At 68.3% G+C, this 110,795-nt stretch carries 111 protein-coding genes, 1 tRNA gene and 7 pseudogenes (2 of these 119 only partly in view); 58 read left to right on the forward strand and 61 right to left on the reverse strand.

From position 1 onward, the window contains the following. The 9 genes from C3L37_RS00585 to C3L37_RS00625 all read left to right on the forward strand — a co-directional run. A protein-coding gene (locus C3L37_RS00585; RefSeq protein WP_228546061.1) for a translation initiation factor IF-2 subunit gamma crosses the window boundary here: on the forward strand, positions 1–1,191 show its 3' portion. 42 nt of this gene lie to the left of the window's left edge; 1,191 of the gene's 1,233 nt are visible here — the last part of the coding sequence; its start codon lies beyond the left edge, outside the window; the stop codon is at positions 1,189–1,191. Positions 1,192–1,213: 22 nt separating this feature from the next. Further along, entirely contained in the window at positions 1,214–1,594 is a 381-nt protein-coding gene (locus C3L37_RS00590) for a PIN domain-containing protein (protein ID WP_129113373.1), read from the forward strand. A gap of 1 nt (position 1,595) precedes the next feature. Then, the gene (locus tag C3L37_RS00595) at positions 1,596–2,168 is read left to right on the forward strand and encodes a DNA-directed RNA polymerase (RefSeq protein WP_129112689.1); all 573 of its coding nucleotides are present in this window, start codon (positions 1,596–1,598) and stop codon (positions 2,166–2,168) included. After that, positions 2,168–2,365, forward strand: a complete 198-nt coding sequence (gene spt4, locus C3L37_RS00600; protein WP_129112690.1) for a transcription elongation factor subunit Spt4 — start codon at positions 2,168–2,170, stop codon at positions 2,363–2,365. The genes C3L37_RS00595 and spt4 overlap by 1 nt, the downstream gene beginning before the upstream one ends. Before the next feature lie 7 nt (positions 2,366–2,372). Continuing rightward, positions 2,373–2,933 (forward strand): GTP-dependent dephospho-CoA kinase family protein, encoded by a 561-nt coding sequence (locus tag C3L37_RS00605; protein ID WP_129112691.1) that lies wholly within the window; start codon positions 2,373–2,375, stop codon positions 2,931–2,933. Positions 2,934–3,060: 127 nt separating this feature from the next. Continuing rightward, positions 3,061–3,384 (forward strand): 30S ribosomal protein S24e, encoded by a 324-nt coding sequence (locus C3L37_RS00610; protein ID WP_129112692.1) that lies wholly within the window; start codon positions 3,061–3,063, stop codon positions 3,382–3,384. A 6-nt stretch (positions 3,385–3,390) separates the two neighbouring features. Further along, on the forward strand, positions 3,391–5,022 hold the full coding sequence (locus C3L37_RS00615) for a bifunctional N(6)-L-threonylcarbamoyladenine synthase/serine/threonine protein kinase (protein WP_129112693.1): 1,632 nt from the start codon (positions 3,391–3,393) through the stop codon (positions 5,020–5,022). Positions 5,023–5,144: 122 nt separating this feature from the next. Continuing rightward, complete coding sequence (locus tag C3L37_RS00620) at positions 5,145–5,423, forward strand: DUF5808 domain-containing protein (RefSeq protein WP_129112694.1); 279 nt, start codon at positions 5,145–5,147, stop codon at positions 5,421–5,423. Between the two features lie 70 nt (positions 5,424–5,493). Next, positions 5,494–6,135, forward strand: a complete 642-nt coding sequence (locus C3L37_RS00625; RefSeq protein ID WP_129112695.1) for a non-canonical purine NTP pyrophosphatase — start codon at positions 5,494–5,496, stop codon at positions 6,133–6,135. Between the two features lie 105 nt (positions 6,136–6,240). Here the strand turns inward: C3L37_RS00625 and C3L37_RS00630 are convergent, their stop codons facing one another. From C3L37_RS00630 to C3L37_RS00655, 6 genes are all read right to left on the reverse strand, one after another. Continuing rightward, positions 6,241–6,438, reverse strand: coding sequence for a hypothetical protein (locus C3L37_RS00630; protein ID WP_129112696.1), 198 nt, complete (start codon positions 6,436–6,438; stop codon positions 6,241–6,243). Positions 6,439–6,470: 32 nt separating this feature from the next. Continuing rightward, positions 6,471–7,088: a hypothetical protein gene (locus C3L37_RS00635; protein WP_129112697.1), complete on the reverse strand. Its 618-nt coding sequence runs from the start codon at positions 7,086–7,088 to the stop codon at positions 6,471–6,473. Between the two features lie 271 nt (positions 7,089–7,359). Beyond that, positions 7,360–7,836, reverse strand: a complete 477-nt coding sequence (locus C3L37_RS00640; protein ID WP_129112698.1) for a DUF7384 family protein — start codon at positions 7,834–7,836, stop codon at positions 7,360–7,362. A gap of 301 nt (positions 7,837–8,137) precedes the next feature. Then, on the reverse strand, positions 8,138–8,998 hold the full coding sequence (locus tag C3L37_RS00645) for a dihydrodipicolinate synthase family protein (protein ID WP_129112699.1): 861 nt from the start codon (positions 8,996–8,998) through the stop codon (positions 8,138–8,140). A 277-nt stretch (positions 8,999–9,275) separates the two neighbouring features. Continuing rightward, the gene (locus C3L37_RS00650; protein WP_129112700.1) at positions 9,276–9,932 is read right to left on the reverse strand and encodes a potassium channel family protein; all 657 of its coding nucleotides are present in this window, start codon (positions 9,930–9,932) and stop codon (positions 9,276–9,278) included. Between the two features lie 76 nt (positions 9,933–10,008). Beyond that, positions 10,009–10,671: a hypothetical protein gene (locus C3L37_RS00655; RefSeq protein WP_129112701.1), complete on the reverse strand. Its 663-nt coding sequence runs from the start codon at positions 10,669–10,671 to the stop codon at positions 10,009–10,011. Between the two features lie 213 nt (positions 10,672–10,884). On the opposite strand from C3L37_RS00655, the gene C3L37_RS00660 reads away from it, so the two are divergent. Then, the gene (locus C3L37_RS00660) at positions 10,885–11,508 is read left to right on the forward strand and encodes a metal-dependent hydrolase (protein WP_228546063.1); all 624 of its coding nucleotides are present in this window, start codon (positions 10,885–10,887) and stop codon (positions 11,506–11,508) included. A 19-nt stretch (positions 11,509–11,527) separates the two neighbouring features. Here C3L37_RS00660 and C3L37_RS00665 read toward each other — a convergent pair whose 3' ends face one another. Next, positions 11,528–11,812 carry a hypothetical protein gene (locus tag C3L37_RS00665; protein ID WP_129112703.1) on the reverse strand — a complete coding sequence of 95 codons (285 nt, stop codon included), beginning with the start codon at positions 11,810–11,812 and terminating at the stop codon, positions 11,528–11,530. Positions 11,813–12,033: 221 nt separating this feature from the next. On the opposite strand from C3L37_RS00665, the gene C3L37_RS00670 reads away from it, so the two are divergent. The 3 genes from C3L37_RS00670 to C3L37_RS00680 all read left to right on the forward strand — a co-directional run bounded on the left by C3L37_RS00670 (position 12,034) and on the right by C3L37_RS00680 (position 15,059). Then, complete coding sequence (locus tag C3L37_RS00670; RefSeq protein WP_129112704.1) at positions 12,034–13,122, forward strand: LEA type 2 family protein; 1,089 nt, start codon at positions 12,034–12,036, stop codon at positions 13,120–13,122. Between the two features lie 876 nt (positions 13,123–13,998). After that, entirely contained in the window at positions 13,999–14,439 is a 441-nt protein-coding gene (locus C3L37_RS24055; protein WP_164974625.1) for a hypothetical protein, read from the forward strand. A gap of 95 nt (positions 14,440–14,534) precedes the next feature. After that, entirely contained in the window at positions 14,535–15,059 is a 525-nt protein-coding gene (locus tag C3L37_RS00680; RefSeq protein WP_129112705.1) for a hypothetical protein, read from the forward strand. A gap of 59 nt (positions 15,060–15,118) precedes the next feature. On the opposite strand, the gene C3L37_RS00685 is transcribed toward C3L37_RS00680, so the two are convergent. Then, complete coding sequence (locus tag C3L37_RS00685) at positions 15,119–15,769, reverse strand: DUF7509 family protein (RefSeq protein WP_129112706.1); 651 nt, start codon at positions 15,767–15,769, stop codon at positions 15,119–15,121. 95 nt (positions 15,770–15,864) lie between these two features. Here C3L37_RS00685 and C3L37_RS00690 point away from each other — a divergent pair, with 95 nt between their 5' ends. After that, positions 15,865–16,257 carry an ArsR/SmtB family transcription factor gene (locus C3L37_RS00690; RefSeq protein WP_129112707.1) on the forward strand — a complete coding sequence of 131 codons (393 nt, stop codon included), beginning with the start codon at positions 15,865–15,867 and terminating at the stop codon, positions 16,255–16,257. A gap of 350 nt (positions 16,258–16,607) precedes the next feature. Here the strand turns inward: C3L37_RS00690 and C3L37_RS00695 are convergent. Beyond that, positions 16,608–16,679 (reverse strand) — tRNA-Thr (locus C3L37_RS00695). Between the two features lie 43 nt (positions 16,680–16,722). Then, entirely contained in the window at positions 16,723–17,400 is a 678-nt protein-coding gene (locus C3L37_RS00700; RefSeq protein ID WP_129112708.1) for a DUF7114 family protein, read from the reverse strand. A gap of 59 nt (positions 17,401–17,459) precedes the next feature. Here C3L37_RS00700 and C3L37_RS00705 point away from each other — a divergent pair, with 59 nt between their 5' ends. Further along, positions 17,460–18,179 (forward strand): enoyl-CoA hydratase/isomerase family protein, encoded by a 720-nt coding sequence (locus C3L37_RS00705; RefSeq protein WP_129112709.1) that lies wholly within the window; start codon positions 17,460–17,462, stop codon positions 18,177–18,179. An 18-nt stretch (positions 18,180–18,197) separates the two neighbouring features. On the opposite strand, the gene C3L37_RS00710 is transcribed toward C3L37_RS00705, so the two are convergent. The 6 genes and pseudogenes from C3L37_RS00710 to C3L37_RS00735 all read right to left on the reverse strand — a co-directional run bounded on the left by C3L37_RS00710 (position 18,198) and on the right by C3L37_RS00735 (position 23,885). Next, the gene (locus C3L37_RS00710) at positions 18,198–19,052 is read right to left on the reverse strand and encodes an NAD+ synthase (protein ID WP_129112710.1); all 855 of its coding nucleotides are present in this window, start codon (positions 19,050–19,052) and stop codon (positions 18,198–18,200) included. Between the two features lie 198 nt (positions 19,053–19,250). Continuing rightward, positions 19,251–20,363, reverse strand: a complete 1,113-nt coding sequence (locus tag C3L37_RS00715; RefSeq protein WP_129112711.1) for an Mrp/NBP35 family ATP-binding protein — start codon at positions 20,361–20,363, stop codon at positions 19,251–19,253. A gap of 151 nt (positions 20,364–20,514) precedes the next feature. Further along, positions 20,515–20,727, reverse strand: a complete 213-nt coding sequence (locus C3L37_RS00720; RefSeq protein WP_129112712.1) for a hypothetical protein — start codon at positions 20,725–20,727, stop codon at positions 20,515–20,517. Continuing rightward, positions 20,724–22,003: pseudogene (nrfD, locus tag C3L37_RS00725) on the reverse strand (NrfD/PsrC family molybdoenzyme membrane anchor subunit). The gene C3L37_RS00720 and the pseudogene nrfD overlap by 4 nt, the downstream one beginning before the upstream one ends. 45 nt (positions 22,004–22,048) lie before the next feature. After that, a complete protein-coding gene (locus tag C3L37_RS00730; RefSeq protein ID WP_228546066.1) occupies positions 22,049–23,275 on the reverse strand; it encodes a 4Fe-4S ferredoxin N-terminal domain-containing protein in 1,227 nt (408 codons plus the stop codon). Positions 23,276–23,372: 97 nt separating this feature from the next. Further along, positions 23,373–23,885: a halocyanin domain-containing protein gene (locus C3L37_RS00735; RefSeq protein ID WP_129112713.1), complete on the reverse strand. Its 513-nt coding sequence runs from the start codon at positions 23,883–23,885 to the stop codon at positions 23,373–23,375. Between the two features lie 379 nt (positions 23,886–24,264). On the opposite strand from C3L37_RS00735, the pseudogene nirK reads away from it, so the two are divergent. The 4 genes and pseudogenes from nirK (at position 24,265) to C3L37_RS00755 (ending at position 29,229) form a co-directional block, all read left to right on the forward strand. Continuing rightward, a pseudogene (gene nirK / locus C3L37_RS00740) lies at positions 24,265–25,349 on the forward strand (copper-containing nitrite reductase). A gap of 85 nt (positions 25,350–25,434) precedes the next feature. Continuing rightward, complete coding sequence (locus C3L37_RS00745; protein ID WP_129112714.1) at positions 25,435–27,426, forward strand: amylo-alpha-1,6-glucosidase; 1,992 nt, start codon at positions 25,435–25,437, stop codon at positions 27,424–27,426. 239 nt (positions 27,427–27,665) lie between these two features. Beyond that, positions 27,666–28,025, forward strand: coding sequence for a DUF7344 domain-containing protein (locus C3L37_RS00750; RefSeq protein WP_129112715.1), 360 nt, complete (start codon positions 27,666–27,668; stop codon positions 28,023–28,025). Positions 28,026–28,326: 301 nt separating this feature from the next. After that, on the forward strand, positions 28,327–29,229 hold the full coding sequence (locus tag C3L37_RS00755) for a hypothetical protein (protein WP_129112716.1): 903 nt from the start codon (positions 28,327–28,329) through the stop codon (positions 29,227–29,229). A gap of 147 nt (positions 29,230–29,376) precedes the next feature. Here the strand turns inward: C3L37_RS00755 and C3L37_RS00760 are convergent, their stop codons facing one another. Further along, a complete protein-coding gene (locus C3L37_RS00760; RefSeq protein WP_129112717.1) occupies positions 29,377–29,598 on the reverse strand; it encodes a hypothetical protein in 222 nt (73 codons plus the stop codon). Between the two features lie 201 nt (positions 29,599–29,799). On the opposite strand from C3L37_RS00760, the gene C3L37_RS00765 reads away from it, so the two are divergent. Further along, entirely contained in the window at positions 29,800–30,342 is a 543-nt protein-coding gene (locus C3L37_RS00765; protein WP_129112718.1) for a hypothetical protein, read from the forward strand. A gap of 388 nt (positions 30,343–30,730) precedes the next feature. Here the strand turns inward: C3L37_RS00765 and C3L37_RS00770 are convergent. Continuing rightward, positions 30,731–31,983 (reverse strand): annotated as a pseudogene (locus C3L37_RS00770) (nucleotide sugar dehydrogenase). A 119-nt stretch (positions 31,984–32,102) separates the two neighbouring features. Here C3L37_RS00770 and aglF point away from each other — a divergent pair. The 8 genes and pseudogenes from aglF to C3L37_RS25635 all read left to right on the forward strand — a co-directional run bounded on the left by aglF (position 32,103) and on the right by C3L37_RS25635 (position 39,568). Next, a complete protein-coding gene (gene aglF / locus C3L37_RS00775; RefSeq protein ID WP_129112719.1) occupies positions 32,103–32,837 on the forward strand; it encodes a UTP--glucose-1-phosphate uridylyltransferase AglF in 735 nt (244 codons plus the stop codon). A gap of 425 nt (positions 32,838–33,262) precedes the next feature. Beyond that, positions 33,263–34,204: pseudogene (locus tag C3L37_RS00780) on the forward strand (sugar transferase); the annotation flags it as partial. Positions 34,205–34,364: 160 nt separating this feature from the next. Further along, positions 34,365–35,304, forward strand: a pseudogene (locus C3L37_RS25630) (NAD-dependent epimerase/dehydratase family protein). Between the two features lie 16 nt (positions 35,305–35,320). After that, positions 35,321–36,280: a hypothetical protein gene (locus C3L37_RS00795; protein WP_129112721.1), complete on the forward strand. Its 960-nt coding sequence runs from the start codon at positions 35,321–35,323 to the stop codon at positions 36,278–36,280. Between the two features lie 137 nt (positions 36,281–36,417). After that, positions 36,418–36,765 carry a hypothetical protein gene (locus C3L37_RS00800; RefSeq protein WP_129112722.1) on the forward strand — a complete coding sequence of 116 codons (348 nt, stop codon included), beginning with the start codon at positions 36,418–36,420 and terminating at the stop codon, positions 36,763–36,765. A 33-nt stretch (positions 36,766–36,798) separates the two neighbouring features. Then, entirely contained in the window at positions 36,799–37,002 is a 204-nt protein-coding gene (locus C3L37_RS00805) for a hypothetical protein (RefSeq protein ID WP_129112723.1), read from the forward strand. 164 nt (positions 37,003–37,166) lie between these two features. Further along, entirely contained in the window at positions 37,167–38,525 is a 1,359-nt protein-coding gene (locus tag C3L37_RS00810; protein ID WP_129112724.1) for an arylsulfotransferase family protein, read from the forward strand. Between the two features lie 68 nt (positions 38,526–38,593). Next, a pseudogene (locus tag C3L37_RS25635) lies at positions 38,594–39,568 on the forward strand (NAD-dependent epimerase/dehydratase family protein). A 587-nt stretch (positions 39,569–40,155) separates the two neighbouring features. Here C3L37_RS25635 and glmS read toward each other — a convergent pair. From glmS to C3L37_RS00835, 4 genes are all read right to left on the reverse strand, one after another. Next, the gene (glmS, locus tag C3L37_RS00820; protein WP_129112725.1) at positions 40,156–41,994 is read right to left on the reverse strand and encodes a glutamine--fructose-6-phosphate transaminase (isomerizing); all 1,839 of its coding nucleotides are present in this window, start codon (positions 41,992–41,994) and stop codon (positions 40,156–40,158) included. Then, positions 41,994–43,235: a sugar phosphate nucleotidyltransferase gene (locus C3L37_RS00825; RefSeq protein ID WP_129112726.1), complete on the reverse strand. Its 1,242-nt coding sequence runs from the start codon at positions 43,233–43,235 to the stop codon at positions 41,994–41,996. The genes glmS and C3L37_RS00825 overlap by 1 nt, the downstream gene beginning before the upstream one ends. A 177-nt stretch (positions 43,236–43,412) precedes the next feature. Next, positions 43,413–44,834 carry an FAD-binding oxidoreductase gene (locus tag C3L37_RS00830; RefSeq protein ID WP_129112727.1) on the reverse strand — a complete coding sequence of 474 codons (1,422 nt, stop codon included), beginning with the start codon at positions 44,832–44,834 and terminating at the stop codon, positions 43,413–43,415. A 515-nt stretch (positions 44,835–45,349) separates the two neighbouring features. Continuing rightward, positions 45,350–46,132 carry an IclR family transcriptional regulator gene (locus C3L37_RS00835; protein ID WP_129112728.1) on the reverse strand — a complete coding sequence of 261 codons (783 nt, stop codon included), beginning with the start codon at positions 46,130–46,132 and terminating at the stop codon, positions 45,350–45,352. Between the two features lie 464 nt (positions 46,133–46,596). Between C3L37_RS00835 and C3L37_RS00840 the strand changes: the two genes are divergently transcribed. The 3 genes from C3L37_RS00840 to C3L37_RS00850 are packed head-to-tail and all read left to right on the forward strand — an operon-like array spanning position 46,597 to position 49,704. After that, entirely contained in the window at positions 46,597–47,898 is a 1,302-nt protein-coding gene (locus C3L37_RS00840; protein ID WP_129112729.1) for a sugar ABC transporter substrate-binding protein, read from the forward strand. A 19-nt stretch (positions 47,899–47,917) separates the two neighbouring features. Further along, positions 47,918–48,829 carry a carbohydrate ABC transporter permease gene (locus tag C3L37_RS00845; protein WP_129112730.1) on the forward strand — a complete coding sequence of 304 codons (912 nt, stop codon included), beginning with the start codon at positions 47,918–47,920 and terminating at the stop codon, positions 48,827–48,829. Next, complete coding sequence (locus tag C3L37_RS00850; RefSeq protein ID WP_129112731.1) at positions 48,829–49,704, forward strand: carbohydrate ABC transporter permease; 876 nt, start codon at positions 48,829–48,831, stop codon at positions 49,702–49,704. The genes C3L37_RS00845 and C3L37_RS00850 overlap by 1 nt, the downstream gene beginning before the upstream one ends. Positions 49,705–49,820: 116 nt before the next feature. Here the strand turns inward: C3L37_RS00850 and C3L37_RS00855 are convergent, their stop codons facing one another. After that, a complete protein-coding gene (locus tag C3L37_RS00855; protein ID WP_129112732.1) occupies positions 49,821–50,996 on the reverse strand; it encodes an ABC transporter ATP-binding protein in 1,176 nt (391 codons plus the stop codon). Between the two features lie 110 nt (positions 50,997–51,106). Between C3L37_RS00855 and C3L37_RS00860 the strand changes: the two genes are divergently transcribed. From C3L37_RS00860 to C3L37_RS00870, 3 genes are all read left to right on the forward strand, one after another. Beyond that, positions 51,107–52,120, forward strand: a complete 1,014-nt coding sequence (locus C3L37_RS00860; RefSeq protein ID WP_129112733.1) for a Gfo/Idh/MocA family protein — start codon at positions 51,107–51,109, stop codon at positions 52,118–52,120. Beyond that, the gene (locus tag C3L37_RS00865) at positions 52,120–52,908 is read left to right on the forward strand and encodes a hydroxypyruvate isomerase family protein (protein WP_129112734.1); all 789 of its coding nucleotides are present in this window, start codon (positions 52,120–52,122) and stop codon (positions 52,906–52,908) included. The genes C3L37_RS00860 and C3L37_RS00865 overlap by 1 nt, the downstream gene beginning before the upstream one ends. Before the next feature lie 368 nt (positions 52,909–53,276). Further along, on the forward strand, positions 53,277–54,629 hold the full coding sequence (locus C3L37_RS00870; RefSeq protein WP_129112735.1) for a sulfatase-like hydrolase/transferase: 1,353 nt from the start codon (positions 53,277–53,279) through the stop codon (positions 54,627–54,629). A gap of 34 nt (positions 54,630–54,663) precedes the next feature. On the opposite strand, the gene C3L37_RS00875 is transcribed toward C3L37_RS00870, so the two are convergent. From C3L37_RS00875 to C3L37_RS00900, 6 genes and pseudogenes are all read right to left on the reverse strand, one after another. After that, on the reverse strand, positions 54,664–54,984 hold the full coding sequence (locus C3L37_RS00875) for a hypothetical protein (protein WP_129112736.1): 321 nt from the start codon (positions 54,982–54,984) through the stop codon (positions 54,664–54,666). A 64-nt stretch (positions 54,985–55,048) separates the two neighbouring features. After that, positions 55,049–56,074, reverse strand: a complete 1,026-nt coding sequence (locus C3L37_RS00880) for a Gfo/Idh/MocA family protein (RefSeq protein WP_129112737.1) — start codon at positions 56,072–56,074, stop codon at positions 55,049–55,051. A gap of 61 nt (positions 56,075–56,135) precedes the next feature. Beyond that, a pseudogene (locus C3L37_RS00885) lies at positions 56,136–57,224 on the reverse strand (ABC transporter ATP-binding protein); the annotation flags it as partial. An 88-nt stretch (positions 57,225–57,312) separates the two neighbouring features. Further along, a complete protein-coding gene (locus C3L37_RS00890) occupies positions 57,313–58,170 on the reverse strand; it encodes a carbohydrate ABC transporter permease (protein WP_129112738.1) in 858 nt (285 codons plus the stop codon). A 1-nt stretch (position 58,171) separates the two neighbouring features. Then, a complete protein-coding gene (locus C3L37_RS00895; RefSeq protein ID WP_228546069.1) occupies positions 58,172–59,119 on the reverse strand; it encodes a carbohydrate ABC transporter permease in 948 nt (315 codons plus the stop codon). 74 nt (positions 59,120–59,193) lie between these two features. After that, positions 59,194–60,567: an extracellular solute-binding protein gene (locus C3L37_RS00900; protein ID WP_129112739.1), complete on the reverse strand. Its 1,374-nt coding sequence runs from the start codon at positions 60,565–60,567 to the stop codon at positions 59,194–59,196. 161 nt (positions 60,568–60,728) lie between these two features. Here C3L37_RS00900 and C3L37_RS00905 point away from each other — a divergent pair, with 161 nt between their 5' ends. Further along, entirely contained in the window at positions 60,729–61,820 is a 1,092-nt protein-coding gene (locus C3L37_RS00905; protein WP_129112740.1) for a TrmB family transcriptional regulator, read from the forward strand. 30 nt (positions 61,821–61,850) lie between these two features. Here the strand turns inward: C3L37_RS00905 and C3L37_RS00910 are convergent, their stop codons facing one another. Then, a complete protein-coding gene (locus C3L37_RS00910; protein WP_129112741.1) occupies positions 61,851–62,645 on the reverse strand; it encodes an HpcH/HpaI aldolase family protein in 795 nt (264 codons plus the stop codon). 144 nt (positions 62,646–62,789) lie between these two features. On the opposite strand from C3L37_RS00910, the gene C3L37_RS00915 reads away from it, so the two are divergent. Further along, entirely contained in the window at positions 62,790–62,939 is a 150-nt protein-coding gene (locus C3L37_RS00915) for a rubrerythrin-like domain-containing protein (protein ID WP_228546070.1), read from the forward strand. A gap of 144 nt (positions 62,940–63,083) precedes the next feature. Next, entirely contained in the window at positions 63,084–63,665 is a 582-nt protein-coding gene (locus tag C3L37_RS00920; protein WP_129112742.1) for a conditioned medium-induced protein 4, read from the forward strand. Between the two features lie 239 nt (positions 63,666–63,904). Here the strand turns inward: C3L37_RS00920 and C3L37_RS00925 are convergent, their stop codons facing one another. After that, positions 63,905–65,137, reverse strand: coding sequence for an MFS transporter (locus C3L37_RS00925; protein ID WP_129113376.1), 1,233 nt, complete (start codon positions 65,135–65,137; stop codon positions 63,905–63,907). Between the two features lie 287 nt (positions 65,138–65,424). Between C3L37_RS00925 and C3L37_RS00930 the strand changes: the two genes are divergently transcribed. Beyond that, the gene (locus C3L37_RS00930; protein WP_129112743.1) at positions 65,425–65,754 is read left to right on the forward strand and encodes a hypothetical protein; all 330 of its coding nucleotides are present in this window, start codon (positions 65,425–65,427) and stop codon (positions 65,752–65,754) included. A 22-nt stretch (positions 65,755–65,776) separates the two neighbouring features. Here the strand turns inward: C3L37_RS00930 and C3L37_RS00935 are convergent, their stop codons facing one another. The 4 genes from C3L37_RS00935 to C3L37_RS00950 form a co-directional block, all read right to left on the reverse strand. Beyond that, positions 65,777–66,601: a phosphosulfolactate synthase gene (locus C3L37_RS00935; protein WP_129112744.1), complete on the reverse strand. Its 825-nt coding sequence runs from the start codon at positions 66,599–66,601 to the stop codon at positions 65,777–65,779. A 107-nt stretch (positions 66,602–66,708) separates the two neighbouring features. Next, entirely contained in the window at positions 66,709–67,215 is a 507-nt protein-coding gene (locus C3L37_RS00940) for an HPP family protein (RefSeq protein ID WP_129112745.1), read from the reverse strand. A 147-nt stretch (positions 67,216–67,362) separates the two neighbouring features. Continuing rightward, a complete protein-coding gene (locus tag C3L37_RS00945; protein WP_129112746.1) occupies positions 67,363–68,718 on the reverse strand; it encodes an MmgE/PrpD family protein in 1,356 nt (451 codons plus the stop codon). Between the two features lie 303 nt (positions 68,719–69,021). Continuing rightward, positions 69,022–69,984 (reverse strand): transcription initiation factor IIB, encoded by a 963-nt coding sequence (locus tag C3L37_RS00950; protein WP_129112747.1) that lies wholly within the window; start codon positions 69,982–69,984, stop codon positions 69,022–69,024. Positions 69,985–70,342: 358 nt separating this feature from the next. Between C3L37_RS00950 and C3L37_RS00955 the strand changes: the two genes are divergently transcribed. Both C3L37_RS00955 and C3L37_RS00960 read left to right on the forward strand, forming a co-directional pair. Continuing rightward, positions 70,343–70,540 carry a DUF7501 family protein gene (locus C3L37_RS00955; protein ID WP_129112748.1) on the forward strand — a complete coding sequence of 66 codons (198 nt, stop codon included), beginning with the start codon at positions 70,343–70,345 and terminating at the stop codon, positions 70,538–70,540. Between the two features lie 52 nt (positions 70,541–70,592). Beyond that, positions 70,593–71,147: a metal-dependent hydrolase gene (locus tag C3L37_RS00960; RefSeq protein ID WP_129112749.1), complete on the forward strand. Its 555-nt coding sequence runs from the start codon at positions 70,593–70,595 to the stop codon at positions 71,145–71,147. A gap of 30 nt (positions 71,148–71,177) precedes the next feature. Here C3L37_RS00960 and C3L37_RS00965 read toward each other — a convergent pair whose 3' ends face one another. The 3 genes from C3L37_RS00965 to C3L37_RS00975 form a co-directional block, all read right to left on the reverse strand. Then, positions 71,178–71,945, reverse strand: a complete 768-nt coding sequence (locus C3L37_RS00965) for an ABC transporter permease (RefSeq protein WP_129112750.1) — start codon at positions 71,943–71,945, stop codon at positions 71,178–71,180. After that, a complete protein-coding gene (locus C3L37_RS00970) occupies positions 71,942–72,949 on the reverse strand; it encodes an ABC transporter ATP-binding protein (protein WP_129112751.1) in 1,008 nt (335 codons plus the stop codon). Before C3L37_RS00970 ends, C3L37_RS00965 begins: the two co-directional genes overlap by 4 nt. A gap of 92 nt (positions 72,950–73,041) precedes the next feature. Further along, positions 73,042–74,889 carry an L-aspartate oxidase gene (locus tag C3L37_RS00975; protein ID WP_129112752.1) on the reverse strand — a complete coding sequence of 616 codons (1,848 nt, stop codon included), beginning with the start codon at positions 74,887–74,889 and terminating at the stop codon, positions 73,042–73,044. Between the two features lie 186 nt (positions 74,890–75,075). Here C3L37_RS00975 and C3L37_RS24060 point away from each other — a divergent pair, with 186 nt between their 5' ends. The 4 genes from C3L37_RS24060 to C3L37_RS00990 all read left to right on the forward strand — a co-directional run bounded on the left by C3L37_RS24060 (position 75,076) and on the right by C3L37_RS00990 (position 77,490). After that, complete coding sequence (locus C3L37_RS24060; protein ID WP_164974627.1) at positions 75,076–75,237, forward strand: hypothetical protein; 162 nt, start codon at positions 75,076–75,078, stop codon at positions 75,235–75,237. 330 nt (positions 75,238–75,567) lie between these two features. Further along, positions 75,568–75,903: a hypothetical protein gene (locus tag C3L37_RS00980; protein ID WP_129112753.1), complete on the forward strand. Its 336-nt coding sequence runs from the start codon at positions 75,568–75,570 to the stop codon at positions 75,901–75,903. A gap of 149 nt (positions 75,904–76,052) precedes the next feature. Then, complete coding sequence (locus C3L37_RS00985; protein WP_129112754.1) at positions 76,053–76,256, forward strand: hypothetical protein; 204 nt, start codon at positions 76,053–76,055, stop codon at positions 76,254–76,256. 184 nt (positions 76,257–76,440) lie between these two features. Continuing rightward, positions 76,441–77,490, forward strand: coding sequence for a hypothetical protein (locus C3L37_RS00990; protein ID WP_129112755.1), 1,050 nt, complete (start codon positions 76,441–76,443; stop codon positions 77,488–77,490). A gap of 231 nt (positions 77,491–77,721) precedes the next feature. Here C3L37_RS00990 and C3L37_RS00995 read toward each other — a convergent pair whose 3' ends face one another. Next, entirely contained in the window at positions 77,722–79,032 is a 1,311-nt protein-coding gene (locus C3L37_RS00995; protein WP_129112756.1) for a tRNA pseudouridine(54/55) synthase Pus10, read from the reverse strand. A 216-nt stretch (positions 79,033–79,248) separates the two neighbouring features. Here C3L37_RS00995 and C3L37_RS01000 point away from each other — a divergent pair, with 216 nt between their 5' ends. Both C3L37_RS01000 and rnhB read left to right on the forward strand, forming a co-directional pair. After that, positions 79,249–80,271 (forward strand): DMT family transporter, encoded by a 1,023-nt coding sequence (locus C3L37_RS01000; protein ID WP_129112757.1) that lies wholly within the window; start codon positions 79,249–79,251, stop codon positions 80,269–80,271. A 178-nt stretch (positions 80,272–80,449) separates the two neighbouring features. After that, the gene (gene rnhB, locus C3L37_RS01005) at positions 80,450–81,100 is read left to right on the forward strand and encodes a ribonuclease HII (protein ID WP_129112758.1); all 651 of its coding nucleotides are present in this window, start codon (positions 80,450–80,452) and stop codon (positions 81,098–81,100) included. A 242-nt stretch (positions 81,101–81,342) separates the two neighbouring features. On the opposite strand, the gene C3L37_RS01010 is transcribed toward rnhB, so the two are convergent. Both C3L37_RS01010 and secF read right to left on the reverse strand, forming a co-directional pair. Continuing rightward, a complete protein-coding gene (locus tag C3L37_RS01010) occupies positions 81,343–82,920 on the reverse strand; it encodes a preprotein translocase subunit SecD (RefSeq protein WP_129112759.1) in 1,578 nt (525 codons plus the stop codon). Further along, entirely contained in the window at positions 82,920–83,798 is an 879-nt protein-coding gene (gene secF / locus C3L37_RS01015) for a protein translocase subunit SecF (RefSeq protein ID WP_129112760.1), read from the reverse strand. The genes C3L37_RS01010 and secF overlap by 1 nt, the downstream gene beginning before the upstream one ends. 80 nt (positions 83,799–83,878) lie before the next feature. On the opposite strand from secF, the gene C3L37_RS01020 reads away from it, so the two are divergent. Next, positions 83,879–84,205 (forward strand): hypothetical protein, encoded by a 327-nt coding sequence (locus C3L37_RS01020; protein WP_129112761.1) that lies wholly within the window; start codon positions 83,879–83,881, stop codon positions 84,203–84,205. A gap of 34 nt (positions 84,206–84,239) precedes the next feature. Here C3L37_RS01020 and C3L37_RS01025 read toward each other — a convergent pair whose 3' ends face one another. Then, positions 84,240–84,689 (reverse strand): DUF5812 family protein, encoded by a 450-nt coding sequence (locus tag C3L37_RS01025; RefSeq protein ID WP_129113377.1) that lies wholly within the window; start codon positions 84,687–84,689, stop codon positions 84,240–84,242. Between the two features lie 239 nt (positions 84,690–84,928). On the opposite strand from C3L37_RS01025, the gene C3L37_RS01030 reads away from it, so the two are divergent. The 3 genes from C3L37_RS01030 (at position 84,929) to C3L37_RS01040 (ending at position 87,087) form a co-directional block, all read left to right on the forward strand. After that, entirely contained in the window at positions 84,929–85,534 is a 606-nt protein-coding gene (locus tag C3L37_RS01030; protein WP_129112762.1) for a GNAT family N-acetyltransferase, read from the forward strand. Positions 85,535–85,645: 111 nt separating this feature from the next. After that, on the forward strand, positions 85,646–86,347 hold the full coding sequence (locus C3L37_RS01035) for a CDP-alcohol phosphatidyltransferase family protein (protein ID WP_129112763.1): 702 nt from the start codon (positions 85,646–85,648) through the stop codon (positions 86,345–86,347). Continuing rightward, positions 86,344–87,087, forward strand: coding sequence for a CehA/McbA family metallohydrolase (locus C3L37_RS01040; RefSeq protein WP_129112764.1), 744 nt, complete (start codon positions 86,344–86,346; stop codon positions 87,085–87,087). The genes C3L37_RS01035 and C3L37_RS01040 overlap by 4 nt, the downstream gene beginning before the upstream one ends. A gap of 3 nt (positions 87,088–87,090) precedes the next feature. Here the strand turns inward: C3L37_RS01040 and C3L37_RS01045 are convergent, their stop codons facing one another. Further along, positions 87,091–87,603 (reverse strand): hypothetical protein, encoded by a 513-nt coding sequence (locus C3L37_RS01045; RefSeq protein WP_129112765.1) that lies wholly within the window; start codon positions 87,601–87,603, stop codon positions 87,091–87,093. 98 nt (positions 87,604–87,701) lie between these two features. Between C3L37_RS01045 and C3L37_RS01050 the strand changes: the two genes are divergently transcribed. Next, entirely contained in the window at positions 87,702–89,030 is a 1,329-nt protein-coding gene (locus C3L37_RS01050) for a glucose-6-phosphate isomerase (protein WP_129112766.1), read from the forward strand. A 41-nt stretch (positions 89,031–89,071) separates the two neighbouring features. Beyond that, complete coding sequence (locus tag C3L37_RS01055) at positions 89,072–89,821, forward strand: CPBP family intramembrane glutamic endopeptidase (protein ID WP_164974628.1); 750 nt, start codon at positions 89,072–89,074, stop codon at positions 89,819–89,821. 90 nt (positions 89,822–89,911) lie between these two features. Here C3L37_RS01055 and C3L37_RS01060 read toward each other — a convergent pair whose 3' ends face one another. Further along, a complete protein-coding gene (locus C3L37_RS01060; protein ID WP_129112768.1) occupies positions 89,912–90,370 on the reverse strand; it encodes an NOB1 family endonuclease in 459 nt (152 codons plus the stop codon). After that, the gene (locus tag C3L37_RS01065; protein WP_129112769.1) at positions 90,371–90,616 is read right to left on the reverse strand and encodes a PRC-barrel domain-containing protein; all 246 of its coding nucleotides are present in this window, start codon (positions 90,614–90,616) and stop codon (positions 90,371–90,373) included. It abuts the gene before it with no gap. A 159-nt stretch (positions 90,617–90,775) separates the two neighbouring features. Here C3L37_RS01065 and infB point away from each other — a divergent pair, with 159 nt between their 5' ends. Next, positions 90,776–92,578 (forward strand): translation initiation factor IF-2, encoded by a 1,803-nt coding sequence (infB, locus tag C3L37_RS01070; RefSeq protein ID WP_129112770.1) that lies wholly within the window; start codon positions 90,776–90,778, stop codon positions 92,576–92,578. A gap of 278 nt (positions 92,579–92,856) precedes the next feature. Here the strand turns inward: infB and C3L37_RS01075 are convergent, their stop codons facing one another. Further along, positions 92,857–94,080, reverse strand: coding sequence for an RNA-guided endonuclease InsQ/TnpB family protein (locus tag C3L37_RS01075; protein WP_129112771.1), 1,224 nt, complete (start codon positions 94,078–94,080; stop codon positions 92,857–92,859). Between the two features lie 205 nt (positions 94,081–94,285). Here C3L37_RS01075 and C3L37_RS01080 point away from each other — a divergent pair, with 205 nt between their 5' ends. The 3 genes from C3L37_RS01080 to C3L37_RS01090 all read left to right on the forward strand — a co-directional run bounded on the left by C3L37_RS01080 (position 94,286) and on the right by C3L37_RS01090 (position 95,499). Continuing rightward, positions 94,286–94,534, forward strand: a complete 249-nt coding sequence (locus tag C3L37_RS01080) for a hypothetical protein (protein WP_129112772.1) — start codon at positions 94,286–94,288, stop codon at positions 94,532–94,534. Next, positions 94,531–94,923: a PIN domain-containing protein gene (locus C3L37_RS01085; RefSeq protein WP_129112773.1), complete on the forward strand. Its 393-nt coding sequence runs from the start codon at positions 94,531–94,533 to the stop codon at positions 94,921–94,923. Before C3L37_RS01080 ends, C3L37_RS01085 begins: the two co-directional genes overlap by 4 nt. 300 nt (positions 94,924–95,223) lie before the next feature. Next, positions 95,224–95,499 carry a hypothetical protein gene (locus tag C3L37_RS01090; RefSeq protein WP_129112774.1) on the forward strand — a complete coding sequence of 92 codons (276 nt, stop codon included), beginning with the start codon at positions 95,224–95,226 and terminating at the stop codon, positions 95,497–95,499. A 36-nt stretch (positions 95,500–95,535) separates the two neighbouring features. Here C3L37_RS01090 and C3L37_RS01095 read toward each other — a convergent pair whose 3' ends face one another. The 4 genes from C3L37_RS01095 to pepF all read right to left on the reverse strand — a co-directional run bounded on the left by C3L37_RS01095 (position 95,536) and on the right by pepF (position 99,728). After that, positions 95,536–95,919, reverse strand: coding sequence for a DUF5811 family protein (locus C3L37_RS01095; protein ID WP_129112775.1), 384 nt, complete (start codon positions 95,917–95,919; stop codon positions 95,536–95,538). Positions 95,920–95,991: 72 nt separating this feature from the next. Next, positions 95,992–96,462 carry a pyruvoyl-dependent arginine decarboxylase gene (locus tag C3L37_RS01100; protein WP_129112776.1) on the reverse strand — a complete coding sequence of 157 codons (471 nt, stop codon included), beginning with the start codon at positions 96,460–96,462 and terminating at the stop codon, positions 95,992–95,994. Positions 96,463–96,556: 94 nt separating this feature from the next. After that, positions 96,557–97,783, reverse strand: a complete 1,227-nt coding sequence (pan2, locus tag C3L37_RS01105) for a proteasome-activating nucleotidase Pan2 (protein WP_129112777.1) — start codon at positions 97,781–97,783, stop codon at positions 96,557–96,559. A 145-nt stretch (positions 97,784–97,928) separates the two neighbouring features. After that, positions 97,929–99,728: an oligoendopeptidase F gene (gene pepF, locus C3L37_RS01110; RefSeq protein ID WP_129112778.1), complete on the reverse strand. Its 1,800-nt coding sequence runs from the start codon at positions 99,726–99,728 to the stop codon at positions 97,929–97,931. A gap of 137 nt (positions 99,729–99,865) precedes the next feature. On the opposite strand from pepF, the gene C3L37_RS01115 reads away from it, so the two are divergent. Then, on the forward strand, positions 99,866–101,176 hold the full coding sequence (locus tag C3L37_RS01115) for a M28 family peptidase (protein ID WP_129112779.1): 1,311 nt from the start codon (positions 99,866–99,868) through the stop codon (positions 101,174–101,176). 24 nt (positions 101,177–101,200) lie between these two features. Here C3L37_RS01115 and C3L37_RS01120 read toward each other — a convergent pair whose 3' ends face one another. From C3L37_RS01120 to hisS, 4 genes are all read right to left on the reverse strand, one after another. Further along, positions 101,201–101,878, reverse strand: coding sequence for an HAD family hydrolase (locus tag C3L37_RS01120; RefSeq protein WP_129112780.1), 678 nt, complete (start codon positions 101,876–101,878; stop codon positions 101,201–101,203). 186 nt (positions 101,879–102,064) lie between these two features. Next, positions 102,065–102,913 (reverse strand): tRNA pseudouridine(38-40) synthase TruA, encoded by an 849-nt coding sequence (gene truA, locus C3L37_RS01125; RefSeq protein WP_129112781.1) that lies wholly within the window; start codon positions 102,911–102,913, stop codon positions 102,065–102,067. A gap of 129 nt (positions 102,914–103,042) precedes the next feature. Beyond that, entirely contained in the window at positions 103,043–103,477 is a 435-nt protein-coding gene (locus C3L37_RS01130) for a universal stress protein (protein WP_129112782.1), read from the reverse strand. Between the two features lie 142 nt (positions 103,478–103,619). Further along, a complete protein-coding gene (hisS, locus tag C3L37_RS01135) occupies positions 103,620–104,921 on the reverse strand; it encodes a histidine--tRNA ligase (RefSeq protein ID WP_129112783.1) in 1,302 nt (433 codons plus the stop codon). A 117-nt stretch (positions 104,922–105,038) separates the two neighbouring features. Here hisS and C3L37_RS01140 point away from each other — a divergent pair, with 117 nt between their 5' ends. After that, on the forward strand, positions 105,039–105,488 hold the full coding sequence (locus C3L37_RS01140) for a universal stress protein (protein ID WP_129112784.1): 450 nt from the start codon (positions 105,039–105,041) through the stop codon (positions 105,486–105,488). Positions 105,489–105,533: 45 nt separating this feature from the next. Here the strand turns inward: C3L37_RS01140 and C3L37_RS01145 are convergent, their stop codons facing one another. From C3L37_RS01145 to C3L37_RS01175, 7 genes are all read right to left on the reverse strand, one after another. Next, a complete protein-coding gene (locus C3L37_RS01145; RefSeq protein ID WP_228546071.1) occupies positions 105,534–106,610 on the reverse strand; it encodes an S-adenosylmethionine:tRNA ribosyltransferase-isomerase in 1,077 nt (358 codons plus the stop codon). Then, positions 106,607–107,314, reverse strand: coding sequence for an SDR family NAD(P)-dependent oxidoreductase (locus C3L37_RS01150; RefSeq protein ID WP_129112785.1), 708 nt, complete (start codon positions 107,312–107,314; stop codon positions 106,607–106,609). The genes C3L37_RS01145 and C3L37_RS01150 overlap by 4 nt, the downstream gene beginning before the upstream one ends. Before the next feature lie 130 nt (positions 107,315–107,444). Then, positions 107,445–108,323: a DMT family transporter gene (locus C3L37_RS01155; RefSeq protein WP_129112786.1), complete on the reverse strand. Its 879-nt coding sequence runs from the start codon at positions 108,321–108,323 to the stop codon at positions 107,445–107,447. A 93-nt stretch (positions 108,324–108,416) separates the two neighbouring features. After that, positions 108,417–109,070, reverse strand: coding sequence for a DUF7411 family protein (locus C3L37_RS01160; protein WP_129112787.1), 654 nt, complete (start codon positions 109,068–109,070; stop codon positions 108,417–108,419). 4 nt (positions 109,071–109,074) lie between these two features. After that, a complete protein-coding gene (locus C3L37_RS01165) occupies positions 109,075–109,425 on the reverse strand; it encodes a DNA-binding protein (protein WP_129112788.1) in 351 nt (116 codons plus the stop codon). Between the two features lie 95 nt (positions 109,426–109,520). Beyond that, the gene (locus C3L37_RS01170) at positions 109,521–109,976 is read right to left on the reverse strand and encodes a 30S ribosomal protein S19e (RefSeq protein WP_129112789.1); all 456 of its coding nucleotides are present in this window, start codon (positions 109,974–109,976) and stop codon (positions 109,521–109,523) included. A gap of 39 nt (positions 109,977–110,015) precedes the next feature. Continuing rightward, a protein-coding gene (locus C3L37_RS01175) for a lysylphosphatidylglycerol synthase transmembrane domain-containing protein (protein WP_129112790.1) crosses the window boundary here: on the reverse strand, positions 110,016–110,795 show its 3' portion. The gene runs 249 nt beyond the window's last position; the window shows 780 of its 1,029 coding nt (coding positions 250–1,029); the start codon falls outside the window, past its right edge; it ends in the stop codon at positions 110,016–110,018.

Raw genomic sequence — 110,795 nt, forward strand, 5'->3', positions numbered from 1 at the left:
CTCGTCGGCCACGTCGACCACGGGAAGACGACGCTGGTTCAGGCGCTGAGCGGCTCGTGGACCGACCAGCACTCGGAGGAGATGAAGCGCGGCATCTCCATCCGGCTGGGCTACGCGGACGCGACGTTCCGCACGTGTCCCGGGCTCGACGAGCCCGAATGTTACACCGTGGAAGAGACCTGTCCCGACGGGTCGGAGAGCGAACCCCTCCGTACGGTTTCGTTCGTCGACGCGCCGGGTCACGAAACGCTGATGGCGACGATGCTGTCCGGCGCGGCGCTGATGGACGGCGCGGTGCTCGTCGTGAGCGCCACCGAGGACGTGCCGCAGGCGCAGACCGAAGAGCACCTGATGGCGCTCGACATCATCGGCATCGAGAACGTCGTCGTCGCGCAGAACAAGATCGACCTCGTCGACCGCGACCGCGCGGTGGAGAACTACGGGCAGATCCAGGAGTTCGTCGAGGGGACCGTCGCCGAGGGCGCGCCGATCGTCCCGATCAGCGCCGGCCAGAACGTCAACATGGACCTCCTCATCAACGCCATCGAAGCGGAGATCCCGACGCCCGAGCGCGACGAGGCGGACGATCCCCGGATGTACGTCGCCCGGAGCTTCGACATCAACCGCCCGGGGACGACGTGGGAGGACCTCACCGGCGGCGTCATCGGCGGCAGCCTCGTCGAGGGCGAACTGACGGTCGGCGACGAGATCGAACTCCGCCCCGGCCGCGAGGTCGAAGCCGGCGGCCAGTCCGAGTGGCAGCCAATTCAGACGTCGATCCGGTCGCTGCAGGCGGGCGGACGGCAGGTCGACGCGGTCACCCCCGGCGGGCTGCTCGGCGTCGGGACGGGTCTCGACCCGAGCCTGACGAAGGGCGACGCGCTCGCCGGCCAGGTCGCGGGCGCGCCCGGCACGCTCCCGCCGACGTGGAACGCCTTCGAGATGGAGGTCGACCTGCTCGACCGCGTGGTTGGTGGGGACGCGGAGATCGAGGAGATCTCCACGGGCGAGCCGCTCATGCTGACCGTCGGCACGGCGACGACGGTCGGCGCGGTCACGAGCGCCCGCTCGGGGGAGTGCGAGGTCAGGCTGAAGCGGCCCGTCTGCGCGGAGCCCGGCGCGAAGATCGCCATCAACCGGCGCGTCGGCGCGCGCTGGCGGCTCATCGGCGTCGGCACGCTCACGGACTGAGACGGGGATGGTCGTCGTCGCCATGGACACCAGCGCGCTCATGATGCCGGTCGAACTCGACGTTCGCGTGTTCGACGAGCTCGACAGGGTGCTCGGCCTCGCGGCCGACGCCTACGAACTCGTCGCGCCGCGCGCGGTCGTCGAGGAACTCGAAGCGCTCGCGACCGGAGGCGGCGAGGAGGCGGTCGCGGCGAGCGTCGGATCGGACCTGGCGGCGGACCGCTGTCGGACCGTCGAGACGGAGGCATCGTACGCCGACGACGCGCTCGTCGAACTCGCCGAACGCGGCGAGTGCGACTACGTCGTCACGAACGACCGGCCCCTGCGCGACCGCGTGCTCGAACGCGGCGTTCGGGTAATCGGTATAAGGGGTCGGAACAGATTGCACATCACAGAACCATAGCATGTACAAGAGGGTACGACTCAAGGACACGGTCGAAGTGCCGCCGCGACACCTGGCGGACGTGACGCCGGAGCGGGTCAAGCACCTGCTTCAGGACAAACTGGAGGGTCGCATGGACGAGGACGTCGGTAGCGTCGTGAGCGTGATCGAGGTTCACGACATCGGGCAGGGCTCCGTGCTCCCGAACCGCCCCGGCGTCTACTACGAGGCGGAGTTCGACGCCATCACGTTCGATCCGCGGATGCAGGAGGTCGTCGACGGCACCGTCGTCGAGGTGGTCGAGTTCGGCGCGTTCGTCGGGATCGGACCCGTCGACGGGCTGTTGCACGTCTCGCAGATCTCCGACGAGTACCTCGCGTACGACGGCGAAAACCAGCAGCTCGCCTCGACGGAGTCGAACCAGACGCTCGGCGTCGACGACGCCGTCCGCGTCCGCATCGTCACGAAGAGCATCGACGAGCGCAACCCGCGCGACAGCAAGATCGGCCTCACCGCGAAACAGCCCGGCCTCGGCAAGCACGGCTGGCTCCGCGAAGCCCGCGAGGAGCGACAGGCCACGACGGAGGGCGACTGATGGCCAAAAAGCGGCTCGCCTGCCGCGAGTGTCACTACGTCAACGAGCTCGACGCGAACACCTGCGCCAGCTGCGGTTCGTCCAGCCTCACCGAGGACTGGGCCGGCTACGTCATCATCACCCACCCGGAACGGAGCGAGGTCGCGACGGAGATGAAAGTCACCGAACCGGGCGGCTACGCCCTCAAGGTCCGGTAACCGGCCGATGCTCCGTCTCCCCGAGGACCTCCGAGGCGCGTTCAAGGAGCCGCTCGGCCGCGTCTACACGGATCCCGCAATCTTGCTCCGCGCCGTCGAGTCGGCGAGCGACGAGCACGGCGGCTGCGCCCGCGGCCCCCTCGTCTGCGTCGGCGACGTCGTCACCTACCACCTCCGGCGGGCGGATCGCGACCCCGACGTCGCCGTCGTCGACGGCAAGACGAAACGTCGTGAGGTGACGGCGGAGGTCCGCGCGACGCTCGAAGGCGACAACCCCCAGATCGAGGTCGAGAATCCGCCGGCGACGCTCTCTTCGGACCTCCTCGCGGCGCTTCGGACGGCGCTCGACGCCGACGAGCCGACCGTAATCCTCGTCGACGGCGAGGAGGACCTCGCGACCCTGCCCGCCATCGTCGCCGCCCCGCTCGGCGCGAGCGTCGTCTACGGCCAGCCGGACGAGGGGATGGTTCACGTTCCCGTCACCGAGGAGGCGAAAGCCGAGGCGCGCGACCTCCTCGCCCGGATGGAGGGCGACTCCGACGCCGCGCTCGCCCGCCTCGACGCCTGAACGCCCGGTTGCGAGCGATTCGAGGCGCTCTCAGGCGAGCCCGGCGAGATTCTCCCCCGCGTCGCGCCGCGCTCGCCCCTTCGAAATCCTTTTACTTGCCTCGGCGGGAGTTACGTACAACTGAACCATGGACATCGCGATCATCGACGAAGAGGAGAACCCGATGTTGCACAGAACGGACGTTCGCTTCGAGATCGTCCACGACGACGCCTCGCCTTCGCGCCTGCAGGTCCGAGACAGCCTCGCGGCGAAACTCGACAAGGCCTCCGACGAGGTCGTCGTCCACGCGCTCGACACCAAGTTCGGCATGCGAACGACCGCCGGCTACGCCAAGGTGTACGAGAGCCCGGAGTACGCCCGGGACGTCGAACAGGAGTACATGCTCGAACGCAACAAGATCAGCGCCGGCGACGCCGACGCTGACGCCGACGCCGAGGCGGAAGAAGCGTAAGACCGAATGCGCGTTCTCGGCATCGAGGGCACGGCGTGGGCCGCGAGCGCGGCCGTGTTCGACGCCGAGACGGATTCCGTTTTCATCGAATCCGACCCGTACCAGCCCGACAGCGGCGGCATTCACCCGCGGGAGGCGGCCGAACACATGGGCGAAGCCGTCCCGCGCGTCGTCGAGGCGGCGCTGGCCCACGCGGACGGCCTCGCCGGCGGACGGGACGGGATCGACGCCGTCGCCTTCTCTCGCGGGCCCGGCCTCGGTCCGTGCCTCCGCGTCGTCGGCACCGCCGCCCGGGCGCTCGCGGGGGCGCTCGACGTCCCGCTCGTCGGCGTGAACCACATGGTCGCACACCTCGAAATCGGCCGGCACGGGTCCGGGTTCGACTCGCCGATCTGCCTGAACGCCTCGGGCGCGAACGCCCACCTCCTCGGCTACCACGACGGCCGGTACCGGGTGCTCGGCGAGACGATGGACACCGGGGTCGGCAACGCCATCGACAAGTTCACCCGCCACGTCGGCTGGACGCACCCCGGCGGCCCGAAGGTCGAGGCGGCGGCGAAGGACGGCGGGTACGTTGACCTCCCGTACGTCGTGAAGGGGATGGACTTCTCCTTCTCGGGGATCACGAGCGCGGCGAAGGAGGCCTACGACGGGGGCGAGGCGGTCGAAGACGTCTGCTTTTCGCTGCAGGAGCACGTCTTCGGGATGCTGACCGAGGTGTCGGAGCGCGCGCTGTCGCTCACCGGCGCGGACGAACTCGTCCTCGGCGGTGGCGTCGGACAGAACGCGCGCCTCCGGGAGATGCTGGCCGAGATGTGCGACGAGCGCGGCGCGGCCTTCTTCGCCCCCGAGCCGCGCTTTCTCCGGGACAACGCGGGCATGATCGCCGTCCTCGGCGCGCGGATGTTCGAGGCCGGCGACGCGATCCCGATCGAGGAGTCGACGGTCGATCCGAACTTCCGACCCGATCGGGTACCGGTCACGTGGCGGGCGGAGGCGAGCGAGACGAGCGTGGGCGGACGGAACGAGGCGGAGGAAGACGGCGACCCGTCCGCTTCGAGCGACGATCTCCGGGGCGCGGAGGCGACGGTGACGGTCGCCGGCGACCGCGTCGAAAAGCGCCGCCTTCCGAAGTCGTACCGCCACCCGGAGCTCGACGCCCGCCTGCGTCGCGAGCGGACGGTCGCAGAGGCGCGTTTGACGAGCGAGGCGCGCCGGGCCGGCGTTCCGACGCCCCTCGTCCGCGACGTCGACCTTCGGGAGGCGACGATCACCTTCCAGCGCGTCGGCGACGCCGACCTCGCGGCGGCGCTCACCGCGGGACGCGCCGCCGCCGTGGGGCGTCACCTCGCGGCGCTCCACCGGGCGGGCATCGTCCACGGCGATCCGACGACGCGGAACGCGCGCGTGGACCTCGACGGGGATCGGGCGGTCCTCATCGACTTCGGCCTCGGCTACCACGCCGGCCACGTCGAGGACCACGCGATGGACCTGCACGTCTTCGAGCAGAGCGTGGAGGGGACGGCGGACGACCCCGAGCGGCTCGTCGCGGCGTTCGAAGCCGCGTACGCCGACGAAGGCCCGGACGAGACGCTGGCGCGACTGCGCGAGATCGAAGGTCGCGGTCGATACCAGTAAGACGCGCTCGGCGCGTGTTAGAGGCCGGTCGGCCGCGGTCGGTACCGGCGGCCGGAACGCGCGAACGCCGCGGACAGTCAGCAGCCAAAACAATTTATTCGATGCCGGTGTACCACTCGGGTATGGTCGACAAACCACAGTCCGGCGAACTCTTCGGCGTTCCGTACAACTTCGAGCGGCCGAGCGTCGGCCGGATGCTGTCGGCGTACTGGCAGCCCGGCAAGGGAATGCTCGTTCAGAAGCCCTTCGGCATCGGCTACACGCTGAACCTCGCGAACTGGCGGTCGTGGCTCGTGCTGCTCGTCGCCGGCGCGCTGCTCTGGCACGAGCGGAAGGGGGCGGACGAGGCCGCCGCGTCCGCGGACGACGGTCCCGTCGAAGTCGTCGTCGACGACGACTGACGCGTCGGTTTTCTCCTCCGCGGCGGTCGGGACCGACGCCTCTTTCCGCCGACGGCGCGCACGATCGCCCATGCTCCGCTACGTCACGACGAACGCCGGGAAGGTTCGGGAGGCGACCGAGTACCTCGGCGACGACGGGGTGACACAGTTCGACTTCGACTACACGGAGATCCAGAGCGACGACCTCGGGGCGATCGCGGCCCACGGCGCGCGGGAGGCACACCGCGAGGCGGGCGAACCGGTGCTCGTCGACGACGCCGGCCTGTTCGTCGAGGCGCTCGCCGGCTTCCCGGGGCCGTACTCCTCGTACGTCGAGGACACCCTCGGCGTCGAGCGCGTCTGGCGGCTCGCGGAAGCCGAGGAGGATCGACGGGCGTCGTTCCGCTGCGTTCTCGCGTACTGCGACGGGGAGCCGTTTCGCGCGAGCCCCGACCCGATCGACCGCGACGACCGCGCGGCGGCCGCCGCTGCCGGGGCGGATCCGAACGCGGAGGAGGCGGAGCCGCTCCCGGTCAAGCTGTTCGAGGGCGCGGTCAGGGGGACGCTCGTCCCGCCGCGCGGCGAGGGCGGCTTCGGCTACGACCCGATCTTCGAGCACGACGGGGCGACGATGGCCGAGATGAGCACGGAGCGGAAGAACGCCGTCTCCCACCGGGGGCGGGCGCTCGCGAAGTTCGGCGAGTGGTACCGGGAGCGGCGTGCTGTGTCTTGAAGTAACGCAGTGAGAGCGTCAAGGAGTATGAAAACACCGATCGGCGGATAGCCGTAGAGTCAGTTCGAAAATCATATCTCGTCAAATCCGACGCCGTAAACGCGACTAATAACCGGTTGCGGACAGTTCGAGAACGGCTTTTTTTCGTCCAACATCAACCACGGTTGCAATGACGTGCTCGTCGTCGATCGAGAGTACGAGCTCGTCTCCTTCGCAGATCCCGTCTTCTGCTCCTTCGGAGATGATCACCGTGTAATCGTTAACACGGCGCTCGGGAGTGGCAACACGTGGTGCGATGCTCATACACTTATTCGTGATCTGTTGTGTATTGAGTGTTACGTTCTGTCAGGATCCAGTTCTTTCGACCAATCGTAGATCGCCTTCCATTCGTCCAACTCGAACTCGTTCACCCGGTCCGCGGAAACACTCTTCGCAAAGGCTTGAGGTTCGTCACTGCCTTCCCGAAGTCTTCGCTGTGCGTCTTCAGCAAACCGCTTTTCGCTTTCGTCTTCGAACTCCGTCTCCCAGTCTTTTATTGTGAAAAACACGCTCACAGTCCCATCGCTCGTCTCCGAGAGGCGAGTCAACTCGGCGGACCCGAGTCGCAAGTGATAGTGCAGATCCTCGTCAGGGTCGTGAAGTGGAGCCTCGACGTAAACTCGAAACAGCATGCCTGAAAAAAGGCATTCCGAATTACCAACAACTCGTGCTCGAAAATCTCCCCCGGTTTGTGGGTGGAGGTCAATTTTGACGGGACCTTCTTGAATAAATTTTTTCGCACGATAATTCCGTTCTATTCGTTTATAGAGAGTATCACGTGATTGGATCCATTTGTATTGCCCATCTAGCGAGACCAATTTTAGCACTTTGTACTCGGAACCCAGCGTGAGGACACCAAGTGAAAATACGCCGGTTCCGTACGGCTGTGGAATGAAGACGAGCGCGAACCACATCACGACCAGTATTGCGGTAGTAAGTATGGATTTACGAGAGCCAGGGATTCGATTGTATGGTTTCTTTAGTGAATTCCGAACACCCATCTTATCCAGATCTTTCATCCGGCAGTCATATACATTCCCATTGGCAGGCACTGGAGCGCCACTAAAACGGCGCCATTCGAGACACAGTACGTGTCTGATGGCGAACGATATACATGTCCGATACGGGGACTGTTCCGTTTACAGGCGGTCGAGGCGAATCCCCCGGGGCTCGCCCCCGAGGCATTCACCCCCGCGGATCGCCGTCGGGCCCGGGGTACGTCCCGCCGACGACGACGTCGTACAGGCTCTCGGCGTCGAACAGCGTCGCGAACGCCTTCGGGTGCCGGACGCTCAGGTCGACCCGCCTGCTGAGCGTCGCGCCCGCCTGCGCCGTCTGGAGGCGCGGATCGAGCGTCAGGAGGTGCATCGCGCCGCCGCGGTACGCCGACGCGAGCGCCGGGTGGTCGCCCTCGGGCTGGTCGACGGGTTCGCGGAGGGCCTCGGCGGCCTTCCGCCAGTCGGTCGCCAACTCGTCGTCGGCGAGTTCGGCGATCACCGCCGCCGCGTCGTCGAGGAGCGGGTCGCTGGCGACGAGCGTCACCCACGAGTGCTCGCGGACGACGTCGAGGGCGCGCCGCGAATACCCCCCGCAGAGCAGGTCCGCCGCGAGCACGTCCGCGTCCGCGACGATCCGCGCTGGCGAGGCGTCAGTCGCGCTCATCGCGTCGCCGTCGAAGCGCGTCGATCACGTCCGCTTCCGTCGCGCCGAACGCCGCGGCGCGGTCGAACAGGTTCCCCCACGTCTCCGTCATACGCCGCCTCGGTTCTCGAACTACAAAGGGCTGTCCGCACGCAGCCGTCTTCGCAGCCGACGCGCCTGCCTCGTCCGCTCCCTTCCGCTCGTGGCGGCCGACAGCGACGACCGATTCGGCATCGAACCCGGGCCGGGGGTCGTCGCGTCGTTCGAGGCATCCGCGACGCGGTCGCCATCGGTCGAGGCGTGGCCCGAGGCCGGCGGGCGTTCACTCCAGTTCGGCGACGAGCCCTTCGAGTTCGTCCCGGGCGTCCGCTCCCGCCGGCCGGTGGGGGCTGCGGGCGTAACCCGCCGGCGCGCCGCGGGCGCGCATCGCGGCCTTCAATCCCGGAATCCCGTGTTCGACCGTCGTCGCGCGGTTGAGCGCGACGAGGTCGGCGTTCAGCGCGCGCGCACCCTCGCCGTCGTCCGCGCGGTGGCGGCGGTAGATCTCGGCGCACGCCCCGGGCGCGACGTTCGCGAGCGCGAGCACCCCGCCGTCCGCGCCCGCGTCGAGCGCGGGCGCGAGAACGCTCCCCGCGCCGACGAACAGGTCGAAGTCGTCCTCGGCGAACCGGCGGGTTCGGATGAGGGCTTCGAGGCTCCCGCCCGAGTCCTTCATCCCGGCGACGTTGGGGTGATCCGACAGCCGACCGGCCGCCTCTGGATCGAGCGCGACGTCGGTGTACGGCGGGACGCTGTAGAGGTAGACGGGGACGTCCGCCGCGTCGGCGACGTCCCGGTAGTACGCTTCCAGCGCCTCGGTGCCGTGGCGGAAGTAAAACGGCGTGACGACGAGCGCGGCGTCGGCCCCGGCGTCGGCGGCGAGTCGCGTCTGGCGGATCGTCTCGCGGCGGCCGGGGTGGCCGGTCCCGGCCAGCACCGGAACCGACGCCTCGTCGGCGACGATCTCGACGACGCGGGCGCGCTCTTCGACGCTCATCAGTTCGGCCTCGCTGTTCGAACCGCAGGGGACGAGAAAGTCGACGCCGCGGGCGGTGACCCACGAAACGAGATCCCGAAGGGCTCCCTCGTCGAGGTCGCCGTCGTCCGTGAACGGTGTCACGAGTGGTGGACCGATGCCTTCCATGCCGGCCACTCTCGACGAGGGGACTTAGGCCTAGTCCGTCGCGCGTCTGACGCGGATTTAAGTCGGGAGCGGTCTATCGCCCACCCGGGCGCGCACTGACGGCCTCAGTTCCCATCCACCCCACCCGCGCGCCCGGCACACCCACACACCCCACTTTTGCATCCCGGAAGCGCTTCGGCCGTCGCCGTCTTCGCGGCGGCCGGACGCTGACGTCTCGGCCGATCACGCGTCGGAGCGAAGGCTCGCGGACTCGCGCGTCGAACGACGCGCCGCGAACTTACGCGCCGAGCAGCACCTCGCGGACCTCGTCGAGCGTCTCGCGCTCGGAGATGAGCGCGACGTGGTCGCCCGCCGACAGCGTCGTTCCGGGGAGCGGGATCGTCATCGGTTCGCGGCCTTTCCCGTGCGCGTAGATGCGGGCCGTCGACGGGAGTTCGACGTCGGCGACGCGGCTGCCGACGACCGGCGACGTCTCCGGAATCGTGACGGTCGAAAGCTGGAGTCGCTCCGTGAGGTCGCCGATGGCGTTGAAGTTACCGCCGAGCAGCGCCGTCTTCGCGCCCGCCGCGCCGAGGCGCTCGGGGTAGATGACGTCGTCCACGTCCTCCGCGTACTGCTCGTAGATCTCCTTGCGGTAGTCCTCGTCGATCCGGAGCACCGTCCGACAGCCGTACTCCTTTCCGATCATGCAGGCGGCGAAGTTGACGTTCGGATCGCCGGTCAGCCCGCCGACGGCGTCGGCGGATTCGAGGCCGGCTTTCGTCAACACCGTCTCGTTGCTCCCGTCGCCCTCGATGACCTCGTGTCCCTCCTCGCGGGCTCGTTCGACCTTGTCGCGGTCGGTTTCGACGATGGCGACCTCGTGCCCCTCCTCGCGGAGGATGCGCGCGGTCCGCGCGCCGACGCGTCCGTAGCCGACGATAACGAATCGCATACCCGTTGTACGTCGGCCGAGACAAAAAGGTACGTCCCGGTGAGCGTTACGATTCGCCGTCCCGCGGCGACGACCCTCACTCGTCACCCGACTCGGACGAATCGCCCGTCCGTGCGCCGTCGAGCCACGCGTGAATCGACTCGACGGCCGCCGAGAGCCGACGCGTGCCGAAGAGCGCCACCAGCACCGCCCCGACCAGATCGAACACGAGATCGAGGATGGTGTCCCGGAGGCCGTACTGGATCAACACCGCCTCCATGCCGAGCGCGTCCGTGAGGAGGCGCGTCGCGAACTCCAGCACCTCCCAGAGGACGCCGAACGCCATCGTGAAGAGGAGCACGTACACGAACACGAACCGCGGCGGGAAGGCGACGGCGTCGCTGTAGCGGTCGAACGCGCGCGCGGTCGCGTACCCGACCGCCGCGACGACCACCGCCGACAGCGTGTGGGTGAGGTTGTCCCACCACGGCACGACGACGTACAACCCGAGCATTCCGAGCGCGTGCAGCAACACGGCGGTCGTGATCCAGAGCGTCGTGCCGACGCCGAGCCGAAGATCCCAGTCCCTCGCGAGCAGCGCCGGGAGGAAGGTGACCGCGAGCGCCAGCGCGGCGTTCAGCGCCACGCTCGCGTTTCCGGCGGCCGCTCCCGCGACGAAGATGGCGACGATGGCGGCCTGCATCGCCACGACGAGCAGTCGCTGGTGTCGCGTGGGGACCGGGAACTCGGGGCCGCCCATACGGCCCGTACGTCGCCCGCGACCAAAAACGCCCGAGCAGCCGAGGAGGCGAGCGATCGCTCGCCGAGGGACTCGTGCGGCTCCCCGTTCGAGAGCGTCGTGAGTATCGAGAGCGTCGTGGGCGCCGTGAGCGCCGTGCGGTTCCCTCTCCGGGAGTTCCGTGGTATCGTTCCGCACGACAGTCCTATCTCCTCCGATCGCGTACGGCGGTCGATGATGGCAACGACGCACGTCCTCGCTGGGGTCGTGCTTGCCGCCGTCGCGCTGTTGTTCGTCCCCGACGTCGGCCTCGTGCCGGTCGCGGCGGCCGCGCTCGGCGGACTGTTTCCCGACTTCGATCTCTACACCGGCCACCGGAAGACGCTTCACTATCCCGTCTACTACGCCGCGGCCGCGAGCGTCGCCGCCGGTTTCGCCGCCGCGGTCCCGACCGCCGCGACGGTTTCCGTCGCCCTGTTTCTCGCGGCGGCGGCGCTGCACTCGGCGATGGACGCGTTCGGCGGCGGACTGGAGCTGAAACCGTGGGAGGGAACCTCCGATCGGGCCGTGTACGACCACTACCGCGGCCGGTGGATCGCTCCCCGCCGCTGGGTTCGCTACGACGGCGCGCCCGAGGACCTGCTGCTCGCGGTCCTGTTCGCGCTCCCCGCGATCGTCGCCTTCGACGGCGCGGGCGACGGTCCCGTTCGAGCCGGCATCTACGCGGCCCTCGCCGTGTCCGCGGCGTACGCGCTGCTCCGAAAGTCACTCGTCGCGTTCGCGGAACGGTTCGTCACGTCGCTCCCCCCGCCGGTGCTCGTCTACATCCCCGAACGGTTCCTCGACGACTTCCGGTGAACGGCCTCGGCCTCGCCGTCTATAAATAACGACGGTAGCCGCAGGAGGTGCACCACAGCGCGTCCTCGGCGTGGACGAGCGCGCCTTCGTCGCAGCTCGCACACCGACCGGCGAACCCGTTCGACGCGCCCGCGTACATCGCCCGTCGCAACAGCGCCACCTCGGCTTCCAGCACTTCGATCCGTCGCCCCTCCGCCCGCTGGTGCGAGAGAACCCGGTTCATTTCGTCCCGCAGCGTCGCGTACTCTTCGGGCTCCTCTCCTTCGATCTCGTCCCGCCCCTTCGTCTTCGTCCCTTCGAGCATGCTAGTAGTTGACGCGCTTTTCACGTATATACTGCTATGGCCATGATGTATGTGTAAAAACATATATGTCGAAGATACATTCAGCTTCGCGCACGCGAAGGAGGGGGTAGTCGATCGCGGCCACGAAGCTCTTGTACTTCGACGCGACAGTCACTGGTGACGATCTGTGTCGGTCGCGTCGATCCGTCGACGGAGATCGCGACGGCGTTCCCGAACGTACCATGAAAACGCGGACCAGACGCCTGCTCGTCGGTATCGCCGCGATCACGCTCGTGATCGCCGGAAGCGGTTTGTGGATGGCTTCCGCGGGGGCGATCCCGCAGCCGTCGGCCGGGGTCGAAACCGCCGGCGAGTGGGGGAACGTGACCGAACAACGCACGGAAGTCGTCACCACGTTCTGGGTCGACAACCCGTACCCCGTCCGCATCACGACGGGCGACCTGCTCGATCTCGACTACCGACTCGAACTGAACGGCGTCACCGTCGCCGAGGGGAGCTGGGACGAGGTCGACCTGCCCCGCGGCAACACGACGCAGACGCAGTCGACGTACCTGCGGAACGACCGGCTCGCCGCCTGGTGGGTGCGCTTCGTCGAAGACGACGAGACGCTGCGCGCGACGGCGCACGGACGCGCCGTGATCGACGGGCCGTTCGGCGACTGGACGTACGAGCGGTCGTCAGCGACCGGAACCCACTTCGCGAATCGCACGCCGGTCAGCGACGCGATTTCGGGAGCGGCGGCGCAGACGGAGGGCGAGTACGTCCGCACGCGATCCGTCCGGTACGGCGGGGTCGAACGGGACGTCACGGTCGGCGCGGAGGTGCGCGACGCGCGGGCGACGTGGGGGCGCGTCGATCGAAACGGGACGACCGTCCTGTTTCGCTTTCGGATCCACAACCCGAGCGACGCCGTTCCGCTGGTCGTCGAGCCGACGGGTCTCAGGCTGCGCGCCGACGCGAACGGCGTCCGGCTCTTCCGATCGGGATCGGGCGTCCTCTCGCGGGAGGCCGCGACCGACGACCGGCTCGTCCTCCCCGGCGAAACCCGCGACGTGACCATCGCCGCGACGGTGGACAACCGGGTGATCGACGACTGGTTCCGGAGCCACGTCCGCAACGGCGAGCGCTCGACGATCGAAACGCGGCTGCAACTCGTCGTCGATCCGGTCGGCGCGGGGGAACCGATCCGCGTTCCGGAGGACGACGAGGCGACGCACCGCTGTACGGTCCGAACCGCCGTCCTCGAAGACGGTCAGCGGCCGGGAACGACCTGCGGCGCGCAGTCGGGTTCGCCGCCGGTCGCGACGTGACGCGTCGGGGTGCGAGCGCCGCGCCCGCGGGGCGTTCGCCGGCTCTCCGTGCGGTCTCGTCCGTCGGCTTCGGACCCCTGACTATCAAAAACGTTCGCCCGCTCCGTCCAGGGCCCTGCGGTTACGCGCTTTCGGAGGACCGAACCCGCGCTTTGACACACCACTTCTTCCGGGCCCCGTCGTGTCGATCCGACGGAACCGTAATAATGCGAGCGGAACGTTCACGCAATAATGGCCGAGTTGATCGCGCCGCTAACCCGCTGCTACCGGAGTAACCGATGGTTTCTCGTCGGATTCCATATGGTTGTCTGACGCTCGTCCTACGAAAATTTATATGTCTACCCGGATTAGGCTTATTCGGAAGTAACTCAGGATTCCTGAGGGACCTCCGCTTTGACACACCCCCTTCTGCGAGCGGATTCACGTCGGTAAGCTGGGCTTGCGATCGAGTAGGATCGGGTTACGCCCCAGACACGGCCGACCTCGGATCGGGATTCGTCGAAGGTGGTAGTCGAGGCACGGTGCCCGAGGGCGTCGGCCGTCCTGACCGACCACCTGTGTCTCGCGTCGTCGCGCGCCCCCAGAAACTGGCGGACGAGAACCGCCCCCGTCAGTATCGTCACCACGACGGCCGGGGCACAAAAACACCCGTGCGCGGGCTTTGCGGGCGGAACGTCACGAGTCTACGCTCTACTGGTACGGAAGCCGAGTCCCGTTTCGTTCGAACGCCGTCGATCGCCGGGTCGCGGTCCTCCGTCGTCGGCCTCGAACGCGGTGGCCGCGTCGGTTTCGAAGAGGCGACGAGGTCGCAAATATGAACAACGGCCATTTGACCCTTCCGATCAGTTAAGGTGTCGCGTGATCGTCAGAGAGACGATGTCGTCCCCGCGTCGCTCGGTCGTCGGTCGAGGGTGGATCGGGAGCCGCGGCGGTCTCTGGCTCATCCTCGTCGTCACGCTCTTCGCGGCGACCGCCGTCGCGTACGCGCTCGGCGTCTTCGCGGTCTCCGGCGGCGTCGTGTTCGTCCCCGAGGGCACCGCCCTCGTCGGCGTCGTCGCCGCCGGCCTGTCGGGGTACGACCGCCGCGGTCCGGTCGCGGCGTGGCTGGTCGCGTCCGCGCCCTTGCTCGGATTTCGAGCGTTTCACGCCTTCACCGGGTTGTCCTACCGGTCGTTCTCGGAGCAACTCACGTATTTCCTGGAACCGCGAAGGCTCACCGTCCTCGCAGTCGAGGGCCTCGCCCTCGGACTGCTCGCGTTCTTTTCGGGTTCGCTGGTTCGCCGGGGAGTCGACGTGCTTCGAAGCGATCCGACGTAGGGTGAGCCCGTGACCGCCTCGACGGCCGTCGGATCGTCCTCTGCCGCTCGGTCGTACTCCTCGACGTCGGCGATTTTCCGCGTGTCCGGGTGTGGATGAGGCCCCCGTCGGCGGAGACGATCGGCGCAATCCTCGTCACCCACTACTGGTATCCCGAGCTACTGGACCACTTCGCGGGGAAAGCGTACTTCTCGGGCCACATACACACGGGCCGGTACAAGAACAAGGCGCTCAACACGGCGTTCCTCTACCGACCGGCAGACCATGGTGCCGACGCGCTTCTCGGCGCGTACTTCGTTGTCGAGATCGCACCTGACGGAACGTGGCAGATTGACTTCCGAAACATAGGAAAGGTCCGGAAAGGCATCTGCCCCAAACGTCAGACACTGGGCGTGCAGTTCGTCCCCGACTACTGGCGGAAGGACTGCCAGTTCTGCTACGACGAAGACGATTTCTACAGTGAGGTCGCCCGCTCTGCACTCTACGGACTGGGGACGGTACTAGATGAAGCCGATGTTGAGGAAGTAGTCGAGTTTGCAGCGTCGTCGTACGGGGCGACGCCGCCGTCGTTCGAGTCGAAGCTGCGAAGCTTCCTCGAAGAGCGAGCACAGGGGAAGTGACCCGATGGGAGACGAAACGACTGCCGCAAGACGGGAATGAGCAGGGCGGAGAGGGGGTATCAATCGAGCTGTGGGAGGTCGCCACGTTGTTCTCGTCGTGCGAGATCACGGACGAACAACCGGAGCTGATGGACGAGATCATCGCGGTCGTCATACGAGTAGACGCGAGCGTCCCACCGATCCTGGACGGCAGCGATCATCGCACTCCGGACACCAGACTCATGGACGAACAGGACTCGTTCTTGATGTGCGGCCGTCGGCGTTCGCTCATCGCGTTCACGAAAGATCGCCTCAAGCACGGAGCCGGTCTCGATGCCGACACCGAGGTTATCACCGATCCGTGGGACGATGTAGATGACAGCGTTGCTCGCGAGCGCGAATTCGATGCTCTGTGTTGCCGCGTCCATCTCCTCCAACGGGATGTCGATATCGATGGCCAGAAACGCGTTGACGTCAGGCTCAGTCCGAAGTCGATCGCGGGCGTACAGCAGCAGATCGAGCACCGCTTCCTGCTGGTCGAGATCCACGTCCGACCCGACAAGCGCACCGAAATCTACCGTCTCGGGGATTGAACTCAGCGCCTTTCGGTCGTCGTTCTCTGCGGCGTCCAGCAGTGCATCGACGTCGAACGTTTTGTATGGTCCCATCAGATAGACGAGAAAGCGTGAGTGGGCAAGCTCACCGAGTTCGCCGATCAGCCGGTCGCGCATTACTCCAGCATTTCTCACCCATATATAAATAAGCTGCTTTTCTGTGGGTGCTGAGTCAGCAAGCACTTATGGGTCTGCTTGCGTAACTAGTGCATATGGCCGAATCCGAGCGTTCGTCCCCGGATGCGGACGATTTGGCAGGACTCCTGCCGGAGCACAGTCTCCTCTCTCTCGACGAGTATCTGGACATGCAGCGAGCGATCGGGAACGAAACCCGCTTTCGGATTCTCCATTTCCTCGCTGAACGGGGTGCCCACAGTGCGAAAGAACTCGAACAGGGACTCGACCTCCCGTCGAACACGCTCCACTACCATCTCGACGCACTCATCGATGTGGGACTCGTCGAGAATCGAAAGCGGAAGCAGCCCGACACCGAAGGCCTCTATTCGTACTATCGGGTCACCTCACTCGGGGAAGGGATTCTCGAACACGGTGTTCGAGAACTGATGCGCGAGGAATGGGACCTCCTCGACGCATATAGCGACTAGCAGGAATGTGAGGTTCTGTCCCGGAAGTGCTCACTCGGAATCTTCTCGTGATGTCACCCCACTTCAGGCGTAACTGATTACCCGGCCAACAACAGGATCCCATCTTCGGCTAACGGACACCACTTCAAAGCCGGCAGTTCGTCGAGGTTGCTTACGAAGCGGAGCATGACATAGAATCGCCCCACAAGGAATTGATTGCACCCCAACCTTCAGCGGATTGGCTGGTAGACAGTTGGAGGAAGCGAGGCTAGCACTAACTAGCCACACATCTATCCAATTACTGATAGAACGGCGCGCGCGAAGACGGAGAGACCCAAGATAGTCGTCTCGGGCTTCGGGATACCGTTACAAGCCTAGGCCGGGATTTGAACCCGGGCTCTCGTCCTTACCAAGGACGCGCTTTACCGCTAAGCTACCCAGGCGCGCACCTGTGGGTTTGCCGGATTCGTCTTTAGGCGTTTCGATTTACCCGTCCGTCGGCGAGGAGGGGACGCGGTCGTCGCTCCGCTCCCCCGAGAACGCGGCGATGCGCTCTGCGGCCCGGTCGGGGAGGACGGCCGCCGCGGGCGGGAGGTCGCCGTCGTACCCGCGGGCGAGGCTCGACGCGTAGTCGACGAGCGCGGCCGGAGGCTCTCGGCCGTCGTCGACGGCGGTCGCCCCGGCGACGACGGCGAGCTCGAACACGTCGGCTTCGAGGTTCCGATCGAGCGCCGGTCGGTCGGCCGCCGGGAGCGACCGCCGGACCGTCTGATCGCGTCCGAACGAGCGGACGGTTTCGACCGCCCGCGACGCGGCCTCGGTGCGCGCGAGGAGGTAGAAGCCCCGCGAGACGAGCACGTCGGCGGCGAGGATCTCCAGATCCGCGCGGACGTCGCCCTCGCGCACGCCGACCCACGGTTCGTCGTGCGCGAGTCGGCGGGTGAGACGGAGCCCCTCGTAGATCAACTGGACCCCGGCGGCCCGCTCCGCGAGCGCGTCGAGGTCCGCGCCGGGGTCGAGCGCCCGCGCGCTCAAGAGCGCGAGCGCGCCGGGCGTCATCGAAGCGTCCACGAGGCGGTCGTCGAGCACCTCGCGCAACGACTCCGGCTCGATGTCGGAGAGCGCCTCGCGCGCGGCTTCGCGGGCCCGCACGGCGTCATCCATCGTCCCGGTTTAACGGTGGCAAGGGCAAAGACCTTTGGAAACGACGCGACTGTGCACGCATGATCCGTACGACCGACGCCGACGAACTCCGGACCGTGACGCTCGACCGCCCGGACCGACGAAACGCCCTCCGACCCGCGGACCTCGACGAACTCGAAACGGCTGTGACCGAGACCGACGCCTCCATCGTCTTCCTCCGCGGCGCGGGCGACGCCTTCTGCGCCGGCGCCGACCTCGACGCGCTCGCGGAGCTCTCGGACCCGGCGTCGTTCGCCCGCCGCGGCCAGCGCGTCGCCGACGCGATCGAAACGGCGGACCCCGTCGTCGTCGCCGGGATCGACGGCGCAGCCCGCGGCGGCGGCGTCGAACTCGCGCTCGCGTGCGACCTCCGGGTGGCGACGCCGGCGGCGACGTTCGCCGAGCCGGGCGTCCGGTTCGGGCTGTTCGGCGCGTGGGGCGGGACGATCCGGCTCCGGCGCGTGCTCCGCGAGGGCGACGCGTTCGACTTCGCCCTCTCGGGAAGCGTCGTCGACGCGGAGGAAGCCCTCCGAATCGGCCTCGTCTCGCGGGTCGTCTCCGACCCACGGACGGTCGTCGCAGCGCTCGCGTCGAACAAACTGGACGCTCTCCGGACGATCAAAAAGCGCCTGCGCGACCGTCGCGGTCGGGACGAGCGGGAGGCCGCGGAGGCGATCGCGTTCGAGCGGCTGATGAAGCGGTACGCCGGGGAAATCGCCGCCGAGTGGGGCGGTCGAGATCGAACCGATGGCGACGGGTGACCCGGCTCCGGCCCTCCCTCAGATACGGAGCGGATCGGGCGCGGGCGGCGTTTCGCGCTTGTGCGCGCTCCGCTCGACGAGGCCGACGACGCGGTCGACCTGCGCCTCGGTCACGCCGAGCGCCCGGACGGTCGCGGCCTTCGACAGCGGCCCGTCGACGTGCAGCGCGAGCACCGCGTCGAGGGCGTCGTAGTCGATCCCCATCTCCTCCTCGTCGGTCTGTCCCAGCCACATCTCCGCGGAGGGGGTCTTCGTCACGAGGTCCTCCGGGACGCCGACGTGCGCGGCGAGCTGTCGGACCTGCTGTTTGTAGAGGTTCCCGATCGGGTTGCAGTCGACCGCCTGATCGCCGTACTTAGTGAAGTAGCCGGTGAGCGCCTCGCTGCGGTTGCCGGTGCCGAGGACGATCCGGTTCTCGTAGTTGGCGACGAGGTAGTTCAACACCGCCCGGGTTCGCACGCGGACGTTCCCGACCGCCGTCTGCGCCGGGTCGGACTCGACGTGCTCGTCGCCGATCCCCGGAAACGCCGCGACGAACGCGTCGACGATCGGTCCGATCTCGATCACGTCGTACGCGATGCCGAGCGTCCCGGCGACGCGCTCGGCGTCGCTCATGTTCTCGTCGGCGTTGACCGCACTCGGCAAGACCAGCCCGTGGAGCCCGGCCTCGCCGATCGCCTCGACCGCGAGGTAGGCGGTCAGCGTGCTGTCGATGCCGCCGGAGAGCCCGAGCACGGCCCCCTCGGCGTTCGCCGCGTCGACCGTGTCGCGGATGAACGCGACGACGTGCTCGCGCGTCGCCTCCAGTTCGTCCTCCGAGAGCCGGAGGTCGAGCGGTGCCGAGTCGGACAGGACGGTGCCCTCGGTTTCCATCGTTCCCTCCTACGGCCGCGGACGACTAATAATCACCCCGTGTGCCGCGATTTCTGGACGAGTATCCAGCGCGCGGCCGTCGGGATCGCCGCCCGTGCGGAAGCGACACCGTCGCCCGTACACTACTCGACGCCGTCGCCAGTGCACTATATTCGGCACCGCGCCGGGCGAACGCGGACGCGGGGGCGACGTCGCCCCTCAGTCGGCCGCCTCCGAGTCGCCCGTCCGCGAGCCGCTCGGAACCGCGTCGTCCGTCGGTGCCGCGTTCTCGGCCACCCGCCGACGGTTCTCCCCGCCGATCCGGTCGGCGACGGTTTCCGTGAGGTCCAGCAGCCGGTCGCGGAGCGGGCTCCCCTCGTCGCGGACGATCGGGCCGTCGCCCCCCTCCGTGCCGAAGGTCGGGTGGACGGGGAGCCGTCCCAGGAGCGGAACGTCGTAGTCCTCGCAGATCCCCCGCGCGCCGTCGGTGCCGAACAGTTCGTGCTCGTCCCCGCAGTTCGGGCAGCGAAAGCCGCTCATGTTCTCGACGACGCCCAGAATCGGCGCGTCGTGGCGCTCGAACAGTTTGAGGCCCTTTCTGGCGTCGGCGACGGCCATCTCCTGAGGGGTCGTGACGACGACGCCCGCGACGGGGAGCGTCTGCAGGAGGTTGAGCGAGGCGTCGCCGGTGCCCGGCGGGAGGTCGACGATCAGGTAGTCGAGTCGGCCCCACTCGACCTCCGCGATGAACTTCATCATCACGTTGTTGACCATCGGTCCCCGGAGGATCGCGGGGTCGTCGCCGTCGGGGGTGAGGTGGTCCATGCTCATGACCATGACCCCGTCGGATCGCGGCGGGACGATCTCGTCGTCGGGCGTCACGCCCGGTTCGCCGTCGGCCGGGAGGATCCGGGGGACGTTCGGCCCGTGGATGTCGGCGTCGAGGATTCCGACGCGCGCGCCCTTCTTGCGCAGGCCGGCCGCGAGGTTGGCAGCGACCGTGGTCTTTCCGACGCCGCCCTTGCCGGAGGCGACGGCGACGGCGACGACGTTTCGGACCATCGGGAGCACGTCGTCGCCGAGGCCGTGCTCCTCGCCGACGCGGGCGCGGAGGTTCGGTTCGAGTCCGGCATCCTCGACGACGTCGCGGATCGCGTCGCCGATCTCCATCTCGGCCGGCGAGGAGGGCGCGTTGAACGCCAGCGAGATCGTCGCCGTGCCGTCGTCGATTGAGACGCCGTTGAGCAGGTCCATCGAGACGATGTCGTCTCCGTTCATCGGGTCTTCGACGTCGCGGAGGCGCGCTTCGAGTTCGCGGTCTGAGACGGTCATGGTGGTGGGTTTCGGTGTGGGTGTCGGTGTCTGCGTTCGTCGGGCGTTCGTCGAGCGTTCGACGGACGATGCGAGTTCGAGACGGGCGATGCGAGTTCGTGCGCGTGAGCGAGTGCCGTCGGGCGAGGGATGGGATCGCGCAGGGACGCCGTCAGAAGAACATCACCCCGATCACGAGCGTCAGCGCCAGGAGGCCGCCCCAGAGCACGCAGGTCAGCGCGACGAGGTACCCGACGCCGAGCAGGCCGGTCCGCAGGTCGCTCGGCTCGCCGATCGCCCACGCGATCAGCATGCCGTACACCGGGGCGAGCACGATCCCGAAGATCAGCCACGTTCCGGGGCCGAAGAGCGACAGGTCGCTCACGGCTCTCCCCCCTCGCGGGCGTCTTCGATCGCGTGCAGTTCGACCACCGGGATGACCTTCGCGACGACCATGAAGAACAGTGTCACGATGGCGACGGTCCCGAGCACCGACGTGAGTTCGATCGGCGAGGGGACGTACCCGCCCGGGACGTTCGCGTAGAGCCCGAAGTGCGGGTGCTGGAGCCCCTCGACGACGAACAGGACCTTCTCGATGAGCGTCCCCGCGAGGACCATCGCGGCCACGGCGACGATCCGGCGGATTCGGAAGAGCGACGGCCTCAGCGTCGAGGCGAGGATGTACGCCTCCGCGGCGATCACGAGCCCGATGGCGAGCCAGTACAGCGGCGTGGTGACCTTCTCACCTCGGCGGCGTGCGTGAGGCTCTCCGGCGCGGCGAAGACGCCGGTGATGACCTGCTGGAGCTGTAACCACAGGAACAGCAGGCCGAAGAACCCGAGCCACTTGGCCAGCCCGCGGAAGACGTCCACGGGAATGAGCGCCTCCCAGCCGTAGGCCCGCCTGAAGGCCGCCGCGATGATCAACACGCCGCTCATCGCCGAAGTCAGCGCGATGGAGAGGAACGAGGGTCCCTGGACGCCGCCGAACCAGCCGGCCATCGACGGGAGCAGCGCGAACAGCCACGGGATCACGCCGCCGTGGAGCAGGAGAGGAGCCAGGATGATGATCGCGAAGGCGAGCCACCAAACCATCCGCTCTACGACCGCGTCCTCCGTTTCGGTGTAGCCGATCGTCAACGCCCTGTAGAGCGGCTCGAACCAATCGGGGAGCCGGTCGCGCAGCCGGACGATGTCGTACCGCACCGTCAGCGCGAGGTACGTCGCGGTCAGCACGAAGTACAGCGTGATGACGGTCACGTCCCAGACGAGCGGCGACCAGTGGACCCGCCAGGGCCACGCCGGCAGGACGCTCGTCACGAGGCGGTCGGGCCGACCCACGTGGATCAGGATGTACAGCCCGGCGCAGGTGAGCGCCGCGATGGTCAGCAGTTCGGCCATCCGTGCGACCGGCTTGTAGGTTTCCAGCCCGACGAGCTGGACCGCCGCCGACAGGATGATCCCGCCGTGGGCGATGCCGACCCACCAGATGAACGCGCCGATGTACAGCCCCCACGGGACGCCACCGCCCGACCCCCAGTCGCCGAGGCCCGTGACGATCAGTCCGTGCTGGAGCTGCTGGAGGTACGCGGCGACCCAGACGCCGACGGCGACCAGCGCGGCTCCGAAGAGAACGAGGTACCGCCTCGACGTCGACCGCATCGGTCGCAGGAGGTCGTCGCGGCCGACTTCGGCGCTCACGCGGTCTCACCCCCCTCCTCTCCGGCCATCGATCCGTTCGCCAGGACCTCCTCCCGGCGGTTGTCCACGAGGCCGACCTCCTCGTAGGTGACCGGTCCGTCGACCTGTCGGGCGTGTTCGGACGGCTCGTTGCCGACGTAGACGACGTTCGGGTCGGTGCCGCGCTCTTCGAGGAGCCGGAACGTCGAGACGGTGTGTCCCTTCCGGTTCTCGAAGTCCGAGCGATCGTTCCCCTGGTCCTCCTTGTACTGGCTGAGGTGCCTGTTGGGCGCGCTCTCGGGGTCGTTCATATCCCCGAAGTGGATGGCGTCCATCGTGCAGGCGTCCTCGCACGCGGTGGCCGTCCTGGCGCGACGGGCACATCGTACACTTCCCCATCGTCCCCTTCGGCGGGCGGCTGTCGACCCATTTGCCCCGCTCGTCGTGGGTGTGGTCGCCGTCGAGCTCCCCGTACGGCGTGTCCGGTTCGCCCCACTGGAAGTAGTTGACTCCGTAGGGACAGGACACCTGACAGTACCGACAGCCGATGCAGATGTCGTAGTCCGTGAGCACCAGTCCGTCCTTCTCGCGCGTGTGGCGGGCGCCGACCGGACAGACCTTCTCGCAGGGCGCGTCCGAGCAGTGTTGGCAAGGCTGCACCAGGAAGTTCTCGTCGTCCTGCCCCTCGTCCTCGTACGTGAAGACGTACATCCAGTTGGCCCCGCCGGAGGTGTTGTTCTCCTGCTGGCAGGCGACCATGCAGGCGAGACAGCCGTCGCAGTTGTTGAGGTTGATCACCATCCCCAGCTGCTTCCCCTCGCCCCCGTCGTCGCCGACGGCCGCCGCGCGGTCCCCACCGCTCGCAGAAAGGCCGAGCGTGAGCGCCGCGGCGGCCGCGCCGCCCTTCTTCATCACCTCGCGTCGCGGGAGGTCGCCGTCTTCGGCCAGCCTCGCGAGCGTCGAGAGGGGGCTCCCGCCGTCCGCGTCGTCCGCTCCGTCGGCCGCCGCGTCGACGTCGAACGACTCCGCCAGCAGCTCGATGCCCCTGTCGTCGACGCCGAACTCCTCGACGACGGCGTCGGGGTGTCGTTCGTAGAACGTTTCCTCCGTTATCTCGCCCGCGGTGAGCCGCTGGGCGTCCCTCGCCATCTCGAGGCCGAGTTCGGTGTCGAACTCCGTCTCGTCGAGCAGGCGTTCCATGCGCCGTCGCCGGGCGTCGTCGTCCGGAACGATCGACGAATCGTCACTGGTCATGTGGTCTGTGTCATCAAGGGTCGGTGGTGAGTGCAGTCGTCGGTGGTGGGCGTGGTCGTCGGTGGTCCTTCGCGGGTACGAATCGGGTGGATTCCGCTCAGCCGACGACCACGACGCCCTTCATCCCCTGCGCCTCGTGGGGCGTACACGAGTAGGTGTACGTCCCGCTCTCCTCGAACGGGTGTTCGAACGTCTCGCCGGCGTCCGACAGCAGCTCGCTCTCGAACTCGCCGTCGGCGTCGGCGACGTCGTGACCGCCGCCCTCGCCGGTCCACTCCCAGACGACCGTCGTCCCGGAGTCGATCTCAATGGCGGCCGGCGCGTACGCGAACCCGTCGTCGGCGCCGACCTCGACCGTCACCTCGCTCTCGCCGGTCATGTCCTCGACCTCGTCGTAGTTGTTGGCGTCTCCCATCCAGTCTTCGACGTCGCTCTCGCCGCCGCCGTCGGACCCGCCGCCGTTGCCGTCGTCCCCGTCGGTCCCCTCGCTCCTGCCGTCGTCGGTGCCCCCGCCGGAGCCGCCGCCCGTACACCCGGCTACGAAAGTCGCCGTCAGTACCGCGCCCGTCGTCGCCAGAAACGATCGTCTGTTGCGTGCGTGTCGGGTCATGATCTGTTACCTCTACTCCGGTCTCAGGGCGGACGGTCGTTGAAGGGTGACGCTGATTTCCACGAACTGGGAACGCGCCCGATCATGTTCGTCGCCGGTTCGGCGCGTCGGTCCGAACGGCGGGTCGCGGCCCCTCCGCGGCCGCTGTCCACGATCTCGGATGCGATCGTGGTTCAGTCATCGCGCCCGCCCGCGCGACCCGGACCCGCCATATCTTGCGATTTTGAATAGTTGGTCGTATACGGATGAGATAACTCGGATCTAAACCCATAAGGCGCTGAATTTAAAAAACCGGACAAATATATCCGTATAATTTCGATGAATTGGGAATTGCCTTCTCGGTTTATCGCCCTCGAACGGGTACGCCCACCTGAGGACGATGACCAACTACCAACTACGCCGACGGCAGGTCCTGCAGGCGATGGGTGCGACCGGCGCGGTCGCGGTCGCCGGCTGTTCCGAGTCGTCGGGAGACGGTGCCGCCGAGGAGACGGAGACCACCGGGACGGCCGAAGACGGCGGCGGTCAGAAGGTCGACGTCGCTCGGATCGCCCGGGACCCGACCGACGTTCCGGACCCGGTCGACTGGAACGAACCGCGCGAGCACGACGTCACGCTCCGGACCGAGGAACTGACCGCGGAGATCGAACCCGGCGTCGAGTTCACGTACATGACGTTCAACGGGAAGGTTCCCGGACCGATGCTCCGCGTTCGGCGCGGCGATCGGGTGAACCTGACCTTCGAGGTGCCCGAGGACTCGAACGCGGAGATGCACAACGTGGACTTCCACGCCGTGTACGGCCCCGGCGGCGGCGCCGACGCGACGACGATCTCGCCCGGCGACGATCCCGCGACGATCAGCTTCTCGCCGCAGTACGAGGGCGTGTTCATCTACCACTGCGCGGTCCCGAACATGGACCAGCACATCTCGTGTGGGATGTTCGGCGCGATCCTCGTCGAGCCGGAGGAGGGGCTGCCCGAGGTCGACCACGAGTTCTACTCGGACAGCACGAGATCTACACCGACGGCGAGGTCGGCGAGGAGAGCGAACACGCCTTCGACTTCGACTCGATGGAAGCGGAGGAACCGACGTACGTCGTGTTCAACGGGCAGGCCTACGCCTTCATCGAGGACGGCGTTGGTCCCATGGAGGCCAAGACCGGCGAGACTGCCCGGGTGTACTTCGCCAACGGCGGCCCGAACAAGCTGTGCTCGTGGCACCCGATCGGCAACGTCTGGAGCCGGTACTACCGCGACGGCGACCTCCTTTCGGATCCCGATCGGAACATCGAGACCGCGCCGGTCGCGCCGGGGACCGTCACGGCCGGCGAGATGGAGTTCCCCGTCCCGGGCACGGTCAAGATCGTCGACCACGCGCTCTCGCGCGCCGCCCGGCGCGGGACGATCGCCGAAGTCGACGTGCAGGGCGAGGAGAACACCGACGTCTACGACGAGAACCCGTAGACCGTCGACCCCCCTCGACCGCATCGCCGCCGGGGCGGGCGATTGAGAGGAGTTATTGCCGGAGCGCGGAAACGGCGCGACAACGATGATGCGAGACAGCGCGGTCGTCAACGGGTCGACCTCCCTCGTGACGGACCCCGACGGACGAGGGAGCCGGGAGCACGACGGCTTTTACCGCGGGGACACGCGACACCTCGACCGCTACCGACTGGACGTGGTCGGCGAACCGCTGGAGTCGCTTTCGGTCGTCCACCCGCGCCCCGGCGAGCGCGTCCTGCACTGCTGTAGCCCTCTCGTCGGCGTCGACGGCGCGCGACGGCTCGGGGTGACCCGGCGACAGTTAGTCGCCGACGGGCTGTACGAACGGGTTCGCGTGACGAACTTCGAGGCCGAGCCGACGACGGAGACGCTGGAACTCGAACTGGGGACGCGGTTCGACGACCTGTTCGAGGTGCGCGGCTACCACCGATCCGGGCGCGCGCGGGACGTCGCCGTCGAATCGGGCGACGGACGCGTCGCCTTCGGGTACGATCCGGACGACGTCGAGCGACGCTGGGAGACGGCGGTGACGGTCGCCGGCGGCGAGACCGCGTCTCCCTCGCGGGGCGAGGGGCGGGCCGACGCGACGGTTCGGGTCCCGCTCCGGCTCGATCCGGGCGAGTCGGCGGACGTGTCGATCGCGGTCGATCCGGGCGGGCCGGCCGGCGGTCCGAGCGAGCCGTCGGACGACCCGGCGGCGGCGTACGAGGCCGCGCGCGAGTCGGTTCGCGAGCGCGAACGCCGGTGGAACGAGTCGACGGCGGACCCGGACCTCGACGCCGATCTTCCGAGGGGGTGGTCGGACGTGCTCGAAGAGAGCCGACGGAACCTCCTCGAACTCCTCCTCGAAACGGAGCACGGGCCGGTGTTCGCGGCGGGCGTGCCGTGGTTCGCCGCGCCGTTCGGCCGCGACTCGCTCATCGCAGCGTACCAGGCGCTCCCGCTGTCCCCGGAGCCGGCGAAGGGAACCTGTCGATTCCTCGCGGCCCGCCAGGCCGACGAGATCGACGGCTTCCGCGCCGCGGAGCCGGGGAAGATCTTCCACGAACTCCGCGGCGGCGAGCTGGCGATTCGCGGGGAGGTCCCCCACTCGCCGTACTACGGGACGATCGATGCGACCGCCCTGTTCGTCGTGCTGGTACACGAGACGTGGGCGCGGACGGGTGACGACGCGTTCGTCGAGGAGCTGTGGGGGCACGTCGAGCGGGCGCTATCGTGGCTCGACGAGTACGGCGACCGCGACGGGGACGGCTTCCTCGAATACCCTACCGACGAGGGCGACGACGGTGGTCTCACCCACCGGGCGTGGAAGGACAGCGACGACGGCGTCGTCCACCCCGACGGGACGCACCCGGAGGGGCCGCTCGCCGTCGCTGAGGCGCAGGGGTACTGCTACGACGCGAAGCGCCGGGCGGCGCAGCTCACCCGGGACGTCGTCGGCGACTGCGATCTCGCGGACCGTCTCGAATCGGAGGCGGCGGACCTCTCGCGGGCGTTCGACGACGCATTTTGGCTCCCCGAGGAGGGGTTCTACGCGATCGCGCTCGACGGGAACGGTGATCCCGTCGCGACCGTCTCGACGAACCCCGGCCACTGCCTGTGGAGCGGCATCGTCCCCGAGGAGCGGGCCGACGGCGTCGTCGATCGGCTCGTCGCCGACGACATGTTCTCCGGATGGGGGATCCGGACGGTGTCGAGCGCCCACCGGGCGTACAATCCGCAGAGTTACCACCGCGGCAGCGTCTGGCCGCACGACACCTCCATCGTCGTCCTCGGGATGGCCCGCTACGGCCGGTCGGACACGGCCGAACGCGTCGCGGGCGGCGTACTGGACGCCGCCGTCGCCCGCGGCAACGATCGCCTACCGGAACTGTTCGCCGGATTCGACCGGGACGAGACCGGCGTGCCGGTCCCCTACGGCGACGCCTGCGAGCCGCAGGCGTGGGCCGCCGCCGCGCCGCTGGCCTGCCTGTGGGCGGTCGATTCGATCCGGGTCGAACCCGGCGTCGACGCGCGCGACGCGCTCGATTGGCGGTGAAACCGCCGGTTAAGCCTAGCGTCGGCGCGTCCGCGGCGGTTAAACCCGAACCTACACCGGTGGGCGAGTCGGAGAGCGGGTCGGTCGTCCCGATACCCGGTGCGGACCGCTTTCTCCGACGAGCGGCGGTCTGACCGAAATTCTCAGCTTAGAGAGATAGTTTAGCCGGTTCGAAAATAATCTGAAACTGAAACAACAGTCGACGGGGTATTTTACGGGCCGGCGCGTCCAGTAGTCCGATGGCGGCTCCCAAACGGCAACTTGCGGAGGATGGCGGAAGAGAAAGTCTCGCAAGAGTTCTCGCAGATCGGCGACGACAGCACGTCGTCGAGGCGCTGGACTCGCTGGACGACGACGTCTCGCTCGGAACGCTCGTCGACGACATCCGGGCGCGGGAGACGAGGGAGGCTGACGGTCGAGCGGTCGACAGGCAGACGGTCGCGCTCTCGCTGCACCACGTCCACCTCCCCAAGTTGGCCGACGCCGGCGTGCTCGCGTACGATCTCAAGCGCAAGCGGGTGACGCGCGACCGACAGCGAGTGAGCGACCTCCTCCGCATGGCGGAGGACGCGTATCGTGTGCTCTCTTCCGAAGTCTGAGGCGGAGTAACACGAAAACCGATAGGCGAAGACGACGTCTCTCGCGCGTGACGCGGACGTTCCGCGGTCGTACTATTGACCCATAGACTTGTCTTTTTTGGCGCACGATCGGTCTGGCCGGACGTGGGACCGACCTCGGTTCGAGGTACGGGGTCCGGTGATCCGTCCGTTCGACGGACATGCGACGACGATCGCATCAAGTCAAATCTACTCCTCGGGATTTGACCTGTTGTCCTATTATCTAATAGCACATCACACCGAATGATATAACAACCAATCCCCCTAACGGATGTAATCGACGATGATACGTTCCGGCAGGGCACGAAAAGGGCTGACACTGGTCGCGGTCTGCGTCGTCATCCTGTCCGCCGGCTGCGGCGGACTCGGTGGAACCAGTAGCGACGGACCGGGAGACGAACAGACGGGCACGGAGGCTCCGGACGGAACGGACGTCTCCGAGACAGCGGACGATACGGAGACGACTGAGGACACGAAGACGACCTCAGCGGACGATACGGAGACGACTGAGGACACGAAGACGACCTCAGCGGACGATACGGAGACGACTGAGGACACGAAGACGACCTCAGCGGACGATACGGAGACGACTGAGGACACGAAGACGACCTCAGCGGACGATACGGAGACGACTGAGGACACGAAGACGACCTCAGCGGACGATACGGAGACGACTGAGGACACGAAGACGACCTCAGCGGACGATACGGAGACGACTGAGGACACGAAGACGACCTCAGCGGACGATACGGAGACGACTGAGGACACGAAGACGGCCGAGAATACCGAGACGACGACCGACGACGGGTCCGACTCCGGCGACGCGAACGACACGAGCGACGACGAGGACTCCACCATCAGTGGGGACATCCAGTTCGTCGTCGACGGCGAGGAAGTCGACTTCAGCCAGGAGAAGTACCAGAAACAGGACAGCAGCTTCTACTTCGAGGACGGTAGCGCTGACTGGAACGCCCACTCGGGGGCGATCACGCTGGAGTACGCGATGGGGACGCTGCCCGGCATCACCGTCCAGGACGGGATCGTGACCTACGGCGGCGAGTACTACTCCGACAACGACGACGACACCACGGTGGCGATCATGGTCAACGGCGACCGGGTGGATCCGAAGGAGTATACCCTCAAAGACGGCGACGACATCCGCATCGTGGTCCACACGAGCGGCTGAGCCCGACCGAAGCGACCTGGTCGATCACCGAACGACCCTCGAACGCGATTTTTCGGAACGGATCGCCGGCCGAGCGGACGTTCGCGAAAACATGACCGTCCGCGCGGCTACTGGGTGAGCACCGCCCAAATCGTCCGAATGACCGCCTCACGGATCCGGTCCGGCCGGTTCGGGGAGCGGCCGTGCGCGGACGTCGGCGGTCCGCCTGTTCAGTTCGGTCAGCGTTTTCTGAATGCGGCTGTAGTCCGGGAGCAGGGTCGTGGCGGTCGAGGCTGTCTGGTTCATGTCGGTGAAGCGTTCGTGGAGGGGGACCGTCAAGGGGATCGGTTTCGGTGCGACGGCGACGGGCGTACTTCCATTCTCGTTCATTTCGGATGACCGGGAGCGATAAATACGTAACTACGAGTTCTATATACTTCGCCGTACCCGACCATATTGACCGGCACGGCGAGTCACCCATCGTCGCGTTCGACCGATCGATCGGGTCGCTTCGCTCCGCGGCCGCCGTCGCAGTCCGGTCGCGTCGAACCCGGCGTGGATTCCGACGAATTTATACTATATCTGTTATATATGATTTGTCATATTTTCCTCCCGGAATGCGGCCCGTGCGACGGCGCGTCGCTCGCGCGGGCGTGGACGACCGCGGTCGACAGCCTCGTCCTGTTCGTCGGCTTCCTCGCGGACGGGGTCGCGGCCGCGGTCAACGCCGAGCGGCTGTATCACACCTCCCTCAAGAGCGGCTACATCGAGGGCCTCGCGGCCGACGACGGCAACGAGGCGATCAGCCTCTTGCTCCTCGAATTGATGCCGCTCCTCGGCGGGCTAGCGGCCCTCCCGGTCGCTGCGGCCGCGGCGCTGTGGCGACGCTCGCTCGCGTCGCGGGGCGACCTCCGCGGGATCGCGCGACTCGGTCGGGAGGCGGCGACCGCCGCGACGCCCGCGCGGATGGTCGACCTGTTCACGCTAACGTTCGCGACGCTGCTCGCGCTCCTGTTCCTCCTCCGGCTCCCGCTGCACGCGATGGTGACCGTCCGGTACCTGCTCCCCCCCGTACCGATGCTCGTCTACCCCCTCCTTCGGGTCGGCCCGGTTCGCGGGTCCCTGCGAGAGTGACGAACGACGGCGTGGGCGTACGCGGCCGCGACGCTGATCGGCGGGCAGGTGCTCCTTCTCGCGTTCCTCGTCTGGGATGCCGCCCTCGGCGAGGCGTTACAGGCGCACGCGCTCGTCAACCTTGCCGCGGGCGGCGCGTTCGTCGGCTGGAATCTGACGGCGGCGACGGATCGGCCGCATCGGCGGCTCGGAGCCGCGGTCTTCGGGCTCGTCGCCGTCGCGACGACGGCGTTTCTGCTCCTCTCCGGCGTCCGTCTACTTCGCCTCATCTGGGGAGTTCGCGCTCCCGCTGGTGCGCGGTCAGCGAGGCGCTCTCGGCCGGGTGATGCCGCGATCGGAGGCGATCCGCTCACCACGTCTGTCCCTCGTACTCGATCCCCTCGCGACGCTAGACGATCCGGCGGCCGTCGACGACGACCGGCGTCTGCATCGCATCGAACTCGTCCCAGTCCGTGAGGACGACCGCACCGTCCACCCCCCGGAGCGCCGCCGCGGCCGAGTCGGCGTATTCGATTCCGGGGAACAGCTCCCGCGCGTTTTCGGCCGTGACGGGATCATAGGCGACGACGTCGACCCCGCGGTCGAGCAGCGACTCGACGACCGGGACGGCCCGCGAGTGGTGCACGTCGTCGGTGCCGGGCTTGAACGCCAGCCTGAGGACGGCGATTCGTGGCGGTTTCTCGTCGCCGTCCGCGTCGAGCCCGCCGACGCGCTCGTTGAGGAGGTCGAGGAGCCGTCTCGGCTGTCTCTGGTTCACGGCTACCGACGCGTCGAGGAGTTCGGGCTCGTAGCCGGCGTCGCGGAGGGCGGCGACGAGGGCCGCCACGTCCTTCGGGAAGCACGAGCCGCCCCACCCGACGCCGCTCCGGAAGAAGCGCGCGCCGATCCGCCCATCGAGACCGATCGCCCCCGCGACCTCGTAGGCATCGACGCCGTACTCCTTGCAGAGTTTCCCGAGTTCGTTGACGAGGCTGAGCTTGGCCGCGAGGAAGGCGTTGTTCGCGTACTTGATCATCTCGGCCTCGCGGTGGCCGGTCCGGACGACCGGCACGTCGCCGGCCGACTCGAACAGCGGCTCGTACAGCGCGGCGAGCGCGTCGTGGCCCAGATCCGTCGCCGACTCGAACACGACCTTGGCCGGGTAGAAGAAGTCGGCGACGGAGCTCCCTTCCCGCAGGAACTCGGGGTTTACGACGAGGTCGAACGCCTCGCCCGCCGCGCCGACGCGCGCTTCGAGGAGCGGTTCGAGGACGCGCTCGGTCGTTCCGGGGACGACTGTGCTCTTGAAGACGACGAGGTGGCGATCTCCGGACGCGCCGAGCGACTCGCCGACCGAGGCGACGCCGGCTTCGAGGGTCCGCGTGTCGATCCGACCGTCCTCGTCGGACGGCGTCGGGAGACAGAGCACCGTCGCGTCGGTCCCCCGGATCGCCCCGTAATCCGTTGTCGCCCGGAGGCGGTTCCCGGCGCATTTGTCGAGAAGTTCTGCCAACCCGGGTTCGTGGATCGGGGCTTCGCCGTGGTCGATGCGCTCCGTGACCGACTCGTCGACGTCGACGGCGACGACTGGTGGCCGCGGTCCGCGAGACACGCCGCGGTCGCGGTTCCGACGTAGCCGCTGCCGACGATGCTGACGTCCATCGCCGAACACGTATCAAGTATCAGATATGATTTTGGAAGATTGGTTTCAATGTATAAATCTATATTAAAATAAATATTAATGCAAGAATATATCTTTTTTACCATAACTAAACTCGTATATGAACGCGGTTGTGTTGGCGGCGGGGAGGAGAACACGGCTCCGACCTCTGATGGAGGACAAACCGAAATGGCTCGTCGAGGTGGCCGGCGAGCCGATACTCACCCGCTGCTTCGAGCGGTTGGTAGAGCTCGGCGCGACGGAGTTCATCGTCGTCGTCGGCTACCGGAAAGAGGCGATCATCAGTCGCTACGGCGACGAGTTTGCGGGCGTCCCGATCACGTACAGCCACCAGCGCGAACAGAGGGGCCTCGCGCACGCGCTCTTGACCGTCGAAGAGCACATCGACGACGACTTCATGCTCATGCTCATGCTCGGGGACAACGTCTTCCGGGCGAACTTCTCGGACGTCGTCAACCCAGAGTCGGAGACGCGGACCGAAGCCGCGTTCCTCGTCGAGGAGGTGCCGCAGGAGGAGGCGAGCCGGTACGGCGTCTGCGACACGAACGACTACGGCGAGATCGTTCGCGTCGTCGAAAAGCCGGACGACCCGCCCGCGCGACTCGTCATGACCGGCTTCTATACGTTCTCTCCCACGATCTTCCACGCCTGCCACCTCGTCCAGCCGTCGGAGCGAGGCGAGTACGAGATCACGGACGCGATCAACCTGCTCATCCGGAGCGGCCGGACGATCGACGCTATCCGACTCGACGGGTGGCGGATCGACGTCGGCTACCTCGAGGACCGAGACGAGGCGGAGCGCCAGCTTCGGGCGCTCGCACTAGGGGCGGAATGACGACCGCGAGAGCGGTCCCGCGACCGTCTTTCACCTCACGCTCCGGAAGAATCAGATCACGGAATATATCCAATATTTCTCGAATATCCAGAAATAATATTTAACATATACTTTCGCCGACGGTGGACGTCGTCCGAGGCGCACGGCGTCCGAACATGTCTGGTGACCGTCGCTACCTCGCAACGAGCGCTGCCGGGGGTGCCGGCCTCTTTGGGGGGCGGTGCTTCTCGCCAACGTGGCACCGGTGCAGTCCGTCCTGACGCGTATTCCCGCGCTCGGCTACTTCGGATACCCGTATGGCTGCCGAAGGCGACGCTCCTCGTCGCCGCCGGCCTCTGTCTCGTCGTTCTGCTCCCGTGGTTCGTCGCGATCCGGCCGACGCTCCCTCAGACGCCGGAGCGCGCGGTCATCGTCGGCGACGACCCATGGGAGCGGATCGTCTCGACGGCCACGACGACGGTCGTGGGGTACGTCACGTCGCCCGGGACATCGGTCGTCGACGCGGGGTGCGCCGGTCCCGACGGCGGCGACGAGCGCGCCGTCACGGACGGCGAGGCGGCGTTGGAGGCGACGAATGCGGACTCCGCCATCTCGGCGACGTCTCGCAGCTGGAGGAGATCCTCGTCGCGAACGACGTCGACACCGCCATCTGCGTCATCTCCCGGCCTGACCGCGAATCCTTCTTCGGTGCGCTGACGACGTGTCACGCCGTCGGCGTTCGGACGCAGATCCGCTGCGAGCGGGCGGACAGCGTGCTCGTCCCCGGCGAAACGGACGGCGGCATCGTCGATATCGAGCCGTGGGACCTCCAAGAGCGGATCGCAAAACGGACGTTTGACGTGGCGTTCGCGGCCACGGGGCTCACGTGTCTGGCTCCGGTCTGTGCGATCGTCGCGCTCGCAATCAAACTCGATGGCCGGGTTCCTGTGCTCTACAGTCAGGAGCGGACGATGGTCTTCGGCGACACGTTCGCCGTCTGGAAGTTCAGGAGCATGACGGCGGACGCAGAGGCGGGGACGGGCGTGGTCATCAGCCGGGAGGACGCTGACGGCATCGATCCGCACGTCACGCGGATTGGGTGAGTCCTCCGCCGGACGCACCTCGACGAGATCCCGCAGCTGTGGTCGATCCTCGTCGGCGACATGAGCGTCGTCGGCCCGCGCCCGGAGCGTCCGGAGATCGAGGGCGACAGTCGGACGACCGTCGCCGCGTGGCAGCGGTGGTGGTTCGTGAAGCCGGGGATGACGTGGCTCGCGCAGATCAACCGCACGACCGGTCACGAGCCGGCGCGGAAGCTCGAGTACGACGTGGCGTACATCCGGCGTCAGTCGTTCGCCTATGACTTGAAGCTCGTCGCGAGACAGCTCTGGCTCGTCCTCCGCGACGCGGCGGAGCTGCTCTCTCGCGGTCGACGACGGGAGTCGGACGGCCGGGCGGGGGTGATCCGGACCCGCAGGGCGGAGGGGACGAGTGACGACCGACGCCCGGGGCCGGGAGGCGGATTCGTCCCCCGGCCCCGCCGACGCGATGGTGCTCGTGACCGGCGGCGCGGGTTTCGTCGGCAGCCACCTCGCCGACGCGCGCTCGTTCCCCGGAACGAGGTTCGCGTCCTTGACGACCTCTCGTCCGGACGGCGCGAGCGCGTGCCCGCCGGGGAGACGCTCGTCGAGGGCGACATCCGGGACGCGCGGACGCTCGACCGGGCGATCGACGGGGCGGACGTGATCTTCCACCAGGCAGGCGTCGTGAGCGTGGACCGCTCCGTCGAGGCCCCCTGCGGAGCAACGAGGTAAACCTCGACTCGACGCTCCGCTTGCTCGAACGTACCCGCCGCGAGGACGCGCGCGTCGTCCTCGCGTCGAGTAGCGCGATCTACGGCCAGCCCGAGCGCGTTCCGATCGCGGAGGACGACCCGCCCGCGCCGACTCGCCGTACGGCCTCCAGAAGCTCGCAGCGGACCGCTACGCGCGGCTGTACGCGACCTGTACGGCCTCGAAACGGTCGCCCTCCGGTGCTTCAACGTGTACGGCCCCCGGCAGACGGGGAACGACTACAGCGGCGTGATCAGCGTCTTCCTCCGGCAGGCCCGCGCGGGCGAGCCGATCACGGTGGAGGGCGACGGGACGCAGACGCGCAACTTCGTCCACGTCCGCGACGTCGTCCGGGCGAACCTGCTCGCGGCGGCGACCGACCGCGTCGGGGAGGCGTTCAACGTCGGCACCGGAGAGAGCATGACAATCCGGACGCTCGCATCGCTCGTCCGCGAGGCGACCGGGAGCGACACGCCGATCGTCCACGAGGACCCCCTCCGAGCGACATCGAGCGAAGTCGGGCCGACCTCTCGAACGCCCGCGACCGGCTCGGGTACGAACCGACGTGCTCGCTCCCGGAGGGGCTGGAAACGCTCGTTTGGAGCGCGCGATCGAAGACGACGGTCCGAGGAGGGGGGAGGGACCGGATCCGATGAGCCGGGGAGAACCGACGTGACCGACGCGTGCGAGGCCGCGACGGCGCTCCTCGACGAGCGCCCAGAGTTCGAGGGCGCCTTTCGGGATCTGCTCGACGTGTACGAAAACCGGGACGGCTCGTGGGAGTTAGACGACGTCGCCGCCGACTCCGGGGTGTTCGGCGAGATCGTCGCGGCTGGGATCGTCGAGAAGCGCGACGGCGGCTACCGCGTGGTCGATCCCGCGGGCGTCAAAGTCGCGATCGAAGGCGATGGCGACGGGGAACGGGCGGCGGGGCGAGCCACTCTCGCCGGACCCTCGATGCAGTCGATTCCGGCGGTCGATAGCCGCGTCGCCGCGGCGCTGTCGAGGGCGCTCCTGTTCCTCGTCGCGCTGCGGCTGTTCTCGCTCCCGGACGTGTACCGGGGCGGCGAGGTCATGCTCTCCGGCAACGACCCGTACCTATACCGGTACCTCGTCGACCGGCTCGTCGCGGAGACGCCCGGCCCGTTCGATCCGGGCGCGCTGTCGTCGCTGCCGCACCGGTTGGCGGCCGGGGAGCCGCTCCTCGTCGTGACCCTCTTCGTCGGTGACGAACTCCTCGGCGGCGACACGAGCGCCGTCGACGCTGGCGTGGTACCCGGTCGTCGCGGTCGTCTTCCCGGACCTCGTCTCCGAGTTCGAGGTCGGGGTGGAGTACCTGCTCGACGCCGGCCACAGCGCCGAGGTGCATTCGCTTGTGGGCCGCAGTTAGCACGATCATCGGGCCGCTGCTCCTCTTCGGGTCGGTCCTCGCGTTGGCGCTGCCGTCCCTCGCGTGGGCGACCCGGCGCGCGCTCCGGGCGCACCGACCGGCGTGGCTCGCGGCGTCGGTGTACGGCTGGTACTTCCTCGCACTCGCGCTGGTTCAACTTCGCTTCGCGGGCGAGCTGTCGGTGTTCGTCGCGCCCTTCGCCAGCCTCGTGTTCGTCCACCTCGCGGCCGCCGTCGATCTAGCGTGACCGCCGCGGCCGTTCGAGCGGCGTGCGTCGACGCGCCCAGCCGATGCCGACGAACCCGCCGTCGTCCGTCCCGACCGCCGCGAGGCGCAGTCGCTCCTCGGACTCGGCGCGCTCGTCGGGAGCTTCAGCTTCGTGCAGATTCCGGTGAAGACCGGCCAGCTCACGGTTCCGAAACCAGCGTTCGAGGCGGCGGTTCAGATGCGCGCGCACGCCGACAAGCGCGGCTACGAGTACCCGGAGAACTACGTCCTCAGCGAGTGGGGGCGAAACTGGATGTACAACGGCCTCGTCAACGGCGAGTCCGAGTCCTACGGCTTAGCCTATTCCAACTACGATTCGTTCATGCGCGCGACCGACGGCGAGGAGTGGTACGAGACCCTCCGCAACAGGGCGCGGGGTTCGTCGTGTCCGGAGGACGCGCTGGGGACGCGGCTCCACGAGCGGTACGGCGGCGACGATGCTGTCTCGGGGCTTGGTTAGTACTGCTGCATCTACGCGTCGGACGACGGATCGGTGAAGGCGTTCGCGATCGTCGAGGGCGCGACGCTCTCGGGGGAGGCGGGGCCGGGCGAGTCGGTGACCGCGCGAACGGACGTGACGGTGGGCGGGGCGTCGTTCATCTACGAGCGAACGGCAACGGCCGACGAATACGCGGCGAACGGCGAGCGGGCGACCGCCGAGGAGCCCGACGAAGACGACGCGGCGGACGACGAGTGACGGCGACGGGCAGGAAGGTGGTGCGCGACGCCGAGGCGACGGTGACGGCCAACGGGTAAACACTATGAGTCTCCCCCGTGCAGGTGGGCCATGCCCCGCCTGACCGCCGTGCAACTCTCCGCCGAACGTACGCCCGCCCGAACGACCGCCGGAGCCACGACGGCGTGATTTCCGCACCCACCCTCACGCGAACCGGCCTCAGAGTCGCGTTTCTCGCGGTCCTCCTTGTCTCGGGAGCGACCCTCGTCTACGGCGCGTCGACCGGGTTGTCGACGGCGACCGCCGAGGACGTCCCGCGCGCCGAGCCACGCGGCGGACACACGGTCGTCACGGAGTCGGCGAAGTACGGCACTATCATCGCCTACGAACCCGACGGGACTCTCCAGTACTACAACAATTCGCACACGAAGTACTTCGACGTGGATCCCGTCCCCGGCGATCGGATGACCGTCGAGTACACCGCGACGGACACCCTCCACGGAAAGAGCGCGAGGTGTACGGACCCGCCCTGCGCGCGAAACGTCATAGAGCGCGCGAACCTCTCGACCGGCGAGACCGATGTGGTGTACGCGCGCTACGACCACCGCGAGACTGCGGGCGAGTGGCACGACGCCGACCGCGTCGACGACGAGCGTGTCCTCGTCGCCGACATTGTCGAAGATCAGGTACTCATGGTGAACACCGAGACCGAGGTCATCGAGTGGGCGTGGGACGCACAGAGCGACTTCCCCGTCGAGGGCGGCGGGCCGTACCCCGGCGACTGGGCGCACGTGAACGACGTGGAACTCCTCGACGACGGCCGGGTGATGGTGAGCTTGCGCAACCAGGATCAGGTGGTCTTCCTCGACCGCGAGACGGGGATGCAGGAGGGGTGGACCCTCGGATCGGAGGACGACTACGACACAATGTACGAACAGCACAATCCGGATTACATCCCCGAGGAACGCGGCGGACCGGCCGTCGTCGTCGCCGACTCGGAGAACGCCCGCGTGCAGGAGTTCCAGCGCGTCGACGGCGAGTGGGTGCGGACGTGGGAGTGGTCCGACGCGCGGATGCAGTGGCCGCGCGACGCCGACCGCCTGCCCAACGGCAACACACTGATCGCCGACACTAACGGCAAGCGTGTGCTCGAAGTGAACCCCGCGGGCGAGGTCGTCTGGGAGGTTCCGGTGTCCCACCCATACGACGTGGAGCGCCTCGAAACCGGCGACGAGAGCGCGAGCGGCGAGAGCGCGCGAAAACTCGGCCTCGAATCCCAAACCGCCGCCGACGGCGGAGAGAGGAGAGACGGCGGCGGTCCCGGCGTCTTCGCTCTGTTTGTGCGCCTCGCCAAGTTGATCGTCCCGCCGCGCGTCGCCAACGCGATCGTCTACGTCGCGCCGACGTGGATGGGTCGCCCGGAGTTCGCGGCAGTCGGCGTCGCGGTCCTGACGGGGATCGCCTGGGCCGCGCTCGAACTCCGGTGGCGCGGGTTCGACCGCGGAATCGGCCTCCAGTCGCCGTTCTACCGGAAGGACGAGTGAGCGACGACCCTCGAACACGGGCGTTGATCCCGACGGATTTTCATCAGTGAACGGACGCGTTCCCCACGATGCAGATACTCGTCACGGGATGCGCGGGGTTCATCGGCGGCCATCTCCCGTAGGAGTTCGTTCGGGACGGCCACGACGTCACGGCGCTTGACAGCTTCGAGCCGTTCTACGACGGGGATCAAAGTGCACGCCGTCGAGGCGTGTCGTGCGCTCGCGACGTCGGGCGACGGGGGGTACGAATTCGTCGAGGGGGACGTGCGCGACGCGGCCCTGGTGTCGGAGCTCGTCGGCGACGCCGACGCCGTCTTCCACCAGGCCGCGCAGGCGGGCGTGCGGACGAGCGTGGACGACCGCGGAAGGCGACCGCGATCAACGTCGACGGGACGGTAAACGTCCTGCAGGCGGCCGTCGAGGACGACGTCGCCAGGTCGTCCTTGCGAGCTCGTCCTCCATGTGCGGCAAGCCGCGATCGCTCCCGTACGCGGAGGCGGAGGACCACCCGACGGAGCCGGTGAGCCCCTACGGCGTCTCGAAGCTCGCGGGTGAACACTACGCGCGGGTGTACCACGAGTTGCACGGCCTGCCGACGGTGCGTCTGCGGTACTTCACCGTGTACGGCCCGCGGATGCGACCCAACGTGGCCATCTCGTCTCGAACTTTGTCTCGCGGTGCTACAACGGCGAATCGTCAGTGATCTACTGCGACGAGACGCAGACGCGCGACTTCACGTTCGTCAACGACGTGGTCGAGGGAACCGGACGCTCTTCGAATCGAGCGCCGCGGACGTCGAGGCACTGAACGTCGGGAGCACCGACACCATCGATATCCGGGAGCTGGCGGCGGTGATCCGCGACCGTCTCGCGGACGACGACGCGCTGGAGGCGGACGCCGAACACACCCACGCGGACGTGTCGAAGGCGCGGGAGCTGCTCGGCTACGATCCCTCGACCCCGATCGAGGCGGGCATAGCGCGGTTCGTCGAGTGGTACGAGCGGAACCGGTCGTGGTACGAGCAGCTGGTGCGGGCGTCGTGAGCAGGGGTCGGCGGATCGGTGTGAGTCGCGGCCGGGTCTGACGGTGCGACGCTGACGCGCCGAACGCGGAAGGGAGAACGTATCTGGCCGATCCATTTTCTAAAGTATCTTTTTGACGCCCGTTCCCGGCGTACGCTCCCGACACGAGCCTAAGACGAGGACGGGACGCCGCGGTGCGACGAAATAGCGCTGAACCGAGAGATCGACGCGTTATTCGCGATCTGGCCGACGTCGTGGATCCGTACGACCGTCGGCCGTCCGAGGGGTACCGCTTCTCGACAACCGTATACACGAATCCGTCGCCGAACGAGTCGGTTACGACATCGGGCCGCGGTGCGACGCGCCGGTCACTCGCCCCGCGACTCGTCGACATCGGCGTCTCTGGCGGTATCTCCCCCTGCGTCGGCGTCGCGGTCGGCATCGACGTGCCGGTTTCTGCCGCTCTCCGCGGGCGGCTCCGGGGGTTCTGGCGTCGCGGCGACGAGCGCGCCGACGCGGGTGTCGCGGAACGCCGCCCGCCAGGCGCACAGCCGAGCGCCCGCGCCCTCGCGTCCCGACCCCGGCGCGTGGAGCGCCCCGTCGCGTTCTCACTCCACGGTGACGCTCTTCGCCAGGTTCCGCGGCTTGTCGATCGCCCGCCCGAGCCGCGCGGCCATGTGGTACGCGACGAGCTGGAGCTGGACGTTCGCCAGCACGGGCGCGGTCCGCTCGTGGACCGCCGGGATCTCCAGCACCGAGTCCGCGTACATCGCCGCGTCAGAGACCCCGTCGGTCACGACGACCACGGGCGCGTCGCGCGCTTCGACCTCCTTCACGTTGCCGATCGTCTTCCGCGCGTTCTCGCCGTCGCCGGTCACGACTGCGAACACCGGCGTCTCCGCCGTCACGAGCGCGAGCGGGCCGTGCTTCAACTCGCCCGCGGCGAAGCCCTCGGCGTGCTCGTAGGTGATCTCCTTGAACTTCAGCGCACCCTCCAGCGCGACGGGGTAGTGGACGCCCCGGCCGACGAAGAAGAACGACTTCGCGCCGAAGTACTCGTCGACGACGTCGGCCGCCCGCGAGTCGTCGAGCACCTCCTGCACCTGCGCCGGGAGGTCCCGGAGCGCGGAGACGAGTTCGCGGACGTCGCCGCGCGAGGCGTCGGGGAGTAGCTCCTCGATCAGGAGGTTGAGCCCGACGAGCTGCGAGGAGAACGTCTTCGTCGCGGCGACGCCGATCTCGGGACCGGCGCGGAGGTGCATGACGTGGTCGCACTCTCGGGCGGCGGTCGACCCGACGACGTTCGTGAGCGCGAGCGTCTCCGCGCCCCTGCCGCGGGCCTTCCGGAGCGCGCTGAGCGTGTCCGCCGTCTCCCCGCTCTGGGTGATCCCGACGACGAGCGTGTCGGGCGAGAGCGGCGGCTGGGAGGTGGCGTACTCGCTCGCGAGGTACGCCGCGGTCGCGACGCCCGCGTCGCCCAGCAGGTACGCGCCGTAGAGCGCGGCGTGGTAGGAGGTGCCGCAGGCGACGAACTGCACCTCCGCGGGCGCTTCGAGGCCGTCGAGCCCCTCCACCGCGACGCACCCGTCGAGTTCGTCGACGCGGCCGCGCAGACACCCCCGGAGCGCCTTCGGTTGCTCGTGGATCTCCTTGAGCATGAAGTGGTCGTAGCCGCTCTTGCCGGTCTGCTCCGCGCTCCACTCGACCGTCTGGACCTCCTTTTCGACCGGTTCGCCCGACGCGTCCTCGACCCGCCACGCGTCGGCGGTGAGGACGGCGAACTCGCCGTCTTCGAGGTAGACGACGTCGCGGGTGTGCTCCAGAAAGGCGGGGACGTCGCTCGCGAGGTAGTTCGCGCCGTCGCCGATCCCGAGGACGAGCGGCGAGTCGTGTCTGGCCGCGAAGATCGCCCCCGCGCCCTCGACGATCGCCGCGAGCGCGTAGCTGCCGTCGAGCCGGGAGACCGCCTCCCGAAACGCCGCCTCCGGGTCCGCACCGCGGGCGAGCGCCTCGGCGATCAGGTGCGGGACGACCTCCGAATCCGTGTCGCTCGAAAACGCGACGCCCTTCGCTTCGAGCTCCGTCCGGAGCGACTCGTGGTTCTCGATGATGCCGTTGTGGACGACCGCGACCCGACCCGCCCCGTCGGTGTGCGGGTGGGCGTTCCGGTCCGAGGGCGGCCCGTGGGTGCTCCAGCGCGTGTGACCGATCCCGACGGAGCCGTCGATCGTCTCGCCGACGAGCGCGCGGCGGAGCGCGGACAGCTCGCCCTCCTTCTTCGCGACGTCGATTCCGCCGCGGGCGGCCGCGTTTCGCTCGCGTGACGCGCCGCCGTCGACCGCGATCCCTGCCGAGTCGTAGCCGCGGTACTCCAGGTTGGCCAGCCCGTCGAGCAGGACCTCGCGCGTTCCGCCCGCCGAACCGGCGACGCCGATGATGCCGCACATCAGCGCCGCACCTCCGCGTTCTCGGCGACGGTCCCGCTCGCGTGCGCGCCCGTTCGAACGCGGGCGTTCGGACCGACGAGCGAGCCGGGCTCGACCGTCGCGCCGCCGTCGATCCGCGCCCGGTCCGCGACGACGGCCCCGAGCTGACACCCCTCGTGGACCCGCGTTCCGATGCGGACGTCCGCGACGCCGCCCGGGATCGTCGTTCCCGGACCGATCTGGGCGCTCTGGCCGGTCACGCAGTCGACGAGGGTCGCGTTCGGGCCGACCCGCGCGTCGGCGTCGACGACGGAGTCGCGAACTACCGCCCCGGCCTCGACGGTGGCGTTCCGCCCGAGCGCGGTGTTGGGGCCGGCGACGGCGGTCGGACCGACGACCGCGTCGGGGCCGACGATGACCGGCGGCCGGAGCGTCGCGTCCGGGTGGACGGTCGCCGTCTCGTCGACGTACACGCCGGGGAGGGCGTCGGCGTCCGTCGATGCGGCGGCACCGCCATCCGACGCGGCGTCGCCGTCAGACCCCTCGACGAGCCCGCGGTTCAGGAGTTCGCGGGCGAGCGACAGCAGGTCCCACGGGTAGGTCGCGTCCTCCCAGATGCCGTCGGTGAGCACGCCCCGAACCGGGCTGTCGTCGGCGACGAGTTCGGCGATGGCGTCCGCGAGCGACAGTTCGCCGTGGTGCCGCGGCGTCGCCTCGATCTCGGCGGCGAAGGAGGGAGCGAAGACGTAGACGCCGGCGTTCAGGAGGTGGTAGGTGTCGCTCTGCGGCTTCTCGACGAACTCGACGATCCTGTCGTCGCTCATCTGGACGGCCCCGTAGTTCGGCGCTTGCTCGCTCTCGATGACCGCGAGCGTCGCCACGTCCTCGACGGTGTGCGCCTCGCGGACGGCGGTCACCATCTCCCGCCGGACGATCTGGTCGCCGTTGACGACGAGGAAGTCGGCGTCGAGCGCCGGGAGCGCCTGGAGCAGCGCGTGGCCGCTTCCTAACTGCTTGCGCTGAACGTGGTACGTGATCCGCCTGTCGCGGTACGACGCGCCGAAGTGGTTCTGCACCCGGTCGCGCTTGTAGCCGACGACGAGGTGCAGATCCTCGATGCCCGCGTCGACGAGGGCGTCGAGGACGTACTCCAGGATCGGCCGATTCGCCGCCGGGAGCATCGGCTTCGGCCGGTGTTTCGTGAGGGGGCGGAGGCGCGTCCCCTCGCCGGCCGCCAACACGACGGCGGACTGGATATTCATGTACGTTTGATGCTGTACGGAGCGTAATAACCTTGTTGTCGAACGTGTCGGCGGATCGATAAACGGCGGACGACAGGGAACAGATGACAGTACGGAGGAGGTGACCGTCCGCGCCTCCGCTTCGCCGCCGCCGGTCGGGCGACGCCGCCGGCCGACTGCGGCGGTCGGGCCCCGCCGTTACGCGTTCGGGACGACGTTCTGGTTCAGGTGGAACGCGTTCTCGGGATCGTACGTCGACTTCACCTCGACGAGCCGATCGTAGTTGTCGCCGTAGGCGGCGCGGACGAGCGCCTCGCCCTCCTCTCCGAACCCCGGGAAGTTCACGTACGCGCCGCGCGAGGTGTGACGACGCAGCGCCGCGAGGCCGTCGCGCGCCCACCGGACGTTGGCCTCCCTGTCTTCGGGGCGCTCCCAGTTCGCCTCGAACGTGACGAGGTACGGGGCGCCGCGGTTCCCGAACGCGGATTCGTCGGGACCGATCCGGTCGATCGCGCCGCCGAGCTGCCAGACGTCGACCGTCGAGAGCGTCGACGGGGCGGTCGCCGCGGCGTCCCGAAGCTGCGCGACGATCTCGTCGCTCAGATCGTCCACGTACTGCGACTTCCAGTAGTACTCCATGCCCTCGGGGTAGTCCTCGTCGAGCATCGACTGGAGATCCGTGTACGCCATCGGCCCGCTTAGGTCGGCGAGCGGCGTCGCGAACTCCCGGAGCGGGCGGAGCGCGTCCGTCCCCTCGCCGACCGGGCCGGCGTAACACCCGAGAAACGCGAGGGCGAACTCGCCGCGCGCGGCCTCCGGGAACGTCGGATCGTCGGGGACGAACGCGAAGAAGGCGAGCACGCTGACCTCCTCGGGGGCCGACGCCGCGTACTCGCGGAAGAACCGGAGCCCCTCCGTCGCCTCATCGCCCGGGTGGAAGACGAAGCACCCCGCGACCTCCGGGCCGACGGGGTGGAGTCGGTACTCGAAGGAGGTGACGACCCCGAAGTTGCCGCCGCCGCCCCGGAGCGCCCAGAAGAGGTCCTCGTACTCGTCCTCGCTCGCCGTCAGGAACATCCCGTCGGGCGTGACGAGGTCGACGGAGACGAGATTGTCGCAGCTCAGTCCGTACTTTCGTCGCAGGTGCCCGAGACCGCCGCCGAGCGTCAGCCCCGCGATGCCGGTGTCCGAGACGACGCCGCCCGGCGTCGCCAGCCCGAACAGCTGCGTCTCTCGGTCGACGTCCGCCCAGGTCGCGCCGCCGCCCGCGCGGACGGTCCGCGTCGAGAGGTCCACGCGCACGTCGTTCATCTCCGAGAGGTCGATCGCGAGGCCGTCGTCGCACACCGCGTTGCCCGCGACGTTGTGTCCGCCGCCCCGGACGGCGATCTCCACCCCCTCGTCGCGACCGAAGTCGACGGCTTCGATCACGTCGGCGACGCCCCGGCATCGAGCGACGAGCGCGGGCCGCCTGTCGATCATCCCGTTCCAGACCGCGCGCGCCTCCTCGTACCCCGGATCCTCCGGCCGGAGGAGTTCGCCCTTGAACCGGGATCGGAGGCGCGCGACGGCCGTCTCGTTCAGTTCCCCACCTCTTTCTCCCGCTCGTCTCGTGGCCATCGAGGTCCACCACTGGACGATCGTCGTGCGATGGCATAACACATGTTCGCGGCGGGCGCGACAGTCGTTTCGGTCGGCAGCGGCCGGCGCGGAACCGAAGCCGCCGAGACGAGAGCGCGCGCGACGCCACCGTTTTCGAACGGGAGTGCATACAATTATTTCTACGCGACTGGTGCGGGGGTGGTGTGGTCTCGATCGAACCGTGATCTACTACCGGCGGCGTTGATGGCCTCTACGCATCGAAACCCGATTCCAATGCGACTAAACACGAGATGTTACCATATTTTCCGACAAAAACCTCGATCATCCAGAAATATGTGGGATATTCGACTTAGAAACCTTCGATGGGCGATGTACAATTTCAACACCAACTATAATATCAGATTTTGTGGCGTAATGATGGAGACGAGAGGTACTAGTAGTACATTATCAATTGGATCACGGTCGCTCCACGGACCGACCTTTGGCGTTACAATCGTAACTTTGTAATCCACGTTCGCGGATCGTGAACCTCCTCACGGGGACAGAAGCTTGTTCTGGATCGCGCTCGCGGTGCTTCCGAGGAGGCCGGAGATGTCGGCGTCCGTCGTTCGGTCCATCATCCGCTCGGCCGGCCCCGAGACGGAGACGGCCCCGACCGCGCGGTTTTCGGCGTCCGTGATGGGGGCGGCGACGCAGCGCCACCCTTCCACGTGTTCCTCGCGATCGTAGGCGATCCGCCTGTCCCGGATCGACTGAAGCTCCGTGCGGAGTTCGGCTCGGCTCGTGATCGTGTTGTCGGTGAGCGGCGGGAGCCCCCGCGTTTCGAGGATTCGCTCTCGCTCCTCGTCCGGGAGGTACGCGAGGAGCGCCTTTCCGCCCGCCGTGGCGTGGAGGTACACTCGTTCTCCCTCGTGGTACGGGGGTCCGCCGTCCCGTTCCCCGGTCACCATCCGCACGTACACCCCGTACCCGTGCTCCGGAATCACGAGGCTCGCCACCTCGCCGGTCGCTTCGGCCAGAGCGTCGAGGTGTCTCCGCGCGTGCCCGTGGACCGGGAGGGTGTTTCGAACGCCGACGCCGAGGCCGAGAAACCGGAGGCCGAGCCGGTACGCGCCGTCCTCATTGACGACGTAGTTGAGTCGGTGCAGCGTCGTGAGGTGCTTGTGGACCGTGCCCTTCGCCAATCCGACCGTCCGCGCGAGCTCGGACACGCCCATCCGCTCGCCCTCCGAGAGCGCCTCGACGATCTCGAAGCTCGTCATCGTGGTCTTCGCCACCCGCGTCGGGCCGTCGTTTCCGGCTCGTCCGTTCGTCATGCGTGCGGCGTCGACGACGCGCGGTCACTAAAGCGTTGTTCACGGTTCGTGAACGTAAATCCGCCGGGCCGCCTTCGGACGGGAGCGGCCGCGCGTCGGTCGCCGATCCCGAAACCGGGGACCGCGGGCGATCGCACGCTGTCAGCTCACGAGCGTGATCAACCGCGAGTCGATCGGCGAAATCGGCCACCGTTCGCGCAACGTGAACGTCCCGCTCGTCGTCGCTCGGCCGGTCGTCGGCGTACGCTTTCACGCTTCCCGTTACCGAGCCGGCGACCATGGGCCTGCAGAGTTCGTTTCGGTCGATGCGTGACCGTTGACATCCACCCCGATTTGAAGATCGACGCTTTCCGGTTGCAACGAGAGCGAAGCTCTCGCCATACCCCCGACGGTGCGGGTTTTTCGCCTCGAATTTCCCGTAACCAATAATTATATATGTGCTGGAGTGGGTCACTAATGAACGAATGCCAACAATTAGCAGACGTGGCGTACTGAAGTGTGTCGGAGCCACCGCGACGACCGCGACGCTCACCGGGTGTATCGGCGGATTCGGTTCGGGGGGTGGCGAAGATTCGCTCTCCTTTTGGTCCGAGTTCTGGGACGCCGAAGAACGCGCCGACTTCCGCGAGTGGTACGGTGAGAAGATCGAGACGGAGACCGATCGCTCGTGGGAGTTCACGGATTACTCCTACGCCGATCTCCGTCAGAACGTCCTCACGAAGGGACGGACGGGGACGCCGGACGTCATCGAGGGCGTGGCCGAGCACCCGGGCGATTACGTCGAGGCCGACCTGCTCGAACCGATCACGGATCGGATGGACGACGTCGACTACGCCGACGGCTTTCTGGAGAACGCTCTCGACGCGTTCCGCTTCGACGGCGAACAGTGGGCGCTCCCGTACGTCGGCAACGGGCGGGCGCTGGTGTACAGACAGGACGTCCTCGACGAGTACGGGTTCGAACCGCCGGAGACGGCAGAGGACCTCCTCGACATCGGCTCGGAGATCCACGCGAACGAGGACATGAACGGCTTTCATCTCACGACCGAGAAGGGAGAGGTTCGCGCGACCCAGGAGTTCCTCTCGCACGTCTACCAGCACGTCGACGAGCTGTGGGTCTTCGAAGACGACGCGTGGCGGTACGAGGGCAGCCCGGACGTGTTCGGGACCGTCTTGAACACGTTCTACTACCGGCCGTTCCACGGCGACAGGCAGACGACGAGCGCCTCGGCCCGCGGCGCGCGGTGGGAGGCCAACGATCAGGGGTACGCCCGGGGCGACCACGCGATGATCGAGTGCGGACCGTGGATCGCCGACATGGCGGAGTCGGACGAAGAGGAGGAGGTCGTCCGCGAGAAGACCGGAATCGCGATGCTCCCGTACGCCGACGGGGGCGAGGCGGGGACGTACCTCGAAGTAAAACCGGTCATGCTCAACGCGAACTCGAACGATCTCGACGCGGCGTGGGAGGCACTCACCCTGTTTACGAACCCCGACTCGATCCAACGGTGGGCGGAGGAATCCCAGAGTGACTTGTACACGCCGGTTCACGACGACATCGAGTCGACGCTCGACATCGACTCGTACGAGTCGTTCCAGGACGCCTTCGAGGCGGGGACGCCCCCGGCCCCGATCGAGTGGGGCCCCGTTCGCGACGAGATTTACACCGCCATTCAGGAAGTCATCTACGGGGACACCGATCCGCACGACGCCGGCGAGCAATTGCACGGTGCGCTCGGCGAGGTCGAGTCGGAGCTAAACGAATGAAGCACGGAGGTGAGCGGAAATGAGTCAGTCGTTCGGACGGTTCGGTCGATATGGTAGGCGGTTTCGGAGCTTCGGAACCGAGACGTGGCTCGGGTATGGGCTCATCCTCCCGGCGGTCGTGCTGACGGCCGTCGTCATCGGCTATCCGCTCCTCGACGGTATTCTCACGAGTTTCTTCGAGCGGGAGCTGACCCACCCCGACGAGCGGACGTTCGTCGCGCTCGAAAACTACGCCCAGCTGTTCGCCGACGAACTGTTCTGGATCGCGCTAACGAACTCGGCGGTCCTCACCGGCGTCGCCGTCGCCTTGGAGTACCTTCTCGGACTCGGGCTCGCCCTGTTACTCAAACAGAAGGTTCCCGGGATCGAACTCTTCCGAAGCGTCACGATGGTTACATGGGTGCTCCCGATCATCGTCATCGTCGTGGTGTTCAACTGGATGGTCCAGCCGGATTACGGAATGATCAACATCGTCCTCGCGGATTTTGGGCTGCCGACGACCTACTGGTTCGGCAACCGGACGTTCGCGATGCCGCTCATTATCCTGATGAACGTCTGGAAGAACACGCCGTTCTTCGCGGTTGCGCTCTTCGCGGCGATGCAGTCGATTCCCGAGGAGCTCTACGAGGCCGCGCGGATGGACGGCGCGACCGCCGTTCAGCAGTTCCGGTACATCACGCTCCCCAACATCTCCTACGTCTCTATGATCATGATCATCCTCCACGTACTCTTTACGTTCAACAACTTCGACTTCGTCTACCTCTCGACCGGCGGCGGACCGGTCAATGCGACCGAGGTGCTTCCGACCTACGTTTACCGACAGGCGTTCAGCACCGGGGCACTCGGCTACGCTGCGAGCGTCGGCGTCGTCATGCTGGTGATCATGCTCGTGTTCACGGCCGTTTACGTCCGCCTGGAGGATCTCGACTGATGTCCGTCCGCACGCACTTTACAACCCGCCTCGATGACGACGTCACCGCTCGCCGGGCGCTTGTCGTGTACGCCCTCCTGTTTCTCTACTACGGGTTCTTCTTCGTGCCGATCCTGTGGCTCGTCTCCTCGTCATTGAAAGCCGACGCGATCCTCTTTTCGAGCGATCTCGTTTTGCTTCCGCCACCGGAGCACTTCACGCTGGCCAACTACCAGCGCGTCCTCTCCGACAGGCTCTTTCAGGGCTACTTCCTCAACTCAACCGCAGTCGCCGTCCAGACGACGGTCCTCACCCTCCTCTGCGGCGTCCCGGCGGCGTACGCCGTGAGTAGGTTCGATTTCCCCGGCCGCGACTACGTCGTCGTCGGGTTCCTCTCCAGCCAGATGCTGCCGCTGGTGCTCGTTCTCATCCCGTTCTTCACCGTGATGTTTCGTCTCCGGCTCATCGACACGCTGCTCGGGCTCGTGCTCGCACACACCGTCGTCTCGCTGCCGTTCGTCATCTGGCTCCTGAAGGGCTTCTTCGACGGCATCCCGCAGTCGCTTGACGACGCGGCCATGATGGATGGCTGTTCGCGGATACAGATCATGTATCGAATCATCATACCATTGTCACTTCCGGGGATCGCCGTCGCCGGGTTCTACGCCTTTCTGGCCTCCTGGAACGACTTCCTATTCGTCTCGGTCCTCTCGCAGTCGGACGCGACGCGGACGCTCCCGTTCGGCCTCCAGTTGTTCCAGTCCGCGAACCAGGTCGATTGGGGGGCCGTGACGGCCGCGGCGACGCTCACGATGATTCCGGTCGTCCTGCTTTTCGCTCTCGTCCACCGGTGGCTGGTCGAAGGACTCACGACCTCGGGAATGAAGGGGTCCTAATCGACCGGTCCGCCGGTCGATCCTCGCGGTCCCTCTTCCGTCCGCTTCGGCGCTCTCGTCGGCTTCGTACCGAGTGCGCGCCCGTCGATCCGAGCGTCGTCGAAAATGGCAGTCGGTTACAGGTTGAGCCGCGCCGCCGCGTCCTCCGCGGGCGGCTCGCGGTTCCGGAGCGCCTCCCCGGTCCGGCCGTCGAAGAGGTGGACGCGGTCCTCCGGAAAGGAGACGTCGAGGGCGCTGTTCGGATCGAGGAGCACGTCGCCCGCCAGGCTGGCGGTGTACTGCTCGTCGCCGACGCGGAAGTAGACGTAAGTGACGTCGCCCAGCGGTTCCGTCACGTCGACGGCGGTTCGTATCGCGTTCGGATCGTCCGCTTCCGCGAGACGGATGTCTTCCGGCCTGATACCGAGCGTGGCCCTCCGGCGACCGTCGGTCTCTGCGGCGTCGCGCCGTCTCGTCTCCCGGAGGTCGGCCCCGACGTCCTCGCTCACTTCGTACTCGAACGCCTCGTGGACGAGCGTCGTCGTTCCGCCCGTCTCCTCGACGACGACGTCGAAGAAGTTCATCCCGGGCGATCCGATGAACCCCGCGACGAACTCGTTCTGGGGGGCGTGATAACACTCCAGCGGGGTGCCGATCTGCTGGAGGCGGCCGTCCTTCAGCACGGCGATGCGGTCGCCCATCGTCATCGCCTCCGTCTGGTCGTGCGTGACGTACACCGTCGTCACGCCGAACTCCTGCTGGAGGCTCTGGAGTTCGGTCCGCATCTGGGTGCGGAGTTTGGCGTCGAGGTTCGACAGCGGTTCGTCCATCAGGAAGACCTCCGGATCGCGGACGATCGCGCGGCCGAGCGCCACCCGTTGCTGCTGGCCCCCGGAGAGTTCGCCCGGTTTCTTGTCGAGGATCGCCTCGATGCCCATCATCTCGGCGGTCTCTTCGACCCGCGCGTCGATCTCGTCGGTCGAGAGGTCGGTGGTCATCTTGAGGCCGAAGGCCATGTTCTCGCGGGCGGTCATGTGCGGGTACAGCGCGTAGTTCTGGAACACCATCGCCATGTTGCGATCCTTCGGCTTCCGGTCCGTCACGTCCTCCCCGTCGAGGACGATTCGGCCGTCCGTCGGCCGCTCCAGTCCGGCGAGACAGCGGAGCGTCGTCGACTTGCCACAACCGGAGGGGCCGACGAGGACGAGAAACTCGCCGTCCTCGATCGCACAGTCGAGACCCTCGACGGCGACGATCTCGTCGCCGCCGTCGCCGAACACCTTTCTGAGACCGTCTACGGAGATCTCACCCATATCCGTCGAGATCGTCCAGCGCCGTGTTAAATCTTTTCACACCCGCGGAACTCGGCCATTTTTTCCGTAAGAAATACGTTAAAGAGAGCGTACCTTCCTTCGATAGTCGCATGACGGTCGCGTTAGCTTTCGTCGGAGCGGGCGGTATCGCGTCGATCCATCTGAAGAACCTCGAAGCGCGGGACGACGTCGAGGTCGTTGCGGTGTGCGACGTCGTTCGAGAGGCGGCGGAGCGAGCCGCGTCGCCGTGGGACGCCGCGGTGTACACGGACCACGAGGCGCTTTTCGACGCCGAGGATCCGGACGCGGTGGTCGTCGCCGTCCCGCCGTTCGCCCACGAGGGCCAGGAGGTGCTCGCGGCCGAACGGGGGGTTCACCTCTTCGTCGAGAAGCCGATCGGGCTGCTGACGGAGACGGCCGACGAGGTCGAAGCCGCGATCGAAGACGCCGGCGTCCTCTCGCAGGTCGGCCACATGCTTCGCTACGCCGGCGCGGTCGAGAAGGCGCGGGAGCTGATCGGCGACCGCGACGTGGCGCTCGTCGACGGGCGCTGGATCGGCGGCGTCCCCGGCGCGAGCTGGTGGGGCGTCGAGGAGAAGTCGGGCGGGCAGGTCGTAGAACAGACCGCGCACGTCTTCGACCTCGTCCGGTACTTCGGCGGCGAGGTGGAGGCGGTCCGCGCGGCCGGCGGCAAGCGCGTCGTCGGCGACGAGATCGACTTCGAGGACGCCGTCTCGGCGACGATGACCCACGAGAACGGGACCGTGAGCCACGTCTCGACGTCGGCCGCCTCCCCCGACGACGACGTGAGCCTGACGCTCGTCGGCGACGGGTTCCACCTTGATCTGGCGTTCGACTCCGTCGACGGAACCCCCCCGAAGTCGGTCAGTTCGCTCGCCGGCGTCGTCGACGGCGAGTCGGTCGCGTTCGAGTTCGAGGAGTGCGCGTGGCGAACGGAGGTCGACGCGTTCGTCGAGTCCGTGAAGACGGGCGACGCGTCCGGCCTCCGGTCGTCGTACGCCGACGCTCGCCGCACGTTCGACCTCACGCTCGCGGTGACGGACGCGCTCGACCGCGAGGGACCGGTCTCCCCGGAACCCGGAGAACGGGTGGTGGCCGAGTGATGGTCGACCTCAGCGTCACGCTGCCGATGGCCCTCCGGGCCGAGTCGCTGGCGGACGGGGTCGAACGCGCCGCCGCCCTCGGCGTCGACGGCTTCGAGTTCTTCGACTGGGAGGACCACGACGCCGAGACGATCCGGGGACTGTGCGACGAACACGGGATCGCCGTCGCCGGGACGCTCTCGGCCGGGGGCGGGTCGAACATCGACGACTTCGAGGGCGACGCCATGACCCGGCCCGACGCGACGGAGCGCGTCGCCGCCGACGTAGAGCGCTCGCTGGACGCCGCGGCGGCGCTCGACGCGCCGAACCTGATCGTCACGACCGGTCCCGAACAGGACGACCTCGACCGCGACGTCCAGCGGGAGAGCGTCGTCGAAGTCCTCGAAACGGTCGCTCCCGCAGCCGAGTCCGCGGGCGTCACGGTCGTCGTCGAGCCGTTGAACGTGGCCGTCGACCACCCCGGCTACTTCCTGACCGACTCGGCGGAGGCGTTCGAGATCGTCGAATCGGTCGGAAGCGACCGCGTCAAGGTGCTCTACGACGTGTACCACCAGCAGATAACGGAGGGGAACGTCATCGAGACGGTGCGCGAGCACGTCGATCTGATCGGCCACTTCCACATCGCGGACGTTCCGGGACGCCACGAACCCGGAACCGGCGAGGTGAACTACGCCAACGTGCTCTCGGCGATCGGGGAATCCGCCTACGACGGGTACGTCGGCTGCGAGTTCTTCCCCGCGGGCGATCCAGACGACGCCGTCCGATCCGTGGTCGACCTCGCGCCCTGAACCGCCGACGGAGCGACGCGACCGTTTCGCCGGCCGTCCCCGCGCTCGATCTCCGGTTTCGGGCCGTGGCGATTCGGGCCGACGCGACAAAAGTCGCCATACACTACTCGACCGCACCGATACCGTCCGTGAAACGAACCACAGTCATCTATAAGTACAGGCCGGGCTTTCGTAGTTAAATACGACCACTAGCTTTTCGAACTTAGATTACATTAAATAGGATGTTCGACTTTCTAACCACTCAAATTGCCGGGAGGGCGTGAGGTACAAATATTTCCATCAAATGCGTCGCGACGACGTCCGTCGGGAACGATCGCAGTTCGGTACCGAACGATTCTTGTGGGTTCTGCTGATTTACTCCCCGTACCATGTCGGACCGCGGCGACGACTCCCGCCCGAACGTGCTTCTCGTGCTCACGGACCAGCAACGCTGGGACACCGTCGGCGCGTACGGCAGTCCGATGGACCTCACGCCGACCCTCGACGCGATGGCCGCGCGGGGGGTGAAACTGGAGCGCGCGTTCACCGCGCAGCCGGTGTGCGGGCCCGCCCGCGGCGTCCTGCAGACGGGACGGTACGCGACGCAGCACGGCGTCTGGCGGAGCGCGCTGCCGCTCTCGGCGGACGAGCGGACGCTCGCCCACGAGTTCGCCGACGGCGGGTACGAGGTGGGGTACGTCGGCGACTGGCACCTCGCGGGGACCGTCGACGACCCGGTGCCGCCGGAGCGTCGAGGGGGGTACGACGACTTCTGGCTCGCCGCGGACGTGCCGGAGTTCACCTCCCGGCCGTACGAGGGGGCGCTCTACGACGGCGACGGCGAGGCGGTGCCGTTCGAGACGTACCGCGCGGACGCGTTCACCGACTTCGCCGTGGAGGCGCTGGAGACGCTCGGGGAACCGTACTTCCTCGTCGTCTCCTACCTCGAACCGCACGACCAGAACGACATGTGGACCTTCGTCGCGCCGGACGGTTACGCCGATCGATACCGGAAGAACCCGTACGTGCCGCCGGACCTCCGCGATCGCCCCGGCGAGTGGTACGAGGAGCTGCCGGACTACTACGGGATGTGCAAGCGGATCGACGAGTGCCTCGGGCGGCTCCTGTCCGCCCTGGAGCGCCTCGGGCAGGACGACGAGACCGTCTTCCTCTTCACCTCGGATCACGGCTGCCACTTCCGGACGCGTCCGGGCGAGTACAAACGGAGCTGCCACGAGGCCTCGATCCGCGTCCCCGCCGTGGTTCGCGGGCCGGGTTTCGACCGCGGCCGGACGCTCTCGGAGATCGTGAGCCACGTCGACCTGCCGCCGACGCTCCTCGACGCGGCCGGGCTGGACGTGCCGGACCGGATGGAGGGACGAAGCGTCGTCCCGCTGCTCTCGGAGGCGGACGCCGGGTGGGCCGACGAGGCGTTCGTCCAGATCAGCGAGTCGGAGATCGGTCGGGCGATCCGAACCGACCGGTGGAAGTACGCCGTCTCCGCGCCGACGATGAACGGCTGGCGCGGCGGCGTCGGGGAGGAGCGAAGCGACCTGTACGTCGAGCGCTACCTGTACGACCTGCACCGGGATCCGGCGGAGCGGATCAACCTGGTCGGCCGACCGGAGTACCGGGACGTCACGGACGGCCTCCGCGAGCGTCTCGAAGCGCACGTCCGCCGAGTCGAGGGGTACGACCCCGAGATCCGCCCCTTCGAGAATCCGGGGTACCGCGAGTACTAGCCAACCCTCGTGAGCGTGCCCCCGAGCGCCGGGTTCACTCCGACTTCGAGGAGCCGACGCCGACCGCCCACGCGGCGAGCAGCGCGACGACGGAGACGGCGACCCCCAGGCTCACACACCCCCACGCGACGCTCGTCGGGAGGCCGAGCGCGACGTCGAGGGGAGCGATCGGCGCGGGACGAACGCGGTCGGGAAACGACGCGAACGCCGCGTTGAGCTCTCGACGCGCCCCGAGGGCGATGCAGGCGTAGACGAGAAAGTACGTGAGGATACCGACCCACTTCAGGCGTGCGGCGTCGACCGCGCGGAGCCGCGAACGAAGGAGTGCGAGCCGGTTCGGGGATTGGGTCGCCATGGTTGTCCGTCCGTGAAGGAACGTCCTCCCCTCCGGGCTACCGAGTGAAAGGTTTTCGGCTCCGTCAGCCGCTCGGGTCGAGGATCTCCGCGACGTCGACGACCGTTCCCGTGCGGTGCGCCTCGTAGCACGCTTCCGTCAGGGCGACGACCTCCAAGCCGAACGATCCGGAGACGGTCGGAGGATGTTCGCCTCGAACCGTCTCGACGAAGTCGGTGAGCTTCCGGCCGAGGAAGGCTTCGAATCCGGTCTCTTCGTCCGTCGGGTACTCGGTCGTCGACCCGCCGTGCTCCGTGACGGTCAGCGCGTCTCGACAGTAACTGAGCCGCCCTTCGGTCCCCCAGACGGTGAACCCTTCGTACGTTCCGGGATCAGCCGGGCCGTCGGCGGTGACGGAGACGCTCGCGGTGACGGTCCGCCCGCCCCGGTCGAGCCGGAGCGCGAGCGCGCTGTTCACGTCCACCTCGTGGTCGCGGTAGTCCATCACCGCCGCGACTGACGCCGGGGTCGTTCCCGTCGTCCACAGGAGCGTGTCGAGCAGGTGCGAGCCCGAATCGTAGAGCTGTCCGCCCCCCGAGAGCGACGGGTCGGTCCGCCAGGCGTCGTCGAACTTTCGGATCCAGTTCTGTCCGAGGAAACAGCTCGCGTGGTGTATCCGACCGAGGTGACCGTCGTCGATGAGGTCCTTGATGCGCCGGTACGTCGGGTGGAAGTGTCGCTGGTAGCCGACCACGAGCGCCAACTCGCGCCGGTCGGCGGTTCGGACGAGGTCGACGGCGTCCGCGACGTCGGTGACCAGCGGCTTTTCGAGGTAGACGTGGAGCCCCTCGTCGAGGCAAGCCATCGCCTGTTCGTAGTGAAGCGTGTGGGGAGTGGCGATGGTGACCGCGTCGAGGTCGTCGCCGCGCTCCGCGAGCAACGCCCGGTAGTCGTCGTACGCCGGCGCGCCGTAGTCGCGCTCGAAGCGCTCGCGAACGGGACGGGAGACGTCGGCACCGGCGACGATGGCGACGTCCTCCATCGCGTCGTAGATCGGGAGGCCGGCCGTGCAGAGCTGTCCGAGACCGATCGCGGCGATCGAGACGGTCATGCGGCCTCCTCGCCCCCGGTGCGCTCGGCGGGCGTCGGAACGGTCGCGCCGGTTCGCCGCAGTTGACGAGCGCCTCGCCCGTGTCCGCGTCGAACAGGTGAATCTTCTCCTCCGGGAACCTGACCAGCAGTTCCACCCCCTCCCGGACGTCGTACTCGCCGGGGATGGCCGCGGTGACGCCGACGCCGGCGACGTCGAGGTGGAGGAAGTTCTGATCGCCCATCGGCTCGACGACTCGCACGGTGCTCCGAAACGTCCCGTCGGCCGGACTCTCCGCGAGTTCGACGTCCTCCGGCCGGATTCCGAGGGTGATTCGATCGCGCGCCTCGACCGATCGACGGTGAGGGTCGGACAACTCGTAGGTCAGGGCGTCGCCGACGAGCGTCCCGGCCGAAACCGACAGCTCGAAGAGGTTCATCGACGGTTCGCCGATGAAGTTCGCGACGAACTCGTTCTCGGGCTCGTAGTAGCACTCCAGCGGGGTGCCGATCTGCTGGAGGCGGCCGTCCTTCAGCACGGCGATGCGGTCGCCCATCGTCATCGCCTCGGTCTGGTCGTGCGTGACGTACACCGTCGTCACGCCGAGTTCCTGTTGGAGCTGTTGGATCTCCGTCCGCATCTGGGTGCGGAGTTTGGCGTCGAGGTTCGACAGCGGTTCGTCCATCAGGAACACGTCCGGCTCGCGGACGATGGCCCGGCCGAGCGCCACCCGTTGCTGCTGACCGCCCGATAGCTCCTTGGGCTTCGTATCGAGGAGGTTCGCGATGCCGAGCATCTCGGCGGTCTCTTCGACCCGCGCGCCGATCTCGTCGGTCGAGAGCTCGGTGGCCATCTTGAGGCCGAAGGCCATGTTCTCGCGGGCGGTCATGTGCGGGTACAGCGCGTAGTTCTGGAACACCATCGCGATGTTCCGCTCTTCGGGAGTCTGATCGGTGACGTCGTCGCCGCCGATTCGGACGTCGCCATCGCTTACGGATTCGAGGCCGGCGATACAGCGGAGCGTCGTCGACTTGCCGCAGCCGGAGGGACCGACGAGGACAAGGAACTCCCCGTCCTCGAGGTCGATGTTCAGATCCTCGACGGCGACGATCTCGCCGACGGAACCGTCTCGGTACCGCTTCTCCAGGTTCTCGATGGTTACTTCTGACATGTCGTTCGCTCGCTCGCGGCGCGCACCGGAGTGCGCGTGGTCGTTCGTTCGCTCGATTCCGTCGGAACGGCGGGGGAAATTCGGGGCGTCACCCCTTCACCGCCCCCTCGATGAGTCCCTTCACGAAGTACCGCTGGAGCGCGACGAACATGACGAGAATCGGGATCATCGCGACCACGCTGGCCGCCGCGATCACTCGCCAGTCCGTGCTGTACTGCCCCTGAAACGAGAACAGCCCGATCGAGACCGTGTAGAGGTCCGACTCGCCGAGGATGGTGAACGCCATGACGAACTCCGCCCACGAGAAGACGAAGTTGAAGATGGCGACGACCGCGATGCCGGGCAGCATCGACGGCAACAGGACGTACCTGAGCGTTTGCAACCGGCTGCACCCGTCGACGCGCGCGGCCTCGTCCAGTCCGTCCGGGATCGTGTCGAAGTAACTCTTCAGCAACCAGACGGAAAACGGGACCTGGAGCCCCACGTACAGGAGGATGAGGCCGAGGTGGGTGTCGAGCAGGTCGAGCCTCGCCATCATGTTGTACATCGGGATGACGATGACGACGGGGGAGATCATCTGGAACAGCAGCACGCCGAAGAGGGCGGGCTTCTTTCCGCGGAAATCGAACCGCGAGAACGCGTAGGCCGCGGGAACGGCCACGAGCACGATGCCGACGACTTCGAACACGGCGATCTTCAGCGAGTTGAAGATCCAGATCGGCATGTCGGACCGGGTGAGGACGCTCACGTACGGCTCGACCGTCACGTCCCGTGGGACGAACTGCACCGGATAGGACAGTACCTCGCCGGGCTGGCGGAGGCTCATCGAGATCACCCAGAGGACGGGAAACAGGAAGAAAAAGAGGCTGAGCGCGTAGACGAGGTAGGTGAGGAAGGTCGGAACCGAGCGGGAGTCGAGTGCCGTCCGAGCGGCTTTCGCGCTCATTTCAGAACTCCTCCTCTTCGATGAAGATGCGCATGTAGATGGCCGTCATCACGACGTTGACGAGCAGCATCAACACCGCGACGGCCGCCGCCTGCCCGAGGTTGAACCGGTTGAACCCCTCGAAGTACATGAACAGCGCCAGCACCTCGGTCGCGTTGCCGGGACCGCCGCCGGTGAGACTCATGATCATGTCGAACGTGTTCAACGTGTAGATGGTGATGAGGACGAGGTTGATGAACACGACCGGCTTGATCTGCGGGAGCGTCACGTACCGGAAGCGCTGGAGCGCCCGCGCGCCGTCCACTTTCGCCGCGTCGTACAGGTGCGTCGGGACTTGCTGGAGCCCCGCGTACAGCATGATCATCGAGAAGGCGGTGCCGCGCCACGTGTTCGCCGCGATCGTCGACAGGAGCGCCATCTGCGGGTCCGAGAGGAACGAGACCACGTCGAGCCCCGCCTGGAGGAGGAGGTAGTTGACGACCCCGTAGTTGGTTTCGATCAGCATGATCTTCCAGAGGATGCCGATGACGATGCCGGGGATGACCCACGCGGAGAGGACGGCGACGCGCGTCGAGACGCTCCCGCGCAGTTTCTCCTTCACGCCGTAGTCGATCGCGAGCGCGAGCACCATGCCGAACGCGAGTTGCAGGACGACGCTCGCCGCGACGAAGAGCAGCGTGACCCGGCCCATCGTCCAGAACGCGGGCGACGAGAGCACGCTGACGTACGAGTCCAGACCGACGTACTGGTACGACGGACGGATGAGGCTCATGTCGGTGAAGCTCATCCGAACGGCCTCGACGAGCGGGTAGAGCCGGAACACGAGCAGGAACAGCGCGGCGGGCGCGATCCACGAGAGCGGGTGCCCCTGGAGCTTGCCGCCGACGTCGCTGACCGACGTCCACGCGTTTCGGACCGGCTCCGGGAGTCGCTCCGCGCTCACCGCCACCGGCGCTCACCCCCGACGTGCGGCCGTCGCGCCCCGGGAGCGGATCGTGACGTACGCGTGCGCATGCGGAACACTCACTCCTCGGCCTGGGCGTTCACGTTCTCGATCATCGTGTCGACCGCCTCCGCCGGCGTCGCCTGTCCGGTGATGACCTTCTCGGCGGCGGTCTGCCACTCGGAAGAGATCGTGAGGTAAATCGGGACGCCCGGTCGGGCGCGACCGTTTTCGAGGAGCGTCTGGAACGTCTGCATGTACGGATCCTCCGAGAAGAACGGCACGTCCTCGAAGACCGATTTTCGGGTCGGCAGGTACGCGCCGGCCTCGCAGAACTCGCCCATGTTCTTCGTGTCCGTAAAGAGACGCGCGTAGTCCGTCGCCGCCGATCGAAGCGCGTCGTCCTGTTCGAAGACGCCGACGGTCCACCCGCCCGTGCCGGTCGACGCGGTGTCGGCGCTGCGCTGGGGGATCTCCGCGACGTTCCACCGCTTCCACTCCGACTCGCTTCCGGCCTGCTCCTTGATGGTGGCGATCTGCCAGTTGCCGCCGAGGAACATGGCGGTTTCGCCGTTCAGCGCGGCCTGACGCAGGAGCGCGTAGTCGTTGATGTTCGCGACGCGCTTCGGCGTCACTCCCGAGTCGATGGTCCGTTCGAAGAACTCGAACACGCTCAAGAGCGCGTCCCTGTTCTCCCGAAGCGCCGGCGCCCCGTCGTCCGTCACGAGGTCGCCGCCCTGCGCCCAGTACATGGCGAGGTTGTCGAAGGTGGTCGCCTCCCACTTGCCACCGTTGTACATGTACCCCGCCATGTCCTCGTTCTCTTTTACGTCCGAGCCGACCCGAATGAGCTCGTCCCAGGTTCGCGGCGGCTCCCCGTCGTTGTACTCGTCGATGAGGTCCTGTCGATAAAACAGCGCGCGGCAGTCGGTGTTCTTCCAGACCGCGAGCCACTCGCCGTCGCGGACGACGATGTCCTTGACGAACGAGTACCAGTCGTCGGGGTCGTCGACGGCGTCGGTGACCGGACGGAGGTGCTGCGTGAAGTTCGGAACCCAGAACGAGTCGACCTGCGCCATCGACGGCGCGTTCCCTCTCGCCGCCGACTGCAGCAACTTCGTCTTCATCTGCTCCAAGTTCGTCTGATATTCGAGATTGATGCTGAACTCGGAGTGGTTCTTCGCCCACGTCCGAAAGAGCCGCTCGTACACCTTCGCGAGCGCGGGGTTGTCGTCCTGCGCGTGGGACGCGTCGGGGAGGAGCCAGTGGGTCAACTCCTGGTCGCCCGTCCCGACCCGCTCTTCGGTCACCGGTTCGTCGGACTCGCCCCCGCCGGATCCTCCGGGGACGGCGTCTCCGAGACATCCGGCGGTCGCCACGAAGGCGCCCGCGCCGGCGGCACCGCCGAGCCGCAGCGCGTCCCGCCGCGTGATGCGCGATGATCCCTTGTACATAGTTAGCACCACTCGCCGCAACGCATTCGTAATTATTTATAATTTATGGCCATCTTGGTACTACAGTAGTGAATAGATTTGAGTACTACCATGATGAAATCCAGTGCTGGTACTTACTGGAGTAGTAACTCATTTCCCAGTTCGATCGATACGATCGTGTGATGAACCAGGAGGCAGTCAGCCAGTCGTTACAGGAGGCGGGGTTCACGCAGTACGAAGCGGACGTGTATCTCACGCTCGTCCGCTTCGGCTCCGCGTCCGCGATGGGGATCGCAGAGGAAAGCGGCGTCCCCAAGTCTCGGGTGTACGACGTCCTCCGAGATCTGGAGGCCGACGGCCTGGTCGAGACGTACAAGCAGGACAGTTTGCGCGCGCGGGCGCTGGACCCCGAGTCGGTTATCGCGGACCTCGAACGGCGGGCGGAGTCGTTTTCGACCACCGCTGACGAACTGCGAGAGCGCTGGGAGACGCCGGAACTCGGCGAGCACGAGGTGACGCTCGTAAAGCGACTCGAGACGGTGCTCGAACGGGCCGAAACGTTCGTCCGATCCGCCGACAACGAGGTCCAGTTGGCGGTGACGCCCGAGCAGTTCGACCGCCTTCGCCCCGTGCTCCACGAGGCGTACGGGCGCGGCGTGTTCGTCGAGATTTCGCTTTTCCCCGGCGAGCGGGGGCGGTCGATCTCCGAGGAACGGTTCGACTTCGAGGGCGTCGCGACCGACGTGTGCCACCGCGAACTGTCGACGCCGTTCGTCGTGCTCGTCGATCGGTCGAAGATCTGTTTCGCGCCGCAGTCCGGACCCCGAAACCAGTTCGGGATCGTCGCGAACAACCGTCCGCTGGCGTACGTCTTCCACTGGTACTTCCAGACGTCCCTCTGGGAGCCGTGGGAGATCGTGTACACGACCCGGGCGTCGGAGCCGCCGATCACCTACGTGAACATCCGGCGGTGCGTCGTCGACGTCGCCCCGCTCTACCACGAAGGCGCCGAAATCACGGTGACAGCGGAGGGGTTCGACACCGAGACCGGCGAGCGCCGCCGGATTCGCGGTGTCGTCGTCGATCTCGTGTACACGAGCTCGGCGACTGACAACAGGTACCTCTCCCTGTCCGACGTCGCGGGACAGGTGACGATCTTCGTCGACGACGGCGACGGCGTTCACAGCCTCGGCGGCTGGTACGCGCAGATCGAGGATTTCGAACTCCGCCGCCTGACGATCGAATCGGTCACGTTCCCCGGCGAGTCCGGGTAGTGTCGCGTCCGACAGCGGCGCGTCCTCGGCTCACGACCGCTCGCCCTCGAACGCCTCCAGCCGCGAGGAGACCATCTCTGACACCGCCGCGGGGGTGCTCCCGACGTTTATGATCCGGTAGCCCTCCTCCGCCTTCTCGTTCACGTCGTCCATCCCGAAGCCGAGGCCGCCGACAGTCACGTCCGCGTCGAGGCTCCGCTCGCGGATCGTCTCGACCGCCCTCTGCACGTCCGGGTGGGCGACCTCGCCGGGGTGGCCGTGCGCCACCGAGAGGTCGTAGGGTCCGATGAAGACGAATCCGAGCTCGGGGACCGAGAGGATCTCGTCGAGGTCGTCGATCGCCTCGGGATTTTCGAGCGTCACGCCGACGAACACCTCGCGGTCCTCCGTGCCGGGGTAATCGTCGGCGAGCCCCCAGCGGCTGGCTCGCGGGGAGGCGAGTCCCCGCTGGCCGGGTTCGCCGTCGTACTCGAACCGCGTCGCCTCGACCGCCGCGCGCAGTTCCTCGGCCGAGCGAACCCGCGAGAAGAACACGTTTCTGACCCCCGCGTCGAGGACCTTGCGCGCGAGCGCCGGCTCCGTCACCGGGAGCCGAACCAAAAGCTCCGTCCCCGTCGCGTCCGCGGCGCGGAGCAGGTTCTCCAGCGCCTCGGCGTCCCACGGGCTCGGTCCCGCGTGCTCGAAGTCGTGCCAGACGAAGTCCAGCCCGAGGTCGCCGCAGATCTCGACGACGGCCGGGTGGTAGAACCCGTCCAGCACGCCGAGCGCCACGTTCCCCGATTCGACGGTCTCTCGAAGCCGGTTGGTTCGCGTTCGGGAGGTCATCGTCGGTCGTACGACCGCGCGCGGAATAACGTCTTGGGCGTCGACGCCGACCGAGTTTCGCGAGCGCGTGACAGTCCGCGATCGGCCGACGCGCCGACCGGTTCGACGGAAACGGCTATGCGTGTGTGACACGTACTCGCTCGCATGGAGGAGGGAGAGCGACCGGTGAAACGACGGATGCACACCTACGAGTGCGACGACTGCGGCTACCGCCTCCGCGCGGAGCGATCGCCCGGGGCGTGTCCGGCGTGCGGGAGCGGCCTCCGGAACATCGGCGTCGCGCGCAACCTGTAGCGCGGGATCGAAACGGACGCGGCGTCAGGTACCGCTGCCGACGCCGCGTCGGGAGCCGCCGCCGCGCCCCGGCGCGCGTCCCTCGCGTCGGCGGGAGAGCCGGCAGCGAGATATCCTTCCGCGGCGTATGTTCACTCGAAGATTATGACCGAACGCGCCTCTCAGTTGAGAGAGATCTTTCTCCGAGTTGCACCGCAGGTCCGAACGTTCACGGAGCGCCAGCAGACGCCGCGCGGCACGGTCCACTCCGAGCGCGAGATCGACGAGCGGATCGCGACGCTGATCAGCGAGATGCGCGAGCGGTTCGGCTTCAGGACGTCCCTCGCGGACGACGAGCTCGTCGCGCTCGTCCGCGGCTACCACGCCGACGACTCGGACGCGGAGATCGCGCGGAAGCTCGACGCCTCCCCGGCGGTCGTGGCGCGCGCCCGGATCAACCTCCACTTGTTCCGCGCCGCCGACGAACCCGCCGCCTTCGACGTGGACGACCTCGCCCGCCTGCTCGATCGCGGGCGCTCGGTCGGGGCGTGCGCGCGGGAACTCGGCGTGAGCGAGGCGACCGTCCGCCGGTACCGCCACCCTGTCGAGAAGCGCCGCGAGGCCCAGCGCGCGAACCACTACTACCAGACGGAGTTCGAGAACGCCCTCGCGGAGGGCGACCTCGGCGAGGATCTCGGGACGAGCCTCCGGCGGGACAGACGGACGATGGACGAGGTCCGGGAGTGACGGGCGCGCGGGTCGGTTTGCAGGAAAGACGGAGCGTGTCCTCACGTCGACCGCCTCACGGGTAGATCTTCGGCGTCGCGGCGTATTTCGCCCGCGCCACTCGATCGCGCGCCGTGCGACTGTGTATTGAATGACGCTATACGGAATCTCCGCACACCCATAGTTCGGGACATCCGCGACGACCGCGGACCGATCCGTTCGCGCCCGGAGAACGCGGCGACTCGGTGGGGTTCGACGATTCAATCCGCCCCGGTCGCGTCGACGCTCTCGTCCGTCCGCGGGCTGAGGCTCCCGGTGTGGAGGTACGTCCCGCCGACGAGGACGATCCCGGCGAGAAACGGGATCACGGCGCACGCCGCGTACACGGGCGGAAAGCCCACGGCGTCCACCAGCGGGAGCGCCACGAGGGGTCCGAGGCCGCCGCCGACGTCCCCGAGGACGTTGTTCGTGCCGGTCGCCCGGCCCATCCGCTCGCCGGGCGTCAGGTCGGCGAGGTGCGCCATGAGCGGGCCGCCGACGCCGCCCTGTCCGGCCCCGATGAACAGGCAGCCGACGAGCAGCCCGGGGAGCGAGTCGGCGACGACGAGCAGGACGAACCCGGCAGACGCGAGGCCGAGAAAGCCGAGGAGGACGGGGATCCGCGCGCCGAGGACGTCGCTCAGCTTGCCGCCGAGCAGCATGAAGAGCGAGCCGGCGAGGACCGTCGCGGCCATGAGGAAGCCGGAGGTCCCCTGGGCGGTGTAGCCGAGGAACGTGAGATCGCGGACCCGGAGGAACACGACGAGCGTCGAGAACAGCACGCCCGCGTAGGAGAAAAAGAGGCCGAAGTTCACGAGCCCGGTCGTCAACGCGGGGACGCTGCGGTCGACGTTCCACGGGGAGACGGACGACTCGCGCTCCGAGACGTGCGTCTCGGGGACGACGAAGTACGCGACGACGCTGGCGAAGAGGGCGAACCCGGCGGCGACGGCGAACGCCGCCGACACGCCGTAGACGTCGCTCACCACGCCGCCGAGGACGAGGCCGGCGGGGAAGCCGAAGGTGATGCCGGCGCGGACGAGCCCCATGCTCGTCCCCCGCGAGCCGCTGTCGCTCACGTCGGCGGTGATCGTGTACGCCGTCGCGAACACGAGGGCGCTGCCGAGCCCCCAGGCGACGCGGGCGACGAGGAACCACGCTTCGGGGGCCGCCGCGCGGAGCGCGACGACGTACCCGAGGGTCGCCACGCCCTCGATCGCGAGCCCCGAGACGAACGGCGTTCGGGTGCCGATGCGATCGACGAGCGCGCCGGCCGGGGCGTTCGCCACCAGCCGCGCGAACCGGTTCGCGCTCAGGATCAGGCCGACCATGAAGGACGAGATCCCGAGCGTGGCTTCGAGGTTCGGGAGGATCGGGAAGACCACGCCGCCGCCGAACCCGACGAAGAAGGTGCTGGCGATGACCGCGAGGACGACGGTTCGCCCCCGCGTCATCGACGAACCCGTCTCGACGAAACGACGGGCCACCTCCCCGCGACGGTCCTCCGTGGCTCGCGCGCGCTGCTGGCGGTGCGTCGCCCGGACCGATCGCCCCGGCCGGCGCGTCGCGTGGAGTCGGATCGCCTGCTGTTCATTCGTCCCCGACGATACGGCGAAGAGGGCCAAATACTTCGCTATCGCGGAAGGGGGTGCGGAGATCTCGGGCGGGCGTGGATCGGCGGTCGGCTCCGGGCGAACGCCGGCCAAAGCATTTGTCGCTGAACCGTGTGGATTCGGATGAGATGGGGACCGCAGACGCGGAGAAGCGGAGCGAGGAATCGGCGAGCGCGACGGGGGAGGTGAAGTCGTGGCTCGACGCCTTCGAGGAGGTCGTCGCCTCGATGGAGCGCCGCGAGGAGGTCGTCGAGTGCACGTTCGAGGACGTGGAGGTCGACGTGCCGGTGCGGACGGGGGCGGACGCGCCGACCGCGAACTGGCGGCTCGACGGGACCGTCCGCGTCCACGTCGAGGAGTGGACGCGCCCGCTCGTCCAGTGGCTCCGCTGGTGGCGACGACAGACGCCGGAGCGCAGGAGGACGCCGGAGAAGGGAGGGCCGCCCGGACGAAAGTGAAGGACGACGGCCGTCGACTCGGCTACTCCGACGTGTAGCTCGTGATCCGACCCCAGGAACTCTTCTTCCCCCACAGGCCCGACCGCATGCACTCCAGTTCGACGATCTGCGAGTTGTCGACGAACAGGTTCACCTTCGGACCGAAGTTCTTGATGTACCACTCGAACACCTCGGGATCGGCTGCCTCGAACACGCAGTGTTCGATCCCGACCTCGTTCGCGATCTCGAACGCCACGTCGGTCCGCCACTCGCGGACGCGCTCCGTGATCCCCTCGGATTCGACCATGATCTTGTAGGCTCCGGCGTCGAGGTGCCGTTTCGCCTCCTCGATGGCGCTTCCGGGGTCGATCGCGGCCTCGCTTTCGAGCTCCTCGACGCTCGACGCGCCGCCCGCGCCGAACTGGACGTTGATCTCGGGTTTCGCCTTCAGGCCCGCCTCCGTCACTTGCTCCGTCAGCGCGACGAGATCCTCGGTGTCGATCGCGAGAAACCCGCTCGATATCTCGACGATGTCGAAGCCGATCTCCTTCGACTCCTCGATGTACCGATCGACCTGGTCGTGGTCTGCGATCAGGACGTGTTCGATGAAGCCGCCGGTCGACACCTGCACGTCGTGTTCGTGGCAGATACCGATGAGTTCCTCGACCACCTCGCGGTCCATCAGCGCGAACGACCCGCCGGAGAACTTGTAGATGTCGACGTACCGGCCCATCGTCTCCAGGACGTCGCGCAGTTCGCGCGGCCCCATCGGGTCGTAGTACGGCCCTCTGATCTCCGTGATACCCTTCTCTCTCGGCTTCCCCTCGCGCTCGTTGACGCGCAGGAAATCGAATGCTCGCTCGGCCATGGTCGGTCGTGGGTTCGCCGCCGACGCACTTAGTGATTCGTCAGTGACACGAGACTGTCGTCCCCGCGGATACGTCCTCCGATCGTCGCGGATACGTCGCTCGGCCGTCACGGATACGTCAGCCGGGCGAGCTCCGGCACGACGGAGCGCATCACGATGACGTGGACGGAAAAGAGGACGCCGATCGCGACCACGATGATCGCCCCGTCGAGCGGCGTCGAGAGGATGCCGAGCGAGACGATGAGCGTCGTCGCGCACGCGGGCGGGTGGATCGCCTCGGTCCAGGTCATCCCGGCGGTCGTGAGCGTGACCGACGTCACGGCGCTGCCGACGAGCCGGAGCTGGTCAGGCGAGAGCGACGTCACCGACCCGGTGATGGCGAGCCCGGGGGCGAAGATCGCGTACGAGACGAGACCCGCGACCACGCCGATGGCGTGACCGCCGACGAAGTACCGCGCCGAGATGATCTCCCCGCGTCGAACCGACGCGAGGAGGTACGCCGACGGCCCGAGGCTCGGGAAGACGAACGCCCGCCCCGTCGCCCACGCGATCGCGCCCAGCACGCTGAGGAGGAATCCCGCGTAGGCGCTCGTCACGGTGACCTGCTTCACCATGTTCGGCCGTTCGAGCGGTGCGTTCAAGAAGGTTGTATTTCTCGTCGGCCGACGGTTCGCGGCACCCCGTGGCGACCGCCCGCGACTCGTCGCTCACGACTCAGCGCGCCCCGGCGCCGCAATCTACCGCGTCCCGGTGCGAGACGCTCAGTCGAGAAGCGCGGTGAGGTCGCTCGCGTCCCGCTCGTCGAGGGAGCGGACGGCCTCGACGATCTCGTCCTGCCGCGGAGCGTCGTAGACCGGGGCGGCCATCGTCCGGAACTTCCCCTCGATGTCGTCCCACGACATCGGGTCGCTCGGGTGGCCCTTGAACCCGCTCTTCTCGACGCGGTGGGTCGTCCCGTCGGCGAGTTCGATGTCGACGATCGCCGGCATCTCCCCCGCCTCGAACCGTTCCGTGAGCGTCGGGTTCTCCTCGACCTCGACCGTCTGGAGCAGCCGCTGTACGTCTTCGAGGCGGATGCGCTCCGGATCGTACGCGTCGTTCGTCAACTCCCGATCGATGAGCGCGACGGACAGCATGTACGGCAGCGAGTGGTCGGCCTGCGCCTTCGTCTCGACGACGTAGCGACTCCCTTCGCCGCCGCCGATGATGAGCTTCGCGCCCGCGAACGTCTGGAGGCGGATCGCCTCGACCTCCCGCGGGTCGATCCCCTCGCGCGCCGCGAGGTCGACGATGCCCTCGACGGCCGACTGGGCGTAGGTCTCCGCGACGTACCGCTTCGTCATCACGTCGAACAGACGCTCGCAGCCGGGGTCCAGGTCCACCTCGAACCCGCCCGAGACGATTTGCTTCCACCCCTTCTTCCCCTCGAAGAGGTTCACCGGCCCCTCGACGCCGTTCTTCGCGAGCATCGCCGAATAGACGGCGTTTCGGGCGGCGTTGGCCGACGCGAGTCCCTTCCACTCGTTGATCCCCTCGGTTCGGGTGACGCGGAGCGCGTTGTGCGCGGTGCCGGCGACGCCGACGGCGTTTCGGGTCTCCTCGTAGGAGAGACCGAGGAGCTTCGACGCCGCCGTCGCCGCCGAGACGACCGTGTGGGTGACGTGGTCCCAGCCGCGGTCGCGGACGGGGGCGTTCCACGCCAGTTCGCCCTGCACCTCGTAGGCGATGGCGATCCCGGTCAGCAGATCGCGGCCGGACGCGTCGGCGTACTCCGCGCAGGCGATCGCGGCACCGATGTTGTCGCTCGGGTGGGGCGTCTCCCCGGGCGCGAGAAACGAGTCCATGAAGTCGAGATAGCGGGTGAGCGCCGTGTTGTACATCGCCGCCCCCGGCGGCGCGGCGCGCCCGTCCGTCGCCCAGAGCCGACAGCCCCCGCTTTCGCCGCTCGTCTCTTCGACCGTCGCTCGGACGGCCTCGATCGGTTCCGCGTCGACCGCGCCGAGGGCGATGCCGACCGAGTCGAGCACGCGTTTTTTCGTCTCGTCTACTACCTCCTCGGAGAGGTCGTCGTACTCGGTCTCGGTGACGAACGCCGCGAGTTCGGCCGTCGTCGTCATGTGTGTTCGGTCGACGCGGCGACGCAAAACGCTACGCTCGCGTCGAATCGACCGACAGTCGTCGCGAGAGATACGTCCGAAAAATCCTCGGCGATTCGTCGCGATCGACGAACCGGAGAGGCCGGGCGAGCCCCTCCGGTGACGTCGCACTCAGAGGCACTCACCGTCGCGGGCGAAGCCGCCCGCGCGGTGACACCGTTGCGTACGTGGATAGGACGCCTACGTCTTATCCATGAACTGGCAAGGTGGTATTTAGGTGGGACCGATTCGGTCCGGTCGCCGCCCGGGTCGAGGGCTCCGACCTCAGTACAGCCCCATCGCTTCGATCTGCTCTTGATACCTGTTTCGGATCGTGACCTCGGTCACCTGCGCGACGTCGGCGACCTCGCGCTGGGTCTTCTTCTCGTTGCAGAGCAGCGACGCCGCGTAGATCGCCGCCGCCGCAAACCCCGTCGGCGACTTCCCCGACAACAGCCCCTGCTCGGCCGACACGTCGACGATCTCGTTCGCCTTCGCCTGCGCCTCCTTGCTCAATCCGAGTTCCGAGGCGAAGCGCGGGACGAACTGCTTGGGGTCGACGGGCTTGAGTTCGAGGCTGAGTTCCTGCGCGATGTAGCGGTAGGTCCGCCCGATCTCCTTCTGGGAGACGCGGGAAACCTCCGCGACCTCGTCGAGGCTGCGGGGGATGCCCTCCTGCCGGCAGGCGGCGTAGAGCGCGCTCGTGGCGACGCCCTCGATCGAGCGCCCGCGGATCAGGTCCTCGCTCAGCGCCCGGCGGTAGATCACCGAGGCGACCTCCCGGACGGACTGCGGAACGCCGAGGGCGCTGGCCATGCGGTCGATCTCCGAAAGCGCGAACTGGAGGTTGCGCTCGCCGGCGTCCTTCGTGCGGATGCGCTCCTGCCACTTGCGCAGCCGCTGCATCTGGCTGCGCTTCTGGGAGGAGAGCGACCGCCCGTACGCGTCCTTGTTCTTCCAGTCGATCGTCGTCGTCAGCCCCTTGTCGTGCATCCGCTGGGTGACGGGCGCGCCGACGCGCGACTTGCTGTCTCGCTCCTGCTGGTTGAACGCCCGCCACTCGGGACCGCGATCGATGCTTCCTTCCTCGATGACGAGGCCGCAGTCGTCACAGAGTAGTTCACCCAGGTCCTCGCTTCGGACGAGGGTGTCGGAGCCGCACTCCGGGCACGTGCGCTCGCGCTCGCCGGTGGACTCCGTCGCATCCGTTTCGCTGGCTCGTTCCCGTTCACGAAACGAATTTGTCATCGTAGCATACGACGATTCTCTGTACTTAACTTTGTGTCGAATGGCGACGACGGTTCGCCTTTCCGTCGTCGGGCCCGTTGAGGGTGGTGCTCCTGCTTTCTACTCCCGCACAGGGGAGGTCACCCGTCGGCGGACCGAACCGGAACGCGGAATTTGCTATCGCTCCCTGCGGTTTATGGAGCGTTCACCCGCCAGGATCCGTCCGTACGCGACGCAACGAGATATGCCGTCCGCCGGTGATGAAATCCGGTGCCAACCACTATTCGGCCTATTTAAGAATATATGAAAAATATAATCGCAACACAACCAACGATAGGCCAAAGATTGATTAGATCGTTCACCATACGTCCATCCGAACATGAGCACTCAAACGAACTCGGTCGCGTCGGCGGGTCGCTGGAACGATCCCGAGCGCTGCCCGTTCTGCGGGGCGGCGCTGGAGGACGGGGGCGCGGGGTTCATCGCGCACGTCGAGGCGCGGCCGTCGTGCGCGGAGCGGTTCGAGCGGTGGCGGGCGATGGTCGCGTCGGACATCGGCGGCGAGTGGAGCGGGTGACGGCGCGGACGCTGCGAAGCGACTTTACCCGGCGTCGCCGTAGCGCCGCACGATGCTTCCGTGGGGACACGTCGCGTTCGGCTACCTCCTCTACTCGCTCGGGATTCGCCGACGGACCGGGGTGGGACCGGACGGACTCGCCGCGCTCGCGGTCGGCACGCAGTTTCCCGACCTGATCGACAAGCCGCTCTCGTGGACGTTCGGGGTGCTCCCCTCCGGGCGCTCGTTCGGCCACTCGGTCTTCGTCGCGTGCGCCGTCGTCGCCCTCGCGCTGTGGCTCGGACGGCGGTACGACCGGCGGGCGGCGGGCGCGGCGTTCGCCGGCGGCCACGTCACGCACCTCGTCGCCGACTCGCTCTACCCGCTCGCGGACGGCCGGATCGGCGACGTCACCTACCTCCTGTGGCCCGTCGTCCCGGCGGACGAGGTCGAACACGGCCTGAGCTTCGTCGAGTTCTTCCTCGCGCTGGAGGCGACGCCGACCCTCCTTTTCGAACTCGCGCTGTTCGCGGTCGCGGCCGGCGTCTGGCTCCGCGACGGATCGCCGGGCCTGCGCGCGCTCCGGTCGGGCGCGGCTCGGCTGACTCCGGAGACGAGCCGCGAGTAGACGAGCGACGGCCCGAAGCGACGAACGCGGCTAGTCGGTCAAACCGTACCCGCGCTCGAACAGCGCGACGTTCAGCGCGACGATCGCGGCCGTCATGACGGTCAACACGGCGAGCGAGACGTTCGGGTCGACCTCCGCGGTGCCGAGGAAGCCGTAGCGGACGCCGTTGACCATGTAGATCATCGGGTTGAGGAGCGACACGTCCCGCAAAAGCGGCGTCAGGTCGTCGAGCGAGTAGAAGACGCCGCCGAAGAACACGAGCGGCCGGAGGATGAACTGGTTCATCATGGTCAAGTCGTCGAAGTCCTCGGCCCAGAGGCCGCCGAGGACGCCGAGGCTGGCGAAGAGCAGTGTGATGACGAGTGCGAACGCGAGCAGGTAGAAGGGCTTCTCGACGCCGACGGTCGTGAAGACCGCGCCGACGACCGCGACGAGCGCGCCGACGACGAGCCCTCGGACGGCGCTCGACAGCGTGTAGGCCCACACCATCTGCGCGTACGACAGCGGCGAGGTGAGCGTCTCGTGGATGTACTCGTTCCAGCGGCCGTGGAAGATGGAGAAGGAGGCGTTCTCGAAGGCGTTCGAGATCGCGCCGAGCACGACGAGCCCCGGCAGGATGAAGAGGATGTACGGAACGCCGTTGATGTCGCTGATGCGGGTGCCGAGGATGACCCCGAACACGGAGAAGTACAGGACGTTCGTGATGAGCGGCGGAACGAACGTGTTCTTCGGCCGGCGGACGAACCGGAGGATCTCCCGTCTGACGAGCGTCCGGAAGCCGACGGAGAGCGCGCTCACTCGGCCTCACCCCCCGCTTCGACGGTCTCCTCTCTGGGCTCGTCTCCCACCGGCCGCTCTTCGTCTCGCTCCCCGACGGATTCCGCGCCGCGCGTCAGCTCGACGAAGACCTCCTCCAGCGACGTCCGCGAGATTTCGAGGTCGACGATCTCGTGGCCCGCGCGGTCGAGTTCGCGGACGAGGTCCGGCGCGACGATCCCGCCCCGGCGGGCCGTGACGACCAGGTCGCCCTCGGCGAGCGCGACGTTCTCGACGTGACCGTTACCCGAAACGATCTTGGGGACGGTCGCGGGGGGGTCGCGGAACTGGACCGTGATGCGGTCGAGCCCGCGATCCATCAGTTCGTCGGGGCTCGCGACCTCGACGATCCGTCCCGAATCGAGGATGGCGACCTCGTCGCAGAGCCGCTCGGCCTCCTCGATGTAGTGCGTCGTGAGGAGGATGGTCGTGCCCGCCTCATTGAGTTCGGTGATGAGACTCCACAGGTCGCGTCGGAGCTGGACGTCGACCCCGGCGGTCGGCTCGTCGAGGATCAGGAGGTCCGGATCCGTGATGAGCGCCCGGGCGAGCATGAACCGGCGCTTCATCCCGCCGGAGAGCCAGTCGAAGCGCGTGTCCCGCTTGTCGTAGATGCCGACCTTCCTCAGCACCTCGTCGGCGCGCTCGCGCGCCTCGTCGGCCGGAATTCCGTGGTAGCCCGCCTTGTGCTCCAGCACCTCCTTGATCGGGAAGAAGCGGTCGACGTTGAACTCCTGGGGCGCGAGACCGATCCGGTCGCGCGCCTCGCGGTAGTCCGCCTCCACGTCGGCGCCGAAGACCCGGGCCTCGCCGCCGCTTTTTCTCACCAGTCCGACGAGAATGTTGATGAACGTCGTTTTGCCCGCCCCGTTCGGGCCGAGAAGGCCGAAGAAGGAGCCCTCGGGGACGGTCAACGAGACCCCGTCGAGCGCCTGCACGTCCGCGTAGCGCTTGCTCAGGTCCCGTATTTCGAGTGCAGCGGTCATTCGACGGTAGTTCGGGGACGGACGGGATTAAGAACAGCGACGCCGGATGGTAGTGAGTGACAGTCGCAGGGCGGCCGCCGCGGCGAGCCGCCCTATTCGAGGTGGGCGTACTCCAGTTCGTACCCCTCGTCGAGCGCCGCGCGGACCGCCTCGCCCGGCTCGCCGACGGGCCGCGTTCGGAGCTCCGGGCCGTCCTCGCCGGGGGAGACGACGACGGTGACGCGCCAGTCGTCGTCCTCGTCGGGGAAGTCGGTCCGGTGGTGCGCGCCGCGCGACTCGGTGCGGAACGACGCGGCGCGCAGGATCGCCTCCGCGACCGCGAACGTGAACGACAGGTCGACCGCGAACTCGAAGTCCCGGTCCGTCCGGTCGCCCTCGACGCGGAGCGCGGCCGCCCGGTCGCGGAGGGCGTCGAGCGCGCCGAGCCCCGCGTCGAGGCCGTCGGCGTCCCGCAGGATGCCGGCGTGCCGCCAGAGCAGGTCGCCGAGGGCCCCGAACAGCTCCGCCGGCCGGACGTCCCCGTCGGCGCGTTCGAGCGCGAGGAGGGCCCGGAACTCGCCCTCGGCGAACGCGCGCATCCCCTCGGGGAGTTCGGGCGACGCGCCGTCGAGCGTCGCCGCGAGGTGGTCGCCGACGAGCTGGCCGAAGACGACCGTCTCGACGAGCGAGTTGCCGCCGAGGCGGTTCGCGCCGTGAAGTCCGGACGCGCTCTCGCCGACGGCGTAGAGGCCGTCGACCGCGGTTCGGCCCGTCCTCGGATCGACGTCGACGCCGCCCATCGAGTAGTGGGCGGTCGGCGCAACCTCCATCGGTTCCTCGGCGATGTCGACGCCGAGGGCTGCGAAGCGCTCGTACATCCGGGGCAACCGCGCCTCGATGAACGCGCGGTCGCGGTGGGAGACGTCGAGGTACACCCCGCCGCGCTCGGTGCCGCGTCCCTCGCGGATCTCCCGCGCGATGGCGCGAGCGACGACGTCGCGGGCGTCCAGTTCCATCTGCGTCGGCGAGTAGCGCTCCATGAAGCGGTCACCCAGGCGGGCGCGCGGGTCGTCCGGCGCTCCATCCGCGTCGGGTTCGTCGACCGCGGCGTTGTACAACCGGCCGCCCTCGCCCCGGACGGCCTCGGTCACGAGCTGGCCCTCCCAGTCGTCGTCCCACGCGTCCCGGGCGACCGTGCCCGTCGGGTGGAACTGCACGAACTCCGCGTCGAGCAGGTTCGCGCCGGCGTCGTACGCGAGCGCGGGACCGTCGCCCGTGTTCTCGTCCGCCTCGGAGGTGTGCCGGTTGTACAGCGCCGAGTACCCGCCCGCGGCGACGACGACGCGGGCGGCCCGGAACAGGACGAAGCTCCCGTCGCTCATGTCGTACCCGGCGGCCCCGTAGACCCGCCCGTCGTCGGACAGGAGGCGGGTGACCATCACGTTCTCGCGGTAGGGGATTTCGAGTTCCCGCGCGCGATCGACGAGCGCCGAGAGGATCGCCTCGCCGGTCCGATCGCCGACGAAGCAGGTCCGGCGAAACGACTGCGCGCCGAAGTAGCGCTGGTCGATCTTCCCGTCCTCGGTCCGGTCGAACCCGGTGCCCCATTCGTCGAGTTCGCGGACCCGCGCGGGCGCGTTCCGCGCCACGAGTTCGACCGCGTCCGGATCGTTGACGGAGTGACCCTCCCGGTGCGTGTCGGCGGCGTGAACCGTCCAGTCGTCCTCGGGATCGAGGCTGCCGAGGGCGGCGTTGATCCCGCCCGCGGCCCACGTCGTGTGCGCGTCGCCGTGGTCGCGTTTGCCGACGACGAGGCAGTCGACCCCGTTTTCGGCCAGTTCGATGGCCGTCCGCGCGCCTGCGGCGCCGGCGCCGACGACGAGAACGGGAATCGAGACCTCCTCGTACTCCGGCGTCTCCGTGCCGTCCGTCTCGGACGGCTCGATCTGTAGAACGGGCATTTGGGAAGCAGTCCTCGGTGTAACCTCGGGGACGAGCGGGCCTAAGGGGCTTCGAGCGTGCGCGCGCGTGAGATTCACCGCGCGGTATTCGTGACAAGGAGGCGCACACCTAAACAACATTTAAGTGTCGTCCGAAATATGAATCGAGTACGTCGTGCGCGTGACACTCGCGCACGAGGCGAACCCATGACCGTTCCGAACCACACCGTCCGGCCGATCGCCCGCGCCACCGGCGAGGGCGACGTCCGCCGGTACGGCTCCGCCGGATCCTGCGCGAAGCGGGACGGCGGTCGGTTCGGTGCGGCCGTGATTCGTCCGCGCACCACGTCCGACCTCGTCGCCGCGTAACCCAGGAGACGACGCGGCGGCCGGACGCTCCCTTTCCGACTCCGACCGGGAAGACGGGAGTCCGGCGATCGAGGGCGGGTGCGTCCCTTCTCCCGCCGCGTCACTCACGGCAGAGCGAGCGGTCCGCCCCCGGCACCACCCTCGACCACCGCGCATGGGTGGTGTCGAGCGCGCGACCGCGCCCGAAGTCGGACCGCCGCGAGCGGCGTCTCCGTCCTCCGCGGGCGAAGACGCCGCCTCGCACTCGGCCGATCGCTCCCGCGGGACCTCGTCCCCGGCGGCGCGCCGACGGCGCGTCAGCGTTCGAATCGCGACGGGAGCCTCATGTCGATGCAAAAACCACCCGACGTAACCGCCCGGGCGGAACTCACGGTGTTCGTATCGAGACACGCCCCCGGCGACCTCCGCGAGGGCGTCACGGAGCGCATTCGAAGGGTCGAGGGCGTGATCCGCGTCCGCGACCTCGACGTCCACGGCCTCCGCCCGGGGCTGAACGACCTCACGGTCGACGTCACCGCGACCGTCACGATCCGTCCGGCCGACGGCTCGGATCGACGGTCGGCGGCGAGCGTCGACGAGGCGGCCGTCGCGGAGCAACTCGCCGACGGCTTCGGCGTCAAGCGAGCGGCCGCGACGATCGAGTCGATCGACGACGGTCGACGCTGACGCCCCGCGATCGCCGTCGACCCGCAGCCGCGGTCTCCGAACGGATCCGGCGAACCGCACCCGGAGACTACCCCGACCGCTCCGCTCCACACCACGCCACACCGCCTCACACCACTCCACACCATCCCACACCACGATTCACACTACCGATGAGACGAAATCCGCGCAGATCCGACGTCAGCCGATCCGTTTACCCGCCGCCGACGCGGCGGCCAGCGCCGTCGCTCGCGGTCATCGCGGCGCTCACGCTCTCGCCGCTCGCGGTCGTCGTCCTCCTCTCGCACCCGGCGTTCGCCGCCGGGGTGCTGGTCGGCGCGACGATCGTCGCGGCGGCCCGTTTCCGCGGTCGATAGGCCGCGTAACGGGTCGTTTCCGGCCGCCCAACGTACGATTGAACGGTTGACACGAACGCCGCCGTTCGGTCGCCCCGTCTGACTAAACCGATTTGACGAATGTCGATGAAATCGACCAGTGAATTTCTGTGAATAAGATTTATCTGCTTAATCGGCACAATCTATCCCGTACGTGAGGCACCCAATGAATAATTCGTCCATTTACCGACGGCGGTTCATCGCGGGCGGAGTGGCACTGTTCGGCGCGACGATCGGCGGCGTGGGGGCCGCGCGCGATTCCGCCTCGCGGTTGGTCGTCCGCGGCGGCGGCGGGCGGGTCAAACGGTACGAGTTCGTCGTGGACGGGTCGGTCGACGAGTCGGTGTCGACCGGCGGAAGCGCACAGCAGGAGGTCTCGACGACCTCGGTGAACGGCGAGTCGGTGAGCCGGGTTCGCGGCGCGATCGCGGGCGGCAACGCCGAGTACGCCGTCGACGGGAACGTGACGCTCTTCGGCGCGGACGAGGGCGTGACGGCGTTCGTAAACGGCAAGCGGGCGACGCCCGCGGACCTGGGCGGCGGATCGCGCCACCTCGTCGTCGACGCCGGCGATTCGGGCGGCGTCGCCTACCGGATCGAGACGACGGGCGACGTCGTGCCGACCGGCCGGACCGGCGACGCGCCGGTGGAGACCGCCCGCATCGACCCCGACGCCGAGGTGTCCGACGGGAGCGCGCGCGGCGTCGCCGACGGGGTGGCCGACGCGTACCTGTTCACGGGCGACCTCTCGGCGCTCGACGTCGACGGCGGGACGACCGCCTACCTCGACGGCGAGGAGGTCGACCCCGCGTCCTTCGGAGGCGGCGGCGCTGGCGGCGACGAGGGAGGCACCGAGGACGTCGACGGCGAGGCTGCTGACGAGGACGGGGGCGCGCACCCGGCCGACCCGTCGAACCTCGCGTTCGTCGACTGCACGACGGTCGAGGTCGTCGGCTCGTACGACGAGGTGCTGCTCGAGGTGTTGACGATCGAGGTCGACGACGCGCTGGGTACGGTGTACAACGAGGAGGAGTACGTCTACGGGCTCGACGACGGCGAGGAGATCAGCGGAACGACCCGGATCGAACTCCCGCCCGGGTACTTCACGGAGCGACAGATCGTCGAGGCGGCCGTTGCGACCGGCGAGGGCGGCGATTCGAGGGCGGCGAATCCGCACGCCGCGACGTGCCGCATGCGACACGAGTCGGACGACTGAGCGGCGAACGCCGTTCGGTCGTTCCACCTTCGCGGTGACGACCGCTCAGTCGTCCGCCGGCGTCGGTTTCTTCTCCCTTCGTTCTTCGCGCGCGGTTTCCTCTACCTCCGGTTCCTCCTCGGCTTCGCGGTGCCCTTCCCGCAACGCGTCCCGGTCTCTCTCGATGTGGTGACACACGGTAACTTACCTCAGTATCAGGTGAGGGCCGGGCGGGCAAAACGGTGTCGTCGGTCAGGGCGACGTACCGTCGTCGTCCGGCGACTCTCGGAAGAACTCCTCGCGCTCGAACGGTTCGTCCTCGCCCTCGACGGCGACCACGTCCAGCGCCGTGACGGTCGCGCGCACGCCGAGCAACCCCGCCAGACTCGGCTCGGTCCGGCCGTCGTCGCCCGAGACGAGCTCCTTGATGTAGAGCCCGCCCGCCCCGTGGATCTCGACGGTGGCGTGACGCGGGTCGACGAGTTCGCCGCTCGCGTCGTACGCCGTCCGCGTCCGCGTGAGATTCGCCCGCCGGTGGTCGACGCGTCTGGGGGTGTACTGTTCGACGGTCGCGTCGCGGAGTTCGGAGAGCGCCTCCGCGAGCGTCTCGGGGGTCACGTCGTCGCCAAACTCGACCTCGGCGCGGTACGTCTTGCTCGCGTCGAGTTCCTTCACCCGCTCGACCATCTCGTAGGTGGCGAGGCGCAGGCCCTCGACCTCGACCTTCCCCTCGGCGAAGGCGTTGATGTCCGCCTCGAGGCGCTCCGCGTCGACGCTTCGCCGCCGGGGCTCTTTCACTTCGATCACGAACGGCCTTCCGGTTTCGAGCATCCGCGCGTCCACGTCCTCGCGGCCCGCGCCGTGGAACAGCGCCTCCGTGCCGTCCATCACGTCGAGGACGACCGGCGCGGTCAACCCCTCGACGCTCTCGTCGTAGAGGTAGCCGGTCCCGCCGCAGTGGTCGCAGGACCGTCGCCCCCGCCGGCCGCTGCCGTCGCACTCGCGGCACGGCCACTCGGTCTGCGGGATGTCGCGTTCGAGCTTTCGGTACCGCCCGTAGACGAACGCGGAGTTGACCGTCGCCTCGACCGTCCCGCGCTCGACGTCCAGCAGAAACTGCACGTCCGGCCGGGAGAAGTCCACCCGCGTCCCGGTGAGCCTCCCGACCCGCTTTCCCACCTCGCGGTTGCACTCCGATTTGAACGGTTCGCCGGCGTCCTCGGGGAATCCGGCCCCCTCCCGGAGCAGCAGTTCGTTCTCCTCGATCAGCGGGGGCGCGCGGGTGCCGACCTGGTACGTGTCGAACTCCACGTCCTCGACGGCGGCCGCGGCGCGTTCTGCCCACTCGTCGAACCGCCCCGACTCGCCCTCGCACACCCAGCACGCCTCGACGTCGACCGGTTCGAACGGCTCGTCGGCGTCGAGGGCGGCCGCGATCCGGAGCGACCGCCCGCGCTCCGCGTTCGTCAGCCCGTGACTGCGGTCGGCGAAGACGCGACCGAGACAGGCGTCGCAGACGGGTCCGGCGTCCGCGAGCGCACGAACGTCTTCGGGAATCTCCATGCCCGACCTCCGCGGGGGCGACGGTAACTGTTTTCGCTTTCGCGGCGGTTCGCACCCGCTCCCGCGAGGCGTCGGCGTCCCATCCGATCTTCGACACATCGGCTGGTCGGAGTGAGCGCCTGCCGACGGGTGGCGTGGGTCGTGATACCGCGAATCCGAGAAATTTCATGTGCGTCGGACGGGTAGGACCGATACCACCACCGTAGTTACATCATCATGACATCTCTTCGGCTCATCTCACGACACAGAAACGAGGCGTTGTTCCTGACGCTCGCGGTCGTCTGGGGCACGTCCTTCATGGCCATCAAGTCCGGCCTCGACGTGCTCCCGCCGCTTCTGTTCGCGGCGCTGCGGTACGACGTCGCCGGGTTGTTGTTGCTCGGCTACGCCGCGGCGACGGCGGAGCGCTGGCGACCCGCCACGGCGGACGAGTGGCGGTTCGTCGCCGTCGGCGGGACGCTCCTCATCGGCGTGCACTTCGCGCTGCTCTTCACCGGGCAGCAGTACGTCACGAGCGCGATGGGTGCGATCGTCCTCAGCACGGCCCCCGTGTTGACGCCGCTTTTCGCCTGGGTGCTCCTGTCCGACGAGCGCGTCGGTCGCGCCGGGGCGCTCGGCGTGCTCTTCGGGCTGATCGGCGTCTCGATCGTCGCCGACCCCGACCCCGCCGCCGTCGGCGATCAGCTCTACGGCGTCGCGCTGCTCTTCGCGTCGGCGGCGAGCTTCGCGTTCGGCGCGGTCCTCGTCCAGCGCATGCGCGCGACGCTCCCGCTCGCCCCGGCGCAGGCGTGGATGATGCTCCTCGGGGCCGCGATGTTGCACGCGCTCAGCCCGGCGCTCGCCGAACCGGGGCTCGCGGACGTCGCCTGGACGCCGGGCGCGCTGGTCTCGCTCGCGTACCTCGCCGTCGTCGCCGGCGCGCTCGGCTTTCTCATCTACTTCGACCTGCTCGAACGCGTCGGCGCGATCGAGATCAGCCTCGTCAACTACGCCGTCCCGGCCGTCGCCGCGCTCGCCGGCTGGCTCGTCCTCGGCGAGACGATCACCGCGACGACCGTCGTCGGCTTCGTCGTCATCTTCGTCGGCTTCGGCCTCCTGAAGTGGGAACGGCTCTTTCCGCGAGTGGTCCGCCTCCAGGCCCGCGTCAGCCGCGGCAAGTCCGTGGAGAACGTCTACGTGTCGGAAGGCGGCGCGTTTCCGGATAGTCGCGCCGGCGACCGGGTGTGCGCGGACGACTGAGCGGCGTTCGCCGCGAAGGTGGGACGACTGAGCGGTCGTCACCGTGGAGGGGGAGACGACCGAACGGTGAACACCGTGAGGGTGGAGACGATCCAGCACCGACCGTTGCGAAGCGCGCGAGCCTGACGATCCGATCCGGAGGGAAACCGATTAATGCGTCGTCCGCCACTGCGGGTGCATGGAGCGCGTCGGCGCGGACGAGGCGGGGAGGGGACCGGTCCTCGGTCCCATGGTCGCGGCCGCGGTTCGCGCCGAGCCGTCGGCCCTCCCCGCCGACGTCGACGACTCGAAGCGGATCGCGCCGCCCCGCCGGGAGGCGATCGCCGCGGAGCTTCGGGCCGCGGACGGCGTGTCGATCGGCGTGGCTGTCGTCGGCGTGGCGCGGATCGACGACCCGGAGACGAACATGAACGCGCTCACCGTCGCGGCGCAGGCGGAGGCCGTCGCGGCGGTCGCGGACGACGGCGACGCGGTCGTCGTCGACGCCTGCGACGTGGACCCCGCGCGGTTCGGCCGCCGCGTCCGCGCGGGCGTCGGAGAGGCGGGAACCGAGATCGAGGTGGCGGCCGAACACGGGGCCGACGAACGACACGCGCTCGTGGGCGCGGCGAGCGTCGTCGCGAAGGTCGAACGCGACGCGCGGATCGAGGCGCTCGCGGCGGAGTACGGCTCCGTCGGCAGCGGCTACCCGAGCGATCCGACGACCCGCGAGTTCCTCCGCGAGTACGTCCGCGAGCGGGGGCGGCTGCCGGCCTGCGCGCGCTCGTCGTGGCGGACGTGTTCCGACCTCCTCGCCGCGGCCGAGCAGTCCGCGCTGTCGGAGTTTTGAGACGGAGGGTACTCGACGGCCTAGAGGACCCCGAAGTACAGGCCGGCGAAGATGAACCCGAACAGCGCCGCGCTCCCGAGGATGAAGAGGACGATGTAGTCGAAGGCACCCTTGGGATCGGTCATCGACGGGACGTTCATGCCCTCACCTCCACCCCGTGAGCGCTTCACCGTGGCGGCCACCGTTCGGCGAGCTGATCGGTGAAAGAAAGGAGAACGTCGCGGGCTGACGCGCCGCCGGCGTCAGCGGTCGGTCAGGAGCGACCGGAGGATGTCGCCGTACGCCGGACGCGTGACGAGGACGCCGACGAGGACGCCGAGGATGGTGAAGATGGCGAAGCCCTGGAGGTCGCCGAGCGACAGCACCGCGAGCGGGCTCATCGCGATGATCGTCGTCGCGGCGGCGGCGCCGATGACCCAGAACGCCTTCCGGAAGCGGGATTTGAACACCCGGCGGCTCGTGACGTCCCCTTCGGCCATCACCTCGTCGGCGATGATGATGAGGTCGTCCACTCCGGTGCCGATGACCGCGATGAACCCGGCGACGACCGCGAGGTCGATCGGATAGCCGATGCCCGCGGCGAAGCCGAGGAGGATGACGACCTCCGAGAGCGCCGTCACGATCATCGGCAGCGCGACCTTCGCCTCGCCGTAGCGGACGAAGACGACGCCGCTGACCGCGAACACGGCGATGACGCCCGTGATGAGCGAGTCGGTCTTGAAGCTCTCGCCCTGGCTCGGGGAGATGAAAGAGGAGGTACCCTCGCCGTCGGGACCGAGATCGAGCGTCGCCGGCAGCGCGCCGGCGTTGAGGTTGATCGACAGCTGCTGGGCCTCCGAGATGTTCGTGGTCTGCAGCACGAACGAGGGGTCGTTCGCCCACTCGCCGGACCGCATGCTTCCGGCGAGATCGGGGTGCATCCCGAACGAACTTACGACCTCGTCGTCGACGACGACGAGCAGGCACGGGCCGGTGTTCTGGCGGTCCTCCTCGTACGTACAGACCGAGCCGCCCTCCTGTGCGACGCCCGTGTCGACCATCCTCTGCTGGAACCGTTCCGCGGACTCCTCGCGGACGACGACCGGGACGCTCGGCGGCTGGCCGCCCTCGCCCTGCTGTGCGCTGCCGATCGACTGGAAGTCGTCGCGCTCGAGGACCGCCGTGTCTCGCTGGTACTCCGTCGAGCCGTTCTCCTCCGTCGGGTAGTACACGTCGATGGTGACGGTCCCGCGTTGCTGTACGAGGTCGAGCACCTCGCCGCGGTCCTCGCCGGGCACCTCGATGAGGATGAAGTGCTCGCCGGAGGCCGTCGTCACCTCCTGGACGGTGCCGCCGGAGAGGCCGGCCTGATTGATCTTGTCTTCGAGGATTCGGACGGTCTCCTCGCGGGTCTGCTCCGTGACGCCGTCTCTCACCTCGCCGTGGTCGTACCCGGCGCGGTCGAGCGCGGTCCGAAGCTCACCCTGCGAGACGTTCTCCCGCGTGACCTCGACGGTTCCGCCGGACTGGTTCGTCTGACGCGCCGTCACGTCCGTCACGTCCGCGTTCCGGAGTTCGTCCGCGACGTTCCGCTCTACTTCCCCGGGGCTGTCACCGCCGAACCGCACGTCCTCCGCGGTGATGCCGACGAGGGGCGCGCGGATTCGCGTTCCGCCGGAGAGGTCGAGTCCGAACTTGAGGTTCGTCGCGCCCTCGCTCGCCGTGCCGGGCGAACCGGGCCCCTGGTCGGTGGCGACCGTCGGGGAGAAGAGCGCGAAGACGCTCGCCAGCACGAAGACGGCGAGCAGGATCACCCGCCAGTTGTCGCGGATCGCGCCCATCAGCGCTTCACCCCCTCGTACTTGTACCAGCGGAGGAGGCTGAGGTTGAGCAGGTACGTGTTCATCAGGTCGGCCGCGAGACCGAAGACGAGGATCGTGCCGATGGCGGTCAAAAGCTGGATGCCGAAGAGCGTCGCGGTGATCGTCATGACGATCATCGCCGACAGCGACGTGAGCGTCATCGTCACGCCCGTCCGCATCGCGCGGTAGGTCGACTCGTAGAAGTCGCCCGACCGCCGGAGGATGTGGTTGTTGAGCAGGATGTCGGAGTCGACGCTGTACCCGATCAGCATCAGGAGCGCCGCGACCGTCCCGAGCGTGAGTTCGATGCCGAGGAGGTTCATCATCGCCACGGGGATGACGACGTCGGAGAACGCGGAGATGACGACGGCGATCGAGGGGACGAACGTCCGAAACAGGAGGAAGACGACGACGCTCATCCCGGCGAACGCGAGCACGACGCCGCCGAGCGCGAGCCGCTGGGTTTCCGCGCCGAAACTCGCCGACACGGAGTCGACGGACTGCACCCCGAAGCCGGCGTCCTGCGCCTGCCGTTCGAGCGCTTCGGGACCGGCGTCGGACGATTTGAACGTCACGACGTACGTCCCGTCGGCGGGGACCGACCGGATCGACTCCGGTTCGTCGGCGAATGCGTTTTCGAGCTGTTCGTGCGCCTCCTGATCGGACGAGGCGTCCACGGAGACTCGCAGTTCCGTCCCGCCGGTGAAGTCGAGCCCCATGGCGACCGGCGAGCCGGTGGCGACGTACCACCCCGCGATGACGAGGAGGGCGAGCGCCAGCACCGCGAGGGGGACCGCCGCGAGCTGACGATTCGTGTACCGGGTGTAATCGATCTCCGGTACGTCGAACGAGACCATGCGCGGCGGTGTGAGGGCGTGCCGAATAAGCCTTCTCAATCCGCCGCGGGATCTATCCCGCCGCGGCGCGTAGCCGAATTATGAACGAACCGCGGCGCGCGGCCGACCGGGTCGTCGTCTCGTACCCGGCGGCGCTGAGCGACTGGGGGCGCGAACAGGTCGAGGGCGAGCGGTACGTGAACTACCTCCGGCGGACCGTCGGCGAGGTGTTCGTCGGCAAGGAGTGGGAGGAGTTCGCCGACGTGGGCTGCTGCGGCGACACGCTCGACGTGCCGCTCCGAATCGAGGCGGTCGACGGCGGCGACGAGATGGGTCCGGAGACGGCCGTCGAGTTCGTCGAACGGGACGCGCGGATGCGCGGCGGGTGGCTCGTCCAGAGCGCCGCCGGGCCGGAGGAAGAGGGGTGAGGCGCGAGAAGGGCGGAAGAAGGGCGGACGAACGTCAGGGCGTGTAGCGGACGCTCACGACGCCGGGCGCGGAGCGAACCTCGACGCGGGAGACGCCGAGTCGGGCCGCGCGCGCGAGCGTCGTCTCCTCGTCGTCGAGCACGTCCCGGACGGCTCCCGCCGTGTCCTCCTCGGGGACGGTGAGCACGTGGATCTCGCCCGTCCCGGCGCGCGGTTTCCGCGTGAGACCGCCAACCTCCTGCCCGGCGGCGATCTCCCTCGTCGACGCCGTCGGCGACTCGTCGCTCTCTTCGATCGACAGCGGCCGGCGGGATTCGACCTCGACCAGCCGCCACGAGACGTCCATCGGCGGGTCGGGCGCGACGATCCCCTCGACGGCGTCGTGCAGTTCGACCCCCGGGTTCGACGAGAGCGCGTGGACCTGCCCGTCGTTCACGTCCTTCAGCACCGCGGTGCGCTCGTCCGCGGCGGTGACGAGGAACATCCCCTCCTTCGCGTCGTCGCCCGCGTCGCCGGCGGCCGTCGGTTCGTCCGTGTCAGCGCGGTTCGTCGCTCCGTCGCGTTCGGTCATCGACGCGACGTAGGCGGTCGGCCCTTTTCGGGGTTTCGTCGCGCGGCGACCGGATCGACGCGGTCGAAGCCGGCGATCGTCCGACGCGCGCTGGCGATTGGCACCGCGTCGTACGCCGGCTATATAGTCACGAGGCGTCATTCGTCGACCGCATGCTTCCACTCTGGCGGCTGACCCGGAACCGGTACGGGCGGGCGCTCTACGAGTCGCTGCGGGAACTCGGCGTGACGGGGACGCGAATGTACGAGTACGTCACCGATCTCGACGACGGGGACGTCGCCCGGCCGGCCCCGGAATCGGGCGTCGAACTCCGCGTCTGCGACCCCGACGATTCCGGCCCCAACGACCCCGACGACCTCGACGCGCGTCCCGCCGCGTTCGACGAGCGCCGCCCGGACGAACTCGTCGTGGTCGCCCGAAGCGGCGGCGAGACGGCCGGATACCTGCTTCTCAGCGCCGACGGGAGCCTCTACGTCCGGCCGCTGGAGACCGACCTGACGTTCGACGGCGCGTACGTCCGCCGGCTGTTCGTCGATCCGGTCCACCGAAACAGGGGGATCGCCACGGCGCTCGTGGCGACCGCGCTGGCGACGGCGCGCGACGAGTTCGGCGCGGGGCGGGCCACCGCGCTCGTCGCCGCGGACAACAGACCCTCGCAGTGGGTGTTCGAGGCGAACGGCTTCCGCCGCGAGCGGATCCACGCCTACTACCGCCTGTTCGGACTGGCGCGCCGGACGACCGCCCCGGTTCGTCGCTGATCCGCCCTTCGGTGAGCTATATACGCCCCCGTAGCTATATATTTAATTACGTAATATTTAGATCTGGGGAAAATTTATGAGTCAGCGGCCGAGTGTGTGAGGTAGAGCCAGATGACCGACGAACTCAGGTCGACGATCCGAGGGGTGCGAGAGCGCATCGACGCCGGGGCGAACCGTCGGCGCGTCCGATCCGCCGACCGAACCGACATCCTCCGTCGGCTGACGCCCGCCGACTACCTGAGCCTCGCCGCGCTCTTCGTCGCGTGGGTGAGCGCGCTGTTGTTCCTCTCCGGGGAACCGAACTGGGCGGTGATCGTCATGTTCGGCGCGTTCGCCTTCGACAAGCTCGACGGCTACTACGCCCGAAAATTGGGCGTCGAGTCGCGATTCGGCCGGGGGATCGACTCCTTCATCGACGTGTTCGCCTACCTCGTCACCGGCGCGCTGCTCTTTCACTACGCGCTCTCGCCGCACATCGTCGCGAGCGCGGTCGTCGGGTTCGCCGTCCTCGCGTTCGGGGGCCTGCGGCTCGTCCGCCACAACAGCGAGGGGTTCGGCGACGACGGCGGGACGAGCTACTACCACGGGACGACCGTCGTCCACACGAACGTCGTCGTCGTGGCGAACTACCTGCTGTCGGCGTTCGTCGGCGTCTGGAACGGCTGGGTCGCGGCCGCGACGATCCTCCTCGTCTGTCCGCTCATGGTCTCGGACTACAAGGCGTACAAGACGGCCGGCGGCCACTTCCTCGCTGGCGTCCTCGCCGTCGTGGCCTCCGGTCTCTGTCTCCTGATCGAGTACGGCTACGTATGAGCCGACGCACGACGGACCGCACGCCCGACCGACGACCCCCGCGGTCGGTCGTCAGGATCGACCCGCACGTCCACACGGCGGACTCGTACGATTCCGAGGAGTCGGTCGAACGCGTTCTCGATCGAGCCCGCGCGGTCGATCTCGACGGCGTCGTCGTCACGGACCACGACGCGATCGGGGCGTCGCGTCGCGCCGCGGCGCTCGCGTCCTCGTACGGGCTGCTCGGCCTGCCGGGCGTCGAGGTGTCGACCGCCGACGGCCACCTCCTGGCGCTCGGCGTCGACCGGGTGCCGGAGCCGGGGCACCCGCTCTCCGAGACGCTGGCGACCGTTCGGTCGCTCGGCGGCGTCGGAGTGGCTCCGCACCCGTTCCAGCGGCTCCGACACGGCGTCCGCGCGTCGGCGATCGACGCCTGCGGCGACCGCCTCGACGGGATCGAAGCGTACAACGCGCACACGGTCACCGGCGTCCGAAACGCGCAGGCGGCGGCGTTCGCGGACGAACGGGGGTATCCGCAGTTCGGCGGCAGCGACGCCCACCGGGCGGAACTCGTCGGCCGCGGCTACACCGAGGTCGCCGTCGACGATCCGACCGATCCGACGGCCGTCCTCGCCGCGATGCGCGCCGGCCGGACCCGCGGGGGCGGCAGTCGGATCTCCGTCGGCGGCTACGTGAAGAAGTACGCGCGAAACGCCCGCCTCAAGACCCTCTCGGGTCTCAGGGCGGTCTCGGTCATCTGAACCTCACTCCCCGCGCGCGCTCGCGTACCGGTGAACCGCGGCGATGAGGAGCGCGCAGACGAGCGGCGGGACGAGACCGTAGGCCGCGGGGAGGGCGTAGAGGAACTCGACCGCCGGCCCGACGCCCGGCGTCTGCTGGGCGGGCGGGACCGTGATCACGAGCCCGACGTACAGCGAGCCGAGGAAGAGAAAGCCCGCGAGCGCGAGGAGCGCGTCGTAGTGGTCCGCGCGCGCGAACCCCCGGCGGTGGCGGCGCGCGACGAGCAGCGTCGGCGCGAGCAGCGGCCCGACGACGAACAGCCCGACGATCACGTAGAACGCCCGCGAGACCGTGAGCGAGCCGCCCTGCAGCTGCGCCGTGTTGCCGATGAGGACGATGAGCGCGAAGAGAACGAGCAGCGACACCGCGAGCGCGACGAGCGTGCTGACCACGACGTAGGCGCGAAAGAGCCACGAGTCGCTTCGCCAGAGCGCGTAGGGGATCGCCCCGAAGACGCCGTTGTAGCCGTCGGCCATCACCTCGCCTTGTCGCCGGTGGCGATTAAACCGTCCGATCGCGGCCCGATCGCGGCCGGAGGACAACGACTTTACCGCCTCCGGACGCGGCTCCTTCCATGTACGTCGATCTGGGCAACGTCCTCGACGCCTCGCCGGGGATCTCCCGCGAGGGGCTCGAACGGCTCGACGAGCGGGTCGCCGACGCGCACGAACGCATCGAACGGGGTCGCGCTGACGCCGAGCACGGCTACGCCTCGCTGAACCTCCCGACGACGACTGACGCCGACGCGATCCGCGCGGCCGTGGAGCCGTTCGCGGACGCGGAGGCCGTGCTGACGGTCGGTATCGGCGGGAGCGCCCTGGGCGCGGCGACGATCGCGGAGGGGCTCTCGGACGCGCCGGTGGGACGCTCAGACTCCCGAAATGCGACTGAGACGGGCGTCGAGGCGCACTTTCTCGACAACGTCGACCCGGCGCACGCGACGGCGCTCCTCGACTCGCTCCCGCTCGACCGGACGGCGGTGAACGTCGTCTCCCGGTCGGGGACGACCGCCGAAACGCTGGCGAACTTCCTCGTCGTCCGCGAGGCGATGGCGGCGGCGGGCGTCGACTGGACAGAGCGCACGTTCGTCACGACCGGCGAGGCGGGCAACCTCCGCGGCCTCGCGGAGAAGCACGACCTGCCCGCGCTCGACGTCCCCGAAGGGGTTCCGGGGCGCTTCTCGGCGCTCTCGACGGTCGGGCTGGCCTGCGCCGCGATTCAGGGCCGCGACGTCGAGGCGATCCTCGACGGCGGCGCGGCGGCGGCCGAGGATCTCTCCGGGTCGCTGTTCGAGTCGCCGGCCTACGCCTACGGCGCGGCGGCGTACGCGCTCGACCGCCGCGGCGCGTCGATCAACGCGATGATGCCCTACGCGGAGTCGCTGGAGTACTTCGCGGAGTGGTTCGCCCAGCTCTGGGCCGAGAGCCTCGGCAAGGACGGCGTCGGCCAGACGCCGGCGCGGGCGCTCGGCGCGACGGATCAGCACTCGCAGCTCCAGCTCTACCGCGCGGGACCACGGAACAAGCTGGTGACGCTCGTCCGCCCGCGAGAGCGCGAGGATCGGGCGATCCCCGAGACGGACCTCGACGGCCTGTCGTACCTCGGCGGCTCGAGCCTCGGCGACCTGCTCGACGCGGAGTTCGAGGCGACGGAGGCGAGCCTCGCGGCGGCCGGCCGGCCGAACGTCCGGATCGAGATCGATCGCGTCGACGAGCGTGGGCTGGGCGAACTCCTCTACGGGATGGAGGCGGCGTGCATCCTCTTCGGCGAACTCGACGGCGTCTCGACGTTCACCCAGCCGGCGGTCGAATGGGGCAAGCGGGCGGCCCGCGGGCTGCTCGGGGGCGGCGACTTCGCCGAGGCCGACGCCGTGAGCGACAAACGGCGGCTCGAAGTCGAGTAGGAATCGGAGCGCCTATCAGAACCCCTGTCCTATCCGAAACAATGGTAGCGGAGAGCGCGACGAGCCGACGGACGGAAGGCGGGCTGCTCCGCCTCGGACAGGCGCTTCTCGTCGTGTTCGGCGCGTTCCTCTGTGCGAGCGCGCTGGCGCTGCCGGCGGCTGAGCTGTTTTCCGACCTCGGCATCGTTCGGCCCGACGGCATCGGCAGCCGGGTCGTCTCGACCGCGTTCCAGTTCGTCGGGTTCGGGCTCGCCGTGCTCGGGTATCTGGTCGTCACGAACGACTGGGGGCTCATCCCGCTCCGGCGGCCGACCGGACGCGACGCCCTCCTCGTCGTCGCCGGAATCGTCGGTCTCCTCGCCGCGCAGTTCCTCCTCGGAGCGCTGCTGCAGGCGGTCGGCGTCGGGGCCGGCGAGAACCAGGTGGTCACCACGGGGCGGCGGGCCCCGGAGTACCTCCTCTACATGATCCCCGTGACGCTCCTTCTCGTCGGGCCGGCCGAGGAACTGCTGTTCCGGGGCGTCGTGCAGGGACTGCTCCGCCGCGCGCTCGGCGCGGCCGGCGCGATCGCGATCGCCTCCGCGGTGTTCGGCCTCGTCCACGTGTTCGGCGTCTCCGGCTCGCCGGGTCAGCAGCTGGCGTACGCCGCGATCGCGGCGCTCCTCGGCGGCGTCCTCGGCTACGTGTACGAGCGAACCGGCAACATCCTCGTCCCCTCCGTCATCCACGGCGGGTACAACGCGGTGCTGTTCGTCGTCCAGTACGCGGCGCTGACGGGCGCGATCGGTTGAATAACGGAGTCGAAGACGACGCACCGGGACGGCACTCGACGCATCCCGGGCGGCGCCCGGTGTCGCTTTCAGACGGCGAGCGCCCGCCGATCAGGCGGGGTTCTTCCGGGAGAGGTCGCTCCCGCAGATGGGACAGCGGTCGTGTTGCTCGTCGAACTCCCGGCCGCACCCGGCGCACTGGAACGTCCAGTCGCGGCGCTCGTCGATGCCGTCGCGGGCGATGGCCTCGACGTCGACGCCGAGGCGCTCCGCGACGTTCTGCATCGCGTAGTCGTCGGTGACGAGCGTCGCGTCGAGTTCGAAGGCGGCGGCGAGGAGCCTGACGTCGGTTTCGGAGAGCACCTCGCGGTCGCCCGTCTCGCCGGCCGCCCGGCGGACGGTTTCGACGACCCCCTCCGCGGGGATGTGGATGTGCATCCCCGCGCCCTCCATCGCGTCGAAGCGGAAGGCGTGCTCGCCTTCGAGTTCCTCCTGGACGAGCGCGATGGACGCCGTCGGCTCGTCGGTGTGGTACTCGTGGATGAACGCGGACGTGTCGAGAACGTGCATCTACCGCTGGATGACGATGTAATCCTTGACGGCCTGCACCCTGCCGACCGGAACGTTGAGACGGCCCTCCTCGTCCTGCTCGAACGGGGTCTTCTTCGGCGAGATCGCCTCGTGCGGATCGACGACGAGATCGTGGAGCGTCCCCGTCTTGAGGTTCATCGTGATGTTGTACAGCATCCCGAGTTCCGTCCCGTCCGATCCCATGACGGCTTTCCCCGAGAGGTTTTCGGCGAGTATATCGGCCATACGGGCGTATTCGGCCGGCGTCACATAAACGCCACGGGGTACGGTCGAGGGGCGATCGACCGCGGAGGTGCGCCTCCGTTTCGCGTCCCGCGAAGTTGAAAGACTTAATTACGATCCGCGGCTCAATCCCTACAAGAGCATTTCTCTTGGGTGATCTCGATGGCTGACACTGATACACGCGATCCGACCGAAGCGCTTCGCACACCTATCGTCGCCGTGCTGGGCCACGTCGACCACGGGAAGACGACGCTGCTCGACAAGATCCGCGGCTCCGCCGTCAGCGAGGGCGAGGCCGGCGCGATCACGCAGCACATCGGGGCGACCGCCGTCCCCCTCGACACCATCTCGGGGATGGCGGGCAGCCTCGTCGACCCGGACGACTTCGACCTGCCGGGGCTGCTCTTCATCGACACGCCCGGCCACCACTCCTTCACCACCCTCCGCTCGCGCGGCGGGGCGCTGGCGGACATCGCCATCCTCGTCGTGGACGTGAACGACGGCTTCCAGCCGCAGACGATCGAGGCGATCGACATCCTCAAACGGACGGGCACGCCCTTCGTCGTCGCCGCCAACAAGATCGACACGACCGCCGGGTGGAACGCGCAGGAGGGCGCGCCGATCCAGCGGACCTACGACGCCCAGAGCACGCAGGCGCGCTCGCGGCTTGACGAGAACCTCTACCGGATCATCGGCAACCTCTCCGAGCAGGGCTTCTCGGCCGACCTCTACTGGCGGGTGCAGAACTTCCAGAAGAACGTCGGCGTCGTCCCCCTCTCGGCGATCACGGGCGAGGGGATCCCCGACCTGCTCGCGGTGCTCATGGGCCTCTCCCAGCGGTACATGAAAGAGGAGATGCAGATCGACATCGCCGGGCCGGGGAAGGGGACCGTCCTCGAGGTCAAAGAGGAGCGCGGCTTCGGCGCGACGCTCGACGTGGTGCTCTACGACGGGACGATCCGCGGGGGCGAGCGGATCGTCGTCGGCGGGACGAACGGCCCCATCGTCACGGAGGTCCGGGCGCTCCTCCAGCCCCGACCGCTCGCGGAGATCCGGACCGAAAAGCGGTTCGAACGCGTCGAGGAGGTCTCCGCCGCGGCCGGCGTGAAGATCGCCGCGCCCGACCTGGAGGACGCGATGGCCGGCGCGCCGGTTCGGGTCGTCCGCGACCGCGACCTCGACGAGGTGATCGAGGCGGTCGAGTCCGAACTCGCGGAGATCGAAGTCGAGACGGGGGAGGAGGGCGTCGTCGTCAAGGCCGACACGCTCGGCAGTCTGGAGGCCATGGCGAACGCGTTGCGGGAGGCGGAGGTGCCCATCCTCCGCGCGGAGGTCGGCGACGTCGCCCCCCGCGACGTGGCGATCGCGGGCACCGCGCGCGAGCCGGAACACCGGGTCATCCTCGGATTCAGCGTGGACGTACTGCCCGACGCCGAGGACGACATCGAGGCGGGCGACGTCCGGCTGTTCGGTCACGACGTGATCTACCGGTTGATCGAAGATTACGAGGAATTCGTCGAGGAGAAAAAGCGGGCCCAGCAGGAGACCGTGCTCGACAAGATCGTCCGCCCCTGCCGGTTCCGCGTCCTCGAGGATCACGTGTTCCGCCAGAGCAACCCCGCGGTCGTCGGCGTCGAGGTGCTCGCGGGCACCCTGAAGAACAACCAGTACGCCGCCAAGTGGGAGGGCGACGAGCCGACGCGGGTCGGACAGCTAAACGGCATCCAAGAGCAGGGCGAGGACATCTCCCAGGCGCGCGCCGGCTCGCGGGTGAGCGTCGCGATCGACGGGCCGACCGTCGGTCGCCAGATCGACGAGGGGGACGAACTCTGGATCGAACTGCCCGAAAAGCACGCGAAGATCCTCGAACAGGAGCTGTCGAGCGAGATCCCCGCGGACGAACTCGAGGCGCTCCAGGGCTACCTCGACAAACACCGCCGCCGCGACCCCTTCTGGGGGAAGTAGGCGTTTTGTGTAGTCGTCTGTGTAGGCGATTCGATGGCTATCGGGGCCACCCCCGCCAAAATACTCTAACGGACTGATATGTAAGCAGGTCGTTGCCTGGAAAACTATCCGCCCTCACGGCGGAGCGTCCCCGCGTTCGAACCACCGTGACCCGTCGGTAAACTACCCTCCCCTACTTCGCTCGGTCTGACGACCTCGCTCGGTGAGGGGAGGGCTTTCGCGTGGACTCCCGTTCTATGCCACCCCCAGATCCTCCGGATCTGGTGGGTTGCGCAAGACTACGTCTTGCGAACACCGTCCGTGGTAGCAGGGGGGACGTACTCCCCACTTACGTTCAACGTCCCGCGATTCAAGCGCACGTCTACTGGTGCGCCTCCGTCGGCTGCATTTTGCCTCCGACGGAGATACCGATAACCGATGTTCTTCGCCGCGTTGTAATCCGCGTGGTTCTGATACCCACACTTCAAGCACTCGAAGTGCTCGCCGTCGCGGTTGTCCTCGTGAGTACAGCCGCACGTCGAACAGCGTTGGGACGTGTGGTTCGGCGGGACTTGCACGGCTTCGACACCGTGTTCCGCCGCCTTGTACTCGACGTATTGGAACAACCGACGGAACGCCCAGACGTGGTGCCACGTCGCCTGCGGGATGTTCTCGCGGATATGCGTCAGGTCCTCGAAGACGATGTGCGAACAGCCGTATTCGACGGCCTCCTCGATGAGTTCGTTCGCTACGCCGTGGAGGTATATCTCGAAGCGTCCGTACTCCTTGCGACCGACGCCTTCGATGGCTTCATGGGCGGCTCGCGTTCCTCGCTGTTGAAGCGAGCCACGGCGCTTCTCGTACTCCCGACGCCAGTGGTTGAACTCATCGGCGGACCAAAACGTACCGGTGGACGAAACAGCGATGTTGTTCACCCCGAGGTCCACACCGAGGACTGTTCTGTGCTCGGTGTCGGGTTCGGGGTCGTCGGCTTCGACCTTCCGCATCGAAGCATGAAGGAACCACTCGCCATCCCGACGCTGTAGGGTCGCCATGCGGAACTCGTAGTCCTCGTCATCGAGGTACGTTCGTGGATGGCGCTCAGGGTCGTCGGGAAGGATGTAGTCGCACTCGACGCGCCCGTTGACGGTCGAAAGCGATACGTAGTCGCGGTAGAACGTCGCGCTGCGTTTGTCGTAGACCGCGCTCTTGGCGGAGAAGTAGGGTTGCGACGTTCGTTCACCGCGTTTCAGTCTCGCCACACCGCTCTTGACGGCTTCGACCGCCCGACGAACCCCTTTCTGCACGAGGTTCGCGGTAAGGTCGGTTTCGTCTCGCAGTTGGTCGTACAAGGCGCGTTCTGCTTTGGCCTTCGAGGTAACGTGGTATCCGTCGTCGCCATGCCAACACCATTCGCTCGCGGTGTTTGCACAGTGTTTGAATTGCTCGACCGTCTCACGGAGGGACGCATCGGCGTCTTGAGGCACGTCGAGCTTGATTACGGCGGTACGACGGTATTCCACGACGTTTCACATAGCGTATCGGTGTTACTTAAAGTTTGGGAGGAGGACTGTCGGAGAACGTGGTTCGTTGCGGAATTGTCGGCTCCTCGCCTCCCTACTCCGTTCGCTTCGCTCACTCCGTTGAGGAAGGGGCCTCCGCCTCGAAATTTAGATGAACCAAAGTAGCCCCGTAAGACTCTTAGACCCATATATCTCAATATATCGTATGGTCAAAACCATTCGAGTCTCGGAGGAGTACCACGAGTGGCTCAGCGCCCACAAGGAGGGCGACGAGACGATGGAGGAGACGTTGCGCCGGATGACGCGCGGCCCTCACCCGAGCGACGTTGCCGGCCTCCTGACCGGGGAGGAAGCCGAGGACGCCAAGGAAGCGGTGAACCGTCTGCGCGGGCGTGACCGCGACCGCCTCGATGCCGCCCGCAGCGCATTCGAAAGCGAGGACACAGACGAATGATCATCGATTCCTCGTATCTCTTCGACCTGATGGCGGAGGACCCGGACGCGTTCTCGAAGGGCGCGGAACTCGTCGAGGACGGCGAGATGCAGTGGTTGCCAACGCCGGTGGTCGCTGAGGCCTACTACGGCGTCGCCACGGCTCGCAGCGACACCACAGAGCAGGAGCTACGGAATCGCATTCTCGGGTACCCGCGCATCGACGTTGACGAAGAGATCGCGCGGAAAGCCGGCGAACTACTCGCAGCGGCAGACGACCGTGTCGGGAACGCCGGCGTCGGGGCGAACGACGGGTACGTCGCTGCGATGGCCGACGTCCTCGGCGATTCAGTCCTGACAGACAACGTCGAAGACTTCGAGGCGCTCGGTGTCACTGTCGAAACCTACTAAGTTCTAAGTCTTGCTCGGTTCCACTTTGTGAAACCCCGACCAGCAGGGCTATCGATTGGAGAACCACGAGGCCGCCCAAGACGACCACAGCCCGATCAGGACGACCCCACCCAGCGACGTTACCGCGAACACGGGCAGGCCCGCGGTGAACCTACCCCTTCTTCTGGGAGGAAGTAAGGGACGACCGAGGCGAAAAGCGAGCGGACCGGCGGATCGCGAGAGACCTTGGAGCCGTCGATCGGATGCCGGCAAAAATTTTTCTCCCCGGCGATCGTACAGCCGTCCGGAGGTGAACGATCGATGAGTGCCAAAAGCGTGCGACGGAACGGCGGAATCGATCCGGCGACCGTCTCGTGGTACGACTTGCTGCTCGCCGCGCTCCCGCTCCCCCTCGTCGCGGGGGTCGCGTGGTCGCTTCTCACGTCGGCGCCGACGGCGCTCGGCGTCGGACTCGGGTCGCTCCCCTCGGCGGCGGTGCTCTGCTACGGGCTGTTTTACGACGCGCCGGCCGGGGGAACGGCGCGACGATCGACGAGCGCCGATCGTCGACGAGAGCGCGCGATCGAAACGGAGTGAAGGGGCTCGGACGCCCGCCTCGGTTCCCGGCCCCGATCACCGCGCGGTGGGCGTGACCTCGTCGCCGACCGCGTTCATTACCTGCAGCGCCGCGCTGGCGGCGAGGCCGCGGGCGACCTCGCGGCGGTCGTCGTCGGAGAGCCCCGATTCGAGGTCGTCGAGGTCGGGCGAAAAGCCGGCGCTGACGGGGTGTCCCGCCGGCGGCTGGACGGCGACGGTCGCCATCGCGCCGCCGGTCCCGTACGAGAGCTCCGACCCGATGGCGTAGCTGTCGGGGAGGTACGCGCGGGTCTGCTCGACGATGCCGGCGACGGCGCGGCGGAGGCTCCGTCGCTGGTCGGGCGTCAGTTCGACGTCCTGCGACGGTTTCCCCGCCTCGACCACGCCCGGCGCGCCGGCGTACGGATTGTTTCCATTCATTGAGGAGTTCGGCCTGTATAGGTCGAGACGGGCTAAAAAGCCGTCGGAGTCGACAGATCTGCCGCGCGACCGTCAGATGATCGGCTCGCTCTCGCCGTACGCGGCGACGACGACGACCGTCGCGTACCCCCCGGCGGGCGCGTCGACCGCTTCGACGGTCACCTCCCGGTCGGTGAACGCCCAGTCGCGGAGCGCCTCGCCCGCGTCGAGCCCCGCCCGGATCTCCGCGGCGACCTCGTCGACGTCGCCGCCGCTCGCTTCGTAGAACAACCCCGGTCCCGGCCCGGTCGACCACCCGAGACCCGCCGCGACTTCGCCCGGGCCGGCCGTCGTCGCCCGCGCCTGAACGACGGTGAGGCGGTTCCCCGCCGGTCCGAGGTCCGGCGCGGCGTCGACCACCTCGACGGTCGCGCCGGCCGGGACGACGGAGGAGACGGGGACGAGGTTGTAGTTGTGGACGTTCGCGTCGGCGAGCGCGGCGTCGTAGGACGCCATCTCGGTCGGCGCGGTCGCCGCGCCCCGCGCGACGTGGATCGTGCTCATTGTCGGAGAAGGGGGACGCGGGAAAGAATGCGTTACGAAACCGTCGGGCCGAAATCGACGATCGTTCCGGCGATCCGGTGCCGCGAGCGGCCGTTCAGTACTGGTAGTCGGTGAACTCGCCGACCGGCCCCTCGTCATCGGCTTCGATCTTCTCGCGTGCGGCCTCGAAATCGCCCCGCCGGACCTCGGTTCGTTCGTCGCGGATGGCGAACATCCCGGCCTCCGTGGTCAGGCTGGCGATCTCGGCCCCGCTGTATCCGTCGAGGTCGACCGCGAGTCCCGCGAAGTCGACGTCGTCGTCGACGTTCATCCTGCGCGTGTGGATCTCGAGGATGCGCTCTCGCCCCTCCGCGGCCGGTTCGGGGACCTCGATGAGGCGGTCGAACCGACCCGGCCGGAGGATGGCGGGGTCGAGCATGTCGAAGCGGTTGGTCGCGGCGACGATGCGGATCTCCCCGCGATCGTCGAACCCGTCCATCTCCGAGAGCAGTTGCATCATCGTCCGCTGGACCTCCGCGTCCCCGGAGGTCTTCGAGTCGGTCCGCTTCGCGGCGACGGCGTCGATCTCGTCGACGAAGATCACCGCCGGTTCGCGCTCGGCGGCGAGGTCGAAGAGGTCGCGGACGAGCCGGGAGCCCTCGCCGATGAACTTCTGGACCAGTTCGGAGCCGGCCATCTTGATGAACGTCGCGTCGGTCTCGTTGGCGACGGCCTTCGCGAGCAGCGTCTTGCCGGTTCCGGGCGGCCCGTGGAGCAACACCCCGGACGGCGGATCGACGCCGACGGCCTCGAACAGTTCGGGGTTCGTGAGCGGATCCTCGACCGCCTCGCGAACCTCGCGGACCTGCTCGTCGAGGCCGCCGACGTCGTCGTACGTCACGTCCGGGGACTCCTGCACCTCCATGGCCTGCGCGCGGGCGTCCGTCTCGTCGTCGAGGACGCGCTGGACGGCGAACGACTCGTTGATCGCGACGCGGTCGCCTTCCGAGAGCGACCGCTGTACGTTGGGGGCGACCTCGGTGAGCACCTCCTGATTGTTGCCGTGTTGCTTGATGATGACCCCGTCGTCGGACACCTCTTCGACCGTCGCGAGGTACAGCGAGGAGGTCTTCAGGATCTCGTTTCGGCGCTTGAGGTGGTCGACCTCCTCGCGGAGGTCGCGACGCCGGTCGTGTGCGTCTTGGAGGCGGCCGTCGAGTTCCTCGTTCACCTGCTGTATTCGCGCGTAGTGCTTCCGCATCGCGTCCAGCCGCTCGACGTCGGACATCTCCGGATCCAGGTCCAGCCGCGGACGGTCGGGGAGGGACGGGCTACGTGACATTCGCTACCCCACGGTTCGGGATCGGACTAAATGTGCCTTGTGGGTCTGCCGGAGCCGAGCGATTCAAGCCCGTCCGGACGGCCCGGTTCTGTCGTCCGTGCGACGACGCAGATCGGCGCGATCCGGCGTCCGGCGTTCCTCCCCCTCAGTCGAGGTCGAGGAGGCCGGCCATCTCGTCGAGGTACTCGCCGTAGACGGAGAGCGCGTCGTCGACCGGTTCGGGGGCGGTCATGTCGACCCCCGCGGTCTCCAGCACGTCGATCGGGTAGGCGCTGCCGCCCATCCGGAGCGCCTCGCGGTACGCCTCGGCCGCGTCCTTGCCCTCCTCGCGGATGCGCTCGACGATGGCGACGGCGGCGCTGACGCCGGTGCTGTACTGGTAGACGTAGTACGAGTAGTAAAAGTGCGGAATGCGCATCCACTCGCGGGCGATGCGGTCGTCGACGTCGGCGGGCTCGTAGAACTCCTCCTTGAGGCCCCCGTAGATCTCGTCGAACGCGTCTGGGGTGAGCGCGCCGCCGTCCTCCGCGACCTCGTGGATCCGCAGCTCGAAGTCGGCGAACATCGTCTGACGGTACAGCGTCGACCGGAAGCGTTCGAGGTACTCGTCGAGGACGTGCCGGCGGAGTTCGTCGTCCGCGGCGTTCGCCAGCAGGTAGTGGGTGAGGAGCGTCTCGTTGACCGTGCTCGCGACCTCGGCGACGAAGATGTCGTAGCTCGAGTAGTGCCACGGCTGGCTCTCGTTCGTCAGGAGCGAGTGCATCGAGTGGCCCAGCTCGTGCGCGAGCGTGAACATCGAGGCGACGTCGTCCTGGTAGTTCATCAGGATGTACGGCTGGGTGTCGTACGTCCCCGCCGAGAACGCGCCCGATCGCTTGCCCCTGTTCTCGTACACGTCCACCCAGCGACGATCGAGCCCGTCGGCCATCCGCTCCTGGTACGCCTCCCCGAGCGGGGCGACCGCCTCGACGATGTACTCCGTCGCCTCCTCGTAGGTGACCTCCGGCCCCTCGTCGCCGGTGAGGGAGGTGTACACGTCCCACATTCGGAGCTCGTCCACGCCGAGCGCCTCGCGCTTGAGCTCGGCGTGCCGGTGGAGGTGTGAGAGGTTGTCGCGGACGGTATCGAGGAGGGTGTCGTACACCGCGACGGGGACGTTCGGGCCGTCGAGCGCCGCCTCCCTCGCCGTGTCGTAGTTCCGGGCGCGCGCGAGCTTCACGTCCGCCTTGACGCTGTTTTTCAGGGCGGCCCCGACCGCGTTGCGCACGTCGGCCCACTCGTCGTAGAACGCCTCGTACACCGACTTTCGGAACCCGCGGTCCGGGTGCTTCTGGAGCTTCGTGAAGTTCCCCTGCGTGATCTCGACGCCCTCGCCGTCGGGGTTTTCGACGGTCGGAAACGTCATGTCGGCGTTCGCGAGCATCGAGTAGACGTCGCTCGACGCGCCCGTCACCTCGGAGAGGTCGGCGAGGAGCTCCTCGACCTCGGCGGAGCGCGTGTGCGGTTTCATCCGGAGGGCGTCGTCGAAGTAGTGCTCGTACGCCGAGAGGGCGGGCGCCTCGTCGACGAACGCCGCCACGTCCTCCTCGTCGAGTTCCTGCAGCTCCGGCTCGAGGAAGCTCGACGCGCTCCGCGCGTCGGCGACGAGCGACTCCGTCCGGGCCGACAGCGCCTGGTACTCCTGATCGCGGGTGTCCTCGCTGCTCCGGAGCCGGGCGTAGGAGGCGACCGTCGAAACCTCGCGCATCACCGACTCGACGAGTTCGAGCAGTTCGAGGAGCGTCTCGGGGCTCTCCGTCGCCCGCCCCTCGTAGTCGCGGATCCCGTCGATCCGCCCCTCGACCGCCTCGAACGCCTCCTCCCACTCCTCCTCCGACTCGTAGATCCGCTCCAGGTTCCACTTGTACACTCGATCGATCTCGTCGCGCTCGGGAACCGAACTCATACCCGGTGGGAAGTGTGTGTCGGTGGTAAGCCTTGTCTCTCCGCGGCGGGCGGTCCGCGATCCGAGCGACCGCGCGGCTCCCGCGCCCTCGACTACCGCAACCCCCACCTTTTAGCCGGGTGCGACGAACGCCCGCCATGGACGAACACGCCGCACTGGGGCGCGCCTGGATCGACGACCGGCCGTGGAGGTTTCTGACGGATCTCACGAGCATCGAAAGCCGCATGGGCGGCAGCGCGGGCGAAACGCGCGCGGCCGATCTCGTCGCCGAAGCCTTCGAGGACGCGGGCGTCGAGGCGGTGCGCCGGGAGTCGTTCGCGGTGAACGAGTGGATCCGCGGGCGGACCGAGTTCGAACTCCTCGCGCCGCAGCGGCGGACGTTCGACGCCATCGCGCTGCCGTACTCGCCGGCGGGCGACGTCCGGGGGGAACTCGTCGACGTCGGCCACGGGACGCCGGCGGAGATCGACGAGGTCGACGTGTCGGGGAAGGTCGCGGTCGCGAGCACGACCACGCCCGCGGGGGGCCGGTTCGTCCACCGGATGGAGAAGTTCGGCTACGCCGTCGAGCGGGGCGCGACGGCGTTCGTCTTCGTCAACCACGTCCCCGGGCAGCTCCCGCCGACCGGCTCGCTCCGGTTCAACGAGGAGGCCGAGGCCGTCGCGGTCGGCGTGAGCAAGGAGACCGGCGCGTGGCTCGCGGAGTACGCCGACCGCGGCGGCGAGGTCCGACTGTCCGTCGAGGCCGAGACGGTGCCCGGCGAGAGCCAGAACGTGGTCGGGCGGCTGGGACCGGACACCGAGGACGAACTGCTTTTGGTCGCCCACTACGACGCCCACGACATCGCCGAGGGTGCGCTGGACAACGGCTGCGGCGTCGCGACGGTCGTCGCGGCCGCGCGGATCCTCGCCGAGATGGACCTCGACGTCGGCGTCACGGTCGCCGGCGTCGGCTGCGAGGAGATCGGGCTGCTCGGCGCGGAGCACCTCGCGGAGACCGTCGGTCCGGACCGCGTCCGGGCCGTGGTGAACGCCGACGGCGCGGGCCGGTTCCGCGACCTCGTGGCGATGACGCACGGCTCGGAGGCGACGAAGGGGGCCGCAGAGCGCGTCGCGTCGCGGACGAGACACCCGATCGCCGTCCGCGAGGAGCCGCACCCGTTCAGCGACCAGTGGCCGTTCGTGACGCGCGGCGTGCCGGCGCTGCAACTGCACAGCGACAGCGGCGAGCGCGGCCGCGGCTGGGGGCACACGCACGCGGACACGCGCGACAAGGTGGACGACCGAAACGTGCGGGAGCACGCGATGTTGACCGCGCTGCTCGTCGCCGAACTCGCGCGGAGCGACCTCCCGCGGCTCGACCCCGCGGCCCTCGCCGGGGCGTTCCGCGAGGCGGAGTTCGAGACGGGGATGCGAGCCGCCGGGCTGTGGCCCGAGGCCTGGGAGTGACGGCGGACTGCGGCCGTCCGCTCGCTACTGGCGCAGGGGCTCGCGGCCGACGAGCGGGAGGAGGTCCGACAGCGTCTCGATCTCGTGCGTCGGCTCGGCGACCAGTTCGTACTCGGCGCGGTGGCCCCGGCGGATGAAGGCCACGTCGAGGCCGGCCCGATCCGCCGCGAGCACGTCGACGTTGCTGTCGCCGACGTACAGCGCGCGCTCCGCGCCCAGCTCGTCGACCGCGCGTTCGAGGTAGTACGGCTCGGGCTTCCGCCGGCGGAAGCCCTCGATCGTCGGCTCGCGCCCGTAGGCGACCGAAAAGAGACCGTCGAGGTCGAACGCGTCGAGGACGTGCCGGACCGTCGCGTGCTGATTGTTGCTCACCACGCCGAGGTCGAGGTCGTCGTCCGCGATGTCATAGAGCGCCGACACGTCGTCGTACAGCGGCTTGGCCCCGGACTCGATCGCGAGGCGTTGCGCCTCGGCCGCCTGCGCCTCCCGCCGCGGCCAGAACGCCTCGGGGTCGATACCGTGCAGGTCGCAGACGCGACGGATCTGCGTGAGGCTGCCGTGGATCACCCCGTCGACGCCCTCGACCGTCGGTTCGGCGTCGAACTCGGCGAACGCGGCCTCGACCGCCGCGCGAACCACGTCCGTCCGCGTCAGGTGCGTCAGGACGCCGTCGTTGTCGAGGACGATCGCGTCGTACGTCACGGTCGCCACCTCTCGTCCGCCGCTCCGGCCGCGCCGCGGTCCGCCGCCGCGCGCGAACCGCCGAGGGCGCGCGCGGTCCGGGCGGCCCGCGTTCGAAATCCAAACATGCTCGTCCGGTACTGGACGCTAGCTCCATAATTACTTTGCTCAATATATAGCGATAGCCCTACCGCCGCGTCAGGAGCGCTACTTTGGATCTTTTCCGACAGGATCGAAGGAATCGATTCCGGCGAGTCCGCCGCGGACGGCGTCGGCGACGCGCGCCGCGACCCGGCCGGCGACGTACCGCTCTCCGAACGCCTCGCGTGCGCTCTCCGCCGCGTCGCGGTCCGCGACGAACTCGACGCCGGGGTACTCGACCCCCGTCAGCACGAGCGGCGTCGGCGGGGCGGGCGCGACGCCCGCCGGACCGTCGAGCGCGTCGGGGCCGAGCACCCGGTCGATCGTCGAGCGGTCGGCCTCGCCCGCGGCGACGGCGTGGACGACCGAGACGATCCGGCGGACGAGTTCCCGGGCGAAGCCGTCCGAAGCGACCCGGACCACGAGGAAGTCGCCGTCGCGCTCGATCGAGCCGGCGAGGTCGCGGACGGTGTTCCGGTCGTCGGGCGTCAGGTTGTGAAAGTCGTGTTCGCCGCAGAGCGCGGCGAGCGCGTCCCGCGCCCGCCCGTCGTCGACGGCCGGCGCGTAGAGGAAGTAGGCGTACGCCCGTCGGACGGCGTCGTGGGTCGCGTGGAAGTCGGCGGCGACGTCGGCGCTCGCCCACGCGCGGACGCTGGCCGGCAGACGGCTGTTGAGCGCGCGCGGCGAACACCAGTCGGGGCAGTCGAGGGCGACCGTCTGGGCGACCGCCGAGACGCCCGCGTCGGTCCGGCCGGCGGCCGCGTAGCCCGCCGGTTTCGGCGCGTCCGCCGCGAGGACGCCGAGGTCGCGGAGGGCGTCGAAGAGCGCGTCCTCGACCGTCGGCACGTCCGGCTGTCGCTGGAAGCCGTGAAACGGACGACCGTCGTAGGCGACGCGGAAGGCCCGTCTGCTCACGGTGGGGCGTTCGGTCAGCGTCGGGTTAAGCGGCGCGTTCGATCGGCGTCGGTTCGCGCGGTGCGATCGCTCCCGATCCCGGCGGGCGCTCGCTCGCGGCGGTCGCGGCGGCCGTCCGTCGCGCCGGGGTCACTCGTCGGGGTGATAGCGAACCGTCAGCACGGGCGCGTCGGACGTTCGGACGACGCGCGCCGTGACGCTCCCGAGCAGGTACCGTTCGAGGCCGCGACGCCCGTGCGTTCCCATGACCACGAGGTCGATGTCGTGTTCCCGCACGTACTTGGTTATCACCCGCTCGGGCGACCCGGGAGTCACCTCCGTCTCCACGGGGACGTTCGCCTCCGCCGCCGCCTCGGCGACGCGCTCGACCGCCCGCTCGCCCTCCTTTTCGAGCTCCTCGGCGAAGGCCGGGAAGTTCACGTCGACGGTGCCGTACGCCGCGGTGTCCACGACGTACAGCGCGTGCAGCGTCGCGCCGTACTCCGCGGCGAGGTCGACCGCCCGCTCGACCGCGCTCTCTGCGGCGTCGCTCCCGTCCGTCGGAATCAGGATGCGTTCGTACATGTCGTCCTCCGTGAACGGGTTCGACCGCGGAAGAGTTAAGAGTGGCTACCGGTTCCCGCGGCGGGGGAATTGCGCGGCGACCCGTCGGGACCGCGCGACGAGTTCGCGGCGGCGGCTCGCCGATCGCGGCGCTGATCGCCGATCACGCCGCGAAGTCGTCGTACGAGGGCGCGTCGCGGTCGCCCGGGAAGTCGTCGACCGGCGCGGTCGTCTGCTCGCCCGAGGCCATGTCCTTGACGGTCACCTTGTCGTTTTCGAGGTCGCGCTCGCCGACGATGACGACCGTCCGGGCGTTGACGCCGTCGGCGTACCCCATCTGCGCGCCGAAGCTCCGGCCGGCGACGTCCGTCTCGACGACGTTGTCCCGCTCGCGGAGGTCGCGGGCGATCCGGGCCGCCGTGGGGCGCGTGTCGCCGACCGAGAGCACGTAGTAGTCCGTCGAGAGCGCCTCGTCGGGCCAGACGTCTGCGTTCTGGAGGAGGAGTTGGAGGGTGGCGTCGCCGAGTGCGACCCCGACCGCGGGCGTCGGCCGGCCGCCGAAGTCCTCGATGAGGTCGTCGTACCGGCCGCCGCCGAAGACCGCGCGCGACACCCCGCCGGTCGTGTCGAAGCACTCGAAGACGACCCCGGTGTAGTAGTCGAGCCCGCGGGCGGTTTCGAGCGAGAGGGTGCAGTACTCGCGCGCGCCGAAGTCGTCGGCCGCGTCGAGGACGGCCCGCAGGTTGCCGACCGCGTCCGCGACCCGGTCGGTGCCGGCGAAGTCCGTGAGTTCGTCGAGATCCCCCGATTCGAGGAGCGAGTCGAACTGTCGGGCCTCGTCGTAGTCGAGGCCGGCGTCGACGAGCAGGTCGTGGTACTCCTCCTCCGCGATCTTCGCGCTCTTGTCGACGGCGCGGATTGCGGCGCGGACGTCCACGTCGGCCTCGAACGAGGCGAGCAGGCCGCCGAGGATGTCGCGGTGGGAGACGCGGAACTCGAACTCCTCGCCGGTGAGGCCGAGGTCCGTCATCGCGTCGGCGGCGAAGGCGAGGACCTCCGCGTCCGCGGCCGGATCCGCCGAGCCGAACACGTCCACGTTCGTCTGGTAGAACTCGCGGAACCGGCCCTGCTGGGGCTCCTCGTACCGCCAGAACGGCCTGGTCGAGTACCACTTGATCGGCTTCGACAGCTCCTGTTGCTTCGCGACGACCATCCGCGCGACGGTCGGCGTGAGTTCGGGCGTCATGGCGACCTCGCGGCCGCCCCGATCCGTGAACGAGTACAGCTCGTCGACGATCTCCTCGCCCGACTTGTCGACGTACATCCGGGTCCGCTCCAGCGCCGGCGTGCCGACCTCGCGGAAGCCGTAGCGGCGCGCGGCGGACTCCGTCGCGTCGACGACCGTCCGTCGCGCCCCCATCTCGCCGGGGTAGAAGTCGCGGAATCCCTTGAGTCGCTCGTACATTGTATTGCGTCGTGGTTCGCACAGCGGCCGCTTGAAGGCTGTCCTTTGGGGGCGGAGAACACCCGTCGCCGATCCTGAACAACGACTATCAGTCAGGGACGCCATTTCCCAACCGAAATGACACTACTGGTGCCGTTTGACGGCTCGGCGCTCTCGGAGGCGGCCCTCGCGCGGGCGACCGAGTTCGGTGGACTCATGGACGAGGAGGTCGTCGCGCTCACGGTGATCCCGGAGGACGCGGACTACGCGCTGGAACGCGGCTGGATCGGGGAGGCCGAACCGTTCGACGTGGAGACCGTCGAGGGGTCGATGCGCCAGCGCGTCTCCGAACTCGCGCCGGAGGCCACGTTCCGGACGGCGATCCCGCAGGGCGACGACCCGACCGCCACGCAGGCGATGGACGTCGCGCGCACCGTCCGCGAGGTCGCCGCCGACGTCGGTGCCACCATCGTGTTCGTCGGGAGCGAGAACGCGGGCCGGGTCTCCGCCCCGCTGTCGAGCGTCGGAAACCCGATCTCGGAGGACCCGCGGTACGACGTGCACATCGTCCGTCACGCCGGGCGGTAGGGCGGCTACGTCGGTCGGCGGAACGGGCGGCGGGAGGGCGGGCGACTACCGCTCGGGCAGCACGAGGTGGCTGTCGCCGAACTCGTGCCACAGGTACCCCGCCGCGATCGCCGCGTCGTACGCCCCGCGGATCGTCTCCCGGCCGGCGATCGCGTGCAGCATCGCGAGGTGCGTCGTCTCCGGGTCGTGCATCCCGGTCAGGAGACCGTCCGGCACCGCGACCCCGCGTCTCGGGGTGACGAACGCGCGGGTGAATCCGCTCGCCGGTCGGACGCTCCCCCCGTCGGCGTCGAACGCGCTTTCGAGCGCCCGAACGACGGTCGTCCCGACGGCGACGACCCGACGCCCGTCGCGCTTCGCGGCGGTCACCGCGCGGGCCGTCGCGGCGGGCACTTCGAACGGCTCGCCGTACAGCGGATTCCAGTCGTCCTCGCAGCCGCACTCCAGCGCGTCGTACTCGACTTCGAGGCTCGACACCCCCGCGTGGAGCGTGAGCGTCGCGATTCCGACCCCCGCCCCCCGGAGTCGCTCTACGACCCGTTCGGTGAACGGTCGCGCGGCCGACGGCATCTCGGCGCTGCCGGGGCGCGCGGCGAAGTGCGTCTGGTAGGCCGAAAGCGGCTGCGGTTCCGCGAGGTAGCCGTAGCGGATCGGCTCGCCGGCGTCGACCATCGCCTCCCGGAGGTCGCCGTCGAACCGGACGAAGGTGAGCCTCGGGATCTCGGGATAGTGGGCGACGACGCGGCCGACGAGGGCGGAGACGGAGATTTCGTCGCCCGGCCGCAACCCGATCGGCCCCGGCTCGGCCGGCCCGAACCGGGGTTCGACGAGCCACAGGCCTCCCCCGTAGTCGGTCGAGGCGTTCAGGAGGAACTCGCCGTCCGGCCCCGTCGCCGGGAGGCTGGCCGCGAGCGTGCCGCTGTCGTTGACGACGAGCAGATCCCCCGGATCGAGGAACTCCGCGAGTTCGAAAAAGCGCGCGTGGGCGTGCTCGCCGCCGCGGCTGACGAGCAGGCGCACGTCGTCGCGGGCGAGACCCCGCGCCTCCGGGGGTAGGGTCGCATCCAGTCCCGACGGCCGATCGAAGCTGAAGTCCGCGAGCTCCATCCCGACGTCCGTCACGCCTCCCACCTCTCGCCTTGCGCTTCGAACCGCCGCCCGGTGACGTCGAGCGGGTCCCTGCCGAGCAGCCACGCCCAGAACGGGAGTGTGATCTCGGGCAGCGGACGATCCGAGATATCCTCGCCCGGAAACGCCCGCTGGTGCATGTCCGTCCGCAGGTCGCCGGGGTCGACGCTCGCGACACCCACCTCGGACTCCTCGGCGGCGAGCGCGCGCGTCAACTGGTCGAGCGCGGCCTTGCTCGCGCCGTAGCCACCCCAGCCGGGGTACCCCTCCACGGCGGCGTCGCTCGTCACGTTCACGACCAGCCCGCCCGCCTCGCGCAGCGCGGGCAGGAGCGCCCGCGTCAGCGCCAGCGGCGCGACGACGTTCACGCCGAGCACGCGCTCGAACTCGTCGAGGGGGTACTCCGAGAGCGGGGGGAGCGGCGACGGGCCGAGCGCGGAGGCGTTGTTCACGAGCAGGTCCAGCGAACCGCGAGCCTCGACCAGTTCGCGGAGTTCCGCGCGGTGGTCGGGATCGGCGACGTCGCCCGCGACGGCGACGACCCTGACCTCGAACGCGGCGAGCGCGTCGGCCCGCTCGTCGAGCGCCGTTTCGTCCCGAGCGGTGACGACGAGGTCGTACCCGAGTCCGGCGAGGAACGCCGCGAGAACGGCACCGTGCCCCTTACTCGCGCCCGTGACGAGGGCGAGAGGTGGCATCAGGACCCCCTCGACCCGCGTCGTTTCGAACCGTCGGCGAATCGCTCACGAGTGACTTCCATACCGTACGCGAGGCTCGCGGGCGGCTTAACGGCGCGCTGAATTCGGATTCAGTAAGGGATTCGTCGCGTCACAGCGCGATGAGCGACACGCCAACGACCGCGAGCACCGCCGCGCCGAGCCGCAGTCGAAACGCCTCCTCGCGGAGGACGATCCCGCCGAGCACCACGGCGACGATCGCCTGCGTGTTGATGACCGGCGACGCGATGCTCGCGGGGACGGCCGCGAAGGCGAGGGAGGTGACGTGCTCGCCGACGGCCACCGCCGCGCCCGCGGCGGCGAGCTTCGGTGCGTCCCGACGAACCGTCTCCGGCCACGACCGGAGGGCCGCGGGCAGGAGCACGACCAGCACGCCGCCGAGGAGGACGAGCACCCACGCCTGCAGCGGCAGGCCGAGGTCCTGGAGCGCGAGCCGCTTGCCGATGTCGCCGACGGCGAAGCAGGCGGCGCTCGCGAGCGCCAGTTGCGCCGCGCGCGACGTCGCCGCCTTCCGGATCGGCGCGAGCAGACTGCCCGACCGGTAGTTCGCGACGTACACCGCGAGCGTGGCGACGAGGACGCCGACGAGCTGTACCGGCGTGAGGTGCGCGCCGAGCAGCCCGATCTCGATCGGGAGCACGAACACGGGGACGATCTTGTTGATCGGCGCGACGTACGACACTTCGCCGACCTCCAGCGCCCAGAGGAAGACGACGAGCGCCACCGCGATCGAGACGACGGTGACGAGCACGACGCCGGCCGTCGCGAGGGTGGCGTTCGAAACGGCGTCGGCGACGGCTCCGCCGGGGAGCGTCGCGGCCGCGAAGGGGAGGTACCAGACGATCGCGAAGCCGTAGACGAGAACCGAGAGCGCCGTCGCGGGATAGTCGTCGAAGTAGCGTTTCAACCCGAACAGGTAGCCGCCCCACACGAACGCCGCGACGACGGAGTAGGCGATGCCGATGTCCACGGTCGACGTTCAGGCGACGGCGTGAAGAGCGGTTCGGATCGACGGCGCACGCGGGAGAGCGCACGGCCTCGGATGCGCCCGGGGTCCGGAACCTCAATCGCCTCTGCGGCCGCGGACGTACGTCTGCTCGTGGGCGGGAAACACCTCGGCCACCGCCTCCGGGCCGTGTCGTTCACCGAGCAAGTGGCGGAGCTCGCCCTCGTAGTCGGACTTCGGGATCGACTCGCTCGGACCGGATTCGACGGCGAGCGTCGAGGCGACCAGCCGGTCGACCGCCCGGCGGCCGAAGCCGGAGAGCGGGGCGAGGTAGTCGACGCCGTGGCGGTCTTCGAGGCTCTGCGCCTGCGCGCGCGACACCGTCGGGACGCGGTCGTCGCGGCGCGTGCCGTCAGCGACCGCGGCGACGCCGTCGGACGAGCGAAGCGAGTTCGACGAGCTGCCGTTCGCTTCGCTCGCGTCGTCGCCGAGCTCCGCGACGGTTTCGAGCGCGTGCTCGTGGACCCGCTGGATGCCGTTTCGCGGGTAGCCGTCGGCGAGCATCCGGTCGATCGCCTCCGCCGCGACGGCCTCGTCCAGTTCGACGGTCTCGAACGGGTAGCCGAGGCTCTCGGCCGCCCGCGCGGCGTGTTTCCAGTCGTCCGTCGCGCCGAAGTGCGCCGTGACGAGCGTCACGTCGTAGAACGAGTCGAGGAGGAGGGCGGCGAGCGAGGAGTCCTTGCCGCCGCTGTAGAGGAGCGCGAGCTCCATTCGGTCACCGACGGCGGATGTTGAAGCTCTTCGAGTCGGGCTTGAGTTCGCGGAGCAGGTTCTTCATCTGCTCCTCGTCGATCTTCCCCTGGACGCGGCCGCTCTGTGCGAGGGCGACGATCTGTCGTTCGACCTGCTCCGCGAAGTCGGGTTTGCTCATCTGGACGGCGTTGAGCCGCTGGCGAGCGCCGTCGGTGAGGAACTGCCGGAGCAGCGCGTCCTTCTGGGCCTCGGCCTGCTGGCGCGCGGCCTCCTCGGCCTCGCCGCCCTGCTCTTCCTGCGCCTGGTCCTGCAGCTCCTGCATCTTCTGCCGGCGCAGCTCCTCCAACCGTTCGTCGTCGGGATTTCCGCTCATACGTACACAGTTCCCGGTAGGACAGGAAAACGGTTACGGACGCGAAACGCGGGGGCGTTCGGTCGGTTCCAACGCTGACGTCCGGCGAAAATCGGCTACGCGTAGCGTTCGAGGTCGGGGCGGTCGAGCCGCTCGAAGGCGGCCGCGGCGGCGTCGTCGAGGAAGCTGCGGCCCTCGGGCGTGATGCGGCGTCCCTCGCCCTTCGCGGTCTCGACGAGCCCCTCCTCTTCGAGCTGCTGGAGCGCGGTCCGGACGATCTTCTTGCCGCCGGTCTCCTTTCGAGCCTTCGCGACGCGGTAGCGGTTCGTGCCGCGCTTTCGGCCGCCGTACTCGACGGCGAGGCGCTCGATTCCGATGGGGCCCTTGATGGCGACCTTGCGGAGGACGCTCCCGGCGCGGACGTACCAGAAATCGTCGTCCTGCGGCGGAAGCTCCCGGTTCGCTCCGGTCTTCGAAAACTGCATCCACTCGGGCTCCTCGATTCGGTCCTCGAGGCGATCGGAGAGCTCCGCGATGAGCTCGTCCGTCGGGACGTCGTAGAGGGTTACCATGGCTACGAGTTCTTGAGGACGCTGTTTAAACCCATCGTATTAGGGCCGTTCCCGGACGCCGACGACGCCCATCACGGCTCCGCCGATGAGGATCGGAACCCAGTAGACGGCGCCGCGGTAGATGACGACCGCCGCGAGCGCGATCGGCTCCGTGACGGCAGGGCCCGTGGCCGCGAGGAGCAACACGACGAGCATGCTCTCGATGCCGCCCGCGCCGCCCGGGAGCGGCGTCACGCCCGCGATCGCCGCCATCGGGACGACGAACAGCGTGATCGAAAGCGGGATCGACGCGCCGATGGCCTCGAAGGACAGCCAGAGGCCGAGCATCTGGAAGGCCCAGCCGGTCGTCGACAGGAGGAGCGCCATCGCCAGCCCCCGCGGATTCAGCGCGACGCGCTCGATCGCCTGAAAGAACCGGCCGACGCGCCGCTCGATGCTCGCCGCGCTCGGCGCGGAAACGCGCGGGAGGACGCCGGCGATCCTCTGAATGGCTGGCGTGACGCGACGAACGGCGCGGCGTTCGAGGGAGTACCGCCGCTGCCAGCCGACGTAGATGAGCGCGGGAACCGCGACCCCGAGGACGACGACCGCGCCGACGGCGAGTTCGAGGTTCCGCCCGAGGGTCGTCTCGGTCGCGAAGTATCCCACGCCGATGAGCGCGAGGCTCATCGAGGGCACGAAGTTGAGGGTGTCGACGCTCGCGATGGCCGCGAGGCCCGTCTCGTACTCCGCGTCGGCCGTCCTGGAGATGAGAAGCGCCGTCACGGGCTCGCCGCCGGCCTGCCCGAACGGCGTGATGTTGTTCGAAAACGTCGCCCC

The sequence above is a fragment of the Halegenticoccus tardaugens genome (assembly GCF_004116405.1).
Taxonomy (GTDB): domain Archaea; phylum Halobacteriota; class Halobacteria; order Halobacteriales; family Haloferacaceae; genus Halegenticoccus; species Halegenticoccus tardaugens.

Coding starts and splice junctions, on each gene's coding strand:
- C3L37_RS00590 (WP_129113373.1), top strand. CDS start 1,214: ATGGACACCAGCGCGCTCATGATGCCGGTCGAACTCGACGTTCGCGTG.
- C3L37_RS00595 (WP_129112689.1), top strand. CDS start 1,596: ATGTACAAGAGGGTACGACTCAAGGACACGGTCGAAGTGCCGCCGCGA.
- spt4 (WP_129112690.1), top strand. CDS start 2,168: ATGGCCAAAAAGCGGCTCGCCTGCCGCGAGTGTCACTACGTCAACGAG.
- C3L37_RS00605 (WP_129112691.1), top strand. CDS start 2,373: ATGCTCCGTCTCCCCGAGGACCTCCGAGGCGCGTTCAAGGAGCCGCTC.
- C3L37_RS00610 (WP_129112692.1), top strand. CDS start 3,061: ATGGACATCGCGATCATCGACGAAGAGGAGAACCCGATGTTGCACAGA.
- C3L37_RS00615 (WP_129112693.1), top strand. CDS start 3,391: ATGCGCGTTCTCGGCATCGAGGGCACGGCGTGGGCCGCGAGCGCGGCC.
- C3L37_RS00620 (WP_129112694.1), top strand. CDS start 5,145: ATGGTCGACAAACCACAGTCCGGCGAACTCTTCGGCGTTCCGTACAAC.
- C3L37_RS00625 (WP_129112695.1), top strand. CDS start 5,494: ATGCTCCGCTACGTCACGACGAACGCCGGGAAGGTTCGGGAGGCGACC.
- C3L37_RS00630 (WP_129112696.1), bottom strand. CDS start 6,438: ATGAGCATCGCACCACGTGTTGCCACTCCCGAGCGCCGTGTTAACGAT.
- C3L37_RS00635 (WP_129112697.1), bottom strand. CDS start 7,088: ATGTGGTTCGCGCTCGTCTTCATTCCACAGCCGTACGGAACCGGCGTA.
- C3L37_RS00640 (WP_129112698.1), bottom strand. CDS start 7,836: ATGAGCGCGACTGACGCCTCGCCAGCGCGGATCGTCGCGGACGCGGAC.
- C3L37_RS00645 (WP_129112699.1), bottom strand. CDS start 8,998: ATGGAAGGCATCGGTCCACCACTCGTGACACCGTTCACGGACGACGGC.
- C3L37_RS00650 (WP_129112700.1), bottom strand. CDS start 9,932: ATGCGATTCGTTATCGTCGGCTACGGACGCGTCGGCGCGCGGACCGCG.
- C3L37_RS00655 (WP_129112701.1), bottom strand. CDS start 10,671: ATGGGCGGCCCCGAGTTCCCGGTCCCCACGCGACACCAGCGACTGCTC.
- C3L37_RS00660 (WP_228546063.1), top strand. CDS start 10,885: ATGATGGCAACGACGCACGTCCTCGCTGGGGTCGTGCTTGCCGCCGTC.
- C3L37_RS00665 (WP_129112703.1), bottom strand. CDS start 11,812: ATGCTCGAAGGGACGAAGACGAAGGGGCGGGACGAGATCGAAGGAGAG.
- C3L37_RS00670 (WP_129112704.1), top strand. CDS start 12,034: ATGAAAACGCGGACCAGACGCCTGCTCGTCGGTATCGCCGCGATCACG.
- C3L37_RS24055 (WP_164974625.1), top strand. CDS start 13,999: ATGTCGTCCCCGCGTCGCTCGGTCGTCGGTCGAGGGTGGATCGGGAGC.
- C3L37_RS00680 (WP_129112705.1), top strand. CDS start 14,535: ATGAGGCCCCCGTCGGCGGAGACGATCGGCGCAATCCTCGTCACCCAC.
- C3L37_RS00685 (WP_129112706.1), bottom strand. CDS start 15,769: ATGCGCGACCGGCTGATCGGCGAACTCGGTGAGCTTGCCCACTCACGC.
- C3L37_RS00690 (WP_129112707.1), top strand. CDS start 15,865: ATGGCCGAATCCGAGCGTTCGTCCCCGGATGCGGACGATTTGGCAGGA.
- C3L37_RS00700 (WP_129112708.1), bottom strand. CDS start 17,400: ATGGATGACGCCGTGCGGGCCCGCGAAGCCGCGCGCGAGGCGCTCTCC.
- C3L37_RS00705 (WP_129112709.1), top strand. CDS start 17,460: ATGATCCGTACGACCGACGCCGACGAACTCCGGACCGTGACGCTCGAC.
- C3L37_RS00710 (WP_129112710.1), bottom strand. CDS start 19,052: ATGGAAACCGAGGGCACCGTCCTGTCCGACTCGGCACCGCTCGACCTC.
- C3L37_RS00715 (WP_129112711.1), bottom strand. CDS start 20,363: ATGACCGTCTCAGACCGCGAACTCGAAGCGCGCCTCCGCGACGTCGAA.
- C3L37_RS00730 (WP_228546066.1), bottom strand. CDS start 23,275: ATGACCAGTGACGATTCGTCGATCGTTCCGGACGACGACGCCCGGCGA.
- C3L37_RS00735 (WP_129112713.1), bottom strand. CDS start 23,885: ATGACCCGACACGCACGCAACAGACGATCGTTTCTGGCGACGACGGGC.
- C3L37_RS00745 (WP_129112714.1), top strand. CDS start 25,435: ATGATGCGAGACAGCGCGGTCGTCAACGGGTCGACCTCCCTCGTGACG.
- C3L37_RS00750 (WP_129112715.1), top strand. CDS start 27,666: ATGGCGGCTCCCAAACGGCAACTTGCGGAGGATGGCGGAAGAGAAAGT.
- C3L37_RS00755 (WP_129112716.1), top strand. CDS start 28,327: ATGATACGTTCCGGCAGGGCACGAAAAGGGCTGACACTGGTCGCGGTC.
- C3L37_RS00760 (WP_129112717.1), bottom strand. CDS start 29,598: ATGAACGAGAATGGAAGTACGCCCGTCGCCGTCGCACCGAAACCGATC.
- C3L37_RS00765 (WP_129112718.1), top strand. CDS start 29,800: ATGATTTGTCATATTTTCCTCCCGGAATGCGGCCCGTGCGACGGCGCG.
- aglF (WP_129112719.1), top strand. CDS start 32,103: ATGAACGCGGTTGTGTTGGCGGCGGGGAGGAGAACACGGCTCCGACCT.
- glmS (WP_129112725.1), bottom strand. CDS start 41,994: ATGTGCGGCATCATCGGCGTCGCCGGTTCGGCGGGCGGAACGCGCGAG.
- C3L37_RS00825 (WP_129112726.1), bottom strand. CDS start 43,235: ATGAATATCCAGTCCGCCGTCGTGTTGGCGGCCGGCGAGGGGACGCGC.
- C3L37_RS00830 (WP_129112727.1), bottom strand. CDS start 44,834: ATGGCCACGAGACGAGCGGGAGAAAGAGGTGGGGAACTGAACGAGACG.
- C3L37_RS00835 (WP_129112728.1), bottom strand. CDS start 46,132: ATGACGAACGGACGAGCCGGAAACGACGGCCCGACGCGGGTGGCGAAG.
- C3L37_RS00840 (WP_129112729.1), top strand. CDS start 46,597: ATGCCAACAATTAGCAGACGTGGCGTACTGAAGTGTGTCGGAGCCACC.
- C3L37_RS00845 (WP_129112730.1), top strand. CDS start 47,918: ATGAGTCAGTCGTTCGGACGGTTCGGTCGATATGGTAGGCGGTTTCGG.
- C3L37_RS00850 (WP_129112731.1), top strand. CDS start 48,829: ATGTCCGTCCGCACGCACTTTACAACCCGCCTCGATGACGACGTCACC.
- C3L37_RS00855 (WP_129112732.1), bottom strand. CDS start 50,996: ATGGGTGAGATCTCCGTAGACGGTCTCAGAAAGGTGTTCGGCGACGGC.
- C3L37_RS00860 (WP_129112733.1), top strand. CDS start 51,107: ATGACGGTCGCGTTAGCTTTCGTCGGAGCGGGCGGTATCGCGTCGATC.
- C3L37_RS00865 (WP_129112734.1), top strand. CDS start 52,120: ATGGTCGACCTCAGCGTCACGCTGCCGATGGCCCTCCGGGCCGAGTCG.
- C3L37_RS00870 (WP_129112735.1), top strand. CDS start 53,277: ATGTCGGACCGCGGCGACGACTCCCGCCCGAACGTGCTTCTCGTGCTC.
- C3L37_RS00875 (WP_129112736.1), bottom strand. CDS start 54,984: ATGGCGACCCAATCCCCGAACCGGCTCGCACTCCTTCGTTCGCGGCTC.
- C3L37_RS00880 (WP_129112737.1), bottom strand. CDS start 56,074: ATGACCGTCTCGATCGCCGCGATCGGTCTCGGACAGCTCTGCACGGCC.
- C3L37_RS00890 (WP_129112738.1), bottom strand. CDS start 58,170: ATGAGCGCGAAAGCCGCTCGGACGGCACTCGACTCCCGCTCGGTTCCG.
- C3L37_RS00900 (WP_129112739.1), bottom strand. CDS start 60,567: ATGTACAAGGGATCATCGCGCATCACGCGGCGGGACGCGCTGCGGCTC.
- C3L37_RS00905 (WP_129112740.1), top strand. CDS start 60,729: ATGAACCAGGAGGCAGTCAGCCAGTCGTTACAGGAGGCGGGGTTCACG.
- C3L37_RS00910 (WP_129112741.1), bottom strand. CDS start 62,645: ATGACCTCCCGAACGCGAACCAACCGGCTTCGAGAGACCGTCGAATCG.
- C3L37_RS00915 (WP_228546070.1), top strand. CDS start 62,790: ATGGAGGAGGGAGAGCGACCGGTGAAACGACGGATGCACACCTACGAG.
- C3L37_RS00920 (WP_129112742.1), top strand. CDS start 63,084: ATGACCGAACGCGCCTCTCAGTTGAGAGAGATCTTTCTCCGAGTTGCA.
- C3L37_RS00925 (WP_129113376.1), bottom strand. CDS start 65,137: ATGACGCGGGGGCGAACCGTCGTCCTCGCGGTCATCGCCAGCACCTTC.
- C3L37_RS00930 (WP_129112743.1), top strand. CDS start 65,425: ATGGGGACCGCAGACGCGGAGAAGCGGAGCGAGGAATCGGCGAGCGCG.
- C3L37_RS00935 (WP_129112744.1), bottom strand. CDS start 66,601: ATGGCCGAGCGAGCATTCGATTTCCTGCGCGTCAACGAGCGCGAGGGG.
- C3L37_RS00940 (WP_129112745.1), bottom strand. CDS start 67,215: ATGGTGAAGCAGGTCACCGTGACGAGCGCCTACGCGGGATTCCTCCTC.
- C3L37_RS00945 (WP_129112746.1), bottom strand. CDS start 68,718: ATGACGACGACGGCCGAACTCGCGGCGTTCGTCACCGAGACCGAGTAC.
- C3L37_RS00950 (WP_129112747.1), bottom strand. CDS start 69,984: ATGACAAATTCGTTTCGTGAACGGGAACGAGCCAGCGAAACGGATGCG.
- C3L37_RS00955 (WP_129112748.1), top strand. CDS start 70,343: ATGAGCACTCAAACGAACTCGGTCGCGTCGGCGGGTCGCTGGAACGAT.
- C3L37_RS00960 (WP_129112749.1), top strand. CDS start 70,593: ATGCTTCCGTGGGGACACGTCGCGTTCGGCTACCTCCTCTACTCGCTC.
- C3L37_RS00970 (WP_129112751.1), bottom strand. CDS start 72,949: ATGACCGCTGCACTCGAAATACGGGACCTGAGCAAGCGCTACGCGGAC.
- C3L37_RS00975 (WP_129112752.1), bottom strand. CDS start 74,889: ATGCCCGTTCTACAGATCGAGCCGTCCGAGACGGACGGCACGGAGACG.
- C3L37_RS24060 (WP_164974627.1), top strand. CDS start 75,076: ATGACCGTTCCGAACCACACCGTCCGGCCGATCGCCCGCGCCACCGGC.
- C3L37_RS00980 (WP_129112753.1), top strand. CDS start 75,568: ATGCAAAAACCACCCGACGTAACCGCCCGGGCGGAACTCACGGTGTTC.
- C3L37_RS00985 (WP_129112754.1), top strand. CDS start 76,053: ATGAGACGAAATCCGCGCAGATCCGACGTCAGCCGATCCGTTTACCCG.
- C3L37_RS00990 (WP_129112755.1), top strand. CDS start 76,441: ATGAATAATTCGTCCATTTACCGACGGCGGTTCATCGCGGGCGGAGTG.
- C3L37_RS00995 (WP_129112756.1), bottom strand. CDS start 79,032: ATGGAGATTCCCGAAGACGTTCGTGCGCTCGCGGACGCCGGACCCGTC.
- C3L37_RS01000 (WP_129112757.1), top strand. CDS start 79,249: ATGACATCTCTTCGGCTCATCTCACGACACAGAAACGAGGCGTTGTTC.
- rnhB (WP_129112758.1), top strand. CDS start 80,450: ATGGAGCGCGTCGGCGCGGACGAGGCGGGGAGGGGACCGGTCCTCGGT.
- C3L37_RS01010 (WP_129112759.1), bottom strand. CDS start 82,920: ATGGGCGCGATCCGCGACAACTGGCGGGTGATCCTGCTCGCCGTCTTC.
- secF (WP_129112760.1), bottom strand. CDS start 83,798: ATGGTCTCGTTCGACGTACCGGAGATCGATTACACCCGGTACACGAAT.
- C3L37_RS01020 (WP_129112761.1), top strand. CDS start 83,879: ATGAACGAACCGCGGCGCGCGGCCGACCGGGTCGTCGTCTCGTACCCG.
- C3L37_RS01025 (WP_129113377.1), bottom strand. CDS start 84,689: ATGTTCCTCGTCACCGCCGCGGACGAGCGCACCGCGGTGCTGAAGGAC.
- C3L37_RS01030 (WP_129112762.1), top strand. CDS start 84,929: ATGCTTCCACTCTGGCGGCTGACCCGGAACCGGTACGGGCGGGCGCTC.
- C3L37_RS01035 (WP_129112763.1), top strand. CDS start 85,646: ATGACCGACGAACTCAGGTCGACGATCCGAGGGGTGCGAGAGCGCATC.
- C3L37_RS01040 (WP_129112764.1), top strand. CDS start 86,344: ATGAGCCGACGCACGACGGACCGCACGCCCGACCGACGACCCCCGCGG.
- C3L37_RS01045 (WP_129112765.1), bottom strand. CDS start 87,603: ATGGCCGACGGCTACAACGGCGTCTTCGGGGCGATCCCCTACGCGCTC.
- C3L37_RS01050 (WP_129112766.1), top strand. CDS start 87,702: ATGTACGTCGATCTGGGCAACGTCCTCGACGCCTCGCCGGGGATCTCC.
- C3L37_RS01055 (WP_164974628.1), top strand. CDS start 89,072: ATGGTAGCGGAGAGCGCGACGAGCCGACGGACGGAAGGCGGGCTGCTC.
- C3L37_RS01060 (WP_129112768.1), bottom strand. CDS start 90,370: ATGCACGTTCTCGACACGTCCGCGTTCATCCACGAGTACCACACCGAC.
- C3L37_RS01065 (WP_129112769.1), bottom strand. CDS start 90,616: ATGGCCGATATACTCGCCGAAAACCTCTCGGGGAAAGCCGTCATGGGA.
- infB (WP_129112770.1), top strand. CDS start 90,776: ATGGCTGACACTGATACACGCGATCCGACCGAAGCGCTTCGCACACCT.
- C3L37_RS01080 (WP_129112772.1), top strand. CDS start 94,286: ATGGTCAAAACCATTCGAGTCTCGGAGGAGTACCACGAGTGGCTCAGC.
- C3L37_RS01085 (WP_129112773.1), top strand. CDS start 94,531: ATGATCATCGATTCCTCGTATCTCTTCGACCTGATGGCGGAGGACCCG.
- C3L37_RS01090 (WP_129112774.1), top strand. CDS start 95,224: ATGAGTGCCAAAAGCGTGCGACGGAACGGCGGAATCGATCCGGCGACC.
- C3L37_RS01095 (WP_129112775.1), bottom strand. CDS start 95,919: ATGAATGGAAACAATCCGTACGCCGGCGCGCCGGGCGTGGTCGAGGCG.
- C3L37_RS01100 (WP_129112776.1), bottom strand. CDS start 96,462: ATGAGCACGATCCACGTCGCGCGGGGCGCGGCGACCGCGCCGACCGAG.
- pan2 (WP_129112777.1), bottom strand. CDS start 97,783: ATGTCACGTAGCCCGTCCCTCCCCGACCGTCCGCGGCTGGACCTGGAT.
- pepF (WP_129112778.1), bottom strand. CDS start 99,728: ATGAGTTCGGTTCCCGAGCGCGACGAGATCGATCGAGTGTACAAGTGG.
- C3L37_RS01115 (WP_129112779.1), top strand. CDS start 99,866: ATGGACGAACACGCCGCACTGGGGCGCGCCTGGATCGACGACCGGCCG.
- C3L37_RS01130 (WP_129112782.1), bottom strand. CDS start 103,477: ATGTACGAACGCATCCTGATTCCGACGGACGGGAGCGACGCCGCAGAG.
- hisS (WP_129112783.1), bottom strand. CDS start 104,921: ATGTACGAGCGACTCAAGGGATTCCGCGACTTCTACCCCGGCGAGATG.
- C3L37_RS01140 (WP_129112784.1), top strand. CDS start 105,039: ATGACACTACTGGTGCCGTTTGACGGCTCGGCGCTCTCGGAGGCGGCC.
- C3L37_RS01150 (WP_129112785.1), bottom strand. CDS start 107,314: ATGCCACCTCTCGCCCTCGTCACGGGCGCGAGTAAGGGGCACGGTGCC.
- C3L37_RS01160 (WP_129112787.1), bottom strand. CDS start 109,070: ATGGAGCTCGCGCTCCTCTACAGCGGCGGCAAGGACTCCTCGCTCGCC.
- C3L37_RS01165 (WP_129112788.1), bottom strand. CDS start 109,425: ATGAGCGGAAATCCCGACGACGAACGGTTGGAGGAGCTGCGCCGGCAG.
- C3L37_RS01170 (WP_129112789.1), bottom strand. CDS start 109,976: ATGGTAACCCTCTACGACGTCCCGACGGACGAGCTCATCGCGGAGCTC.